This window comes from Prauserella flavalba, assembly GCF_003202235.1.
Classification (GTDB): domain Bacteria; phylum Actinomycetota; class Actinomycetes; order Mycobacteriales; family Pseudonocardiaceae; genus Prauserella_A; species Prauserella_A flavalba.
On the sequence record NZ_MASU01000005.1, the window covers coordinates 1,509,923 to 1,625,265 of the forward strand.

The 115,343-nt window shown below is 73.5% G+C and carries 86 protein-coding genes (2 of these 86 running past the window's edge); 35 read left to right on the forward strand and 51 right to left on the reverse strand.

Features of this window, described 5'->3' with window-relative positions; translation table 11 throughout:
• The 3 genes in view from BA062_RS14680 to BA062_RS14690 are tightly spaced (at most 24 nt apart) and all read left to right on the forward strand, a layout consistent with a single transcriptional unit that may run on beyond the window.
• A protein-coding gene (locus BA062_RS14680) for an NAD(P)/FAD-dependent oxidoreductase (protein ID WP_110336590.1) crosses the window boundary here: on the forward strand, positions 1–1,044 show its 3' portion. It extends 180 nt beyond the left edge of the window; only the last 1,044 of its 1,224 coding nucleotides appear in the window; its start codon lies off the left edge, out of view; the stop codon is at positions 1,042–1,044.
• 24 nt (positions 1,045–1,068) lie between these two features.
• Positions 1,069–1,392, forward strand: coding sequence for a ferredoxin (fdxA, locus tag BA062_RS14685; protein ID WP_110336591.1), 324 nt, complete (start codon positions 1,069–1,071; stop codon positions 1,390–1,392).
• Positions 1,389–2,414 (forward strand): alcohol dehydrogenase catalytic domain-containing protein, encoded by a 1,026-nt coding sequence (locus BA062_RS14690; protein WP_110336592.1) that lies wholly within the window; start codon positions 1,389–1,391, stop codon positions 2,412–2,414. Before fdxA ends, BA062_RS14690 begins: the two co-directional genes overlap by 4 nt.
• Positions 2,415–2,441: 27 nt before the next feature.
• Here BA062_RS14690 and BA062_RS14695 read toward each other — a convergent pair whose 3' ends face one another.
• From BA062_RS14695 to moaA, 15 genes are all read right to left on the reverse strand, one after another.
• Positions 2,442–2,942 (reverse strand): VOC family protein, encoded by a 501-nt coding sequence (locus BA062_RS14695; RefSeq protein WP_210406848.1) that lies wholly within the window; start codon positions 2,940–2,942, stop codon positions 2,442–2,444.
• Positions 2,939–3,694 (reverse strand): SDR family NAD(P)-dependent oxidoreductase, encoded by a 756-nt coding sequence (locus tag BA062_RS14700; protein ID WP_168213956.1) that lies wholly within the window; start codon positions 3,692–3,694, stop codon positions 2,939–2,941. Before BA062_RS14700 ends, BA062_RS14695 begins: the two co-directional genes overlap by 4 nt.
• Positions 3,691–4,917, reverse strand: coding sequence for a cytochrome P450 (locus tag BA062_RS14705; RefSeq protein ID WP_245959822.1), 1,227 nt, complete (start codon positions 4,915–4,917; stop codon positions 3,691–3,693). The genes BA062_RS14700 and BA062_RS14705 overlap by 4 nt, the downstream gene beginning before the upstream one ends.
• Positions 4,910–6,043 (reverse strand): thiolase family protein, encoded by a 1,134-nt coding sequence (locus tag BA062_RS14710; protein WP_110336594.1) that lies wholly within the window; start codon positions 6,041–6,043, stop codon positions 4,910–4,912. Before BA062_RS14710 ends, BA062_RS14705 begins: the two co-directional genes overlap by 8 nt.
• On the reverse strand, positions 6,040–6,414 hold the full coding sequence (locus tag BA062_RS14715; protein WP_110336595.1) for an OB-fold domain-containing protein: 375 nt from the start codon (positions 6,412–6,414) through the stop codon (positions 6,040–6,042). The genes BA062_RS14710 and BA062_RS14715 overlap by 4 nt, the downstream gene beginning before the upstream one ends.
• Before the next feature lie 31 nt (positions 6,415–6,445).
• Positions 6,446–7,216 (reverse strand): SDR family NAD(P)-dependent oxidoreductase, encoded by a 771-nt coding sequence (locus tag BA062_RS14720; protein ID WP_110336596.1) that lies wholly within the window; start codon positions 7,214–7,216, stop codon positions 6,446–6,448.
• A 2-nt stretch (positions 7,217–7,218) separates the two neighbouring features.
• On the reverse strand, positions 7,219–8,373 hold the full coding sequence (locus BA062_RS14725) for an acetyl-CoA C-acyltransferase (protein ID WP_110336597.1): 1,155 nt from the start codon (positions 8,371–8,373) through the stop codon (positions 7,219–7,221).
• Positions 8,370–9,236, reverse strand: coding sequence for an LLM class flavin-dependent oxidoreductase (locus BA062_RS14730; RefSeq protein ID WP_110336598.1), 867 nt, complete (start codon positions 9,234–9,236; stop codon positions 8,370–8,372). The genes BA062_RS14725 and BA062_RS14730 overlap by 4 nt, the downstream gene beginning before the upstream one ends.
• Positions 9,233–10,189 (reverse strand): LLM class flavin-dependent oxidoreductase, encoded by a 957-nt coding sequence (locus tag BA062_RS14735; RefSeq protein WP_110336599.1) that lies wholly within the window; start codon positions 10,187–10,189, stop codon positions 9,233–9,235. Before BA062_RS14735 ends, BA062_RS14730 begins: the two co-directional genes overlap by 4 nt.
• Before the next feature lie 7 nt (positions 10,190–10,196).
• Positions 10,197–10,631 carry a MaoC family dehydratase gene (locus BA062_RS14740; RefSeq protein WP_110336600.1) on the reverse strand — a complete coding sequence of 145 codons (435 nt, stop codon included), beginning with the start codon at positions 10,629–10,631 and terminating at the stop codon, positions 10,197–10,199.
• Complete coding sequence (locus BA062_RS14745) at positions 10,628–11,068, reverse strand: hypothetical protein (protein ID WP_210406849.1); 441 nt, start codon at positions 11,066–11,068, stop codon at positions 10,628–10,630. Before BA062_RS14745 ends, BA062_RS14740 begins: the two co-directional genes overlap by 4 nt.
• Positions 11,069–11,211: 143 nt before the next feature.
• On the reverse strand, positions 11,212–11,895 hold the full coding sequence (locus tag BA062_RS14750) for a TetR/AcrR family transcriptional regulator (RefSeq protein WP_110336601.1): 684 nt from the start codon (positions 11,893–11,895) through the stop codon (positions 11,212–11,214).
• Positions 11,896–11,899: 4 nt separating this feature from the next.
• The gene (locus tag BA062_RS14755) at positions 11,900–12,397 is read right to left on the reverse strand and encodes a nuclear transport factor 2 family protein (protein WP_110336602.1); all 498 of its coding nucleotides are present in this window, start codon (positions 12,395–12,397) and stop codon (positions 11,900–11,902) included.
• Positions 12,387–12,896: a VOC family protein gene (locus BA062_RS14760; protein WP_168213957.1), complete on the reverse strand. Its 510-nt coding sequence runs from the start codon at positions 12,894–12,896 to the stop codon at positions 12,387–12,389. Before BA062_RS14760 ends, BA062_RS14755 begins: the two co-directional genes overlap by 11 nt.
• 26 nt (positions 12,897–12,922) lie before the next feature.
• Positions 12,923–13,948, reverse strand: coding sequence for a GTP 3',8-cyclase MoaA (gene moaA, locus BA062_RS14765; protein WP_110336604.1), 1,026 nt, complete (start codon positions 13,946–13,948; stop codon positions 12,923–12,925).
• 95 nt (positions 13,949–14,043) lie between these two features.
• Between moaA and BA062_RS14770 the strand changes: the two genes are divergently transcribed.
• On the forward strand, positions 14,044–14,973 hold the full coding sequence (locus BA062_RS14770; protein ID WP_168213958.1) for an alpha/beta fold hydrolase: 930 nt from the start codon (positions 14,044–14,046) through the stop codon (positions 14,971–14,973).
• Positions 14,974–14,978: 5 nt separating this feature from the next.
• Here the strand turns inward: BA062_RS14770 and BA062_RS14775 are convergent, their stop codons facing one another.
• The 8 genes from BA062_RS14775 to BA062_RS14810 form a co-directional block, all read right to left on the reverse strand.
• On the reverse strand, positions 14,979–15,542 hold the full coding sequence (locus BA062_RS14775; protein WP_110336608.1) for a TRAP transporter small permease: 564 nt from the start codon (positions 15,540–15,542) through the stop codon (positions 14,979–14,981).
• A complete protein-coding gene (locus tag BA062_RS14780; RefSeq protein WP_110336610.1) occupies positions 15,542–16,876 on the reverse strand; it encodes a TRAP transporter large permease in 1,335 nt (444 codons plus the stop codon). The genes BA062_RS14775 and BA062_RS14780 overlap by 1 nt, the downstream gene beginning before the upstream one ends.
• Positions 16,877–16,936: 60 nt before the next feature.
• The gene (gene dctP / locus BA062_RS14785) at positions 16,937–18,040 is read right to left on the reverse strand and encodes a TRAP transporter substrate-binding protein DctP (protein WP_110336612.1); all 1,104 of its coding nucleotides are present in this window, start codon (positions 18,038–18,040) and stop codon (positions 16,937–16,939) included.
• A gap of 170 nt (positions 18,041–18,210) precedes the next feature.
• The gene (locus BA062_RS14790; protein WP_110336614.1) at positions 18,211–18,987 is read right to left on the reverse strand and encodes an SDR family NAD(P)-dependent oxidoreductase; all 777 of its coding nucleotides are present in this window, start codon (positions 18,985–18,987) and stop codon (positions 18,211–18,213) included.
• The gene (locus BA062_RS14795; protein WP_245959823.1) at positions 18,987–21,245 is read right to left on the reverse strand and encodes a molybdopterin-containing oxidoreductase family protein; all 2,259 of its coding nucleotides are present in this window, start codon (positions 21,243–21,245) and stop codon (positions 18,987–18,989) included. Before BA062_RS14795 ends, BA062_RS14790 begins: the two co-directional genes overlap by 1 nt.
• A 91-nt stretch (positions 21,246–21,336) precedes the next feature.
• The gene (locus tag BA062_RS14800; protein ID WP_110336616.1) at positions 21,337–21,954 is read right to left on the reverse strand and encodes a hypothetical protein; all 618 of its coding nucleotides are present in this window, start codon (positions 21,952–21,954) and stop codon (positions 21,337–21,339) included.
• A gap of 152 nt (positions 21,955–22,106) precedes the next feature.
• Entirely contained in the window at positions 22,107–22,946 is an 840-nt protein-coding gene (locus BA062_RS14805) for a LuxR C-terminal-related transcriptional regulator (RefSeq protein WP_110336618.1), read from the reverse strand.
• 3 nt (positions 22,947–22,949) lie between these two features.
• The gene (locus BA062_RS14810; RefSeq protein WP_110336620.1) at positions 22,950–24,158 is read right to left on the reverse strand and encodes a TetR/AcrR family transcriptional regulator; all 1,209 of its coding nucleotides are present in this window, start codon (positions 24,156–24,158) and stop codon (positions 22,950–22,952) included.
• Positions 24,159–24,324: 166 nt separating this feature from the next.
• Between BA062_RS14810 and BA062_RS14815 the strand changes: the two genes are divergently transcribed.
• The 6 genes from BA062_RS14815 to BA062_RS14840 all read left to right on the forward strand — a co-directional run bounded on the left by BA062_RS14815 (position 24,325) and on the right by BA062_RS14840 (position 30,739).
• Positions 24,325–24,858, forward strand: coding sequence for a cupin domain-containing protein (locus BA062_RS14815; protein WP_110336622.1), 534 nt, complete (start codon positions 24,325–24,327; stop codon positions 24,856–24,858).
• A gap of 145 nt (positions 24,859–25,003) precedes the next feature.
• The gene (locus BA062_RS14820; RefSeq protein ID WP_110336624.1) at positions 25,004–26,143 is read left to right on the forward strand and encodes a CaiB/BaiF CoA transferase family protein; all 1,140 of its coding nucleotides are present in this window, start codon (positions 25,004–25,006) and stop codon (positions 26,141–26,143) included.
• A 3-nt stretch (positions 26,144–26,146) separates the two neighbouring features.
• Positions 26,147–27,139 carry an LLM class flavin-dependent oxidoreductase gene (locus tag BA062_RS14825; RefSeq protein ID WP_110336626.1) on the forward strand — a complete coding sequence of 331 codons (993 nt, stop codon included), beginning with the start codon at positions 26,147–26,149 and terminating at the stop codon, positions 27,137–27,139.
• The gene (locus BA062_RS14830; protein WP_210406850.1) at positions 27,139–28,017 is read left to right on the forward strand and encodes an enoyl-CoA hydratase; all 879 of its coding nucleotides are present in this window, start codon (positions 27,139–27,141) and stop codon (positions 28,015–28,017) included. The genes BA062_RS14825 and BA062_RS14830 overlap by 1 nt, the downstream gene beginning before the upstream one ends.
• Entirely contained in the window at positions 28,014–29,573 is a 1,560-nt protein-coding gene (locus BA062_RS14835; RefSeq protein WP_110336630.1) for a class I adenylate-forming enzyme family protein, read from the forward strand. Before BA062_RS14830 ends, BA062_RS14835 begins: the two co-directional genes overlap by 4 nt.
• 26 nt (positions 29,574–29,599) lie before the next feature.
• Positions 29,600–30,739, forward strand: coding sequence for an acyl-CoA dehydrogenase family protein (locus BA062_RS14840; RefSeq protein ID WP_110337377.1), 1,140 nt, complete (start codon positions 29,600–29,602; stop codon positions 30,737–30,739).
• Positions 30,740–30,765: 26 nt separating this feature from the next.
• On the opposite strand, the gene BA062_RS14845 is transcribed toward BA062_RS14840, so the two are convergent.
• The 5 genes from BA062_RS14845 to BA062_RS14860 all read right to left on the reverse strand — a co-directional run bounded on the left by BA062_RS14845 (position 30,766) and on the right by BA062_RS14860 (position 37,455).
• Positions 30,766–31,095, reverse strand: coding sequence for a hypothetical protein (locus BA062_RS14845; protein WP_110337379.1), 330 nt, complete (start codon positions 31,093–31,095; stop codon positions 30,766–30,768).
• Between the two features lie 29 nt (positions 31,096–31,124).
• Entirely contained in the window at positions 31,125–34,184 is a 3,060-nt protein-coding gene (locus BA062_RS14850) for a tetratricopeptide repeat protein (RefSeq protein ID WP_168213959.1), read from the reverse strand.
• Between the two features lie 334 nt (positions 34,185–34,518).
• The gene (locus BA062_RS39835) at positions 34,519–34,668 is read right to left on the reverse strand and encodes a hypothetical protein (protein ID WP_168213960.1); all 150 of its coding nucleotides are present in this window, start codon (positions 34,666–34,668) and stop codon (positions 34,519–34,521) included.
• A 148-nt stretch (positions 34,669–34,816) separates the two neighbouring features.
• Complete coding sequence (locus BA062_RS14855; protein WP_110336634.1) at positions 34,817–36,571, reverse strand: bacterial transcriptional activator domain-containing protein; 1,755 nt, start codon at positions 36,569–36,571, stop codon at positions 34,817–34,819.
• Complete coding sequence (locus BA062_RS14860) at positions 36,568–37,455, reverse strand: SseB family protein (RefSeq protein WP_168213961.1); 888 nt, start codon at positions 37,453–37,455, stop codon at positions 36,568–36,570. The genes BA062_RS14855 and BA062_RS14860 overlap by 4 nt, the downstream gene beginning before the upstream one ends.
• Positions 37,456–37,523: 68 nt before the next feature.
• Between BA062_RS14860 and BA062_RS14865 the strand changes: the two genes are divergently transcribed.
• Entirely contained in the window at positions 37,524–39,206 is a 1,683-nt protein-coding gene (locus BA062_RS14865) for a right-handed parallel beta-helix repeat-containing protein (protein WP_110336636.1), read from the forward strand.
• 9 nt (positions 39,207–39,215) lie between these two features.
• On the opposite strand, the gene BA062_RS14870 is transcribed toward BA062_RS14865, so the two are convergent.
• From BA062_RS14870 to BA062_RS14880, 3 genes are read right to left on the reverse strand one after another with little or no spacing between them, the layout of a single operon-like run.
• A complete protein-coding gene (locus tag BA062_RS14870) occupies positions 39,216–65,243 on the reverse strand; it encodes a WXG100-like domain-containing protein (RefSeq protein WP_110336638.1) in 26,028 nt (8,675 codons plus the stop codon).
• 30 nt (positions 65,244–65,273) lie between these two features.
• A complete protein-coding gene (locus BA062_RS14875; protein WP_110336640.1) occupies positions 65,274–65,597 on the reverse strand; it encodes a hypothetical protein in 324 nt (107 codons plus the stop codon).
• The gene (locus BA062_RS14880) at positions 65,590–66,003 is read right to left on the reverse strand and encodes a YbaB/EbfC family nucleoid-associated protein (protein ID WP_110336642.1); all 414 of its coding nucleotides are present in this window, start codon (positions 66,001–66,003) and stop codon (positions 65,590–65,592) included. Before BA062_RS14880 ends, BA062_RS14875 begins: the two co-directional genes overlap by 8 nt.
• 42 nt (positions 66,004–66,045) lie before the next feature.
• Between BA062_RS14880 and BA062_RS14885 the strand changes: the two genes are divergently transcribed.
• Positions 66,046–67,317 carry a S8 family serine peptidase gene (locus tag BA062_RS14885; RefSeq protein WP_110336644.1) on the forward strand — a complete coding sequence of 424 codons (1,272 nt, stop codon included), beginning with the start codon at positions 66,046–66,048 and terminating at the stop codon, positions 67,315–67,317.
• Between the two features lie 83 nt (positions 67,318–67,400).
• Here the strand turns inward: BA062_RS14885 and BA062_RS14890 are convergent, their stop codons facing one another.
• From BA062_RS14890 to eccD, 4 genes are all read right to left on the reverse strand, one after another.
• Positions 67,401–67,694: a hypothetical protein gene (locus tag BA062_RS14890; RefSeq protein ID WP_110336646.1), complete on the reverse strand. Its 294-nt coding sequence runs from the start codon at positions 67,692–67,694 to the stop codon at positions 67,401–67,403.
• Positions 67,695–67,723: 29 nt separating this feature from the next.
• Positions 67,724–68,053: a WXG100 family type VII secretion target gene (locus tag BA062_RS14895; RefSeq protein WP_110336648.1), complete on the reverse strand. Its 330-nt coding sequence runs from the start codon at positions 68,051–68,053 to the stop codon at positions 67,724–67,726.
• 150 nt (positions 68,054–68,203) lie between these two features.
• Positions 68,204–69,622, reverse strand: a complete 1,419-nt coding sequence (gene eccB, locus BA062_RS14900) for a type VII secretion protein EccB (protein ID WP_110336650.1) — start codon at positions 69,620–69,622, stop codon at positions 68,204–68,206.
• Position 69,623: 1 nt separating this feature from the next.
• Complete coding sequence (gene eccD / locus BA062_RS14905) at positions 69,624–71,024, reverse strand: type VII secretion integral membrane protein EccD (RefSeq protein ID WP_110336652.1); 1,401 nt, start codon at positions 71,022–71,024, stop codon at positions 69,624–69,626.
• A gap of 120 nt (positions 71,025–71,144) precedes the next feature.
• Here eccD and eccCa point away from each other — a divergent pair, with 120 nt between their 5' ends.
• The 5 genes from eccCa to BA062_RS14930 are packed head-to-tail and all read left to right on the forward strand — an operon-like array spanning position 71,145 to position 80,124.
• Positions 71,145–75,110 (forward strand): type VII secretion protein EccCa, encoded by a 3,966-nt coding sequence (eccCa, locus tag BA062_RS14910; protein WP_342768918.1) that lies wholly within the window; start codon positions 71,145–71,147, stop codon positions 75,108–75,110.
• 58 nt (positions 75,111–75,168) lie between these two features.
• Positions 75,169–75,933: a hypothetical protein gene (locus BA062_RS14915; RefSeq protein WP_110336656.1), complete on the forward strand. Its 765-nt coding sequence runs from the start codon at positions 75,169–75,171 to the stop codon at positions 75,931–75,933.
• A 19-nt stretch (positions 75,934–75,952) separates the two neighbouring features.
• On the forward strand, positions 75,953–78,034 hold the full coding sequence (locus BA062_RS14920) for a hypothetical protein (RefSeq protein ID WP_110336658.1): 2,082 nt from the start codon (positions 75,953–75,955) through the stop codon (positions 78,032–78,034).
• Between the two features lie 19 nt (positions 78,035–78,053).
• Complete coding sequence (locus BA062_RS14925) at positions 78,054–78,728, forward strand: response regulator transcription factor (RefSeq protein ID WP_110337383.1); 675 nt, start codon at positions 78,054–78,056, stop codon at positions 78,726–78,728.
• A gap of 7 nt (positions 78,729–78,735) precedes the next feature.
• Complete coding sequence (locus BA062_RS14930; protein ID WP_146240037.1) at positions 78,736–80,124, forward strand: sensor histidine kinase; 1,389 nt, start codon at positions 78,736–78,738, stop codon at positions 80,122–80,124.
• Here BA062_RS14930 and BA062_RS14935 read toward each other — a convergent pair.
• From BA062_RS14935 to BA062_RS14945, 3 genes are all read right to left on the reverse strand, one after another.
• A complete protein-coding gene (locus BA062_RS14935) occupies positions 80,103–81,065 on the reverse strand; it encodes a TAXI family TRAP transporter solute-binding subunit (protein ID WP_110336662.1) in 963 nt (320 codons plus the stop codon). The genes BA062_RS14930 and BA062_RS14935 overlap by 22 nt on opposite strands.
• Positions 81,066–81,365: 300 nt before the next feature.
• Entirely contained in the window at positions 81,366–82,325 is a 960-nt protein-coding gene (locus tag BA062_RS14940; protein WP_110336664.1) for a hypothetical protein, read from the reverse strand.
• Positions 82,322–83,419, reverse strand: a complete 1,098-nt coding sequence (locus BA062_RS14945) for a type VII secretion protein EccE (protein WP_245959824.1) — start codon at positions 83,417–83,419, stop codon at positions 82,322–82,324. The genes BA062_RS14940 and BA062_RS14945 overlap by 4 nt, the downstream gene beginning before the upstream one ends.
• A gap of 196 nt (positions 83,420–83,615) precedes the next feature.
• Here BA062_RS14945 and BA062_RS14950 point away from each other — a divergent pair, with 196 nt between their 5' ends.
• The gene (locus tag BA062_RS14950; RefSeq protein ID WP_245959825.1) at positions 83,616–84,557 is read left to right on the forward strand and encodes a sigma-70 family RNA polymerase sigma factor; all 942 of its coding nucleotides are present in this window, start codon (positions 83,616–83,618) and stop codon (positions 84,555–84,557) included.
• A 67-nt stretch (positions 84,558–84,624) separates the two neighbouring features.
• On the opposite strand, the gene BA062_RS14955 is transcribed toward BA062_RS14950, so the two are convergent.
• The 7 genes from BA062_RS14955 to BA062_RS14985 form a co-directional block, all read right to left on the reverse strand.
• Positions 84,625–85,083 carry an SRPBCC family protein gene (locus tag BA062_RS14955; protein ID WP_110337385.1) on the reverse strand — a complete coding sequence of 153 codons (459 nt, stop codon included), beginning with the start codon at positions 85,081–85,083 and terminating at the stop codon, positions 84,625–84,627.
• 40 nt (positions 85,084–85,123) lie between these two features.
• Positions 85,124–86,821 carry an FAD-binding protein gene (locus tag BA062_RS14960; protein WP_110336670.1) on the reverse strand — a complete coding sequence of 566 codons (1,698 nt, stop codon included), beginning with the start codon at positions 86,819–86,821 and terminating at the stop codon, positions 85,124–85,126.
• Positions 86,818–87,681 (reverse strand): shikimate dehydrogenase, encoded by an 864-nt coding sequence (locus tag BA062_RS14965; RefSeq protein ID WP_110336672.1) that lies wholly within the window; start codon positions 87,679–87,681, stop codon positions 86,818–86,820. Before BA062_RS14965 ends, BA062_RS14960 begins: the two co-directional genes overlap by 4 nt.
• Positions 87,674–88,525 carry a sugar phosphate isomerase/epimerase family protein gene (locus BA062_RS14970; protein WP_110336674.1) on the reverse strand — a complete coding sequence of 284 codons (852 nt, stop codon included), beginning with the start codon at positions 88,523–88,525 and terminating at the stop codon, positions 87,674–87,676. Before BA062_RS14970 ends, BA062_RS14965 begins: the two co-directional genes overlap by 8 nt.
• Entirely contained in the window at positions 88,522–89,601 is a 1,080-nt protein-coding gene (locus tag BA062_RS14975) for a Gfo/Idh/MocA family protein (protein WP_110336676.1), read from the reverse strand. Before BA062_RS14975 ends, BA062_RS14970 begins: the two co-directional genes overlap by 4 nt.
• Positions 89,598–90,956, reverse strand: a complete 1,359-nt coding sequence (locus BA062_RS14980; protein WP_110336678.1) for an MFS transporter — start codon at positions 90,954–90,956, stop codon at positions 89,598–89,600. The genes BA062_RS14975 and BA062_RS14980 overlap by 4 nt, the downstream gene beginning before the upstream one ends.
• 141 nt (positions 90,957–91,097) lie before the next feature.
• On the reverse strand, positions 91,098–91,994 hold the full coding sequence (locus BA062_RS14985; RefSeq protein WP_110336680.1) for a LysR family transcriptional regulator: 897 nt from the start codon (positions 91,992–91,994) through the stop codon (positions 91,098–91,100).
• A gap of 154 nt (positions 91,995–92,148) precedes the next feature.
• Between BA062_RS14985 and BA062_RS14990 the strand changes: the two genes are divergently transcribed.
• The 17 genes from BA062_RS14990 to BA062_RS15070 all read left to right on the forward strand — a co-directional run bounded on the left by BA062_RS14990 (position 92,149) and on the right by BA062_RS15070 (position 111,066).
• Positions 92,149–93,876: an FAD-dependent oxidoreductase gene (locus BA062_RS14990; RefSeq protein WP_110336682.1), complete on the forward strand. Its 1,728-nt coding sequence runs from the start codon at positions 92,149–92,151 to the stop codon at positions 93,874–93,876.
• Positions 93,873–94,322 carry a VOC family protein gene (locus BA062_RS14995; RefSeq protein WP_168213962.1) on the forward strand — a complete coding sequence of 150 codons (450 nt, stop codon included), beginning with the start codon at positions 93,873–93,875 and terminating at the stop codon, positions 94,320–94,322. Before BA062_RS14990 ends, BA062_RS14995 begins: the two co-directional genes overlap by 4 nt.
• Complete coding sequence (locus tag BA062_RS15000; RefSeq protein WP_110336686.1) at positions 94,319–95,008, forward strand: SDR family NAD(P)-dependent oxidoreductase; 690 nt, start codon at positions 94,319–94,321, stop codon at positions 95,006–95,008. Before BA062_RS14995 ends, BA062_RS15000 begins: the two co-directional genes overlap by 4 nt.
• A 1-nt stretch (position 95,009) precedes the next feature.
• Positions 95,010–95,894 carry a LysR family transcriptional regulator gene (locus BA062_RS15005; protein ID WP_110336688.1) on the forward strand — a complete coding sequence of 295 codons (885 nt, stop codon included), beginning with the start codon at positions 95,010–95,012 and terminating at the stop codon, positions 95,892–95,894.
• 72 nt (positions 95,895–95,966) lie between these two features.
• A complete protein-coding gene (locus tag BA062_RS15010) occupies positions 95,967–96,242 on the forward strand; it encodes a YciI family protein (protein WP_110336690.1) in 276 nt (91 codons plus the stop codon).
• Entirely contained in the window at positions 96,212–97,228 is a 1,017-nt protein-coding gene (locus BA062_RS15015; protein ID WP_110336692.1) for an alcohol dehydrogenase catalytic domain-containing protein, read from the forward strand. Before BA062_RS15010 ends, BA062_RS15015 begins: the two co-directional genes overlap by 31 nt.
• Before the next feature lie 2 nt (positions 97,229–97,230).
• Entirely contained in the window at positions 97,231–98,826 is a 1,596-nt protein-coding gene (locus BA062_RS15020; RefSeq protein WP_281271641.1) for an FAD-dependent oxidoreductase, read from the forward strand.
• A 209-nt stretch (positions 98,827–99,035) separates the two neighbouring features.
• Entirely contained in the window at positions 99,036–100,037 is a 1,002-nt protein-coding gene (locus BA062_RS15025; RefSeq protein ID WP_110336696.1) for an Lrp/AsnC family transcriptional regulator, read from the forward strand.
• The gene (locus tag BA062_RS15030) at positions 100,034–100,948 is read left to right on the forward strand and encodes a polysaccharide deacetylase family protein (RefSeq protein ID WP_110336698.1); all 915 of its coding nucleotides are present in this window, start codon (positions 100,034–100,036) and stop codon (positions 100,946–100,948) included. Before BA062_RS15025 ends, BA062_RS15030 begins: the two co-directional genes overlap by 4 nt.
• Complete coding sequence (locus BA062_RS15035) at positions 100,945–102,561, forward strand: ABC transporter substrate-binding protein (protein ID WP_110336700.1); 1,617 nt, start codon at positions 100,945–100,947, stop codon at positions 102,559–102,561. Before BA062_RS15030 ends, BA062_RS15035 begins: the two co-directional genes overlap by 4 nt.
• Positions 102,558–103,589, forward strand: a complete 1,032-nt coding sequence (locus tag BA062_RS15040) for an ABC transporter permease (RefSeq protein WP_110336702.1) — start codon at positions 102,558–102,560, stop codon at positions 103,587–103,589. The genes BA062_RS15035 and BA062_RS15040 overlap by 4 nt, the downstream gene beginning before the upstream one ends.
• The gene (locus BA062_RS15045) at positions 103,582–105,303 is read left to right on the forward strand and encodes a dipeptide/oligopeptide/nickel ABC transporter permease/ATP-binding protein (RefSeq protein WP_110336704.1); all 1,722 of its coding nucleotides are present in this window, start codon (positions 103,582–103,584) and stop codon (positions 105,301–105,303) included. The genes BA062_RS15040 and BA062_RS15045 overlap by 8 nt, the downstream gene beginning before the upstream one ends.
• On the forward strand, positions 105,300–106,088 hold the full coding sequence (locus BA062_RS15050) for an ATP-binding cassette domain-containing protein (protein WP_110336706.1): 789 nt from the start codon (positions 105,300–105,302) through the stop codon (positions 106,086–106,088). Before BA062_RS15045 ends, BA062_RS15050 begins: the two co-directional genes overlap by 4 nt.
• Complete coding sequence (locus BA062_RS15055) at positions 106,085–108,256, forward strand: zinc-dependent metalloprotease (RefSeq protein WP_110336708.1); 2,172 nt, start codon at positions 106,085–106,087, stop codon at positions 108,254–108,256. Before BA062_RS15050 ends, BA062_RS15055 begins: the two co-directional genes overlap by 4 nt.
• A gap of 42 nt (positions 108,257–108,298) precedes the next feature.
• Positions 108,299–109,573 (forward strand): amidohydrolase, encoded by a 1,275-nt coding sequence (locus BA062_RS15060; RefSeq protein ID WP_110336710.1) that lies wholly within the window; start codon positions 108,299–108,301, stop codon positions 109,571–109,573.
• A gap of 63 nt (positions 109,574–109,636) precedes the next feature.
• Positions 109,637–109,969, forward strand: a complete 333-nt coding sequence (locus BA062_RS15065) for a YnfA family protein (RefSeq protein WP_110336712.1) — start codon at positions 109,637–109,639, stop codon at positions 109,967–109,969.
• Positions 109,970–110,043: 74 nt separating this feature from the next.
• Entirely contained in the window at positions 110,044–111,066 is a 1,023-nt protein-coding gene (locus BA062_RS15070; RefSeq protein ID WP_245959826.1) for an SDR family NAD(P)-dependent oxidoreductase, read from the forward strand.
• A 6-nt stretch (positions 111,067–111,072) separates the two neighbouring features.
• On the opposite strand, the gene BA062_RS15075 is transcribed toward BA062_RS15070, so the two are convergent.
• The 6 genes from BA062_RS15075 to BA062_RS15095 form a co-directional block, all read right to left on the reverse strand.
• Positions 111,073–111,624 (reverse strand): TetR/AcrR family transcriptional regulator, encoded by a 552-nt coding sequence (locus tag BA062_RS15075; protein WP_110337387.1) that lies wholly within the window; start codon positions 111,622–111,624, stop codon positions 111,073–111,075.
• A gap of 133 nt (positions 111,625–111,757) precedes the next feature.
• A complete protein-coding gene (locus tag BA062_RS39840) occupies positions 111,758–111,925 on the reverse strand; it encodes a hypothetical protein (protein WP_168213963.1) in 168 nt (55 codons plus the stop codon).
• 26 nt (positions 111,926–111,951) lie between these two features.
• Entirely contained in the window at positions 111,952–112,728 is a 777-nt protein-coding gene (locus tag BA062_RS15080; protein ID WP_425452917.1) for a sulfite exporter TauE/SafE family protein, read from the reverse strand.
• Positions 112,729–112,789: 61 nt separating this feature from the next.
• Positions 112,790–114,202, reverse strand: a complete 1,413-nt coding sequence (locus BA062_RS15085; protein ID WP_110336718.1) for an MBL fold metallo-hydrolase — start codon at positions 114,200–114,202, stop codon at positions 112,790–112,792.
• Between the two features lie 37 nt (positions 114,203–114,239).
• Positions 114,240–114,509, reverse strand: coding sequence for a metal-sensitive transcriptional regulator (locus BA062_RS15090; protein ID WP_110336720.1), 270 nt, complete (start codon positions 114,507–114,509; stop codon positions 114,240–114,242).
• A gap of 325 nt (positions 114,510–114,834) precedes the next feature.
• On the reverse strand, positions 114,835–115,343 hold the 3' portion of the coding sequence (locus BA062_RS15095; RefSeq protein WP_110336722.1) for a carbohydrate ABC transporter permease. Its footprint extends 394 nt past the window's final position; only the last 509 of its 903 coding nucleotides appear in the window; the start codon falls outside the window, past its right edge; the stop codon is at positions 114,835–114,837.

Genomic DNA, 115,343 nt, shown 5'->3' on the forward strand with positions numbered 1-115,343 from the left:
CTCGCGACGCTCGCGTTCAAGCAGCGCCCCGAGGCCGCGCGTGCCACATGGCGCTTCGGCTCCCGCGCCGTCGCCGCCGACCTCGCCGCACGCACGGTCACCCTCGCCGACGGCGGCACGCTCGCCTACGACGGCCTCGTCGCCGCCACCGGCGTCCGCGCGCGACGGCTGCCCGCGCACATCGATCGCACCAGCGGAGCCGGGCACGTGGTGCGGACGATCGAGGACTGCCGCGCCCTGCACGCCGAGCTGCGGCCCGGCGCCCGCGTGGTGGTGATCGGCGCCGGGTTCATCGGCTGCGAGGTCGCCGCCACCGCCACGGGACTCGGCTGCCACGTCACCGTCGTCGCCGTCGACGAGTCCCCGATGCTGGTCCCGCTGGGCCGCGCGGTCGGCGACGCCGTCAGGGCCCGCCACGAGCGCGCCGGTGTCGCCTTCCGGCTCGGCGTGCCGGTCGCCTCCGTGAGCGGAACCCGCGGGGCGTACTCCGTGGCCCTGTCGGACGGCACGGTGGTGGACGGCGACGTCCTCGTCCAGTGCGTCGGCTCCGCCCCGTGCGCCGAATGGCTGGAGGGCAACGGGCTCGACCTCACCGACGGCGTCGCGACCGACAACCACCTGCGCCTCGGCAGCAACGCGGGCGCGGTCGCGGTCGGCGACGTCGCCCGCTTCCCGAACCCGCTCTTCGACGACGTCCCTCGCCGCATCGAGCACTGGCAGACGCCACTGGAGACCGCGCGCCGCGCCGCCGCCACCCTGCTCGCGGACCTCGCGGGCGCCGGCGCGGACCCGGCGCCGTTCACCCCGCTGCCCTCGTTCTGGTCCGACCAGTACGACCTGCGCCTGCAGTCCTTCGGCGTGCCCGGCATCGCCGACCGGACCGAGATCCTCGAAGGTGATCTCGACGACCAGGCGGTGGTGGGCTACCTCCGCGACGACCGCCTCGTCGGCGCCGTGCTGCTCGGCCTGCCCCGGCGCGCCGCGGCCGTCCGCAAGCAGCTGCTCGCCACCCTCTCCGACCCGGCGGCCACCTACGCCGCCTGAACCCTTCCTCGCCAAGGAGACCCGATGACCTACGTGATCGCCGAACCCTGTGTCGACGTGCAGGACAAGGCCTGCATCGACGAATGTCCCGTCGACTGCATCTACGAGGGCCCGCGAATGCTGTACATCCACCCCGACGAGTGCGTGGACTGCGGAGCGTGCGAGCCGGTCTGCCCGGTCGAGGCTATCTACTACGAGGACGACGTGCCCGCGGAACTGGCCGCCTACACCAAGGTCAACGCCGAGTTCTTCGACGCGCTCGGCAGCCCCGGCGGGGCGAGCGGGCACGGCGCGGCGGAGGCCGACCATCCGCACGTGGCCGGACTGCCCGCACAGGCCCCGGCGTGAGCGGGGGCGCCGTGCACCTCGCCGCCACCACGACACGCCTGCGCACGGTCGTCACCGCCCCGGTCACGCCCGCGGAACCCGGCCCCGGCGAGGCGCTGCTCACCGTCGAACGGGTCGGGATCTGCGGAACCGACCTGCACATCTGGGACGGCAGCTACGCCACCGGCCTCCCGCTCATCCAGGGCCACGAGATCAGCGCGACCGTCGCGGCGCTGCCCGGCGGCTACACCGGCCCCCTCGCCGTCGGCGACCGGGTGGCCGTGGAGCCGGTGGTGGCGTGCGGAACGTGCTACCCGTGCCGGATCGGGCGCCGCAACACCTGCCGGTCGATGGACGCCGTCGGCGTCCACCGGCCCGGTGGCTTCCAGGAGCGCGTCGCGGTGCCCGCAGGCAACTGCCACCCCGCGCCCGGCCTCACGGCCGACGTCGCCGCACTGGCCGAGACGCTGTCGGTGAGCCTGCGGGCCATCACCCGCCCCGGCGTGCGGGCCGGAGAACGGGTTCTGATCCTCGGCGCGGGACCGATCGGGCTCGGCGCCGTCATCGCCGCGCGCGACGTGGGCGCCGAGGTGATGGTCGCCGACCTGCACGAGGCCAGGTTGGACCTCGCGCGCACACTCGGCGCCGCCGTCACCGTCCGCGGGGTCGGTCAGCTGCCCGAGCACGTCGCCGAATGGACCTCCGGGGAGGGAGTGCCCGTCGTGGTGGAGGCCACCGGTGCCGCGGCCGTCGCCGAGCGCGCCTTCGAGGTGGTCGCGACCGCGGGCCGGATCTCGCTGGTCGGCGTCTCCGAGCAGGTCGCGAACCTGAGCCTGCGCACGTTCACCGCGAAGGAGCTCGACGTCTACGGCAGCCGGTCCACGCTGGACTTTCCCGCGGCGATCGCACTCGCCGGACGGCACCAGGACGACGTGCGCCGCCTCATCAGCCACGAGTTCGGCCTCGCCGAGGTCGGCGAGGCGCTGGCGTTCGCCCACGACAACCCGCAGTCGGTGGTGAAGACCGTCATCGCCGTGGGCTGAGCGCCCGGCACTGGCCGCCGCCCGAGTTCAGGGCGTGGCCTTCCAGCACGGCCACGCTCCGTCGAACCCGGCGCGGCCCGCCAGCACGTCGTCGAGGGTGATGCCGTCGACCGGGCCGCTCCAGTCACGGTCGGTGTCGACGAGCTGTACCAGCCCGCCGGTCTGCCGTGGCCGCAGGAACGTCTCGCGCCACGTCGGGTTGCCCAGCTCGGTGCCGACCGTCTCGAACCCCGCCGCCTCGACCACGTCCACGGTCCGGGCCACGTCGCCGACCACGAACGTGACGTGGTGGAAGCCCTCGCCGCGTCGTTCGATGGTCCTGGCCAGCAGGCTGTCCTCCCGCAGCGGCTGCATCAGCTCGAGCTTGAAACCGCCCAGCCGCAGGTGGATGATCCGGGTGCCGGTCTCGTCGTTGTCACCGCCGAGGACGAACCGCCCGCCGAGCACGCCGGCGTACAGCGCGAGCGCCGCCTCCGCGTCGCGGACCGCGACGGCGACGTGGTCGAGCCTGCGGACGCCGGCGGTCAACTGATCTGCCCGCCGTCGACGACGAGGGTGCTGCCGGTGACGAACGAGGCGGCGTCGGAGGCCAGGAACACCACCGGGGCGGCGATCTCCTCCGGCCGGCCCCAGCGGCCGAGCGGGATCTCGGCAGCGTAGAGCCTGCCCATGCTCGAGTCGTCCTCGTAGTGCTCGTGCGCGCCCGAGTCGACCAGCCCGGGCAGCACCACGTTGCTGCGCACGCCGTGCCCGCCCCACTCGCGCGCCATCGTGCGGTTGAGCATCGTCAGCCCGGCCTTGGCGGTGCCGTAATGGGCCATCCCGTGCTGGGCGGCCTCCCCGACGATCGATCCGATGTGGACGATCGACCCGCCGCCCGCCCTGATCATGCCCGGCAGCGCGGCCCGCGCGCACAGCAGGGGGGCCTCCAGGTTGAGGGCCACCGTCTTCTGCCAGCCGGACAGGCGCATCTCCGCCAGCGGTGCCAGGAACCGCGCGCCGCCCGCGTTGTTCACCACCACGGTCGGGTCTCCGAGCTCGGCGGCGACCTTGTCGACGGCGTCGGTCACCTGTGCCTCGTCGGTGACGTCGGCGGTGACCACGCTCGCGCGCCTGCCCGTGGGCTCGATCAGCGCGGCCGTCTCCTCCAGCGCCTCCCGGCGGCGTGCGAGCAGGCCCACGTCGGCGCCCGCACTCGCGAGCGCGAGCGCGATCGCCCGCCCGATGCCGCCGCTGGCGCCGGTGACGACGGCGACCTTCCCGTCGAGCGCGCCGGTCACGACACCGCTCCCCGCCGGACGGGCATCCGTTTCATGCCGCGGCTCATCATCGTCGTGTGCCATTCCTCCGGCCCGTCGAGTGCGAGGTCCGGCAGCGCGTCGAGCACGGCGGGAATCGCGACCTGAGCCTCCAGGCGGGCGAGGAAGTTGCCGAGGCAGTGGTGCACGCCGAAGCCGAACGCGACGTGGTTGTTGGGCTGCCGCGTGATGTCGAGCTCGTGCGGCCGGTCGAAGACCTCGGGATCGCGGTTGGCCGCGCTCTGCACGAGGAACACGTTGTCACCCTTGCGCAGGGTCTTCCCGCGCAGCTCGACGTCCTCGGCCAGCAGCCGCTGCTCCAGCCGGGACGGGCCGTCGAACCGGAGCAGCTCCTCGACCGCGGTGGTGATCCGCTCTGGCTCCTCGCGCAGCAGGCGCCACTGCTCGGGATGCCGCAGCAGCTGGCGGGTGCCGTTGGCGATCAGGTTCGTGGTCGTCTCGTGCCCGCCGAAGACCAGCAGCGCGCACGTCGCGATGATCTCCTGGTCGTCCAGCGGAGGCTCCACGTCGTGGGCGGTGACGAGGCTGGAGATCACGTCGTCGCCGGGATCGCGGCGGATCTTCGCGACCAGATCCCTGAGGTACCCGGTCAGCTCCACGAGGCCCTGCTGTGCGAGCTCCCGGCGCCCCGGCTCGCCCTGCGCGCCGAAGACGAGCGTGAGGATGTCGTCGGACCACTTCTTGAACAGGTCGCGGTCCTGCGCGGGCACGCCGATCAGCTCGGCCACCACGATCGCCGGGATCGGGTAGGCGAAGTCGGTGACGAAGTCGAAGCGCTCGCGGCCCTCCAGCCCGGCGAGGGTCTCCTTGACGACCTGCTCGACGCGGGGCCGCCACGTCGCGACGCGTTTCGGGCTGAACGCGGGCATCACCAGCTTGCGCAACCGCGTGTGCTCCGGCGGGTCGAGGAAGACCATCCAGTGCCGCAGCACGTCGAACGTCGGCGCCCTCGCGGCCCGCTTCTCCTCCGACAGGTGCGTCTCGTAGACGGGCCGCACGCGGTCGGACGAGAAGGCGGGGTTGCGCAGCGCCCACAGCACGTCGGCGTGCTTGTGCAGGAACCACGCCCGGTACCGCTCGTTCCAGTGGACCGGATGTTCCGCCAGCATGTGCGCGAAGTAGGGGTAGGGATCCGCGAGGCGTTCCCCACCCAGCATGTCGTCGAGCTCCAGCGTCTCAACCACCGAGCACCACCACCACACACCCGTTTCCGTCGATTCCGGCGGTGCCGCCGCCCATCGTCTCCACGGCGGCGACCCGCGCTCCTTCCACCTGTCGTGCCCCGGCCTCGCCGCGCACCTGCCACACGGCCTCGGCGACCTGGGCGAGCCCCGTGGCGCCGAGGGGATGTCCCCGGCTGAGCAGCCCGCCCGAGGGGTTCACCGGCTGGCGGCCGCCGAGCGCGGTGTGCCCGGACAGCACCAGGTCGCAGCCGCCGCCGGGCTCGGCGATGCCGAGCGCCTCGGTGGCCGTGATCTCCCCGATCGTGAACGCGTCGTGCACCTCGAACAGGTCCACGTCCTCGGGGCCGATCCCGGCCTCCTGCCAGGCGTCCCCGGCCACGCGGGCCATCAGCTCGTAGCCCCAGGGCTGGGTGCTGCGGTGGTCCCACAGCTCGCCCGAGCGCAGCGCCGAGGCCGCGATGCGCACGTCGCGGCCGACGCCGCGCTCCCCGCCGATCACCGCGGCCGTGGCGGCGTCGGAGATGTCGCAGCACTGCAGCAGCGTCAGCGGGTCGGCGACCATCCGGGAGGCGAGCACCTCCTCGGCGGTCACCTCGGCCCCGTGCTGGGCGCGCGGGTTGAGCGCCCCGTGCCTGCGGTTCTTCACCGAGACGGCCGCGAGCGCCTTGGGCTCAAGGCCGTAGAGGTGCTCGTAGCGGCTGGCGACCATCGCGTACACGCCGGGCAGGGCCAGCCCGGCCCGGCCCTCGACGTCGGTCTCCTCGGGCGTGATCGGCCCGGAGAAGTGCAGGGTCATGGTCTCCACGCCCAGGCAGAGCACGCGCCGGAAGCGGCCGGAGAGCACCGCGTGGCGCGCCTCGTGCAGGGCGGTCGACGACGTCGCGCAGGCGTTCTCGAAGGTCAGGATCGGCACACCGGTGATCCCGAGCAGCTGCAGCGCGCGCTGCGCCGTGCCGGGGGCGCCGAACACGGTGCCCGCGAAGACGGCGTCGAGCTCGCGCACGTCGCCGACCCCGGCGTCGTCGAGCGCCTCGGTGACCGCCTGCTGGACGAGGGCCGGCGCGCCCACCCCGGGCTGGCGCCCGAACCGGGACGTGCCGACGCCGTGGACGAAAGCCGCGCTCATGACTCCTCCTCCGCGGGAACGGCGACGAGGTCGCCGGTCTCGGACGTGCCCGTGACGCGGGCCCGGCTCGCGGGCGGCAGCGGGCGGTCGCCCGGCGTGCGGACCAGCACGCGAGGCCCGTCGTCGAGCACGACGTAGGCCACCGCGTAGGGCGGGGTGTGGCCGGGTACGCGCACCCGCAGGCACGTGGAGGCCCACACCTCGCCCTCGGGCGAGAACGCGCTGTCCGCGACGGGTTCCCTGCACAGCGGGCACGTCAGCACCTGCTGGGCGACGGGGTAGCCGCACCCGGTGCACCGCCAGCCGAGGACGGCGACGCCGTCGGGGCCGGTCCGGACCCGCGGTCGCGGGTCACCGGTCGTGGTGCTCATCGGTCTCCTTCCACAGGGCAGGGGCGGCGGGTCATCGCGGCGCCATCCGCACACCGGCGTCGACACGGATGACTTCGCCGTTGAGGTACGTCGTCTCCAGGCAGGTCCGGACCACGTTGGCGATGTCGGCGGCCCTGCCGAGCCGCTTCGGGAACACGTTGGCCTCGCGCAGGTAGCCGCGGACCTCCTCGCTCGCGGCGCGCACCATCGGTGTGTCGATGGTCCCGGGGCACACGCACAGCACGCGCACCCCGCACGAGGCGAGATCGCGGGCCAGCGGCAGGGTCAGGGCGACGATGCCGCCTTTCGACGCGGCGTACGACGCCTGCCCGACCTGCCCCTCGAACGCCGCGATCGAGCCGACGTTGACGATCACGCCCCGCTCGCCGTCCTCGCCGGGCTCGTTGCGGGCCATCACCCCGGCGACGTTGCGCAGCACGTCGAACGCGCCCACCAGGTTGACCTCGATGCCCTGCCGGAAGCGCTCCAGCGGGAACAACGTCCCGTCGCGCGCGACGACCCGGGCCGCCGGGCTGATCCCGGCGCTGTTGACGAGCACGTCGATGCGGCCGAAGCGCTTGCCGACCTCCTCGACCGTGGCGGAGACCTGGGCGGGATCGGTGACGTCGAGCGGGAAGAACTCCGCCGCCTCACCGAGTTCGGCGCACAGCTCGGGCCCGCGCGAGCCCGGCAGGTCGAGCACCGCGACCCGGCCGCCGCCGTCGGCGAGCATGCGCGCGACGCCCTCGCCGATGCCCGAGGCACCGCCGGTGACCACTCCCACCGCGCCGGTGACGCGCACGGCTACACCCGCTCCAGGATCGTGGCGTTGGCCAGCCCGCCGCCCTCGCACATGGTCTGCAGGCCGTAGCGGGCGCCGGTGCGCCGCAGCTCGTGGACGAGCGTGGTCATCAGCCGCGCGCCCGACGCGCCGAGCGGGTGGCCGAGCGCCATCGCCCCGCCGTTGACGTTGACCCGGTCGAGGTCGACGCCGAGGTCCTTGGCCCACGCGAGCACCACCGCGGCGAACGCCTCGTTGCACTCGTAGAGGTCGATGTCGTCCACCGTCAGGCCGGCGCGGTCGAGCACCCTGCGGGTCGCCGGGATCGGGCCGGAAAGAATGAGCACCGGGTCGCTGCCGACCACGGTGGCCGTGTGGACCCTGGCGATCGGGGTGAGCCCGAACTGTTCCACCGCGCGGTCCGAGGCGACCAGCACGGCCGCGGCGCCGTCGGCGATCTGGCTGGCGAGCGGGGCGTTGTGGATGCCGCCCTCCCGGATCGGCGGGATGCTCCGCATCTTGTCCCGGTCGGAGCTGCGCCGGACGCCCTCGTCGGCGGTGACCCCGGCGACCTCCAGCAGCTGCCCGGCGAACCGGCCCTCGTCGTGAGCGCGGGCGGCCTTGGCGTGGCTGGCGATCGCGAGGTCGAACATCGCCTCGCGGTCGATCCCCCACTTCTCGGCGATCAGGTCGCCGCCGCGGAACTGGTGGATCTCCTCGTCCCCGTAGTGCTTGGCCCAGCCCGCGCCGCCGAAGGGGTAGCCATAGCCGAGCTTCGGGTCGCCCGAGCTGTTGAGGGGCACCCGGCTCATCACCTCGACCCCGCCCGCGACCACCAGGTCCTGCTCGCCGGACTTCACCGCCTGCGCGGCGAACTGTACGGCCTGCTGGGACGAGCCGCACTGCCGGTCGATGGTGACGGCGGGGACCTCGACGGGCAGGCCCGCGGAGAGCCAGGCGTTGCGGCCGACGTTCCATGCCTGCTCGCCCAGCTGCGCCACGCAGCCGGCGATCACGTCGTCGACGCGTGCGGGATCGACCCCGGTGCGCTCCAGCAGGGCGGCGAAGACGTCGCCGAGGAGGTCGGCCGGGTGCAGCCCGCTGAGCCCTCCGCCGCGCCTTCCGGTCGGGGTGCGGACTGCGTCCACAATGTACGCCTGGGGGCGCGACCCGGTCATGTCATCACCTCTCGTTCTGCTGCGGTGTGCTGGTGTGTGCGCTCGGTGTCCCACAGTTCCTCCAGCCCGGAGGGCAGCCGCTCCTGCTGGAGCCGTGGCCGGACCACGACGGCGAGGTCGGCCAGCGCGGCGTGCCACGCGGCGGTGCCGGGCTCGGGGGTGAGGCGCACGAGCGTCGTGTCGAGTCCCCAGCCGTCGCGCTCGGCCAGCAGCCGGTGCGCCAGCGCGGCGGCGTCCTCGGCACCGGGGTCCCACGTCCGCACGGCCGGGCGGCGCAGCCGGCGGCACGCGGGCCCGAGCGAGCGCTCGAGTCGTTGCCAGACCGCTGTTCCGTCCGCTTCGGACACCGGGCTGAGCGCGTACGCCGAGGCGACCGCCGGTGCGGCCTGGCCGAGCAGCCACAGTGTGGGCTCCAGCGCGTACGGCGCCGGTGTCACGCGCACGCGGGTCTCGGGGTTCACGGTGTGCTGCGGCAGCCCGGCGGGGATGGTGTGGCGCGGGCCGCGGTGGGCGAACGGCGTGGTGCCCGCCGCGGCGAGCAGGACGTCGGTCCACTCGGTCAGCCCCGCCTCGTCGTCGCCGCGCAGGCCGAGCGCGAGCCTGCCGCCGAGCAGCTGATCGGCGACGTGGCGTTCCTCGGCCAGGTACAGCGGGTGGTGCCCGGCGACCGCCGTGGCGGCGCCGATCAGCAGTGTGCGCGTCGGCTCGGCGCACGTGACGGCCGCGGCGAGCGCCACCTCGGGCCGCCCGGCCGGCGCGTCGAGCCAGACCAGGTCGAGTGCCGCCTCCTCGACGGCCGCCGCCAGCGCGGGCACCTCCACGAGCGACACCGTGGCCAGGTCGAGAGTGACGCCGATCCTCATGCCGCCACCGCCTTCAGCACGGTTCCGGCGAGCAGTTCGAGTTGCTCGCCGAGCTCGCGGCCGGAGACGAAGTCGAAGTTGACCCTGGCCACAATGGTGTCCACCCCGGCGTCGGCGATCTCCCCGAAGCGGGCCGTGACTTCGTCCGGGCTACCGACGACCGCGCTCGTGGCGGTGCGGTCGACCTGTCCCTGGAGCCGCCCGGGGCTGGTGAAGCCGTGGCCGCCGTCGAGCACCCACCACGCACCGGCCTCCTCGGTGTAGTGGCGCCGCAGCCGCGGGAGGAACCAGGAGCGCGCGGCCTCGCCGTCGACGTCCACCCAGGTGTCCTTGATCATGCCGATCCGGCCGGGCTCACGGCCCGCGTCGCGCGCCGCGCCGGTGATCGTGGCGACCGCGCGGCGGATGCCCTCGGTGTCGAGAGTCTGCGGCAGCAGGGCCGACATCCCGTGGCGGCCGATGCGTTCCAGCGCCGCGCGGGCCATCCCGCCGCCCCACATGGCGTCAGAGCGCCGGTCGCGCGGCTCGCGGTCGAGCACGCGCAGACCCTCGTCCATGCGGCGCCCGCGTCCCGTGCGCGGCAGACCCAGCGCGTCGAACTCCGCGTCGCGGTGTCCCAGTCCGACGCCGAGCTCCAGCCGTCCGCGCGCCGCGTCGTCCACCGCGGCCGCGAGCGAGCGCAGGCGCTCGGGATCGTGCTGGGGCAGCAGCACCATCGCGGTCCCGAGCCGCAGCGTCGTGGTGGCCGCCGCGGCGGCGGCGACCGGCAGCAGCGGCGCCGGGCAGAACGCGTCGTACCAGAGGCGGTGCTCGGCGAGCCACAGGTGGGCGTAGCCGAGCTGCTCCACTTTCCTCGCCACTGCGGGAAAGTCGCGGTAGAGCCTCGGAAGCTGGTGCGGCCGGGTCACCGTGGACTGGAACGTCCACAGCCCGACTCCCATCTCGACACCCATGTCCGGGTCAGTCCCGGACCAGGTGCGTGACGTCGGTGGTGGCGGTGCCCGCGAGCACCACCCGCTCGCCCACGACCAGCTCGACGTCGCAGTCGGCGAGCGTGCGGCCCCTGTCCTCGCGCAGCGCCGACACCGTCCCGCGGGCGACGACGTGGTCGCCGCCGAGCACGTTGCCCTGGAACCGCACCCGGATGCCGCGCAGGTGCTCGTGTCCGCCGGTCCAGGCGGCGAGCATGTTCATCACGTAGGCGAGGTTGTTGGGGCCCTGGTTGACGGGCTTGTCCCCCATCCCCAGCGCGCGCACGGCGTCGAGGTCGAAGTGGATGGGGTTGGGGTCCACCAGTACCAGCGCCATCGTCTTCATCTTCTCCGCGCTGACGGCGGGCAGTTCCCAGCCCGGGATCACGGTGCCCGCCCGCACGGTGCCGCTCGTCGTGGTCATGCGTCCCTCCTCGGGAAGACGATGGAGTTGTAGGTGGACGCGGCGAGCTCGCCCGCGGCATCGGTGAGCGCCAGCCGGAACCCGACGATGTCGAAGACGCCGGTTCGCTTGCCGCGCTTGCGTTCGGCGGAGACGAACTCGCCGCTGACGGTGAAGCTCTCGCCGACCTGGAGCGGGCGTTCGAGCACGGTCTCGTGCTCGCCGAACATCGGCCCGTCGGCGGCGGTCGCACCGCAGATCGCGAAGACCTCGTCCCAGCTGACGCCCTTGCCGACCGCCACGCTGATGTAGGCGAACAGCGGGTGCGCCACCGTGCCGTTCCTCGGCGACCCGACGACGTCGTTGAGGAGCCAGTCGACGTACGGCTCGATGGTGTAGGTCCCGCCGGGGATCGGGCGGCCGACGATCGCCGCCAGCTCGCTCTCGGTCATCGTCATCGAGACTCCAATTCACCAACCAACTGATTGGTAGAAGTCTGCCAGACGGCGCCCGCCCTGCCAAGCACCTCGGCGGGCGCGCACGAGAAAGGGCCTGAGCCGGCGTGCGGCTCAGGCCCTTTCTCCTCGACAGTGTGCCCGGGTCAGCCCCGGGAGAAGGCCCCGCGCAGCGCCTCGATCCCGCCGGCCGAGGCGACCGCGGACTCGGAGGCGACCGACGACACGATCATGCCGATGTAGACGTCCGCCAGCTGCTCCGCGGTCTTCGGCCCGTCGGGCCGGTACCACCGGGTCATCGAGTTCAGCTCACCGGTGATCACGATGGCGGCCAGCCGGGAGTCGATCGCCCTGTCGATCACGCCCTCCTGCTGCCCCTCCTCGAGAATGCGCTGAAGCACCACGACGTAGGTCTCCCCGCCCTCCCGGATCTCGGCGCGCCGCTCCTCGCTGAGCCGGTCGAACTCGCGTAGCTGGATCGTGTACGGCACGAGATGGTCGGCCGCGAACAGCACGTGGGTGCGCACGAACGCCGCGAGCTTCTCCAGCGGCTTCTGCTCCGCGTCCGTCACGAGGCGCATGTCCGCGATCGCCTCGTCGTAGACGTCCTTGATGATCTTGTAGAGGAAGTCCTCCTTGGACCGGACGTAGTGGTAGAGGCTGCCTTTGAGAATGCCGACCCGGTCGGCGATGTCCTGGATGCTGGTCGCGCTATAACCCTTGTCGAGGATCACCTCGGCGGCGGCCTCGACGATCTCGGCGAAGCGCTCCGGGTCCGGCCCGCGACGCGGCCGTCCCCGCTTGGCCGGCTCGGCGTCGATCTTCGACATCTGGTCACGTCCCCCTTGCCTGAGCTGCGCCCGCAGCCCGGTCGCTGCGTGGCGCGCGGTCGAACCACGGCAGGATAGTCCGGTCACCCGCGACCCACCGACCGTCCACCCGGCGTTCGGCGATCCGCCAGCCCGGATCGGTGTGCATCAGCAGATCACGGTAGGACGCCGCGACCTCGACCCGCGCCGGGCCCTCCTCGCCGGTACTCCGCGCGACCAGCGTGGCCCGCACGTGGCTGCGCACGTGCAGCCGCCCGTCGTCGTCCACCCGCGCGCTGACACTGCCGAGCAGGTGCTGGGTCGTGCGCAGGCCGCGGTGGAGCTCCGCCATCACGGTCGCGACCTCCTCCCCGCCTCGACAACGGAACACGCCGTAGTCGGCGACGGCCTCCGGGAGGAAGAGCGCGCGCAGGTCATCGTACGCCTCGTCGTCGATCGCCCAGCAGTACCGCGCGAGCAGCTCGGCGGCCACGGCGGTCGCCCGCACGTCGTCAGTCACCATCGGCCGCCTCCCGCGCCGGGGCGGCCGGATACGCGGCGCCCTCGAACCACGCCTCCAGCTCCGCTCTGCGGGTGGCGTCGACGAGCTCGACGAAGGGGCCGCTGGGCAGCCGGTGGTAGGCGAACCGCACGGCCTGCCCGCTGCCGTCGTCGAAGGTGAGCACGCGCGGGAACCCGGCGGCCTCCAGCTTCGCGGACGTGGCGGCGAAGTCGTCGGCCCACACGCCCACGTGGTGGGCGCCGCCGGGCCCGAAGGACAGCGACGGCGCCTCCCAGATCGTGCCCGGAACCGGTTCGAGCAGTTCCAGCCGCGGCGAACCGCCCTGGGAGTAGACGAACCGCATCCGCGCGGTCACGGGCCCATCGGGCGTCAGCACGGGCATCTCCCGCTCCTCCACGCCGGTCCAGGTCACGCCGAAGACGGTGGTCAGGTCGGCCTTGGCCGCGTCGAGGTCCGGGACGACGAAACCGGTGTGGTAGATGTCGGTGACGTTCAGCAAGGCGCTCTCCTTCGCAGAGGCGGCGGTCAGCCGCCGATGTAGGACATCTCCACTCGCGGGCCGCGCAGGCCGCCCTCGCCGCGCAGCTCCGACGCGCGGTCGGCGCGCCCGCCCCAGTGCCGCGCGAGCACCGCGGACAGCTCCTCGTCGGTCCGGCCGCCGCGCACCAGCGCGCGCAGGTCCCGGCCCGTGGCGGCGAACAGACAGGTGAACAGCTCGCCGATGGCCGAGATCCGGGCGCGCGTGCACGTCCGGCAGAACGGTTTCGTGACCGAGGCGATGATCCCGATCTCGCCGCCGCCGTCGCGGTAGCGAAACCGCGTCGCGACCTCGCCCGCCACCCGCGGCGGGACCTCCTCCAGCGGCCACAGCGCGTCGATCCGCGCCCGCACCTCGTCGGCGGGGACGACCTTGTCGCGCACCCAGCCGTTGGTGGTGCCGACGTCCATGTACTCGATGAAGCGCAGCGCGACGCGCTCCTCGCGCGCCCACGCGGCGAGGTCCTCCAGCTGGTGGTCGTTACCCCCGCGCTGGACCACGGTGTTGACCTTGACCCCGAGGCCGGCCTGCCGGGCGGCGGCGATGCCGTCCAGCACGGCCGAGAGCGGCAGCGGGGTGTCGGCGAGCGCGCGGAAGGTCCCCTCGTCGAGCGCGTCAAGGCTGACCGTGACCCGGTGCAGTCCGTTCCGGGCGAGCCGGTCGGCGAACTTCGGCAGCAGCACGCCGTTGGACGTCATGGCGAGATCCTCGATCCCGCCCACCTCGGCGAGCATCGCGACGAGGTCAGGCAGGCCGCCGCGTAGCAGCGGCTCGCCGCCCGTCAGCCGGAGCTTGCGGACACCGCCGCGCCGGAACACCCGGGCGAGGCGGGCGATCTCCTCGAAGCTCAGCAACTCGGAACGCGGGAGGAAGGCGTGGTCGGCGCCGAACAACTCACGCGGCATGCAGTACCGGCAGCGGAAGTTGCACCGGTCGGTGACCGAGATCCGCAGGTCGGTGAGCGGACGGCCGAGGCGGTCGAGCAGGGGCCCCGCACCACTGCGCTGCTCCATCACGGGCGCTCCTCCCCGGCCGAGATTTTGGGCAACCGTTCGTTTGGTAGGTTATGTGGGACCGAGTCCCGGAGCAAGAACCTGGAGGCAGCCGCATGAACGCCGGCACGGAGCTCGTCCCGGAGTACGCCGGTTCGGGACCGCCGGCCGGATGCGGCACCGCTCCCGCGTGGTTCTCCGCCGCGCTCCGGCGCGAGCGCCACACCGGCGAGGTGGACGTGGACGGCGTCCCGATCCGGTACCTGGCCTGGGGAGAGCGCGGCAGGCCCGCCACGATCCTCGTCCACGGCGGCGCGGCACACGCCATGTGGTGGGCTCCGGTCGCCGCGCGGCTCGACCCGGAGGCCTACGTCGTCGCCCTCGACCTGTCCGGCCACGGGTGCAGCGGGCACCGGCCGGTCTACTCCGTCGCGCGCTGGGCCGAGGAGATCGCCGCCGTCGCGCAGGCCGTGTCGCCGGAACCGGCCACCGTCGTCGCGCACTCGCTCGGCGGCATCGTGACCTCGCACGCCATGACCCGCGCCGACCTCGGCACCCGGTTCCGCCGCGTGGTGCTCGTCGACGCGCCGGTCTGGCCGGACGCGGCCGCACCGGAGCAGCCACTGGCCGACCGGGAGATCCGGCCTCACCGCACCTACGCGACCGCGGCCGAGGCACTCGGCCGGTTCCGGCTCGTCCCGCCGCAGCCGTGCGACAACGACTGGTACGTCGAGCACATCGCCTGGCACAGCCTGCGCCCGGTGGCGCCGTCGGGCTGGCAGTGGCGTTTCGACCCGAGGATCTTCGCCAACCCCACGGGCGACCACCGGATCACGCGGTTCGAGGGCGACCTGGACCGGGCCGGGTGCCCGTTCGCGGTGCTCATGGGCGAGCGGTCCTACCTCGCGCAGGGCGCCAGGGCCGCACTCGCCGGCAGGCCGGGCATCCCGCTGCGGTTCGTCCCGGACGCGGCCCACCACGTGATGCTCGACCAACCGCTCGCCCTCCTCTCCCGGCTGCGGGAGCTGCTCGGCAGCTGGCCCTGAGGCCCTCAGACCCCCGCCCCGGACAGCTCGGGCTCCTTCGGACGGTCGCGGACGTCCTCGACCGCGGTCACGATCTGTTCGAGCGCCAGGACGAGGAACCCGGCGAACACCGCCAGCCTGGCAGGCCACATCGGCAGGTGCACGAGGCCGAGCTTGTACTCGCCGGTCTCGAGCGCCGCGCTGAGCACGGTCCAGGACGCCCAGGCGAGCAGCACCGCCACGAACGCCGCGCCGAACCCGCCGGCCAGCCGCACGATCCGGTAGGCCCGCCCCTTCAGCCGGTCCACGAAGGACGTCATCGAGACATGCTGCCGTCGCCGCTCCGCCTCGCCCAGCGCGAAGAACGCCGTCAGTGCCATCGCCAGCTCCACGTACTCGACGGTGCCGGTCACCTCCTGCTTGCCGAGTTCGCGCAGGACGACGTTGTAGACGATGAGCAGCATGATGAAGACCATGCCGACGATCGAGACCACGGCCAGTGCCCGCGAACAGGCGTGGACCGTCGCGGCGAAACCCCGCCCGACCGCTCCGGCGAGGGTACGGCCGGACGTGTTGGTTGGTTCGGTCATCAGGTCAGTCCCATCTGGCTCGGGATGAAGGTGACGATGGCCGGGAAGACGAACATCAGGATCACGACGATGATGTCCAGCCGCACATACCAGAGCACGCCCTTGAACGCGGTGCTCAGCTCCACGTCCTTGCGGATCCCGGCGACGACGAACGCGTTGAGCCCCAAGGGTGGCGTGAGCAGCCCGATCTCGATCAGCTTGACGAACAGCAGCCCGAACCAGATCCCGTCCATCCCCAGCTCGGTGACTACCGGGTAGGTCAGCGGCACCATGATGAGCAGGATCGAGGTGGGGTCGAGGAACATCCCCAGCGGGATCAGCACCAGCAGGATGAGCGCCACGATCACCCAGGCGGGCACGGGCATGCTGGTCAGGCCATCGGCGATCAGCTGCGGCGCTCCCGCGGCGACCATGAACGAGGAGAAGATCGCGCCGCCGATGAGCAGCGCGAAGACCATCCCGTTGAGACTGACCGCGGCGGACAGCGAGCTCCACAGGCTCTTGCCCATCTCCCGGGGCTTGCGCAGATGCTCGATCACCACCATCAGCAGGGCCACGAACGCCCCCACCGCGGAGGCCTCCACCGCCGTGAAGAAGCCGGAGTACATCCCGCCGATGATGATCACGAACAGCAGCCCGATGCGGAACAGGCTGTAGACGCCGGAGAGCAGGGCAGGCCGGTTGCTGAGCGGCAGCACGTCCTCGGCGCCCTTGCCGAACAGCTCGGGCTTGCGCTTGGCGCGGATCATGATGCTGATGCCGTAGACGATCGCGGTGACCACGCCGGGCCCGATGCCCGCCATGAGCAGCGCGCCGATGGACTCGCCGGTCAGCACGCCGTAGATCACCAGCGGAACGCTGGGCGGGATGAGCACGCCCAGCGTTCCGGCCGCACCGACCACCCCGGCGGCCACATGCATGGCGTAGCCAGCCTTCCGCATCTCGGTGATCGCGAGGTTGCCGATCGAGATCACCGTGGCGATGCTCGACCCGCTGACCGCGGCGAAGCAGGCGCACGCCGTGAGCGTCGCGACCGCGAGGCCGCCGGGCAGGCTGCGCAGCAGCCAGCCCAGCACGCGGTAGGCGCCCTCGGCGAGGTTCGCCCGCTCCGCCGCGTTGCCCAGCAGCACGAACATCGGGATGACGAGCAACGTGAACTTCGAGGCGCTGCTGATCGGCAGTGCCCCGAGCGTCGACATCCCGACGTCCACGCCGTCCAGCAAGTAGTAGCCGGCGAACCCCGCGAAGGTCAGCGCCAGCGCGATGCGCATCCCCGAGAGCAGGGACATGGCGAGGATCGCGACGACCACCAGTAAGAGCTCAGTGGTTCCCATCGGGTGCAAGACCTTTCGTCGACCCGGCCGTCCACAGTGGAGAACGGCAACGCCGGTGGGCTACTTCTGACCGCACGTGGTGAGGCCCTCGACGTAGTCCGACTCGCCGGTGTGCTTCTCCACCGACTCGGTGTAGGTGTTCCACACGTTCTCGACGGTGCCGGAGTCGGTGGACTTGGCGGCCTCGTCCTTCCAGACCTTCGGCGCGAGCCGTTCCACGGCGTCGGCGATCGTGGCCTGGTCGGCCTCGCTCCAGCGGACGATCGTGCCGCCCGAGTCGAGGAACTTCTCGCAGGCCTGCTTGTCGTACTTGGTCATCAGCTCGTCGGCCTTGGCGTACCACTCGCCCTTGAGCTCCTCGATCACGGCCTTCGCGTCGTCGGACATCCGGTCGTAGGCGCTCTTGCTGATCGCGAAGATGGAGCCGCCGTTCTCACCCACGTCGGGCGCCATGTACTTCGCGACGTCCGTGATGCCGTTGGCGACCTGCGTGTCCATCGGGTAGGTCACGCCGTCGACGATGCCGCGTTCGACGGACTCGTAGACCTCCTCGGACGCCTGGAACGTCGGCTCCGCACCGAGCTCCTGCCACACCGCCGAGGAGGGCTGGGCCGGGATGCGGATCTTCAGACCGTCCACATCGGCCAGCGACTTCACCTCGGGCTTGAACGCGACCGCGGAGGCGTTGTTGGGCAGGAAGCCGATGAGCACCAGGTCCTGCTTCGCCAGCTCGTCGGCGAACGCGTCGACGCCGTCGACGAGGTCCTGCAGTGCCCGCAGCCGTGCCGCCTGGTCGGCGTTGGCGATCGGGACCATGTTGATGTTGTTGAGCGGGAGCTCGGCCGGGAAGTACGCCGGGACGACGTTGCCCGCCTCGGCCCGCCCCTGCTTGAGCCCGGGCAGGGTGTCGGTGCCGGAGAGCAGCCCGCCTCCGAAGGTGACGTCCGTCTTGACCTGTCCGTCGGTGCGCTTCTCCAGCTCGTCCATGAACCACTGGATGAGGTCGGACTGCGAGCCGCCCGGCGGCAAGACCTGCGCGGCCCGGACCTGGACGGGGCCACCCGCCTGCGAGGCGGCGCCCGCGCAGCCGCTCGCGACCAAGGCGAGACCGGCGAGTCCGGCGAGAAGCCGGGTGACCCGGCTGGTCCTGGTGGTGCGCATCATTGCGCCCTCCTCTGGATGTGCGTGTCTCGAAACCCGAGGCCGGCCGGATTCATTCGACCAACCGGTTGGTCAATTAAGACCGACAGTATCTGTGGTGTCAAGCACACTCGAAAGTGGACATTGTGACTTGGCCCACACTGTGACGGGGTGTTGATCCACCGTCACCGTTCTCAAAGGGAATAGCCGCCGTCGACGTCGATCCACTGGCCCGTGACGTACCGGGCCTCGTCGCTGACCAGGAATCCCACGGCGGCCGCGATGTCGCGGGCCTTACCGAACGAGGCCAGCGGGATCCGGCCGAGCGCGACCTCGAGATGCTCGGGAAGGATGTCGCCACGGTCCACAAGCACCTGGGTCATGCCCTCGTCGAGGATGCCCACGCCCACGGCGTTGGCGCGAACGCCGTAGCGCCCTTCCTCGGCCGCCACCGCCTTCACCACCGCCTCGTTGGCGGCCTTCGGCCCACTGGAGAGCACGTCCCGCAGGACGAAGCGGCGGTTGGCGACCGTCGAGACCACCACCACCGACCCGCGTGCCTCGCGGAGCGCCGGCAGCGCGGCGCTGATCACCGCGAAGGTGCCGCCCGCGTCGATCCGCAGCTGCTCGGCGTACTGCTCGGGCGGAAGTCTGCTCGCCCAGGCCTGGAAGTTCGTCGGCGAGGCGGCCAGCACCACCGTGTGGAGCCCGCCGTGTCGGCTGACCGCCTCCGCCACCACGCTCCGGACCTGTCCGGGGTCACCCAGGTCGAGCCGCACCGCGGTACTGTCCACACCGGACTCCCTCACCAGCGCGGCGGTCTCCTCGGCGGCGGCCGCGTTGCCGGCGTAGGTGACGGTGACGGCGGCGCCGAGCTCGGCCAGCCGGATCGCCACCGCCCTGCCGATCGCCCCGCTGCCCCCGACGACCAGGCACCCGCCCGCCCGGCCGCCGAACGCGTCCGCCGACATCACCCGGACACCGCGGCCGGCACCGCCGGCGCGTCGCCTGCCCGGACCCGGCAGCGCGCCCCGCGCAACGGCTGGTCGCCCGCGAAACTCGACAGCTCGGGAGCACCCGGGGTGATGGCGTTGGCGTTGGACACCCACACCCCGGACAGGTGCGGCTCGTACCGTTGCTGGTCGGGGTTCCACCAGTAACCGTCGGGGTTCACCGTGTCGCGCCGCAGGGACGCGTCGAACCGGGCCCGCTGCCGGATCGCGCCCTCGGGCCGTTCGATGATCATCCACTCACCGTCGGTGACGCCGTACTTCGCGGCGGTGTCGGGATGGATGTCGCACAGCGGTTCGGGATGGATCCGGCGCAGCCGCGCGCTCTGCCGCAGGTTCGAGGCGGTCAGCTCCCGCACCCGGCTGCCGGGGATCATCTGCAGCGGGTACTCCTCCTCCGGGGCGTCCGGGATCGAGTACGGCGGTCCGGTGTAGACCGGCCGCGCCTCGATGCCGAAGCGTTCGAACATACTCGGCACCAGCTCGACCTTGCCCGACGGCGTCGCGAAGCCGCGTTCCCGGTACTTGTAGAACACGGGCTTGGTGAAGCGGTGGTTGACCTCGCCGTCGGCCCATTCGCGGTAGGTCTTCCCGGACGGCTCGAGGAACCGGTCGAACATCCCCTCCACCGTCTCCGGCCAGTAATCGGGATCGTCCGAGAGCCTGCGGCCCAGCTCGGCCCAGAGGTCGTAGTCGTTCCTCCGCTCCCCCACGGTGGTGGCGACCTGCTGGCCCACCACGAAGAAGTTGCCGATGCCCCAATGTGCGCTGAGGTCGGCGCGCTCCATGAAGTCCGCCGCGGGCAGCACGTAGTCGGAGAGCTGCGCGGTCGGCGTCATCCACATGTCCATCGTGACGAGCAGCTCGAGGTTCTCGCTCGTGAACGCCTCGTAGGCGTCCTTGCCGGCCCCCATCGACAGCAGCGGCTCGCCGCACTGCACGATGATCGCCTTGACCGGGTACGGGTCCTGCCGGGTGACGGCGCGGTAGATCGCGGGCTGGCTCGCGAACAGGACGTAGGCGGTGCCGGTGTGCCCCTGCGGGTAGACCTTCCCGGTGGCCTCACGGAACGCCTGGTACCCGGAGATCGACGTGATCGGGGTTTCGTGGGCGTTGACGCTTTCCCGCGTACGGAGCGGGTGGTCGACGAGCTTCTCGAAGTTGATGTTCGGCAGCCACGCGAAGGTGTCCGCGTCGTAGGGGTTGCCAAGCGGTTCCCCGCCGGGCCGGTCCAGGTTGCCGGAGATGGCCCGCAGGATCGCCCGCCCGAGCACCGCCGAGCGGGAGGCGCCCTCCCCGAGCTGGGTGGCGGCGACGCCGAACGAGAGGCGCGCGGGCCCCAGCGTGGCGTACATGTGCGCGGCCTTCACCACGTCGGCCGCGGGGACGCCGGTGATCTCCTCGGTGCGTTCGGGAGTCCACTTGGCGGCCTCGGCCTCGACCTCGTCGAAGCCGGTGCACCACTGCTCGACGAACTCCTTGTCGTAGATGTCGTCGCGGATCATCACGTGGATGAGCCCCAGCGCGAGTGCCCCGTCGGTGCGGGGACGCACCTGGAGGTGCAGGTCCGCCCGCTCAGCCGTCTTGGTCCTGCGCGGGTCGACGACGATGAGCTTGGCTCCCTGGGCCTGGCACTGGCGCAGCCGCTCGAACGACGGCGGCGACGACTCCGCGGGGTTGGAGCCCCAGATGACGATGCACTTGGTCTTGCCGGGGTAGTAGCTCTGGTAGACGGTGTCCCAGCCGTAGACGGAGACCTCCGCGATGTACTCGCCGACACCGCAGTTGCGGCCCTGGCTCACGAAGTTGGGGGTGCCGAAGTCGGCGGCCCAGCGCCAGCTCGCCCAGTCGCCCGGTGTCTTGTGGGTGCCGCCGAGGGTCGCCACCGACTCGGGACCGTCCTTCTCCCGCAGCTCCCGCAGCTTCTCGGCGATCTCGTCCATCGCCTGTTCCCAGGAGATCCGCTCCCACTTGCCCTCGCCGCGCTTGCCCACGCGCTTGAGCGGGTAGTTCAGCCGGTCGTCGTGGTGGTGGATCTCGATCGCCGTCGTGCCCTTGATGCACAGCTTGCCATTGGCCACCGGGTTGTTGCGGTCTCCGTCGAACGCCAGCGGGTTCCCGTCGCCGTCGACGTGGAACAGCATGCCGCAGTGCTGCGGACACAACGTGCAGAACGTCCGGCGAACGTCGGGACCGTCCGCGAAATTCAGCTTGGCCAACGCTATGCTCCCGTCGCATCTACCAATCGTTTGGTGAAATGAATCTACCTCGCCGTGGCTCCACTCACAAGGGCCCCCGCCTGGCGACGCGCTAGCTCGCCTGTTCCCGCGTGCGGGTCTCCAGCCACATCGCGATCCCGGCGCCCGCCGCGGTGCCCACCGCCATCGCGCCGAACAACAGCAGCCACCACACGTCGGTGACGTGCCCGGTGATGGCGATCCCCGCGCCGACCCCGAACACACCGCCGACGCCGGTGGCCTTGCCGGACGTGACCGGGGCGCCCTTGCGCGGCCTCGCCTTCGCCAGGGGCGACAGCGCCGGGGCGACCCAGAACGCGGCGCAGGAGATCATCAGCAGCACCACACCGGCGTCCCGCCACGCGTTGCCACCGTCGACGAGCCCGTAGACCAGCGCACCGAAACCCCCGACGAACGCGACGCCGAACGGGGTCGCCTTCCAGCCGCCCAGGACATACAGGCCGGCGCACGCGGCGACCAGCAGGCCCAGCCCGATCAGCCCCAGCATCACGCCCAGCGCGACGGGCATCATGTAGTCGGACGGGTAGATCTCCGCCGCGCCCAGCGCACCGGCGCCGATACCGAGCACCGGACCCGCGATCACGAGCCCGACACAGATCCACGTGACGGTCTTCTCGAACTTCTTCAGATCGGCGGGCCGCTGCCCGCGACCGGCGTTGCCGGACGCCATCGTGCCTCCTCCACCGCACGCCGGGCACCACACGGCGCTCCGACGGGCCGGGCACGCTACGGCGTGATCACCGGCGCGGGAGCAGGATACCCGGCCGAACCCAGGACGCGGGGCGGTTCGGCAGCTCCGCCCACACCGGCGCGCCCGTCCGGTCAGCCGAGCAGCCCGCCCGCGCGCGCGAGCCAGACGGCGTGGGTGCGGTTCTCGGCGCCGAGTTTGCGCATGACGCTGCGCAGGTACGCCTTCACCGTGTTGGGCATGAGGCCCAGTTCGGCGGCGATGTCGTTGTTCGACGCGCCCGCCGCGACGCGGTCCAGCACCTCGGCCTCGCGCCTGGACAGCGGTCCGCGTGCACCCGGCTCCGTGGGCCTCCCGCTGCCGGCGACCACCCGCAGCAGGCCGTCGCAGACCTGGTGCAGGCGTTGCCGCGCGGGCTCGTCGGCGACGAGTTCGATGGCCTCTCCCAGTTCGCTCAGCAGGTCGTCGAGCGCCCGGGTGTCGCGCGAGACCGCCGCGGTGTCCGCGGCCAGTCTCCGCCGGACCTCCCGTTCGACGACCAGGTCGCGTTCGAGGGAGCGGACCACGGCGGCCGCGCGGGCGGCGACCCGATCGCCGAGCGGGAGGCTGTCCCGCCGCGCCAGGTACACCAGCCCCGCCACACCGCCGTCCAGGCGCACCGGAACGGCCAGCGCGGCCTCCACACGCTCGGGCGCGACGGCGTGGTCGTAGGCGTGCACGATGTGCGGCGTGCCGAGGTAGTCGCGCACGACGACCGGCCTGCCCTGCGCCAGCGCCTTGCCCCCGAGCCCGGCTCCCCGCCGGACCCGCAGCTGGTGCAACGTCCGCCCGAGGTTGCCGTCCAGGTGCCGGATCGTCACCGAGCCGCCTCCGGCGTCGAGGGCTCCCCCGAACGCCAGGTCGACCGCGCACTCCCGGCGCAGCGCCCGCACCCGGGGCGGCAGCATCCGGTCGAGCTCGGCGGCACCGGTCATGCCTCATCCCTCCCGGGTGGTCCTGAGTGGACGGTTCACCGCGGTCTCCAGCACGGCCGTCGCCGCACGGGCGAGCGCGTCCACCGCCCCCTCGGCGTGCATCGCGCGCGGCGTCCGCACCGTGTCGTCCACGAGCACCCGTGCCGTGTGCGCAAGCAGCTGCGTAGCCGAGTCCGACCGCTCCGGCCGCACGACCCGAGTCCAATGTGCCCACTCCTGGAGATGCTCACCGCGGGCCTTCGCGAGGCGCTCGGCGGCGTCGGGCGGCAGGTGGTGCGCCTCGGTCACCGTCACCGCCAGCAGGTTGACCGCCTCGGCGGCGAGACCGACGTACCCGGCGACCATCGCCGCCGGCGCCCCGGCGTCGCTGGGGGCCGTGCGCAGTGCCCTGATCGTCTCCAGCGACACCCATTCGCTGAACCGGTCGGCGATGGCGACGAGCATGGCCGTCTTGCTGTCGAAGTAGCGGTAGATGGCGGGGCCCGCCAGGCCGGCCTCGGCCGCGATGCCGTCGACGCTCGCGCCGTCGAAACCGTTCCGCTGGAACGTGTCCGCGGCGACGGCGATCAGCTGTTCCCGGCGGGAGGCGGGCGCCCGGCCCGCGGGTCGCGGCCGGGCTCCGCTGTCCCCGGCGCGGAGGTCGTGGTCCACCACGGCCAGCGCCGCCGCGCTGAGCAGCGCGGCCGTCTGCTCGTCGTCGGCCGTCCCCGGTGGTGCCTCGGCGTGGCTGTTGAGCACCGCGATAGCCGCCCACGCCCGCACCGAGACCTCGACGGACCGCAGGTCCGGCCGCCGCAGCCGGATCGCGTCCGCGAGCCCGGACACCATGTCGTTCAGCCTGGCGCGCAGCGTGCGGGAGCCGTCGGGATCGAGGTGCCGGGCCTCCCGTTTCCACAGCAGGGCCATGTGCGGGACGGCCATCGACGCCCTGGCCATCGCGTGCAGGTCGGCGGGCAGCCGCGCCGGGTCGTACCCGGGTGTGAGCTGCGGGAGTGCGGACAGGAAGGCGCCTTGCGCCTCGAACAGCACGTGCGACAGCAGCGCGTGCTTGTTCGCGTAGTGCCGGTACAGGGCCCGGGGGGTGATCCCGGTGGCCTCGGCGATGTCGCTCATGCGCACCGAGTGGAAGCCGCGCTCGGCGAACAGCGTCCGCGCGTTGGCGGAGATCTGCTCCCGCCGGTCGCTGGGCCTGCGGGCCCTCACGCTCGTCATCCGGTCCCCCCTTCGCTGAACAACTCGCAGCCTAACACGTGAACGATGATGTACTTACTTGACGCTATAGCTGATGTGGCCTCATACTTTCGCCTTCAAGGGAAGCAGGTCACGTTAACGATCAGCGACCTAACCGCGGGATGCGTCTCGGGAGGCGAGCGACACGATGAAGGTCCGCAGGGTTGTCATGGGCGACGACGGCAACGGCACGACGACGGTTCTCGAGGACGGCACCGTCGAACCGACCACGGCCACGTTGCTGCCCGGGGTCGAGATCCACCGCGTGTGGGAGCTGGACTCGGTGTCGGTGCCGGTCACGGACCCGTCGGCGGGTGCGCCGAAGTCCACGTTCTTCCCCGCCGAGCCCGGGGTGCGGTTCGGCTTCCTCACCGTGCCGCCGGGCATCACCTACGTCCCGGAGCCCGGCGCGGACCTCGCGGCTGCGGCGGCGGAGATGGAGGAACGCCTGCCGGGCGCGGCGGCCACGTTCGCGTTCCCCGACAAGCCGGGCGCACACGTGACCCAGACCGTCGACTACATCGTCGTGCTCTCCGGTGAGGGCGTGCTCCGGTTCGACGACGTCGAGGTGCGGCTGTCCCAGGGCGACTGCCTGATCCAGAACGGCAACCCGCACGCGTGGTTCAACGAGGGCACCGAACCGTTCGTGCTGGCGTTCGCCCTCTGTGGTGCCACCCGCTGAGCCGTGCCCCTCACCGGAAGGCAACGTCGCGTACGCGGCCGCGCGGGCGGGCCGATGTGGACACTCCGGCGGGCCGGGTGCTCGCGAGCGAGCTCCGGCTCGGCCCCCGCGGCGGAGCCCTCGCCCGGCACGGGCTGGTGAGCGCATGACCACCACACGGGGACCGCTCGCCGGGGTGAAGGTCGTGGAGCTCGCCGCGATCGGGCCCGCCCCGTTCGCCGCGATGCTCCTCGCCGACATGGGGGCGCAGGTGATCCGGCTCCAGCGACCCGGCGACGACAGCGTCGGCGCGGGCGCGTGGAACCACCTGCACCGGGGCCGTCCGTCGGTGACCTGCGACCTCACCACGCCCCGCGGGCGGGAGCTCGTCCTGCGCCTCGCGGAGACCGCGGACATCCTCGTCGAGGGCTTCCGGCCCGGCGTGCTGGAACGCCTCGGGCTCGGCCCCGAAGAGGTGCTGGAGCACAACCCGGCACTGGTGTACGGCCGCGCCACCGGCTACGGCCAGGACGGTCCGCTGTCCGACGTGCCAGGGCACGACATCAACTACCTCGCCGTGGCCGGCGCGCTCGGCGCCATCCGCCGCCACGGGGAACGGCCGCTGGCCCCGCTGAGCCTCGTCGGCGACTTCGGGGGCGGCGGAATGCTGCTCGCCTTCGGCGTGCTGTGCGGTCTCGTCGAGGCCCGCACCTCGGGGCTCGGGCAGGTGGTGGACGCCGCGATGATCGACGGCACCGCGTTGCTCACCACCGTGTTCCACGCGCTGCGCAACGCGGGCGACTGGGCCGACGAGCCCGGCACCAACGTGCTCGACAGCGGGGCGCACTTCTACGAGGTGTACGACACCGCGGACGGCCACGTCGCCGTCGGCGCGCTGGAGCCGAGGTTCTACGCCGAGCTGCTCCGGTTGCTCGAACTCGATCCGGCCGAGTTCCCCCAGTGGGAGCGGTCGCGCTGGACCGAGCTGAAGCACCGGTTCGCGCAGATCTTCCGCTCCCGCCCGACCGAGCACTGGGCGACGCTGTTCGAACACGAGCAGGCCTGCGTCACCGCCGTGTACGGCCTCGGCGACGCGCCGGGCCATCCGCACAACCGGGCCCGCGGCACGTTCGTCGAGATCGACGGCGCGCTGCAGCCCGCCCCCGCGCCCCGGTTCAGCCGAACCCCTCCCCCGGTCCCGGCACCCGCCGCCGAACCAGGCTCGGATGACGAGGCCGCCCTCGCCGCGTGGGGACTCAGCGCGGCCGACATCGCCACCCTCACCCGACCACACGAAGGGACCTGACACATGCGCTCGCCGAAGCTCTCCTGCGCGTTCTACACCGGACCGCACACCCCGGACCACATCGCGCTCGCCGAACGGCTCGGCTACCACCGCGCGTGGGTGTACGACTCACCCGCGCTGTGCCTGGACTCGTGGAGCGCGCTGGCGCGCGCGGCCGACCGCACCGAACGGATCGGCCTCGCCACCGGTGTGGCCGTGCCCAGGCTGCGGCACCTCGTGGTGACGGCGTCGGCCATCGCGACCATCGAGTCGATCGCGCCCGGCCGCTTCACCCTCGGCGTGGGCACCGGGTTCACCGGCCTGCGCGCGCTCGGGCACAAGCCGATGAAGTGGGCCGAGGTCGCCGAGTACGTCACCGCGCTCAGGACCCTGCTGCGCGGCGAGCCCGTGCAGTGGGAGGGCAAGACCATGCGGCTCATGCACGCGAGCGGGTACCTTCCCCCGCTGCCCGTCGAGTTCGAGGTCTACATGGCCACCGAGGGCCCCAAGGGCTTCGCCGTGGCCAAGGAGCACGCCGACGGCGTCCTCACCGTCAACACCGAGCCGGGTGAGGGCTGGGAGAACTCCGCCCGCTGGGCGATGGGCACCGTGCTCGACGACGGCGAGTCCCCGACGTCCGACCGCGTGTGGGCCGCCGCCGGTCACGCCGCCGTGGTGATCTACCACCTGTACTACGAGGCGGGCTTCGACCTGAACGCGCTGCCCAACGGCGCGGCGTGGGGCGAGATGATCGCGTCGCTGTCCGAGGAGGAGCGCCACCTGTCCCTCCACAAAGGACACCTGATGGAGGTGTCCGAGCACGACGACCGGCTCATCCCGCGCGAGACGGTGTCGGCGCTGACCTTCACCGGCACCGTGGACGAGCTGCGGGCCCGGCTGGAGGAGATGGTGGACAAGGGCATCACGGAGGTCGTCTACCAGCCCGCGGGCCCGGACATCCCCCGTGAGCTGGAGGCGTTCGCGCGCCTGGTTCCCTCGGAAGCCGTGGCGCGCTGATGGCGGGCAGCACGATCCGGTACGAACAGCCGGAGCCCGCCATCGCCCGGATCGTGCTCGCACGACCGGGCAAACGCAACGCCCAGGACCGCGACCTGCTGTACGCGCTCGACGACGCCTACACGCGCGCGGTACGCGACGAGCGGGTCCGGGCGATCATCCTGGCCGCCGAGGGACCCGACTTCTCGGCCGGGCACGACCTCGAGACCGGCTGGGCGATGGGTGACGCGCGGCCGAGGACGCTGACCGGCGGCTTCGGCGCGCCCGGCGCGGAAGGCTGGTTCGCCACCGAGGAGGAGCTGTTCACCGGGTTGTGCCTGCGCTGGCGCGACCTGCCCCGGCCCACCATCGCCGAGGTCAGGGGCCGCGTGATCGGCGGCGGCCTCATGCTCGTGTGGCCGTGCGATCTCGTGGTGGCGGCGGAGACGGCGACGTTCGTCGACCCGGTCACCGCGTTCGACATGAACGGCATGGAGTACTTCACGCACCTGTGGGAGCTCGGCGCGCGGCGGGCGAAGGAGATGCTGTTCACCGGTGAGCCGATCGGCGCCCGCGACGCACTGGCGATGGGCATGGTCAACCGCGTCGTCGCCGACGCCGACCTGGAGACCGCGACGCTGGAGCTGGCCGCCCGGATCGCCCGCCGCCCGCCGTTCGGGCTGCGGCTGGCGAAACGCGCGGTGAACCTCGGGCTCGATCTCCAGGGCCAGCGCGCCGCCGTCGAGTCCGCGTTCGGCCTGCACCAGCTCGGCCACAATCACAACCTCCGGCTGCACGGCGACCTCGTCGACCCGGAAGGCCGTGCCGTCATCAGCGAGCACGCCCGGCGGAGCCGTCCCGACCACCGGGACACGTCCACCCAGGAGCCACCACGATGAACCCCAGCAGCCTGCTCGACAAGAGCGCCCGGATCTACGGCGACCGCGTCGCGTTCGCCTGCGGCGACCGGCGGCAGACCTTCGCCGAGCTGCGCGACCGCGCCGCCCGGCTCGCGAACGCACTGAGCGCCGGGGGAATCCGGCCGGGCGAGCGCGTGGCGGTCTTGAGCGACAACGCGTTCGAGGCGCTGGAGCAGCTTGCCGGCCTCGCCATCGGCGGCTACGTGCGGTGCGCGCTCTACGCCCACGAGCCCGCGGAGAAGAACCTGTACCTGCTGCGGCTCACCGGCGCGGCCGCGCTGGTCGTGCAGGACAAGCACTACGCCGCGCTGGCACCGGTCCTCGCGCAGGCCCCCGACGTGCGGCTGGTGTTCGTGGTGGGTGACGGGCCCGAGGGCACGCGCGGTTACGAGGAGGCACTCGCCGGGGTCTCGGCGGAGCCGCCGGACGTGGTGCTGCGCCCCGACGACCCACACGTCATCCGGTTCTCCTCGGGCACCACGGGCAGGCCGAAGGGCATCCTGCACACGGTGCGCGGCTGGATGGACATGGGCAACGAGTTCGCGCTCGTGCTCGACGGGTTCACCGCCGGCGACCGCTACCTCGCAGCGACGCCGTTCAGCCATGCGGCGGGGCTGGTCGCCTGGCCGCTGATCGCGGTCGGTGCCACGAGCGTCGTCATGCCGTCGTTCGACCCGGCCACCTGGCTCGATCTCGTGGAGCGTGAGCGCATCACGTTCGGGATGCTGGCGCCCACGATGATCCAACTGGTGGTGAACCATCCCGGCGCCGCCGAGCGCGATGTGTCGAGCCTGCGCAAGATGCTCTACGGCAGCGCGCCGATCTCGGAGACCACGCTCGTCGCGGCGCTGCGGTTGTGGGGCGACATCATGTACCAGACCTATGGGCAGAGCGAGGCCATGCCGATCACGTGCCTCACCTCCGGCTACCACGTGCCCGACGGCAGTGAGGAGCAGCGGGCGTGGCTGCGCTCGGCGGGCCGTCCCACCCCGAACTCGGTGGTCCGGATCGTCGACGACGAGGGCAACGACCTGCCACCGGGCGAGGTCGGCGAGGTGGTCGCGCTGTGCCCTGGCACCATGCACGGCATCTGGGGTGATCCCGAGGCCACGAGGCAACGCCTGCTACCGGGCGGCTGGATCCGCACGCGCGACATGGGATCGCTGTCGGCGGACGGCTTTCTGTTCCTGGCCGACCGCAAGGAGGACACGATCATCTCCGGCGGGTTCAACATCTGGCCGATGGAGCTGGAGAACGCCCTCGCCGCGCATCCCGCCGTGGCCGAGGTGTCGGTGGTGGGCGTGCCCCATCCCAAATGGGGCGAGACGCCGCACGCCGCCGTGGTGCTGCACGAGGGCGCGAGCGTCACCGAGCAGGAGCTGATCGAGTGGAGCAGGGAGAAGGTCGGCTCCGTCAAGAAGATCACCGGCGTGACGTTCACCGACTCGCTGCCGCGCACCCCGATCGGCAAGGTGCTGCGCAGGCTCGTCAGGGAACAGTACGTGGGCGAGGCCCCGCGCATCGCCGGCGCGTGAACGGTTTCGATGGAAGGGAGAACACCGTGGCACTGGACGTCGCGGCACGCCGGGACTTCGCGGCGGCCGTCCGCGAGTTCGCCGAGCGCGAGTGCGGGACGAGGGAGCAGCGCGTCGCGCTCACCGGCGGGGAGACCGAGGCCCACAGCCCCGAGCTGTACGCCAAGCTGGCCGCGCTCGGCTGGATCGGCGTGGCGATGCCCGAGGAGTACGGGGGCGGCGGCGGGGGCCTCACCGACGCCTGTGTGCTGCTGGAGGAGCTGGCGTACGGCCAGGTTCCGGTGTTCGCGCTCGGGATCTCGATGATCGCGGCGAAGGCGGTGGAGAAGTTCGGCACGGAACGGCAGCGCGACGACCTGATCGGCGGCTTCTGCCGGGGGGAGATCTCGTCGGTCGCGATGAGCGAGCCCGAGTCCGGTTCGGACGTGGGCTCACTGCGGTGCCGGGCCGAACGCCACGGCGAGGAGTTCGTGCTCAATGGACAGAAGACGTGGATCTCCTGCGCGCACTACGCCGACCGCATGCTGCTCGTGTGCCGCACCGATTCCTCCGGGTCCAAACACGACGGCATCACGATGCTGACGGTGCCGCTGCCCACCGAGGGCGTCACCGTGCGCGGCATCGACACGCTCGGCGGCAGGGAGGTCAACGACGTCTACTTCACCGACGCCGCGGTGCCCGCGGACAACGTGATCGGCACCGTGGGCGGCGCGTGGGGACAGCTGATGGCGGGGCTCAACTTCGAGCGGATCACCTGCGCGGCGATCTTCCTCGGCAAGGCGAGGCGCGCGTTCGACGACACGCTCGCCTATGTGAGGCAGCGCAAGCAGTTCGGCAGGCCCATCGGCAGCTTCCAGGTGCTGCGCCACCGCCTCGCCGACCTCGCGACGGAGCTGGAGTGCTGTCGCGCGCTCGTGTACGACCTCGCCGCCAGGGTCGACGCCGACCCCGGCACCCAGCGGGCCAGGGAGGCGTCGATGGCCAAGCTCAAGGTCACCGAGACCGCCAAGCGCATCAGCATCGAGGGCATGCAGATGTTCGGCGGGGCCGGTTACACCACCGAGTACGACATCGAACGGCACCTGCGTGGCAACATCATCTCCACGGTCTTCGCGGGAACCAGCGAGATCCAGCGCGAGATCATCGCGGGCTCCTACGGCCTCTGACGTTCCGACGGGCGCGTACGGCGCGCTCAGCCACCCGGGCCGGCGGCCTCCCACTCCTCCCGCCAGTCCGGGTGCGCCGCGTACACCGACGCGAGGAGACGGGCGGTGTCGGCGTCGCCGTGCTCGCGGATCTCCCGGCGGAGGTGGGCCGCCTTCTCCGGGAACGGCACCGGCACCCGCTCCTCCGCGGCCTGCGCGGGGCCGGGCAGGAGAATCAGGCCCCCGCCGTCGTCGCTGCGCAGGATGCGCAGGCGGCCACGCCGCTCCGCCTCGTCCAAGGCGGGCAGCACACCGTTCTCGTAGCGCCGCTCGTCGTCGGCCAGTCGCGCCAGCACGAAACTCGTCAGCTCGGTCATGCGCGCGGGATAGCCCGCGCGGCCCCGGCTCACACCCGTGCCTGTTCGCCGCCGTCGCCGACGAGGGCCTTCAGCGCCGCGCGGACGTCCTCGACGTGGGGATGTCCGAGGTCGTCGAGAATCGCGATCGCCTCCTCGAGGCAGTCGAGGGCGCGGTCGCGCTCCCCGACCTTCCAGTAGGCGTCACCGAGCGTCTCCAGCACCTCCGCCTGCGCCGAACGGAAGCGGTTACGCCGGTCGAGGTCGAGTGCACGGCGCAGAGCCGGTACGGCGTCGTCGTAACGCCCCAGCCTGGCCAGTGCGGCGCCGAAGCTGTGCAGCACCGTGGCGTAGTTGCGGGGATCGTCGGCCTCGTCCGCCAGGTCGAGTGCCTCGCGGAAGTACTGCAGGGCCTTGTCGTGCTCGCCGAGGCGCGCGTGGGCGTGGCCGAGGTTGTTCCTGACCCGCCCGCCCAGGACGCTGTGGCGCTCCCGCCGATCGAGCTCGAGTGCCTCCCCCAGGTACTCGATCGCCGCGTGCTGGTCGCCACGCATCGCCACCGCCACGCCGAGGTTGTTCAGGCTCCGCGCGGCGTAGGAAGGGTCACCGACCTTTCTGCTGACCTCCAGCGACCGCGTGAGCAGGTCCACGGCCTCGTCGAGGTTGTCGCACTGCCCGTGGGCGATGCCGAGGTCACTGAGGATCCACGCCTCCCCCCTGAGGTCTCCGTCCCTGCGGGCCGCCGTCAAGCCCTTGCGGCTGGTGGCGATCCACAGTGGCCAGTCGCTTCTGCGTTCCAGGTACGCCCTCAGCACGGCCGTCTGCCGCCAGGCCACGCCCCACAGCTCGTGCTCGATCGCGACGTCGACCGCCGCGATGAGCGTCGCGTGTTCCGCCTCCAGCCAGCTCAGCGCCTCGCCCGCGTCGCCGAACCGCGGAATCCGGACCGGTGTGCCCCCCGGCTCGGCCGGGACCTCGTCGAGCGGCGTGAGGACCCGGCGTGCGCCCATACTCGCGTGCAGGCACCACCGCAGCAGGCGGGTCACCGCCTCGGCACGGTCGCCGTGGGGATCGTGCTCCACCAGATCGCGGGCGTAGTCCCGGAGCAGGTCGTGCAGGCGGTACCGGTCGCCCGTCGCGGCGGTCACGAGGTGCTCGTCGACGAGACCGTCCAGCACCCGTTGCGCGGCCGCCTGCTCGATCCCCGCGAGAGCGGCCACCGACCAGGCCGTGAAATCGTCACCGGGGTGCAGTCCCAGCAACCGGAACACGCGCTGGGACTCCCCGCTGAGCGCACGGTAGGACAGGTCGAACGCGGCCCGCACGCGGCGCGTGCCCGCCGCGAGCTCGCTCGTGCGGTCCTCGGCGTCGCGCAGGCGCACGGCCAGATCCCCGATGCTCCACGTCGGCCGCGCCTGCAATCGGTGCGCCATCAGCGCGACGGCCAGCGGCAACCGCCCGCACAACTCGATCACCGTCCGCGCCGCGGCCTCCTCCTTCGCCACGCGCCGCTCACCGATGAAGTGCGCGAGCAGGGCCCTCGCGTCGTCCGGCGTGAGGACGTCCAGCGGCAGGAGCTGGGCGCCGTCCAAGGCCAGCGCACGCCGGCTGGTCACCAGCACCAGGTGCGTCGGGCCGGCGGGGAGCAGCGGCAGCACCTGGTCCTCGCTGGCGGCGTTGTCCAGCAACACCAGCGCAGGCCTGCCGTGCAGCCGGTCGCGGTAGAGCGCCGCGCGTGAGGCGGTCTCCCTCGGGACCTGTTCGCCGGGCACGCCCAGCAGATGCAGGAACGAGGCGAGCACGGCTCCTGGATCGGCGGCGGGCTGGTCGGAGTGGCCGTTCAGGTCCACGTAGAGCTGCTGGTCGCCGTACTGCCCCGAGGCCAGCAGGCGGTGCGCGAGGTGCACGGCCAGGCGGGTCTTGCCGACCCCGGCCATGCCGACGATGCTCAGGACGGCGGTCGCCGTGCTGTTCGCCTGCACCTCCGCCAGGTTGTCGTGCAGCGCCCGCAGCTCGGTCGCGCGGCCGGTGAACTCGGCGATGTCACGGGGCAGCTGCCGGTGCGCGCGGGTCACGGTGCCCACCTGCGCGGGACGGTCCACCTCCTGGCGCAGCACCCGCTGGTGCGCCTCCGCGAGCTCCGCGCCAGGAGTCACGCCCAGTTCGTCGTCCAGCCGCTCCCGCAGCTCAGAGAAGACCGTCAGCGCCGCGGCCTGCCTGCCACTGCCCGCCAGCGCGATCATCAGCGCCGCGTGTGCCGCCTCGTGCAACGGATCCGACTCCACCACCGCGCGCAGCGCGGGAACCGCGTCACCGTGACGCCCGGCCTGCGCGGCGACCGCGGCGTACTCCAGCACGACGGCGTTGCGTTCCGCTCCCAGCGCCACGGCGGCGGGGTGAACGCGGAGCACGGGAAGATCGGCGGCCGGGTCGCCCTCCCACAGCTCGACGGCCTTGCGCAGTGTCTCGCACGCGCCGACGAGGTCACCCCGCTGCCGTGCCTGCCGTCCCTCCGCCGCGAGGTGCCGGAACAGCAGCACGTCGAGCTGCTGGTGCGAGCACGTGAGCTGGTAACCCGTCTGTGTCGCGGTCAGCACCCGTCCCGCCTGCACGTCGCCCTGCCTCGAGGCCAGCCTCCGGCGCAGCCGGGACACGTTGGTCTGCAACAACTCCACGGCCGTCGGCGGTGGTTTTCCCTCCCACACCACCTCGATCAGCTCGTCCCGGCTCACCGGGGTGTTCGGGGACAGGGCCAGCATGCCGAGCAACAGTCGCTGCCGCACCGAGCCGAGCTCGACCGGGTGGTTGTCGACCCGCACGGACAACGGGCCCAGCACCCGCAACCACAGGTCGTAGCCCACGCTTTCGCTGTGCTGGACCACTCGTTCGAGTTCGGCCGTCTCCTCGGGCGACAGCCCCAGCGCCAGCGCCAGCTTGCGCAGGGTCGCCAGGCGCGGTTTGGCGACCCTGCCCTGCTCGAGGTCCCGCAACCACGCGACGCTCATCCCCGCCAGGTCCGCGGCCTGTTGCTGGGTCAGCCCGGAACGCGCGCGGAATTCGCGAATCGACCGGTCGAGTCTCCGGCCCTGGTGGCCGGCCGTCGCGGTCATGCGAGCCGCGCCGCGCACGGGAAGTGGGAACGTAACGCCGATGTCATATCGGAGGCCCATCCGATCCTGGATCACGGAGATGTCCTTGTAGGGCCTCGGATGAGGGAAACGCGGCATTGGTTCCCTGCGCCTCGGCCAAACCCCCAGAATTCACCCGCCACGCCGTCCCGGGATCGATTGTCCCGTCAGAAAGCGTCTTCCTCCTTTCCCCGGACGAGGCGTGTGTTTTGCCCGACTCTACCGGCCGGGAGGGTGGCGTGCCCAGAGGGCTGGGAACCGTGCTGGACGATGGGCGGGTACGGCCGAAGTGGACGCCTCGGCGCCGTCGCGCCGGCTACGAGGCGTACTCGCTGATGGCGGGAACACCCCAGCAGGCGCAGGGAACCTCGCGAGAGTCGACCTCCCGGGTGTACTCGTCGACGACGGTCTCCAGGATCCAGCCGCTGCCGCCGCAGGTGCGGCACTCGTTGTCGTCGGTGCTCATGTCGGCCTCCGTTTCACCTCGGCTTGGGCCTTCTCAGCATCACGGCCGGCACTGGCAGGACACCGGCAGCGCACCCGGTATGCGCGAACCGGGAAAAGTGCTGCGTACGACGCCTCCGGCGCGGTGCTACGGACGCGCTACGACCCGACTACGGACAGGCGTGGTTCCGGATCTCACCGTGCCCGAGCCTGGCCAGCAACCGGGAGGTGGCGGCATCCGGTGTGGCGGGCGAGCCGTCGCTCCCGAGAGCGGCGAGCAGCTCCCCTGCCGTCTTGCCGACGCGCTCGGGCCGGTGCTCGGACTGGAAGAGCAGCAACGTCCGCCACAGGCCCTCCATGCGGGGCAGCAAGGTCAGTCCCTTGCGCAGCGCCCATTCCACGCCAGCGAGGTCACCCGCGGCCATCGCGAGTTCCGCCGCGCGCCGCACACAGCGGACGTGGCGGGCCTGGAACGCCGTGGTCGCCTCCTGCAGCGCGCGCCGGACCGGCTGGGCGAACTCGGCGGCGGCGAACAGCTCTCCCCGGATCAGTCCCAGCGCGTTGGTGAGCCTCGCCCGCTCGGTGCTGGGCTCGGTACCGCCGGCCAGGTCGTGGAACAGCTGCCAGTCGACCCGCACGTCCGGCGACAGCGTCCAGCCTTCCCCCGAGCCCCGCAGCCTCGGCTGCCCGGACGCGTCGGTGCCGAGCCAGCCGTGCAGCAGCCGCACGAACTCGGGCGCCGCCCGGCCCGCGACCTCGTTCAGCAGCGCGGTGGAGACCCCGCCGGGAAGCACGGCCGCGGCGGCGACCAGCTGCGCGAGCACGGGCCTGCGGTCCGGTGGAACCGGGCCCGGCGCCTCCACCTCCACGCACCCGAGCACGCGGACCTCCACCCTGGCCGGTGCGCGCAGCACCACCGTGCGCTCGGGCCCGCCGGCACCCTGGCCTTCGCGGAACCACACGGGTTCACCGGGTGCCGGGGAATCCGGCGCGTACGCCAACGGCACGGCCGAGCCTCCCCTGACGAGCAGCAGTTCCCGGCGCAGCCCCGCCAGTGCGGCCGCGATCGACGTGAACCGGAGGCCGGGCGGGTTCAGCTGCGCGTGCCCCTCCGTGGTGACGCCCACGAGCCAGCGGGCCGAGGGACAGGTGCCCGCGCAGAGCACGACGACGGCGCCTCCCGGGTCCTCGGCGAGCCTGCGCAGCCGGTCGAGGTCGGGCGCGGGTGGCGTCCGCGCGGTGACGACGGCCAGCAGGCCGGCCGGCCGCCGCGCGAAGCTCTCCGCCATCGTCACCGCCTCGGCCACGGTGCGGGTGCGGCGGACCCGGCCCGGAGCCGGGAGCACGACGTCGGCGGGAAACTCGGCGAGCACCACCGTCGCCTCCCTCGACCACGGGTTGGTGACCAGTTCGAACGCGATCGCCTCGAGCAGCCGCAGCACCTGCCCGCCGTCACCGTCCACGGCCACCACTCCACGCGCCTGGCGCAGGTCGACGAGCACGTCACGGTCCTCGAGACGGCCGATCGTCACCACGGCGGGAAAGCCCGAGGGCAGCCGGCGAACCCCGCTCAAGTCCGCTGTGGACAGTGACCACGACTCTCCGCGCGAGCCACCGGGATCGGGCCGCCAGCGGCCCGGAAGCGCCGCCGCGGCCGGCCGGGCCAGGCGCAGCACCACGTGGTCGCGTCCGACGAGCAGCACCCGCACGGCGGGTGGTTCGCCCTGACCCGCACCGAGTTCCCCGAGTGCGGCCGCGGTCAGCGCCGCCGCGCGCACGTCCCGCATCACCCACGCACCGGGCAGCACCTCGGCGCCCGGGCGCGGACGTCGCCACCGCCGCCACGCGTCCGGGCCCGCGGCGACGGCGAGGCCGAGGACGGCGCCGCCCCCGACGAGGCAGCCGAAGAGCACGCCCGCGGTCATGGCTCCTCCGGCGCCGACAGGCCCGCGAACAGGTCGAGCAGCACGTCGCCGGGCAGCATCAGCTCGGTCCGCGTGCCGGGGTCGAAGCACAGCGTGTGGTCGGGGCCGGGCCAGTTGGCCAGCAGCTCGACGAACGGGACGCCGATGTGGTGCTGACCGGACCCGCCGGTGGCCTCCAGCCCCGCGACCGAGCTGAACACCGGCACGAGCGGCGAGTCCTCCGGGCCCACGGTGCGCCACGGGAACCCGGGCTCGCCGAGGAGTTCCGCGCCGGCCACCCTCCGCTCGGTCGGCAGGATCACCGTGGAGCCGAGCAGCCGCAACAGGAACGCGTCGGCGTCCTGCCGGTCGGCGGCGTCCCACAGCTCCGCCTGCAGCGCACCGGCCGGGACGTCGGAGCCAGGGGTGCCCCCGGCACCGAGCTCTTCCAGGCAGTCCCGCCGCAGCAGCCCGACGCACCGCTGCGCGACCGCGTCCGCGAGGAGCGCGGCCGGGACGATCTCCTCGCGCCCTTCGCGGAGGGCGGCCACGGAGCCCACCGGAAGCGACACGGCGATCGGCGAGCCCGGGTTGACCGCGAGGTGGTAGGCCGGTTCCCGCCACCCGTCACGCAACGAAGCCAGGTCGGTCGTCCGGTGCCCGAGTGCGAGGCCGCCGAGGCACCGGGACAGTGTCTCCTCGGAGGTGTAGACCACGATGTGCTCGTGGCTCAGCGGGATTCGTCGCGTCAGTGCCGCCCACTCCGGGGTGTCGTGCGCGGGCAGGACGGGCAGCAGCAACGGCGTGCGCAGCAGCAGTTCCGCGTACCGCGCGCCGTCGCCGGTGTCGAGCGCGGCGGCCATCGCCCGCTCGGCGTCGTTTCCCGGCCTCCACTCGTTCTCCACCGAGCCATCACCGTCCTCTTCCTTCAATACAAACCCGGCGACGCAAGGGCGGGGTATGGTCACTGACGATGGCAAGGACATTTCTCGTCGCACCGGGGCAGCGCGGCGCACACGCCTCGATCACGGAAGCACTCGACGTCGCCGACGACGGCGCGATCATCTCGGTGAGTGCCGGGGAGTACGCGGAGACGCTGTCGATCCGCCACCGCGACGTCACGATCGCGGCGCGCGAGGCGGGCACGGTGACGATCACGCCCGCGTCGCCCGACGAGCCGCTGGTGTCGGCCGCCGGGTCGCGGCTCGGGCTGTCCGGGCTCACGCTGCGGGCGGGTGACCGGGCCGCGGTCGAGGTGCGCGGCGGCACCGTGCGCGTCACCGACTGTGAGGTGTCGGCGGGGTTCGCGGCCGCGCTGAGCATCGCGGGCGGTGCCGAGGCGGAGATCACCGGCACGCGGATCACCGGGGCGCAGGTCGGTCTCGTCATCGAGGAGTCCGACGGCGTGGTCGACCGGTGCGAGGTGCGTGACATCGTGGACGACGCGGTGATCGTGCGCCTCGGCGCGCAGGCCACCATCCGTCATTCCACTGTGGCCGGTTGCGGTTTCCGTGGCGTCTACATGTACCAGGCGGGCGGCTCACGCATCGAGCGCTGCGACATCTCGCGGGCGGGCGATGCCGGTATCGCCGTCGCCGACCAGAGCTTCCCGACCATCGAGGAGTGCTGGGTGCACGACACGCAGGGGCCCGGCATCACGGTGGGCCGCGGCTGCGGCGGCGTGGTGCGCAACTGCCGGGTGGAGAACACCGCGGAGCCGGCCATCCACCTCGCCGAGGACGCGAGGACGGAGCTCACGCAGGACTCCGACGGCCCGGCCACCCCGCAGGTCGGCGCGGCGAAGGCCACCGGGGGACGGCAGGACGCCGAGCAGGTGGAGAAGCTGCTGGCGGAGCTCGACGGCATGATCGGACTCGCCGGGGTCAAACGCGAGGTGCGTGCGCTCATCGACGAGCTGCAGGTCAACGAGTGGCGGCGCAGCGAGGGACTCAGCGTGGGCGCGGTGAGCCACCACCTCGTGTTCGCGGGAGCGCCCGGCACCGGCAAGACCACCGTGGCGCGCGTCTACGGGCAGCTGCTCAAGGCGCTGGGCGTCCTGCCCAACGGCAACTTCCGCGAGGTGTCCCGGCGCGACCTGGTCGGCCAGTACATCGGGCACACCGCGGAGAAGGCGGCCTCGGTGTTCGACGAGGCACGGGGCGGCGTGCTGTTCATCGACGAGGCCTACACGCTCTCCCGCTCCGGCGGTACCGGCGCCGACTTCGGCCAGGAGGCCATCGACACGCTCGTGAAGCTGATGGAGGACCATCGCGACGAGGTGGCGGTGATCGTGGCGGGCTACACCGGTGAGATGAGCGAGTTCCTCGACGCCAACCCCGGTCTGGCGTCGCGCTTCGCCAAGAACATCGAGTTCGAGAACTACAGCCCGGAACAGCTGGTGCGCATCAGTGCCCGCATCGCCGGGGGCGACGACTACCGGCTGACCGAGGACCTGGACGCGGCCCTGCTGGAATGGTTCGCGCACGTGGAGCGCGACGACAACTTCGGCAACGCGCGCGAGGCCCGCAAGCTCCTGGAGCGGATGCGCAAGTCGCAGTCCACGCGGCTGCGGGCGCTCGGCCGCAGGCCGACGAGGGACGACCTGCTGACGCTGACGCTGGACGACCTGCTGGACGCCGTCCGGCAGGAAGGCTGACCGGCCGCCTCAGCGCCCCTCGTCGGGCAGCCCGCGGGCCACGGCGGCGAGCTCCCGGTGCACCAGCACCCACAGGTGCTCCCGCCACGCCGACGGGTGGAACACGTGGTCGGCGAGCAGCCCGAGCATCGCCTGCTCGTCGGGATGGCCCTCGAGTGCGTCGCGGAACCGCAGCTCGGCCTCGGCGGCACTCGCGCCGGGAACCTTCACGTTGCGCATCGCCTCGGGCTGGAACGGGAAAAGGTCCACCACGCGAGTGCGCTTGCTGCGGTGCAGTCCCGTGGCGCGCACGAGCTCCGCCACCGCGGGCGAGGACTCGCGCAGGCGGGCGAGGTCGTCCTCGGGCACGGGCACGGTCGTCGTGTACGGCCACTGGCCGAGGTCCGGGTCGGGGTGCCCGCCGGGCATCGTCTCGGGGCGCGGCTCCGGTGAACCCGCTCGGGTGCCGATCAGCGAACCCAGCCCGGCGTCCCATTGCTCGCTCAGCCCGTCGTCGAGGCCGAGCCCCCGGGCCTCGGCACGCTCCGCGGTGAGCCGGATCGCCCGCCGCAGCAGGGTCGGTGTGTCTTCAGGGGCCGTGTGGGCGTAGTCGGACAAGGCGAGCAGCTGGCTGCGGGCACGCGGGTCCCGCAGCCGCCGGAAGGTGGGGCCGAGCTCGTCCGGCAGACTGGAGAAGTCGCCGCGCACTCCATCGGTCCACGCGGCGAGCGCCCGACTGACCGTCTCTATCCGCGCGGTGGCATCCAGCACCGAAAAGTACGGCGCCGTCGGCGGACGCGCGTTCACGGCGCTCACCGGATAGGCCGGGAGCCCGTTCGTGCCGTCGAGCACGACCGGCCGCCCCGCGCCGTCCACGACGAGCACCACGATCTCGCCCGCCGAGGGCGTGGAGCCGTGCCCGAGGAAGGCGGCGTCCTGGCCGCTCCGCACCACGCGGCCGCGTTCGTTGCGCAGGACCGCGAACCGGTGCACGTCGGTCCGCGCGAGGATCGCCCGCGCGCCGTCCCCCGCTTCCCGCACCACCGATCTCAGCTTGTGCTCCAGTGCCGCCAGGGTTCCGTGGCTGTCGAGCAGGGATTCCGCTCCCGGCTCGAGGGTGCCCACGCGCTGGAAGCGTCCGCCCGTGATCTGGGCGAGCCTGCCGAAGACTCCGGTCTCCTGCCCGAACGGGCGCTCCAGGTCGCCCTCCACGAACCCGTCGATCGTGGGCAGCAGAGTCGTCCTGGCGCTGAAAACGGCCGAACCCGCCAGGAAGAGCTCGGGCGGATAGGGTTCCGGCGGAACGGGGACGTCCGGCTCCACCAGTGGGTCCGGATTGGACGTGACGACCAGTCCGGCGGGTTCGCCCACGGGCGCGCCGATCGTCACGTCCACGCCGTCCGCCCCCGCGGCACCCGCACCCGCCTGCCCCCGCGGCACGAGCCGCGAGTTGAGCCGCGCCCAGAGGACGGGATCGCGCTGGACGAGGTCCCTCCGTACCGACTCGGGGAGCTCGTCGAGCCGCGCGAGTACCTCATCGAGGTGGCGGGCGTACTCGGCGACGGTGTCGTCCCGGGGCGTCTCGAACCCGTGCTGGTAGGGCGTCGTGGAGAGCCGGGTGAACAGTGCCCGTGCCTCCTCCGCGCTGGGCTCCGCCGGCCACCGCCGGTTCACCCAGTCCGCCATCGGGACACCGGCCGAGGCCGCGGCGGCCCGCACGCCGTGCAGGAGGTGCCGCAGCGCGTCGACGTCGCCGTCGGCCGCCTCGACCATCGCCCGCAGCCACGATCGCGCGCCGGGTCCGGACAGCTCCTGAGCCAGCGCCACCACCGCATCCACACTGGCCGACCTGCGCGACAGCGGAGCTTCGCGTTCCCATTGGGCGGCGAGGTCCTCCTCCAGGGTGCTGCCCCGCGCCTCGGCTCTCGCCTCCGTCAGCCGCAGTGCCCGCTCCAGCAGGCGTGCGGCGGGAAGCCCTTCGGCGGCCCCGGCCAGTGCGGCGTGCCCGGCCAGTGCCACCAGCCGGCTTCGCGCGGACTCCTCGCGCAGCGACGAGAACAGGCCGGAGAACTCCGGCGGGACCCCGGCGGGCACTCCCAGCCTCCCGGCGAGCAGCGCACCGGCGAACCGCTCGGGCGCACGCGCGTCGCGGTAGGGCGGCGACGGCGGGCGCGCGTTCACGTCGCTGACGCGTCGCCCCGGCAGCGGAACGGGAGTGCCGTCGCCGTCCACGACCAGCACGACGAGCTGCCATCGATGCGGCGGTAGCTCGGGCAACTCCGGGCTGCCGTCTCGCCCGGTGCGGGTCGCCGTGATCCGGCCGTCGTCGTTGAACCAGGCGACGAAGTCGTAGGGTGCGACCTCGCCACGGCGCAGCGCGGCGTCCGTGGCGTCGGCACTCGTGCCGTCGGGCAGCCGTGCGATGAGCGCCTTCGCGCCCGGCCCGGCGCTGAGCAGGACGCCGGACAGCGAGCTTCGGATATCGAGCAGCGACCCGACCTGAGGGTGTTCCAGCCACGACCGCTCCGAGAACGGCTTCCCGTGCTGGATCACGGTCTGGAACCGGGCACCGGTCAGCTGCGCGATCCTGCCGAAGACGCCGATCTCCCGGTGATACGGAAGGTCCGGACGGCCGGCGTGGAAGCCGTCGTCGGTGGGCACCAGACCGACGGGCGGGCGTCCGCCCTCGCGCTGCACTCCCGCGAGGAACCGCTCGACGACGTACTCGCCGAAGGCGCCCCGCACGGGCCGCAGGCCGCCGGGTTCCCCGGCGGGCGCGCCCACGTTGAGGTCCACCCCGTCGGTCGCGGTGGCTCCCAGGTCCATCCGCGACTCCTCCGGGCGCAGATAGCCCGTGTTGCGTTGCCTCCAGAGGTCCGGAAACGCGTCGAGGTGCTGCCGCTCCTCGCCGGTGAGCTCCGCGACGGCGGCGGCCGCCCGGTCCTGGAGCCGCCGGTTGAGCAACGCGAGTTCCTCCTCGGTCGCCGAGGGAGCGGCCTCGTGGTTCTCGGCCCTGCCCACCGGGCCGCCCGCGGTCGCGCTCCAGGCCCGCCCGCGCCGGGCCAGCACGGTCTCCGGTGACACGTGCTCCCCGAGCGCGACCGCGCGCACGCCCTCCAGCGCGTGCCCGAGCGCGATCGGGTCACCGTCCACGGCCGCCGCCATCGCGCGCAGCTGCAGCCGGGCGTCCCGGTCGCGCAGCCCGAGGTACAGCGACGTGGCCTCCGCCGCCCGCAGCGCGGCCTCGGCGTCGCCCGGCTCCGGCTCCCGCAGGCGGTCCGCCAGGTCGGCCTCCGCCGTGTCGTCGCGGTGGATCCGCCGCAGCGTCTCCCACCAGCCGTTGCGTTCGGCGGCGGGCAGTGCCTCCAGCACCTCCGGGGTCGGCGGCCGGGCGCTCAGCACGCCGCGGCTCGCCTCCGGCACCGGTACCGGGCGGCCCTCGCGGTCGGCGACGAGGACTTCGACTCCGGTCACGGGGTCCCGGTCCTCGGGAAGGCGCGGGCCGGTGGTCCGCGCGACCGGGTCGGCGAACACGATCCCCGCGCTGCCGTGGTAGGCGCCGAGGACGTACGGCTCGCGACCGTCGCGCAGCAGCGCCACGACCGCGGACGCGCCACGGCCCGAGCGTGTCAGCGCGGCGCGAATGCGGTCGGTGGCGAACGCGGGAACGCTGTCGGTGTCCCCGGACGGCCGGTGCGGCGACACCGACTGCCACCGCGCGCCCAGCTGGTCCTCGACCTTGCCGAACCGGTCGGGATCGAGCTCTGCGGTGATCTCCACGGCATCCGCGTCGTCCACACTGGACTCTGCGATGATCGGTGGTGCCGCCAGCGCCGGCTCTCCGCGCAGCGTCCGCAGCATTGCCAGCGTCGCGGGCAGGGTCAGCGCGGCCGAGGACAGCAGCGCACCGGGCCAGGATCGGGTCACCAGCTCGAACGCCTCGTGTGCGGGCAGTTCCGCTTCCGCGTCACCGAGCTCGCGCAGCCGCGTCAGCCGTTCCGCGAGGATCTCCTCGGCCAGCCGCTCCACCTCCGACCGCTTCGTCGCCTGCTCGAGCTGTCGCAGCAGCTCCAGTTCCCGCAGCAGGCCGTGCGCGAGCGGCCGGTTCGCGACGGCGTCCCGCCCGCCGCGGCGGGAACCCGAGGCCAGGTCCTGGAGCAGCCCGGACGCCTCGGCCCGCAGCCGGGCGCTCTCCTCCGGACCGGTCGCCGTGGCGAGCTGGTACGCGAGCACGTCGAGCTGCGCGAGCTCCCCCGCGGTCCGCAGCCGGGTGAAGATCGTCGTCGACGCACCCGCCTCGGCGATGCCGTGCGCCAGCGCCCGCCCCAGCAGCCGAGGATCGAGCCCCTTCCTGACCTCGACCACCACGGTCGACGTGTGGCGGATCGCCCGTCCTGCCGACAGCCGCCCGTCCGGCAGTGTGCTTCCCGGGACGTACCGCACGTCGATGCGGTCGAACCGCAGCCTGCCGACGCGGCCCGGGTAGTCGACGAGGTGGCCGCCCGTCCCCTGGTCCCAGCGTGGCTTCGGGTCGATGCCGCCGGAGAGGGGCGGTACGGCCGCCGGGAGCGCGCGAATCGCGCGCCGCACGTCGTCCACACCGATCCGGTGGGTGCCGAGACGCTCTTCCCACGGGACCACGGCCTCGCCCTCGGCGACGCCGCCGGGTCCGGGCTCGCTCACGACCGCCGCGTTCTCGGCCCCGCCGGAGTCCGGCTCCACGGCCGCCTCCGGCCCGGGCGCCGGGCTGGCGCCGTCGGTGGCGGGGCCGGGTTCGCGGGCGCGGTCCCCGGCCCACATGCTCTCCCCCACGGCGTGCACGACGAACCCCTCGCGCCCGGCGATCGTCGTCCTGCGCACGTCCCGCACGATCAGCGGCTCGTCGGGGGCCAGCAGATGCTCCCGCAGCTCGGCGCTGTCGGGCCGGACGGCGGCCAGCGAGACGCCCCGGCGGGTGTCGATCCGCCATACCACCGGAACACCGGTGCCGCGTTCGCCGCCGGGAGGGTTGCGCAGCGCGAACTGCTTGGCCCAGCGAAGCTCGTAGGACGCGAAGTCCACGGGACCGCCGGCGCCGCCCGGGTGCCCCCGGGTGAGCACGGAACCGGGTCGCAGCGCCCCGGCGTAGCCTTCGTCCCGCACCGCGATCCCCCGGTAGACGGTGACCGGTCGCGGGAGCCTGCCCGCACCGTTGACGATGCGGGCGAACGACAGCGCCGCCTCGTCGGCCTCGGCATCGCGCACGGGCGGGTCGTCGTTCCAGTACGCGAGATAGGCCAGGTACCGGTTGTACCGGTCGCTCGCGAAGCCGGTGCCGTCGCCGCGCGCGAGGAAGGTGCGAACCCGCTCCCGGTCGCTCTCCGGCAGGCCCTCCCACCACAGCCGGGACACCTGCTGTGTCGCGGCGAGGTCCGTCGCCGTCGCACCCCCGAAGGCGGCCAGCTCCGGCTCGCCGACGGCGGGCCGTGTGTCGTGCCAGGGCGGCTCCGGCGTTCCGGCGAGCGCCTGCACCGCCTGCGCCCGGGCGTGCACGCGCTCCAGGCTGGTCCGCAGGTAGCCGCGCTCGCCGATCAGGTCCCACAGCGAACGGTCCGCCGGGAGATCGGCCTCGGTCGCCTCCGGCCGGAAGTACCGGTAGATCGACAACGCGGACCAGCCGGTGTCCCCCGGGGCGGCCGCCACTCGGCGCAGGTAGGCGGGACTCAGCGGGTCGGGCAGCCGCAGGCCGTCGAAAGGCACCTCCTGGTCGCGGAGAATCCGGGCGAAGGCGTTGACGTTGTCGCTCAGACCGGTGACCACGGCCAGACCGTCGGCCGGTGGCCGGGTGCGCGACAGGATCGCCGCGTACCGCTCGACTCCGTCGAGCAGCCGGTGCAGCTCACCGGCCCGGTGGAACGCGGGCCGCCTCGCCGCACTGTCCACAGCGGACCTCAGCTCGGCCGACACGCGGCGCAGCTCGTCAGGCAGCCGGCCGGCCGGTTCGAGCGCGGGACGTCCGCCCCAGTCGCCTCCGGTCGCGTGCGGCGTGGCCTGGTCCCGGATCATCGCCGTGAGCGACGGCCGGGCACCGGTCCCGTCGAGATCATCGAGATCATCGAGTCTCGGCCGGGGACCGCCGCCCTGGCCACGCCTGCCGCCGTCACCGGCCGGCGGTGGCGGGGTGGCGGGCCGCGGCAACGGTTCCGGCTCGCCGTACGACCACGGCGTGGTGTCCGGCGTGCGCCGCAGGCCGAGCGCGTCGGTCAGCCTCGTGACGTCGGCGTCGATCTCCCCGGCGACGTCGGTGAGCATGCGGGCGTAGAAGAGAGCGATCTGGTCGCGCAGCGGCGACAGCGGCGCGCCGTCCCAGTTGATCAGGAACCGCAGCAGCTCTCCGGTGAGGAACTCGCCCCGGCCGTGCCAGGCCTGCGCGGTGACACCGACCGCGGCGGCGCCGATGGAGATGGCCAGTTGCTGGGCGACACCTCCCACGTCGAACGGCGCCCCGCCGCGGGCCTCGATCGCCTCGGCCGACGTCCGGCGGACTATGCCGCTGGCGGCGCCGGGACCGGCCTCGGTCATGGCGAGCGTCGCCCGGCCCGGCACGCCGACCGGCCCGTCGTGGTAGACGTCCACGAGCTTGCGCAGCTCTCCGATGAGCTGCCCGTAGCCGTCGGCGGCATCGGTGGGGCTGAGGAGGGCGAGCGCGTGGGTGTCCGAGCCGTTCGGCAGGAGCATCGACGGCAGCCCGGGGAGCCAGGGCAGCACGCGGACCACCATCTCCTGGCGGTGCATGCCGCGCACCTTGGACCCGAGCTCGTAGACACCGGGACGCTCGACCTTGTCGATGAACAGCCGCAGCTCGCCGCGCCCGATGGTCCTGACCTCGGCCAGGTGCGGGATGCCGTCGGCCAGTGCACCGGTCGCGGCGAGCTCCAGGAAGCCGTCGACGTACTCACGCGGCGAGGTCGCGGTGAGCTCGCTGGTCTCGCCGTACCAGGCCAGGCGCGTGGCGGGCAGGGCACCGGGCGCCTGTTCGGCGAGCCGTGCGGCCGCGTTGACCGCGCCGTGCAGTTCGCGCAGGCCGAGCTCCACCCAGTCGTCCATGGTCGCGGGCACGGCCGTGTGCTCGCCGATCGCGTTGAGCGCGGCCTCCGCCTGACGGGTGGCCGCGGACCGCGTCGTGATCGCGGTCGCGCTCCCGTCGATCAGCGACTGCGCGACCGCGACGCCGTCCCGGACGGCGGAGGCCTCGTCACCGGTCAGCCCGGAGTAGAGCGCGTTGGGCCCGCCCGTGCTCGCACCGACCACGCCCGTCTTCAGCGCGAGCTGGCCGACCGTGCGCGACCACAGCCACCTCTCCCGGTCGAGGATGTCGGTGACCTTCCGGTCGACCTCGTCCCTCAGCGCGCCCATGCTGGAGTACCGGGGTACCAGCATGGTCACCGTGCGCTCCCTCAGCTCGAACGTCGAGTGCACGACCCTGGGCGCGAAGTCCCGGCGTATCGCCGGTGAGGCACCGACGACGATCCGCACGTCCACGGTGCGCCACCGCTCCGGCAAGCGCCCCGGCCGCCGCAGGGTGGCCACGACGACCCTGTCGTCACCGTCGGTCTCCTCGTCGCGGACCGCGAGCACGTCCGGGTGGGCGGCGGCCATCGCCGTGACCCGTTCGGCCGCCCGCTCGACGAGGCCGAACCGGTCGGCCGGCACCGGCGCGTCGCGCTCCGGGTCCGCGGGCGGGCGCGGCTCGGGCGCGTACGCGGTGAGCTCGCGGCGCAGCCTGCCGGTGGTCTCGGCGGCCGAGGCCAGCACGCGCTGGGCGGTGTGGGCCAGATTGCTCAGAGTCAGCGGTCCGTCCGGCTTGTCGTAGCCGAGCCGCGCCCGGCGTGCGTCCGTCCACAATGCCGCGACCACCCGGTAGGCGCGGGTGCCCGCCTGCGCCGCGGCGGCGTTGGCGCCACGGCTGACGAGGCTGCCGAAGGCCAGCTGCGCGAACGTGTCCAGTCTGTCCATCCACGCACTGAGAGCGAACGACACCGGAGCTTCGAACAGGAAGGGCAGGTAGTTCTGCCACAGATACGTGCCTGTGCTTGGCATCTTCCACAGCACGGAGCCCTTGTAGAGGGCGCTCAGCAGTTCCTGCGACAGAGTCCGCCAGAGCAGCTCGTCGCTCGCGCCCGCCAGGCCCACCGAGTAGTTGACCTCGTAGGAGAGCTCCCAGGTGCGCCAGTGGCCGCCGACCATCCGCTGCGTGGAGAAGTCCCGCTGGTGTGGCACGAACCCGATGTCGATCTTCTCGCCGGTGCCCAGCTGCACGCGCAGCCGCTCGGCGTCGGCGTCCCACCGTGCGGAACGGAGGCCGTCGAGCAGTTCCCGGTAGGAGCCCTCGGCGAGGAGGTCCGCAGGGATCGGCCTGGCGCCCTCACCGCGCAGGGCGTCCGCGAGGTGCCCTGCCGTCTCCCTGACCCTGGCGGCCAGCCGCTCCCGCGCTTCCGGCGAGCCCTCGAACTCCCGCGAGGGCGGCGCCACCTCCGGCAGCTCCACGCCGTACCGGCGGGCGAGCGGTCGCATGGCCTCGACCGTCTGGCTCAGCTCGCCGGACAACCTGCGCAGGCCCGGCCCGCCAAGGCCGCCCCGCCAGGCCGCCATGAGCCTGCGCATCCCGTCGGCCGCCATCACGCGCTTGCCCGCGACGATGTAGTACAGCGGCATCTGGGTCACGAGGCCGTAGCCGTAGCCGAGCAGCGCCGACACGAGGCCGACGGCATCCGCGCCCCATCCGATGAGCGAGCCGACGGCGTAGCCCGCGGTGTTGCCGACGATGTTGCCGCCCTGGCTGTAGAGGGCAAAGCGGGCGAACGCCGACAACTCGTTGATCGCCGCGACGTACTCGGTGATCTCCTCGGTCAGCACCTCCCGCAGCGCGGCGTCCAGTTCGGACATGGACGCGTTGCGGTCGACCAGGATGACTCTCCGCCCGCCCTCGACCCACGTGTCGTCCCGCGCGACGGAACCGAGCACCTCGCCCTCGGGGAGGTCGGCGGCCTCCAGCTGCACGGTGAACCCGGGACGCAGCAGTGCCGCGCGGCCGCTGCCCGACCACCAGGTGACGGTGAACGAGTTGTGCCCGCGCGGGTGCTCCGGCAGCGCGTAGCCGTCGACGCCGTGGTCACGGGCGGAGATGGGCAGCTCGGTGGTCGGCGAGACGACCACGCGGTGGATGTTGTCTCCCAGCACACCCTGTTCGAGTGGGTCGGCGTAGTGGTTGTGCTTGAGCACGAGCGCCATGCGCGACACCTTGTGCTTGAACAGCCACCGCGCCCTGGCCAGCCCCGGCGCCGGGTGCTCGTCGACCCGCCGCAGCTGGTCGACGAGCGCCAGCCCGTGCTCGGTGAGCCGCCCTTCGAGACGCGGATGCCGCACGGCCTTCGGCAGCCACTTCCTGCGCCGGTCACTGCCGTGCACGGCCTCGCTGAGCCCCGCCCCGTTGTCCCTGCCCGCGTCGTCGCCGTTGATCAGCCGCCGCAGCAGCTCCTCGACGTGGCGCAGCTCCCCGGGCTCGTGCCCGGCCGCCGCGAAGTCGTCGGCGCGCGAACCGGTGTGCCCCCGCTCCCTCAGCCCGGTGACCAGTTGCTCGTGCCGGGTGAGGAGCGTGAGCATCCGGTCGAGCAGCGCCACGTCGCCCTTGCTCAGCCGCAGCCGGCGGGGCGGGCGAGGGTCGCCCGTGAACGCGCTCGGGCGCTCGTCCCCGGATTCCAGCCCCACCGTGCGCGCGGGGTCGGCCAGCTCCAGATACCGCTCGAGCACCCGGCCGGCGTGCGACCTGCTCCGGAGCAGCTGCCCCGCGGTGCGGGCGAGCTCGGCGTCCAGCGTCGCGGCGAGGTACCGGGAGTCCACTCCCTCCTCTTCGGACACCAGGCTCCGGTATCGCAGGGTGCGGGCGAGGCCGGACAGCACCGGCACGTGGCCGCGGTAGCTCTCGGCGAGCCTCCGTTCGGCACTGGCCAGCCCGGTGCCGGACGCGGGTTCGGCGTGCCGGTCGGCGAGCTCGGCGAACTCGGCGGCCAGCGCCTCGGCCCGCTCGGCGAGCGCGGCCGGATCATTGTCCTGCCGGGCCCACAGCAACGACCCGGTGAGCGCCGCGAGCTCCTCGTCGGCGCGTTCGTCGGCCCGCAGCAGCGCGGCGGCGCGCCCGGCCGCCGACGGCTGCGGGGGCGCCTCGTCCTGGTGAGGGGACTCGGGGGACGCTGCGGGGGCGGCGGCGTGCAGGTCCCGTATCCGGCCGGGCAGCTCCGCCAGCGCGGCCCGCAGGGGCACGCCCAGCAGCGGCACCAGCCCGGGCCCGGCATCCGGCAGCGGCGGCAGCAGGATCGTGGCCGGGCCGTCGGGCCGGGCGCCGTCGGGTGTCATCCTCAGGCCGGGCAGCGCCAGCGACGCCTCGCTCGCGTCCGGGTCCGCGCGTACCTCCAGCTCCAGCTCCAGTCCGTCGGGCCAGCGCAGGTGCCAGCGGTGCTCGCCGGAGGGCCCGGCCGTCACCTCGGAGCGGCCGAGCAGTGCGCCGACCGTCTCGGCCAGCCCCTCGGGCACCGCCGAGCCCGCCTTCACCGGCAGGCTCGGCAACGCCACCCGCTCACCGGGCACCACCACGGCGGGAACGACCGGGACCTCGGGCACCGGAGGTTCCGGTCGCTCCGGCGGCTCGGCCCGCTGCGCGGGAACGGCACCGGGGTCGTCGTCCGGACCGAGCACGGGCATGTGCTGGGCCGGCGTGCGCAGCAGCGTGGCGGCGCCGTGGCGCACCAGCGGACGGTGCTGCGTGGCGAGGCCGGCGGCGTCGACCTCGGTGATCGCGAGCCCGTAGCGCTCGGCCAGCACGGCGGGCAGCCTGCCCTCGAACAGACCGTCCACAGCGGACGATCCCGTGCGCAGGGCGTCGAGCGCCGCGGCCTGGTCGCCGTCGGTCACCAGCTCCGGGGCCGCCGACCAGAGGGGCCTGCTGTCGATCGGCAGGTCGAGCTCAGCCTCCAGCGCGGCGATCAGGCCGTCCCGCAGCCCCTCGGGCGAGTCGGCCCCGTGCAGTTCGGCAAGCCGTTCGCGGTCCGCGGCCGGGAGCGCCCGGTACAGCGCCTGGAACGTCGCGCCCGCCCCGAACTCGGTCCACTCCGTGCGCGCCCCGGTCCGGTCGAGGTAGCGCAGCTGCGCGGCCGTGAGCGCGTTCGGGTCGCCCACGACGCGCGGGAAGTCCTCGGCGGCGAGGTCTCCGGTGAACCGCGAGCCCGGCAGCTGGGTCGCGACCCAGGCTCCGTAGGACACGCCCCAGCGTTCGATCGCCGCCGCCAGCCGCTCCGTCAGCGGGCCGAGCGGATCCGGACCGCGGTGGGCCTGGCCCGGCGGCAGGCCGTGGTAGTAGCGGTCGGCGACGAGCCGCACGGTCTCGTCGAACCGCGTCTGCGCGACGGCGGTCCGGGCCGCGGCCGGCGCCGGCGGATCCAGCACCTCCAACGGAGGTATCCGGGCGGGCCGGGCGGCGACCGCACTCGCGAGCAGGCCCCGTTCGACGATCGCGCGGCGTTCGGCGGCGGTGAAGGCCCCGTGCCGCAGGGCCAGTTCCCCGGCGAGACCGCGCAACAGCAGGGCGTCGCGGCCGTCCGGCGGCTGCGTGGCCCCGGCCTGCCGCAGCACGTCACGGAACGCGGCGAGCTCGGGCTCCGTGGAGCCGTAGCCGAACAGCGCGGCGAGCGCGGGCTCGGTGCGGGGCGCGGGCCCGGCCGGGGCACCGGCGAGCGCGGCCCGCAGCACGGGACCGAAGTCCCTCCCGTCGGCCGCGGCCCGCCGGTACAGGGCGCGCAGGTCGAGATCGTGGGCGAGCACGCGGGCGAGGTCGGCCGCCGAGAACTCCGCGGCCCGCAAGGCTTCGTGCAGCGCCGCGCTCTCGGCGGGCCACGAGCCGTCCGCGGGTGGCCCGGCCGCGCGGGCTGATTCCGGGCTCGCCCCGCCGGGCACGGCGCCGTCGGGGGTGACGCGGTACCGCTGCCGCGTGCCGTCGAGCGCGGAGACCTCCAGCGCGATCTCGGCGTCGAGCGCGGTGGCGAGATCGTGGGCGGCACGCAGCGGGTCCGGCGGCAGGCCGGGCGACGGCTGCGCCGCCGAGGCGGGGCCAAGGACCAGCCGCCGTGCCGCGTCGGCGTCGGCGAGCATCCGCTCCGTGCCGCCCGCGGCCTCCAGCCAGTCCCGGTGGGCCTCGGCCGCATCGCCCTCCGCGCGGGCGCGGAGCAGCGCGTGGCCGCGCTCGCGCAGCAGCGCCGCGGCGGTCTCCGCACGCCGCAGGTGGGTCAGCGCCGACACCACGGAGCGCCGCGCCGCCCCGGTCTGCGGGTCGGTGGGCAGCGCGGCGCGGACGTCCTCGGTCACGCGCCCGGCCCACCGGGCGGCCTCGTCGTGTGCCGCGACGGCCGCGGCCGTCTCGTCGAGCGACAGCCGCAGCAGCGAGCCCGGCGGCAGCCCGCCCGGCACGGCCCGCACGGCGGCCGCGGCCGGGTCGTCGTGCCGGAGCAGTTCGGCCAGGTCGAGCCGGGGCGCGTTGCGGTCGCGTGCCGCGAGCAGCACCCGGACGTCCCGCTCGTCGTAGCCGGTGAGCCCGGCCGCGGTCGCCGCGTCCCACGGGGTGAGGCGCGCGTCCCCCCGCGACAGTGCCCTCGGCGCGGGCGCGACGGTCGCGGGTGCGAGTGCCGCCCGGTACGGCTCCAGTTCGGCGGGAGCCGTGCGCAGCGCGGTCTCGGCCGGGACGTACACCTCGGCGCTGCCGGGGCGGGTGACGAGACTGCCCGCCACCGTGCGTCCTTCGTGGTCGAGCAGCTCGACGCGGACGGTGTGCGGGACCCGGAAGACGGCGGTGCGGCCGCGATAGCCGGTCACGCGCACGCCGTCGTCGCCGCGCGTGAGCCGGCCGGCGGCGTGCTCGGTGTAGCCGAGGAACTCCGCCGCCCCGGGCTCCTGGTCGAACCGGATCACCAGCTCCACGTGCTCGTCGCGGTGTGGCCACGGCCTCGGCCGGTCGAGCCGCAGGCGCAACCCCTCCGTGGCGAGCCGGTGGTAGCCGGCTTCCAGGCTCGCCTGGCCCAGCGACCGGTCGACCCGCAGCATGGTGTCGAGCTGCCGCGCGCGCACGCGGCGGTTCCGGCTGACCGGCCCGTTGTCCCCCGCCGCCGGGTCTCCGTCCGGGACGTAGCCCGCGCTGGGCACCACGCCGTGCCGGGCCAGGACGCTGTGCACCAGTTCCCGCAGCGGCCCGGACCCGTGGTCGTGCGCGCCGGAACCGAGGGGGCGCCCGGTGCGCAGCTCTCGCGCGATGACGGGCACGCCGCCTTCGGCGGCCTTCGCGAGGTGGCCCGCGGGATAGCCCGGCGCGGGCTCGTCCGGGCCGGCGACCGGGACACCACGGACGAGGCGGCCGTCGGCCACGGCGTCGGCGGCGACGGGCAGTCCGTAGCGGTAGGCGTCCGCCTCGGCCATGCGCGTGAGGAGGGTGCCGTCCACCTGGACGCTGTCTAGCTCCACGCCGGTCTCGGTGAAGAGGGTCAGCTCGTGCACGACGCCGGGCGTCCCCGCCGGGTCGCCCCACCGGTGCACCTGCGTGGGCCCGGTGCGTGCCTCGACGGTCACCGCGCCGTCGTCGCCGACGTCCACCCGGTCGGTCCGCACGCCGGTGCCCGGCCCGCCCACCAGCACGGCGTCGGCTCGCCGCACGCTCGCCGTGTGCCGGACGACGAACCGGCCGCCGACCTCGGCGTGGCCGGTGATGACGTTCCCCTCGGCTCCCGCCGCCGCGGCGGGCAGGACCTCCTCCAGCCTGCCGGCGTAGTCGGCGACCTGTCTCCGCACCTCGGCGTCGAGCGAGTACCCGGACTCGCTGAGCAGCTGCCGCAGGGCCCCGGCGAACTCCTCGCGCCCGCCGAGGTCGAGCACCCGCAGGTGAGGCAGCGGGTCCTCGGCGGCGTCCTCGCGGCGCACGCTCGCCGGGGAGTGCTCCGCGGGGGCCTCGGCCGCGGCCACCAGCAGCGTGCCGTCCGTCCCCGGCGCGTCGGCCGCGAACACGACGGGCTCGGCGAAGTCGCCGGTCGCGGGGTCCCGTTCGGACACCTCGACGGCCACCGCCACCTCGGTCGGCCGCGCCGGTTGCCCGGCGTCCACGGCGACGCCCGCCGTGCCGGGCCGGCGGCCGAGCGCCGCACGCAGCGGTGCCGAGACGTCGGGTTCGGCCTCCGTGCGCACCGGACGGGGATCGCCGAGCCGCAGCCGGACCCGGAAGTCGCGGGGTTGCGTGGTGCCCAGCGACCACACGTCGCCCTCCGCCGACACGACGCGGGGGAACCGTTCGGCCAGGCGTGCCCGCAGCCACGAGGTGGTGATTCCGTCGTCCGCTACCCGGTCGGCGAGGTGGGCCGCCAGCTCGGGCACGAACGGCACCGGTTCGAGCGGCACCGCGGTGACCAGCGCGAGCTCCTCCGCGGGAGCGCGCACGACCCGGTGTTCCACAGTGGACTCCACGGGCTCCGTGGGCTCCTCGGCCGTGTCCCTGGGTATCGCGGGCAGTGCGGTGAACGGGTCGAGGTCGGGGTCCCGTTGCCGGAACGCGCGGCCGAGCCAGCCGGTGTGCGTTTCCACGAGGGCTCGGCGGGCGGCCGCCGAGTACCGTCCGTGCAGGTAGACATCACCGGCGATCGCGCGAAGCCGCTCAAGGCCGCCACGGTCGAGCTCCGCCGGGATCCGGGCCTGCGAGAGCAGCTCGGTGAACTGGCCGGCGTCCCCGGCGTCGGCCGGGTCGAAGCCGTAGAGCCCCGCCACGGTTTCGATGTCCACAACGGACGGCTCACGCTCCTCACCGTCCTGGTCCCGCTCCGCGGCGAGGTCCACGTCGCCCGGCAGGTCCAGGACTTCCGCCGTGCCGCGCTCGGCCGCCAGCTCGGCGGCGAGCCGGAGTTCGGAACCGAAGCGCGTGTACAGCGCGCGCAGGTCCACCTCGGCGGCCAGCAGCCGGTCGAGGTCGGTCCCGGCGAGGTCGCGCAGCGCCCGCTGGAACGGCAGATCGTCCGCGTCCTCGCGCGCGCCACCGCTGCGCCGCCCGCCGAGTTCGCGCAGCGCGTCCGGCAGCGCCCCGGCCGCCACCGACCGCACCGCCATGCCCGTGAGCAGCATCCGGTGAACCGGGTCCTCGGGCAGTGGCGGCAGCACGACCTCGGCCACGTCGCCCACCACGCTGACGAGCGCCCCGCCCTCGCCGGGGCCGATCCGGAACCGGACAGGCCCCGTAACGCCGCCGCCGAGGTCGAACCGCCAGCCCTCGCCGTCCCGCTCCGCGTCGACGGGCTGCCGGGCAAGCACCTCCTCCAGCGTCGCGTCGAGCACGTCCGGATCGGTCGTCGTGGGACCCTCGTAGCGCACGAACGGACCGTCCAGCCGCAGCGGCGCGGGCTCGGCGGCCGCAGGACTCGCGTCCTCCGGCGGGAACACGGTCGCCACGTCGACAAGGGGACCAGAGGGCGCCGCGGGGGCGGCGCCCGCGCCCGAAGGACCGCCGGGAAAGACCGTCGCCACGTCGACGAGCGGGCCCGGTTCGGGCGGCACCATTCCCGCGACGGCAAGTCCGCTCAGGTCCAGTGGCGGCCGCGGGATCCGGCCGGCCAGCCGATCCGACCGCGGCAGGTCCCCCTCGCCCCGACGCGGGCCGTCCCCGGCGGACGGCGCCACGAGCTCGGGGGGCGGCGCGGGGACGGTGTCGGCGAACGGAACGCCGTCCGGCCCGATCCAGCGGTGCCGGACCCGTCCGTTCTCGACGCTGTGGTAGACGCCGGTGACGCGCAGCTCGGCCAGCGCGCCCCGCACGGTGTCCAGGAGGTCGTGGCGCAGGTGCCCGGTGCGCCCACCGACGTCCGGCAGCAGGTCGTGCGCCGCGCCGGTGCGCTCGTTGACCAGTTCCTGCGCGCGGTGCGCGGTCTCGTGCAGCCGCTGCGCCCGCTCGCGCCACCGGTTCCACTCCGCCGCCGCCTCGGCGTAACCCCGCCGCGCCGCCGCGTCCCCGGCGGCCGTCAGCTCGTCGCGGGCCTCGGCGACCGCGAGCATCGAGCCGCGCAGCTCGGTGACCAGTGAACGGGCCAGCCGCAGTTCCTCGGGGCGCTTGCCCGCCGGGGTCGCGTCGTGCAGTGCGGTCAGCGCGTCGTCGAACTCCAGCAGCAGCGCGCCCACGGCCGTGGTCTCGGCCTGCTGCCGGTCACCGGTGAAGGTGACCACGCGGTGCTTGCCGACGAGGTCCCGCACCAGTCTCGCGACCGTCGGGTATGGACGGTCCGGGTCGAAGTCCGGCTCGCGCACCGCCTGCCGGAGCAGGTCGGTAACGGCGAAGGTGGGCGCGCGCCGCAGGGTCCTGCGCAGCGCCGAGGGCACCGCGCCCGCGTCGAGGTGCGGATCGGCCAGCACGGCCTGTTCCTCGGGTGTGCGCGGCAGCCGGATCCGCTGTTCGAGGACGTCGGGCACGCGGTGTGCCATCGTCTTGAAGTAGACGGCGCCGGTGACGTCCGCCCTGCGGGTCTCCAGGGGACGGGCCTTGGGTTTCCACGACACAGTGAGCGAGTGCTCGGCCCGCCCCGACCAGAGCGCGGTCCTCCCTCCTGCGGCCACGTGGTAGTCGACGCGGCGGCCCTCGGTGTGGGTGTTCGTCTGGCCGCCGGTGTAGCTCAGCCTGGTCGCGCTCGAGGGCGCCAGTTCGCCGTCGAGTCGCTCCGCGACGTCGCCGAGGTCGGCCGGGTTCTCCGCCTCGGGCCCGCCCAGACCGGTCAGGGTGGAGCCGGCGCCCATCGCGCGCCGTGAGGTCCTGGAGAGCCGGGTCTGGCTGAGGAAGCCGCCCTTGGCGGCGGTCTGCTCCGTGCCTTCCCAGCGCTCGACGCGGACGTCGAACAGGCGCGTCCGCAGCGACACGGCGAGCCGGCCGCCCGGCCCGGGGTCGAGCAGCACGGTCACGTCCTCGCCCCGGCCGTTCAGCGCGGCGAAGTACGCCTGGAGGACCGCGGGGCCCAGCGCGTCGCTGACCCGGTCGCGGTAGCGCCGCGCGCGGTAGCCGAGCATGTCCGGCTCGGCGAGCAGCCGCAGCGCCTGCTCCACCAGCTGTTCCCGCTCCACGAAGAGCGCCCTGACGTCCCGCGTCGTCAGTGCCCCGGGACGGAGCCTGCGGAAGTCCAGCGGGCGGGGTTCGGCGGGCGTCGCGTCGCTCACCGTCCGCGCCGGGTACTCCAGCATGAGCTCGCTGCCGAAGGTGGCCCGGAACGGTTCGACGGGACCCCTCCGCCGCAGCCATCTCGCGGCGCCGGTGACGGCGTTCGAGACCGTACCGGCGGGGCCGCTGAGGCCGCGCCCGTAGGCGGGTTCGACCCACACCGAGGCGGTGACGTCGAGGTGGGCGCGGAGCCGGGTGTGACCCAACCACTCGAACTCGCCCGCCAGCAGGTTCTCCTGGCCGGTGACCACCGCCTGGTCGGCGTCGTGCCTGCCGGCCAGCGCGCCCACGGTCGGCTGGATGCCGAACCGTTCCAGCGGGCCGTCCTCGTCCTTGGCCTTGGCGGGCAGGTCGACGGAGCTGTTGCGCCGCTGCCCGGCCGTGGTCGTCGTGGTGGCGTGCAGGAAGCCCTCCTGCCCGATGCCGTCCTGCCTTCCGGTCACCTCCGGTGGGCCCAGTCGGGCCGTCAGCCGCACCACCACGTTCTGGCTCCACAGGCCCGCCCGTGCGGGGAGCCTCAGCTCGAGTCCACCGGAGAGCATCGTGTCGATGGTGGTCGCGGTACCCAGCTTCGCGACGTGCGTCTCGAGTGCGTCGAGCAGCGACGGCTGCCGGGCGAACAAGCCCGGCTTGGCCCGCTCGACGAGACCGCGCACCAGCTCCACCGGTTCGGTGTCGGGCCGCAGCCGCACCCACCCGTTCGCGCCGAGCCCCTTCTCCCCCGGCCTGGTCAGTTGCGGTGGCGGGTCGGCCGCGCGGATCTCGGCGGGCGCCTCCGGGTGCTCCGTGGTGAGCCGTTCCAGCACGAGCCGGTACTCCAGTGCGGCCACGATGGGGTCCAGCGCCGCCGCCGTGGCGTCGTCCGGCAACAGGCGCGGGTTCGCCTCCGGATAGGAGCGCACGATGTCGCCGAGCACCGGCCACAGCCCCTCCTCGGCCACGTGGCCGCGCTCCTCGGTGACCAGCCGCAGCGCGGCCTTCGCGAGCACGGCGCGGTCGAGCTGCTGAGTGCCCTCGCTCCAGGCGCGCAGCACACCGGACACCTCGTGCGCGGGCAGCGGGAGCCGGCCGGCGCCGTAGGCGTCCAGCGCGTCCACCATCGGCAGCGCGTACACCAGCGACAGCGGAACCTCGGTGGTCTGTCCCGAGTCGACGGTCACGGTGCCCTCGACCGTGAACAGGTGGACGTCGGCGGTGGGTGCCACCCGGTTGCTCTCCCAAGTGGCGCTGACGGAACCGGAGCTCGACGAGCCCCAGTTCACGACGCCCGCCTCACTGGCGTTGGGGTTGCCGCCGAGTTTCTCCGCCGTGGAGGCGAGGCTCGCCCCCGCCCCGGCAGCCGTGTCACGGCCGGCGCCGACCGTGGACTCCGACAGCTCGGCGGCCACCGCGAGCACCCGCCGTGCCTTGCCGACCCACGTCGAGGGGCCCAGCTCGCCACGCAGCACGATCCGCCGCGCGCCCGTCAGAAACGGCGCGGCCGTGCCGTAGCCGGGGCCGAAGATCTTCGGCAGGTGCGCGAGCAGGTCCGCGTAACCGCCGAACTGGTGCAGGGCAGGCTCGCTGACCACCGGCGGCAGCCGCAACGCGCGGGCGAGCGTCGGCCGGGCCCGCCGTCCACCGGCGACCTCCCCTGCGTCCTTGCCCTTGTCCGTCCCCTCGTCCTTCCCCGCGCCCGGCCCGATCGCCGCGCGGATGGCGGCGCGCACGTCGCCGGCGTTCGACACGTGCAGGGGGAACGCGTTCTCCAGGAGGGCAGGGCTCGTCGGCGTCTCCGAGGCCACGGACTCGCCCCCGGTGAACGCCTCGTGCAGGAGCACGTCCACCTGTTTGCCGCTCACCTCCTCGCGCAGCAGTTCCCTGGTGCCCGAGTGCACGGTGATCTCGTAGGACACCGGCAGGCTGAACCGCGCGTCGGTGGCGCGGTCGTTCCACAGTGCGACGCTGCTCGCCCCGCGACGCTGAGACAGGCTGGGCTGCACCGTGCCGCTGAGCGAGCCCGACGGCGCGAACTCGAACCAGCGCAGCAGCCCGCCACCTCCGAACTCGCCGCGTCCCCCTCCGGTGAGCAGGCTCGTCCTGGTCACCGCCTCGGTGCCGAACACGAGGTTGACGAGGTGGTACTCGTCGCTCGTCCCGCGGTAGACCGCGCCCTCGGTGTCCACAGTGGCCTTGACCGTCACGGTGACGCTGCGCCAGCCGGTCGGCGACGCCACGTCCTGCTTCCAGAGCGTGAACTGCCGCCCGGTCTGCACCGCCTCGTTGAACCAGGCGGCGATCTCCGCGTCCGCAAGCTGCTCCTCGAGCCACAGCCGCGTCTCGTGCCGCGAGTGGATGGGGCCGCGGGTGGCCAGCTTCACGCGTTCCCCGCCCGGTCCGGCGACACCGCGGTTGTCCAGCTCGATCGCACCGTTGCTCGGGTCCCGCCTGCTGACGTAGCCGTGCTCCAGTGCCCACTCCAGCACGATGGCCCGGATGCCGGCGCCGTCGACCGTGCCGGGGAGCACGTGCGCGGGCCCCACCCCGTCCCGCACGTACGACGGGAACCGCACGGGTTCGCCGCCGTCCTCGGGCGGCGACCGCAGAGCGCGCACCCGCTCCACCACGACCGTCCCGTCGGGCGTCTCGTGCCGCTCCGTGAGCCGCTCGCCGTCCTCGCCGGTGAGGAACGCCTCCTCCGGCACCGGAAGACCCCAGTGCGCGGCCGACTCCTCGGGCACCCGGAAGTGAAGCTCCCCGGCGAACCGCCTCGGCTGCGTGCGGGCGCTCTCCTCGATCGGCCGCACGGTCACCGTCGAGGTGTAGGACAGCCGGTAGACGACGGTGTTGCCGGTGTAGCGCAGGTCCCGCAGCAGCAACGTGTCGCGGTCGACGGAGTAGGTGGTCGACGTGCCGCGCGTGCCGAGGGCCGAGCCCTTGACCGCGACCGCCTTGGTCAGCTGCAGGCCGCCGCTGAACCCGAGCGCACCGTTGTCGGTGAACGTCGTCGCGCCGCTGTAACCGGACGCGACCCTGCTGTCGTGGCTCAGGTAGGGATCGCGCATCGGCGCGGACACCAGCCGTGCGGTGTCCTTGCGCAGCTCCACGGCGATGCGGACGACGTGGCTCAGCCGCCCGCCGACGCGGACCGGGAACTCCACGACCCCGCCCTCGGCCGCGGCCTTGCGCAGCCGTGACGGCAGCCGGTGCACCTGCAGCCGCACGGCGTCGTACACCGGGCTGCCCGGTGCGCGCTCGGCATCGCCGAGCGGCAGATCGGACAGGACGGCGTCGGCGATGTCGTCGAGCCCGCTCATCCCGTACACCTGCCCGTGCGGCACGTGCGGGCTCTGCCGGTCCTCCGGGCTCGAGGCGAGCCGCACGGGTGGTGGCCGGAGGAACCCGTTGGCCGACCACACGGTGAGCGGCGCGGGCCGGTCCGCGGGCTCCACGTGCCGCGGCGGCCCCCACGCACCGTCCGCGCCCCGCGCGGTGATCTCCCAGCGCACCGGAACGCCGACCAGCGTGGCGCCGTCGTTGTGCAGGTGGTTGAAGTCCGTCGAACCGCCGGCCGCACTGGCGAAACGGCCCGAGGCCGACCGGCCGACCGACTGGCCTCCCTGCAGCGTCAGCCCGACGGTGAGCGGAGCGAGGTTCCTCGACACCGGGTCGGCGAGCCGGTCGAGATCGCCCCTGAGCTGTCCCAGCCGGGACACCTGCCGCATCCGGTCCGCTTCCGCACCGCTTGGCAGCAGGTGTTTCTGCGCCAGCTCGGCCGGCACCTCCTCGGCGGGCACGGTCCGGGGTTCGCCGGCGGGCACCGCCCGCAACCGCACCTCCATGCCGCCGAAGGCGTGCACGGCGCCGTCCGGGGACACGAGCCGGTCGAACGTCGTCCGCACGGTGAGGTCCAGCGTCTCCGGGGTGAGCGTCTCGGTGACCCCGAGCTCGGCGAGTGCGGAGGCGAGTTCCCGCATTCCGGGCAGCGGGCCCCACGGGATCCCGGTCAGCAGCACCAGCTCGGGTGGCCGGGCCGCCACCTCCTCGGCCGACGGCGGCGCCGGTTTCCCGTCGTCCCGCGCGGGGGCCGGGCCGGCGGACGCGCTCTCGGGTTCGTGGCCGGTATGGAACTCCACCCCCGCGTGCGCGAGCGGGCCGGCCGCCCGCCGCGAGCCCGCGGTACCGTCGCCGAGCCGCTCCCTGCGGTGCCGCTGCAGCGCGACGTCGGTCTCGGCGCCGGCTCTGGGCGGCAGCCGCACCGACCCGGTTCCCTCCGGGCGCGCCACGGTGTCCACAGTGGATTCGCCGGCGCCGTGGCGGGCGAGCAGGGAGTCCGCGGTCTCCAGCCGCAGCGGGAACATCTCCCTGCCGAGGCCGACGTGGCGCCACCGTGTCGTCAGCCCCGGGTCGCCCTCGGCCCAGCCGTCGCGGATCGTGCCGACCGAGCCGTATCCGCGCCGCGCGAGCCGGTCCAGCACCGCCTGCGCGTCGCGCGCGTACGTCTCCGTGTCCGGCAGCCCGACGGCGTATCCGTCGCCCTCCGGCAGCACGATCGCCTCGCCCGCCGCCTCGCTCACCGTGTCCGCGAAGTGCCGGGCGTGCGCGTCGCCGTCGGTGCCGCGACCGTCCGGGGCGGGCAGGTGCGGCGGCGCCTCACCGAGGGCGAACCGTTTGCGGACGAACCCCTCGTACCGGGGGATGTGGGTGAGGTAGCCACCATCCTGCGCCCTTCCCGGTGCGTACACGGGGCTCTGCGCGATGTGCTGCACCTTCGCCTGCACGTACAGATAGGACAGTGTGCCGTCCCGCCACGCCTGGTGGAGCCGGATGGCCAGCGCCGCCTCCGCCCCGCCACGCCGGAGCATGGCCACCAGCACGGACTGCACGTACCGCGGATGGCCCTGCTCGTACCGGTTCGGGTCGGCGCCGAGACCGTCCCGCGCGCCCAGGCTCGCCGTGGGCCCCTTCACCTCGACGACGTGGTAGCCGACCGCGTTGCCGTCGGCGTCGCGTTCCTCGTACACGCTGTCGAACCGGCCCGCCCCGGCGAGCGGGACGGGCACGGGCACGAGGGTGTGCCCTTCAGGCAGTTCCTGCCGGGCGAGGTGGATCGCGTGGGCCCCGGCGACGTTGCCGAGTTGCTCGCCGATGTCGCGCCGGATCCGGTTGAATCCGCCGCGGTCGTGCTCGTCCTGGTGGGCGTTGCCGAACGGGCGCCGCGCGGGACGTGGCTTGCCCGAGGACTGGGCGGCGGCGTCGGCCACGGCGTCCTGGATGCGCGGGCGGTTCGCGGCGAGCCAGTCCGCGTCCTCGATCCCGAATTTCGTGCCCTCGGCCACGACACCGCCTGCCGGGAACGAGTCGCGGTCGCCGTGTGCGGGATCGCCGAGATACTCGGCGGGGATGGCCGGGATGTCGGTGCCCTTCACGCGGTACAGGCCGTCGGAGCCGCGCTCGATCATCGGCACCTCGTGACCGAGGTACGTCGGCCGGCCGCCGCGCCGCTGGATGGTGTGCGGCGGGTTGTGGTTCGGGGTCTTGTAGTAGCGCGCGTACACCGTGGCCGCGTCCTGGTCGATGCCGTTGATCTTCGCGAGCAGGGCCTCGTGCGCCTCCTGCTCCGGTATCGCCCGGTCCGCGGACGGCTGGTCCGGCCGCGCCGGGTGCCCGGTGTAGAACTCGACGCCCGGGTTGTCGCCGAGCGGGCCCTGTCTGTGCGGCGGCCCGTAGTCCTCATCGGACTGTCGGTCGTGGATCCACCGCTGGCGGGCGATCTCGGTCCGCGTGTCCTGGCCGGACGGCGGTGTGCGCGACCCGGGGGGCTCCAGCCGGAGGGTGACGTCCTCGCCCGCCTCGGGACGCCGCCACGTCGTGGAACGGCCGGGTTCGCCGCCGGGCCGGTCCGCGGGCAGCGGTTCCCCGGTGCGGTAGCCGCGCTCCACCAGCCCGTCCGCGAGCGCGCGAGCGTCCTCGGCGAACGTACCGCGGTCCGGCAGCCGCACCACGTACGCGTCGCCGTCGGGCAGCACGAGCGCACCGGGGACGGCCGCGCGCACGGTCTCGACGAGGTGCCGCGCGCGCGGGTCGTGGGCGAGGCGGACCGAGCCGTCGGCGAGGTCACCCTTCCCGGCGACCGACTCGCGCAGGTCGGCGAGCGCCGCACGCAGCGCCTCCTCCGTACCGGTGGACGACACCTCGACGACGGCCAGCTCGCTCTGCCGCGTGACCCCGTCGAGTACGCGGGTACGCGGTGGATGCGCCCGGCCGGTGCCCGGCGGCAGGGTGTCCTGCACGGCGATCGCGGTGTCCACCACCGCGCCGGGGAAGTGCAGGCGGACCGAGCCGTCGGCGGGTTCGGCCCGCACGCCGTCCCGCTCGACGGTGAGCGACTCCAGCAGGTCCGCGACCCGCTCCGCCGCGGTCGCGGAGCCGCCTGACTCAGCGGTATCGCCGTCGACGGTCTCGGGAACCGCTCCGGGGGTGCTCTCGGCGAGGTGGGTGAGCACCTGGTCGAGGACCGCACCCGAGGGGTCGGGGTAGGCGGAGAGCACCACCTCCGCGGGCCCTGCCTGCGTCCACTCGCCGCCGTGCCGGGTGAAGTCCCCCGCGCGCACCACGGCCTCGCCGGGCCCCAGCCCGTCGCCGGTAGAGGTGTCGACCGAGAACGTCGCCGTGGTGGAGGCCGCCCCGAAGTCGAACGTGACGGCGCCGTCGCCGGGGTTCACCGTGGCGAGCCCGCCTTCGGTGAGGCCGCTGAGCTGCGCCGCGAGCACGCGCCTTGCCACGACCGCGTCCCGCTCGACGTACTCGGACGGCTCCCCGGCCACCAGGCGGGTCTCCTCGCCGGTGCGGACCTCGTCCGGGGTGTCCTCGCGCACCGGGTCGGGCGTCGCCCGGACCCCGGCGGGGTCGCGGTGCGTGCCGGTCGCCTCGCCCTCGGGTGCCGGGGATGCGCGCACGGTGTCCCGGACGGGCTCCGGCGGAGACGACGTGGGCCGGTCGCCGAGCACCGCACCCTCCGGCTGCCGCGTGGCAGCCGGGTCCGCGTTCGGCCGGGACGCCGGCGAGGTCACCTGGCCCCGGCCTCCGGCCGGGGAACCCCCGGGTTTCGCCGTCCCGCTCTCGGCCCCGCCGGTCGCCGTGCCCCCGGCCGGATTGGACGTCGCGGGAGCCGGGGCGGGCGCCACAGCGCTGGCGGCGGCAGCGTCGGCGGAGGCAGCGCGCCCCGCCACGTCGGTCTCCCCGATGACGGTGAGCAGGTCGGCGGGCGGGCGCAACCCCAGATAGGCACGCTCCTCGAAGTTGAGCCGCACGGTGGAGAGCTCGCCGTGGGTCTCGATCACGCGCTCCCAGGCGCCCCCGATCGCGCCGCCGAGCGCCGCCTTCGCGGCGTCCTTCCACGTCCACTCCGCGTTGGGGTCGCCGCGGGTCGCGCGCACCGGCTGCTGGTAGTCCTCGGCGGGGTCGAGCGCGGCGGTGAGGGCCTTCGTGCCCCCGTCGCCGAGGACGCCGCCCAGCGCGCCCGTGGCCAGGTACCCGCCGGTCCGGCTGGCCAGGCCCATCGGCGCCGCACTCAGCGCACCTCCGGCCCCGGCGACGAACGTCGAGTCCGGGCGGTACTCGTACCCGTCGATGCCCCAGAACCCCACCGGCAGGCCGCTCTGCGCGACGAGGTCGCCTCCCGCCGCGATGCCACCGCTGAACAGCGCGTACCCGCCGACACGGCGGCCGAGCAGCCCGGCCGGGTTCACCCCGTTGCGCACGGCCTGCTCGACCGCGTCGTCCACCAGCGACCGCACGGCGGGCGACAGCACGGTCGCCGCGCCACCGCGGGCACCGGCGTTCACCGCGAACTGTCTGGCCAGCTCCCGTCGGACCGCCGCCCCACGCAGCTCCCGCACGACACTGCGCTCGGCTCCCGCCCTGATGGCCTCCCTGCGCAGGGCCTGCTGGGCGCCGAGCGCCCAGATGCGCGAGCCCGGTCCGGACAGCGCACGCTGTGACCATCCGGCCAGCCCGGTGGCGCCGCCCCGCACCGCCGTGGCCGGAACGTGGGCCGCCGCACCGGCCCCGAGACCCGCGACCCCGAGGCCGGCGTACGCCGCGGTCCGCTGTGCCGCGGCGTTGCGGCCCGCGGTCAGTCCCAGACGCGCCGCGGCGGGCAACGTCGTCCGCAGCTCCGACAACGCGACCTTGAACCCCACCTGGCGCAACGCCGCCAGCACGGCCTTCATGGCCACCCGGATGCCGATGCTGCTGGCGGTGATCGCGGGACCGATCGCCGCCAGAGTGGCGCCGAACGACGGGATCGCGCCGATGACGAGCACGATCACCTCGGCCATCATGATGATCACGTTGACCAGGAACATCCCCTTGGCCAGCACGACCTGGTGATAGAACTCCTGAACACCCTGGGAGAGACCGAGCTGGGCGGCGAACAGGTCGAAGGCCACCCTCGAGAACTCCGCCATCCGGGTGGCCAGCGCGACGGGCGCCCCGGTGCCCTCCCAGCTGAGCTGGATGCCCGAGGTGACCTCGCCCGCGCTCCCCATCAGCTCATGAGTGGCCTCCGCCTCGGCCGCCCACGCCTCGTAGAGCTGTCGCAGGTTGTCCTCGTCGACCCTCGGGTACTCGCCGAGGATCACATCGAACAGGGTGGAGGCGTTGACGGGGATCGGGAACCCCACCCCGAGCGCCTCGGCACCCGCCGCACCGTAGGTTCCGAGCAAGTGCGCGTTCTCCGCGAACCAGTCGTTGAACTCCGCGATGTAGCCGTCGACCTCACGGAAGAAGTCCTGTGCCGCCCAGACCGCGTCGTCGCTCCACGCCATCGGCTCCCCCTGCCGGTTTTCCGGACCCGCTCAGCCCACGCGTGGGTCGATGCTGCTGATGTTGGCGGCGTTCTCGCCTTCCTGCTGCTCGTAGAGGTTCATGGCGGTGACGCAGTCCTGCCCCGTGTCCACAAGAGACTGTCCAAGCGCCACCTTGTTGTCCCAGACGGGCCGGGTGGACGGCGGGTACTGCTCGCGCATCGCGGCGCCGAACTTGTCGTCTCCGAACTCCTCCAGCGCGGCGATGTCAGCCCAGCTGCCTGCGTCCCGGAAACCGCTGCCGAGATCGGTGAGCCGCCCGCCGGCGGAGCGGATCGCGGCCGGGCTGCTGTTGATGCTGACGTAGCTAGCCACGGTCGGCCTCCCGCTCGGCGACGAGGTCGGCGTCACTGCGGAACGCGCGGGCCACCGGGTCGGGCCTTCCCGGCTGGAACCGCTCCCGCAGCTCGGCGACCTCGGGCGGGAGCTGCTCGTACATCAGGTCCTGGGTTTTCTCCACCACCTGGCTCACCGCCTGCGCCGACGCGGAGAGAATGGCCGAGCGCAGGGCGTGCGCGTCCGGCCTGCGGAACACCCGCGGATCGATCTCGACGTCCACCAGCTGTCCCCTCGGACCCACGACCACCTTCACGGTCCGGTCCGCCGACCACGCCGTGCCGGAGAGCTCCATCAGGCGCTGCTGGGTGTCCGGAATGGACGCCATCGCCCTCCGTAGCTCGCCCATGATGCTCTCCAGCGCCGTTCTGCTCGGCATCTCCATGACGCCTCCTCCCGGGTTGCCTCGTGTGGCTACCGTTCCCCTGTGTACGTAACACGCCGTGCGCAAGCCCTGTCCTGTGCCGCCTTCGCGCTCGCGGCGGTGACCGCCGTGCCCGCGCCCGCGTTCGCGCAGCAGTGCCTGCCCGCGGGCGGGCAGATCACCCCGGTGCCGTGGGCACAGGACCTGCTTGCCCCGGACCTCGCCTGGCAGGCCGGCACCGGCGAGGGCCAGCGCGTGGCCGTGATCTCCACCGGCGTCGGCGACTCGCCGTTCCTGTCCGGCCGGGTCGCCGGCAGCATCGACCTCGCGCCCGCCGACGCGTACGGCGGCACCAGCGGCACCGCCGACTGCCTCGGCACCGGCACCGGCGCGGCAGGCATCGTCGCGGGCGCCGAGCTGCCGGGCACCGGGTTCCACGGCGTCGCACCGGACGCGCGGATCCTCTCCGCCAAGGTCGTGGGCGACCGCTACCCCACGGGGTCCCAGCCCGCGGACGCGGTCGCCCCGGACACGATCGCCGACGCCATCGACTGGGCCGCCGAACAGGATGCCTCGGTGATCGCGGTCGCCGCAGTGTCCTATCGCGACAGTGAGCGGCTGCGCGACGCGGTCCGCCGCGCCCTCGCGGGCGACGCCCTCGTGGTGGCGGCCGTCGGCGACGCGAGCCGCGACGATCCCCCCGGCACGACGCCCTATCCGGCCGCCCACCCCGGCGTGCTCGGAGTCGGGGCGATCACGCGGACCACCGAGATCGCCGGGTTCTCCCGGCGCGGCGAGGTCGACCTGGTCGCGCCGGGAGAGGACGTGGTGGCGCCGCACCCCGGCGGCGGCCTCGGCACGGCGGCGGGCACCGCCTACGCCACCGCCTACGTCGCGGGCACGGCCGCGCTCGTCCGCGCCTACCGGCCCCGGCTGTCCACTGAGGACGTGGCCAGCCGGCTGCTCGCCACCGCGACCCCGGCGAGCGAGGGCACCGGTAGCGCGGCCTACGGGCACGGCATCGTCAACCCGCATCAGGCCGTACTCGCCGGGACGGCTGCCGGGGCGCCCGTCGCGCTGCCGCCCATGACCACCGAGGCCGTGACCGCCGAGGAGCTCGCCAGGCAGCGCGAGACGGACCGCAGCACCACGCTGGCATCGGGGCTCGCCGCTGCCGGTGCCGCGCTGGCGGCACTGCTCGCGGCCGTGGCGGTGTTCGGCCCGAGGGGGCGGCGCCGCCGGTGGCGCACCGGCCGCGCGCCCAGCCCCCCGGCGCACCGGGAGCCGGAGTCGCCCGGGCCGCTGGGCGGCCTGTTCGGCGACCGCGGGCGCTGACCCGGCGGCCCGGACCGCGTTTCTCGGCCTGATCGCGGAAAGCCCCGCGGAGCCGACCCCTGGACCGGCTCCGCGGGACCCGCTCAGCCGAACAGGCCCGCGCACCGGTTGTCGATGCCGAGCATGTCCGTGCCCGCCTGCTGCGTCGCGCAGCCGCTCTGGCGTTCCTTTTCCGCGAACTCGTCGAGCAGGGTGTTGCACTTCGTCTGCGCCGTCGCGTACATCTCCGACGCGCCACCCTGCCAGTCCTCACCGCACGTCTGCCGCATCTTCACGCCGAGCTCGGCCACGGCGGCCTTGCACTGCGCGGCGGCGTTGATCAGCAGCGCGCCGGTCTCGTCGATACTGCCGAACTCGTACCTGATCTGTTCTGCCATCGGGGTTTTCCTCCTTCGTCAGAGTCGCGTCACAGCCGGGAGAAGTGCATCCCGCCGCCACCGCTGAAGTCGATGCCGCGCGCCGCCGTGGCGCTGTCCTCGTCGCCACGCGTGACTTCCTGCCGGGTCTGCGTCACGCCTGCCCTGAGCTGCTGCAGCACGGTGCGCAGCTGCGTGACCGTCTCGTGCGCGGTGGTCTGCTGCTGGGAGAACGCGGTGTAGCCCTCGCCCTTCCAGCCGCCGGACACGGCGGCCACCTGGCTCATGACGCCGTTCATGATCCCCTGGATCTTCGCGTTCGTGTCGTCGATGTGGTTCTCCAGCGCGAGCACCTGCGCCTCGGTCAAGTTGAGAGTCAACGCGTGTCACCCCATGTGTCGTCCTGACTGTCCACGGCAAGCTTGCTGGCGGCCGCTGGCAGGCCACCGACACCCTGGACTGGCGGGCACGGCAGCGGAACCGCAGGTCGAGGGGGTACGGGAGCACCTGCCGGGAGCGGTACGGGTGCACTACGGCCGTACCGGCACCGCGGGCCTCAGCGCCGCCTCGGGCGAGAGCGTTGGCCCTTCGGGGATGCGCTGCACCAGCGCCGCGGGCAGGTCCACCAGCGAGGCCGGGTCGTAGCCGAGCGCGGCCAGCACCTCCTCCGACGGGACCGGGTAGCGCAGTCCGGTGTCGGTGACGAGGTTGATCGCGCCCGCCTCGGCGCGGCTGGAGGGCAGTGCCCGCACCACCGCGACCCCGCCCGGCGGCACCAGGACCCGGTCGGCAAGCCGGGTGCCCGCGCCGGATTCCACTGTGGTCCGGATGCCCTGCGTGAGGCCGGCCGCGTCGCCGCCGATCGTCACGCGCGGCGCCGTGCGTGCGTCGACCGTCTCGGCGCACAGCGGCGCCTCCCCGTCCGAGGGCACCGGCACGAGCGGCGGCGGCACGGCGGGCGGTGCGGGCTCCCCCGTGGCCTGAGCCAGCGCGTCGCTCGACGGCAGGGAGTTCGCGACCGCGGTGGGGATCTCGGCCGGTTCCACGGCGTACTGCCCGCGCACGATGCGGGTCTGCAGCTCGGTGAGCGCGGCGAGCCCGTCGTCCAGTACGAGATAGTGCTGCCGTCCACCACCGACGGGGTGGTACACGAGGTCGCCGATGGTGAATCCGCCGGCGGCCGGCGACGGGGAACCCAGGCCCTGCACCGGTACCGGCCCGATGTCCTGCCCGGACGGCAGCCCGTTGAGCCACGCACCACCCACGTCGAGCACCGGCTGCCCTGCGCCGTACAGGGATCGCACGACGCTGTCCGGCCGTTCCCCCACGATCCGGTATCGCTGGTCGTGCCACACCAGGTACGGCGTGCCGTCGTCGGCGTCCCGCACGAGCGCTGCCCGCTCGCCGAGCGGCGAGCCCGCGGGTGCGGACTCGCCGACCCGCAGCGCGGTGGTGGTCGCCGGTGCCCCGGACGGGTCCCGCACTGGCACGCTGCACATCGTCCACGGCGTGCCGGTCAGGCGGCCCGCGGGCGGCAGCGAGTCCGGCGCGCCGGGTATGCCGACGGTCGGCTCCCTCGGGATCCCCGCGAGGCTGCTGCCCGCGACCCGGTGCGGCTCCGCGCCGGGCTGCCCGGCCAGCAGGCGGGCCGAGGCATAGTTGAGCACCGGGCGCAACGTGCCGTCGACGTAGACGTACCGCGTCCCGGTCTCGCGTTCGATGACGATGGAGCCGTTCTCGCGCCAGCCGTCGCCGCCCACCCCGGTGAGCGCGCCGACCACGCCGAAACCGGCGGCCACGAGCACGGAGATCATCACGCCCCCGAAGACCGCGCCGACGCCCCTGCGCAGCGGGGTCTGCTCGGGATCGGTCTCGCGCACCATGATCGAGGAGACGACGCGTTGCACCAGGAACTGGTACGAGTGCAGCTGGTCCCGCCGTGACGGCATGTCAGCCGATCCCCGCCATCAGCCCCTGCACGAGGGTGAACAGGCCGGTGAGGTAACACGTCAGCGGCACCAGTGCCAGGATCGCCACCACGTCGACCACATCGGCGATCCGGCCGAGGTAGGGCGAGGGGTTGCGGTGGCTGTAGGTCAGCCCCGCGACGGCGACGAGGCCCGCGATCGCGAGTAACAGCACCAGGAACAGCAGGCGGCCGGTGTTGGTCTGGGCCATCGCGACGACGCCGCCCAGCAGCAGCGCGGCGGCCACCGCACCGGCGGTGAGCAGCGGCACCCGCTGGCGGCCCACCGCGAACAGCCGCGCGCGCAGCAGCAGCGCCACCGCCACCGTGCCCAGCAGGATCAGGTTCGCCGTGCCCCCGGACACGGCCAGCACGGCCGAGGAGACCACACTCGCCACGGCGAGCCCGGACAGCAGGCCGGACAGCATCTCGTCCGTGCGCACCGCCGCGGCGAACACGCCGGACGACGGCGGCACCGGCTCGTCGCTGAACAGCTCCGCCGAGCTCTGTGGCAGCGCGGGCATCGGCAGTCTGCCGAGGCGGATGGCGAGCACCGGATAGCCCGGCAGCAGCCCGATCCCCACCGTCAGCACCACGGCCGCCGACCCGGCAGCGCCGAGCGGCCCCGCCAGCAGCGCGCCGAGCAGGCCCAGCAGCCCGGCGGTGACGGCGGCGGCGAACACGCGCGCCATCGCCGCGACCCCGAGGTGCCCGACGACGCCGAACACGACGACGGTGACGGCCGCCAGCGCCAGCTGCGGCGGGCCGAACTCCGCGGGGGTCGCGTGCCGGGGACCGGTGACCAGCCAGCCGCCCGCCAGCGCGTAGAGCAGTCCCGTGCCCGCGAGTACGGCGCCCGCGCCCGCGTCCGGGACCGCGCGGGCCACCGCCGTCCCCGCGGCGGTCAGCACCACGGCCGCGCCGAGGAACGCGAGCCCGGGCAGCAGCCACGGCGGCTCGAAGACGAACAGGAACAGCGAGCCCGCCGCCAGCACCACCGCGCAGACGGCGAGCGTACAGCGCCGCGTCGTGTCACCGCCCCAGCTGAGGCCGTGCCTGCGCGCGCCGCTGGCGATCGTCTCGACGACGTCGTCGTACTCGGGTTCCGGCCAGTCCGCGTGTCCCGGCACCAGGTGCAGCATCTCGCCGTCGCGGACCTCCTGCGCGCCCAGCGTCCGCCGCGAGTCGACCCTCGTGCCGTCAGGTCTGCGCAGCACCCAGCCGCCGTGCCGCTCCCCGGCGTCGGGGGCGTCCGCACCGGCGTGCCGCAGGATGTACGGCAGCAGGTCGGCGACGGCGACGTCCTCGGGCAGCGCGACGTCGATCGACCGTTCCGGCGTCGCGATGGTCACGCGCGCGAGCGCCGTGCCGGAGGCAACTGTCATCGAAGGTCCGTTCGTGTGCAGCATGGCGTTGCTTGAATGGTAGGGACGAGAGGCAAGCGCGACCCCGCGCCGCGCCCGGTCCGTCCACACCAGACGCACGAGGAGTCGATCTTGGGGACCGTGATCGTCAAGCGGCCGCTGCGCCGTCCGGCACCCGAGCTGCCGTCCGGTGACGTGGTGCTGGAGCCGCCGCCGGAGAACCCCGTTCCGTCGGGCCGCGGCTGGGCCAGGATGCTGATGATCCTGCCGATGCTGGGCATGGCGGGCGGCATGGCCGTGATGATGGGCGCCAGCAGGGGCTTCGGCCCGCTCATGTTCGTCGCGGGCGGGCTCATCGGCATCGGCCTGCTCGGCATGGTGGCCTTCCAGGTGTTCAACCAGGCAGGCCAGGGCACCAGCAAGCAGGACATGATCGTGAGCCGCCGCCGCTACATGCGCAGGCTCAGCCAGCTCCGCGCCCAGGTCCGCGAGACGATCGCCCGCCAGCGCGAGGCCATGCTCTACCGGCACCCGGACCCTGACCGGCTCTGGTCGACGGTACGCAGCGCCCGGCTGTGGGAGCGCCGCCCCGGCGACTGGGACTTCACCGTGATCCGCATCGGGCTCGGCCAGCAGGAGCTGGCGACCCCGCTCGTACCGCCGGAGACGAAGCCGATCGACGAGCTGGAGCCGCTGTGCGCGATGGCGCTGCGCAGGTTCGTCACCACCTACTCGACCGTGCCCGACCTGCCCGTGGCGGTGGCGTTGCGCGGGTTCTCCCACATCTACGTCACCGGCGACGCCGCCCGCAAGCGTGACTTCGCCAGAGCGCTCGTCGCGCAGCTCGGTGCCTTCCACGCACCCGGCGACGTGCTGCTGGCCTTCTGCGTGCACCCCGGGGAACGGGAACGCTGGGAGTGGGCCAAGTGGCTGCCGCACGCTCTGCATCCGTCCAAACTGGACGCGGTCGGGCAGCTGCGGCTGGTGGCCTCCAGTGTGACGGCGCTGGAGGCCATGCTCGACGACGTGCTGGCGAACCGCCCGCGGTTCGACGCGCGCTCGGCTCCCGTCGAGGGCGCCGCGCACGTCGTCGTGGTGCTGGACGGCGGCGCGAAGGACGGCTCGGAGCACCTGCTCGTGGAGGGCGGCACCGAGGGTGTCACGCTGCTCGACCTCACCGACGCCCCGCCGAGGATTCTGGACGCCACCACGCTCGTGCTGGAGATCGCCGACGACGGCACGCTCACCAGCCGCACGATGGACGGCTCGGGCACCGTGGGGCGCGCCGACGCGCTCGCGGAACCGGATGCGCACGCGCTCACCCGCGCGCTTGCGCCGCTGCGGCTGTCGGCGCTGGCCGTCAGCGGGGAGCAGCCGCTCGCCGGGACGCTGGAGCTCACCGCGCTGCTCGGGCTCGGCGACCCGTACGAGTTCGCCCTGTCGCGGGCGTGGGCGGCGCGGTCCAACCGCGACCGGCTGCGCGTGGCGATCGGGGTGCAGGCCGACGGCAGGCCGATGGAGCTGGACCTCAAGGAGTCGGCGCAGGACGGCATGGGCCCGCACGGGCTGCTGGTCGGTGCCACCGGCTCGGGCAAGTCGGAGCTGCTGCGCACGCTCGTGCTGGCGCTCGCCGTCACCCACGATCCCGAGATCCTCAACCTGGTGCTGGTGGACTTCAAGGGCGGGGCGACGTTCGCCAGCCTCGACCAGCTGCCGCACACCAGCGCCGTGATCACCAACCTCGCCGACGAGCTGCACCTCGTGGACCGCATGCTCGACGCCATCCAGGGCGAGCTGCTGCGCCGCCAGGAGCTGCTGCGCAAGGCGGGCAACTACGGCTCCCAGCGCGACTACGAGAAGGCCCGCGCCGCCGGAGCGCCGCTCGAGCCGCTGCCCGCGCTGCTGGTGATCGTCGACGAGTTCTCCGAGCTGCTCACGGCCCGCCCCGACTTCATCGACATGTTCGTCCAGATCGGACGGGTCGGCCGGTCGCTGGGCGTGCATCTGCTGCTGGCCTCGCAGCGGCTGGAGGAGGGCAAGCTGCGCGGGCTCGACTCGCACCTGTCGTACCGGATCGGGCTGCGGACGTTCTCGGCGATGGAGAGCCGCACCGTGCTCGGGTTCCCCGACGCCTACCAGCTGCCGCGCTCCCCCGGCAACGGCTACCTCAAGGCCGGTACCGACGAGCTCACCCGGTTCCGCGCGGCCTACGTCTCCGGCAGCCACCGGCGCGAGGGCTCCGAGCGCACCGCCGGGGTGAGCGCCACCAGGGCCGACCCGGTACAGGACTTCTCGACCCGCTACGCCGTGCCGGTCACCGGCGAGCCCGCCGAGGAGGTGGCGGCCGAGACCGAGCCGGAGGGCGGCGAGACGTTGCTCGACGTGCTCGTCGAGCGCATGCGCGGCCAGGGCAGGGCGGCCCACCAGGTGTGGCTGCCGCCGCTGGCCGAACCGCCGACGCTCGACCAGCTGCTGGCGCCGCTCGTGCACCACCCGGAACGGGGACTCACCACCGAGCTCGCCGGGGAGCACGGCGCGCTGCGGGCCGTCGCCGGGATCATCGACATGCCGTTCGAGCAGAAACGCGAGACCTACCGGCTCGATCTGGCGGGCGCGGGCGGCAACGTGGTCGTCGTCGGCGGACCGCGCAGTGGCAAGACCACCGCGGTGCGCACGATCCTCGGCAGCCTCGCGCTCACCCACACCCCCGCCGAGGTCCAGTTCTTCTGCCTCGACTTCGGTGGCGGCGGGCTCACCGCGCTGCGCGAGCTCGCCCACGTCGGCGGCACGGCGACCCGCCGCGACACCGACCAGGTCCGGCGCAGCGTCGCCGAGGCGCACAACCTGCTGCTGGAGCGGGAACAGCGGTTCGCCGAACACGGGATCGACGGCATGGCCACCTACCGGCGGCTGCTGCGCTCGGGCAGGTTCGCCGAGGACCCGTTCGGCGACCTGTTCCTCGTCGTCGACGGCTGGACGACGCTGCGCACCGAGTTCGAGGACCTCGAGCCGGTGGTCGGCGAGCTGGTGAACCGCGGCCTCGGCTTCGGAGTGCACGTGATCGCGACGTGCAACCGCTGGATGGACCTGCGCATGAACACCAAGGACATGTTCGGCACCAGGCTCGAACTGCGGCTGGGCGACCCCGCCGACTCCGCGGTCAACCGGCGCAAGGCGGCCACCGTGCCGGAACAGACGCCGGGCAGGGGGCTCACCCCGGACGGCATGCACTTCCTCGCCGCGGTGCCCAGAGTGGACGGACGCTCGACGGACGCGGAGCTCACCGAGGGCGTGAGCCATTTCGTCGGCGCCGTGAGCGACGCCGCGCCCGGTCCCGCCGCCCCGCGCGTGCGGCTGTTGCCCTCGCTGCTGCCCTACGCCACGCTGCCCGCTCCCGACGAGCGGGGCATCCCGATCGGGATCGCCGAGAGCGACCTGCGCCCGGTGCGCCTGGACTTCGAGACCGAGCCGCACCTGCTGCTGCTCGGCGACGTCGAATGCGGCAAGAGCACGTTCCTGCGCGCACTGGCCACCGGGATCATGGCGCGGTACGGACCCGAACAGGCCCAGATCGCGCTCATCGACTACCGGCGCAGCATGCTCGGGCTGGTCCCCGAGGAGTACCGCATCGGCTACGCCACCAGCCGCGCGACCGTGGAACAGATGGTGGGGCTGACGGTGAACGCGATGACGAAACGCCTGCCCGGCGGCGACATCACGCCCGAACAGCTGCGCGACCGCGACTGGTGGAGCGGGCCCGAGCTGTTCGTGCTCGTCGACGACTACGACCTCGTGGTGCCGCACGCACACGAGAACCCGCTCGCGCCGCTGCTGGAGTTCATGACCCAGGGCCGCGACATCGGCCTGCACCTGGTGGTCACCCGGCGCACCGGCGGCGCGGCCAGGGCCCTGTTCGACCCGGTGATCGCGCGCATCCGGGACCTCGCCTCGCCCGGCATCCTGATGTCGGGCAGCAAGGAGGAGGGTCCGCTGCTGGGCAACCTCAAGGCACAGCCGCTGCCCGCGGGCCGCGGCCGCCTGATCACCCGGCGCTCCGGGGCCCGGCTGGTGCAGCTGGCGCACCTGCCGCCAGGGGTTGCGCCGTGAGGGTTGACTTCACCGGGACAGCACTCGTCCCCGTCCACGGCGGCATCCGGAGGCACCCATGAGCGAGCTCGACGCCGACCTCGGCTCCTTCCGCACGTTCGGCGAGAACGTGGCGAGCCTGCGGGAGGGGGTTCAGGACTACCTCGGTGCCGAGTCCGCCCTGCTGCACGGCGGCGGCGACGGCCAGTTCAGCACCGGCTTCTTCCCACCGGGACGGGAGGCGGAGGCCGCGACCGCGTGGAGCGCGGAGGAAGCGCAGCTGTTCGTCGGGGACGCGATGCGGAACCTGACCGTGCTGTCCTCGGTCGCGCACATCATCGCCGACCTCTACGGCGGCGGTGACGCGATGAGCGCGGTGAGCCTCAACGCGATCAAGTTCGCCTTCGACAGCCCGGGGGCGAGCAGGCCTGCCGGGCTGCCCTCGCACATCGACGGCACCACCGTGGAGGACCTGTACAGCGAGCAGCCCGCCTCCGGCGCTTCCGCCGACGGAGAGCAGGCGCCGGAGTCCGGCTCCGCGCCCGAGCCGGAGGAGTACACGACGCACGAGTCCTATCCGCATGCCGGCCTGACGCACACGCAGCACGTCACCGAGGTCCGCGACGAGAACGGCGAGCTGGTGCGGCGCACCATCCAGCACGAGTACCACCACCGCGACGGCACCGTCGAGATGCACACCGAGCGGCAGGACGCCGACGGCAACAGCGAGACCTCGGGACACCGCACCATCACGCCGCAGCCGGACCCGGTGACGCCCGACGACTGGACGGCGCTGGCGGAACAGCAGCAGCAGGAAGCACGGGAACAGGCCCCGGGCCTCTGATCGGACGAGGGGACGGGACATGCCCGGCGAGGACTACTACGGAGCAAGCCCGCCACACGGCGGGCCGAACGGCACGACCCATTACATTCCGAGCGACGACGCCGGCGACGTCGCCGCCAACTGGCACCCCTCCGTCCGGGGCGGGCCGCCGCCGACCACCGAGCGGACGCTGGAGATCGGGGTCGCCGAGGGGGCCCGCGGCGACACGATCGAGGCGATCAACCTCGAGATCAGCGGCGAGCAACCCGGCAACGTCGACGATCGCGCCGGGCAGTTCGGCAAGCTCGCGGGCATGCTCTCCACGCTGAGCGGCGACCTGCGTACCCAGACCGACGGCCTGGACGCCAACTGGGAGTCGCCCTCGGCGAAGGCCGCGTTCCTCCTCCGGGTCGGGACCACGCTGGTGTATCTGGACCAATGGCAGGAGTCGGCCGCCGACACGGCGAGCGCCCTGCGCGGGCTCGCGGGCGTCATGCGCGAGAAGCAGGAGGAGATGGCCGGTCTCTGGGAGGAATACCAGACGGCGCTGGAGGACTCCAAGCCCGACGGCACTCCCTATCTCCCCGCCAAGGAAGGCGGAACCCACACCGACATCAACAGCAAGCCCACCGAGTCGGAGGTCAAGAAGGAGTACAACGAACGGGCCCAGCTGCTCGCGCGGGAGGCCGCGGACGCCTATCTGCCCTACACGCAACGGATCGCCGGGGCCCGGGGACCCAAGATGACACCGCTCGACGGGGTCTTCCATCCTGGTGCGTTCGGGCTGCCGACCCTGCCGGGTGGCCCGCCAGGGGGCGCCCCCGGTGTCCCGCCGGGGTTCGGCGCGGCACCCCCACCAGGTTTCGGTGGCAGTGCGGGAGCCACCGCGGCACCACCACCGGCGGCGACCTTCACGACGGCCGCACCCCCGCCGGCACCGGCTCCCGCGCTCGCCGGTGCGCCCGCCCCCGGGGCAACGCCGCCGCCCGGGTTCACCGGCACGCCCCCGGCGGGCGAGGTGGCACCGCCGCCCCCGGCGCCGTCGCCCACGCCGCCGCCCGCACCGGGTCCGGGCCTGGCGGGGATCACCCCGGCGCCGCCGCCGGGCAACGGCCTCACGCCTCCGCCCGCCCGGCCCGGCACCCTCACCCTCCGTCCCTCGGCGCCACCCGGGTTCGGCTCGGGAGCCGGTGGAACGCCGAACCTCGGGGTGCTCCGCTCGCCCGGGACGCTGACCCCTCCGGGGATGTCCGGCGCCACGTCGCTCGCGGGGCCACCGGGAAGCACCATCGGCGCACCACCCGGAACGGGCCTTCCGCCGGGCACCGGCCTCTCCCCCGGCACCGGCCTGCCACCGGGCACCGGACTTCCCCCTGGCACCGGCATGCCACCGGGCGGGCGGCAGCCGGGCCACCACCAGCGGCAGCCATCGCGTGACGGCCAGTCCGTTCCGGAGGAGCCCGCGCTCCCGCCGGGAGCACCCGGTACGGCACCACCGGGCACCCGTCAGTCCACTTCGGAGCAAAGCGGCACCGGGCGGTACCGGCAGGACGCGTTCGCACCTCCACCCGGCGCCGCGGCACCGCCCGTGCTCGGCGAACGGGACCGCAAACGGACCCGGCCGGGCGGCCTCGCCGAGGCACCCGCGGCCGAGCAGACCGCGCCCGGCACCGCCGCCCCACCGGTGCTCGTCAACCAGCGGCTCGCCACCCCGCGCCGCAGCTACACCGAGCAGCGCGCCGAGCGCAGGGCCACCCAGCGGCGGCGCGAGGCCGAACGGCGCCGCCGCACCGCCCCGGCGTCGGAGTTCACCGCGGGGCTGCCCGGCGACGTCCCCTCCGTGCTCGCCGGCCGCACCGCCGGCACCCCGGAGCAGCAGCCGCGGCACGCGGTGGAGGTACCGGCCGCACTGCGGCGAGCCGACGCACCGCCGGCAGCCGAGCAGCCCGCCGTCCAGGCCGACCGCACCGACCGCCACGTCACCGGCGAACCACGGCACCCGGCCCCGGTCACCGACGAAAGCGCCTGGGAGGTCTCGACCCCGGGCGGACCGCTGGTCTCCGGCGCCGACCGCCCGGCCCCCACGCGACCCGACACCGCACCGGTGCTCGGCAGGCAGTAGCGGGGCGGCAGCGGTGTCGATGCGAGTGCTGATCGTGGAGGACGACGACGCGGTGGTCGGCGCGCTGTCGGCCGTCCTGCTGCACTACGGGTACGAGATCCGGGTGGCCGGAACCGCGGCCGAGGCGCTCGCCGCGGTCGACGACACGCTCGACGTCGTGCTCCTCGACCTGGGGCTGCCCGACCGGGACGGCACGCACGTCTGCAGGCGCATCCGGACGGCCACCGACGCCGCGCTGCTCATCGTCACCGCCCGCGACGACCTGCGGTCCCGGGTGCACGGCCTCGACCTCGGCGCCGACGACTACATCGTCAAGCCGTACGACTCGCGGGAACTGCTCGCCCGGCTCAACGCCGTGGTCCGCAGGCGCACCGCCGGACGCGCCCTGCTCCCGGAGCCCGCGCCCGGCGCGCAGCAGTGCCGGGTCAAGGTCGACGTGGGACGCCGCGAGGCGAGCGTCGACGGCCGCTCGGTGCGCCTGACCCGGCTCGAGTTCGACATCCTGGCGCTGCTCGCGCGCAGCCCCGGGGTGGTCATGCGCTACGAGCAGATCATCAGCGAGCTGTGGGGTGCGTCGTGGCGCGGTGCCCAGCGCACCCTGCAGGTGCACATCGCATCGGTGCGCGGCAAGCTGGCGCCCGCCGACACCATCGAGACGGTCCGCGGCATCGGGTACCGGCTGCGGGCCGGGTGAACCACCGGTGCGAGCGAGGTTGCGCGCCGTTCTCGCGCTGCTCATGGCCGCCGTCGTCACCGCGCTGTCGGTGCCGCTCGCGGGCAGCCGGATCGACGTCGAACAGCAGACCATGCTCACCGACCGGCGCGACGACGCCCGCAGGCTGGTCTCGATGGCCGAGGCCGCGACCACCGGCGCCGACCGGATCTCGCTGCTCACCGACTTCCGGCGCTACGAAGAGGTACACGGGGTGCGGGTCGCGCTGTTCGATCCCACGCCCGCGGTCCGGCTCGCGTCGAGCGACACGGCCCGCTGGGCGGATCCGGACGTGCGCGAGCACGTGGCGATGGCCCTCAGCGGGCACCGGGACGTGACCGGCACGCGCATCCTGCCGTGGCAGTCGAAGGACCTCGTCGTGGCCGAGCCGGTGACCCGCGACGGCGACGTGCTCGGCGCGCTGGTCACCCTCTCGCCCACCGACGACCTCCGGCACAGGGGCGGTGTCGTGGTCGGCGTGGTGGCCGTGGCGGCGCTGCTGACGCTCACCTGTTGCGTGGCGGTGGCCTCGCGGATCGCGTCGTGGGTGCTGCGGCCCATCGGGCTGCTCGACCGGGCCGCGCACGAGTTCGGCTCCGGCAGGCTCACGGCCAGGGTCGCCGGCCGGAGCGGGCCGCCCGAGCTGCGCAGGCTCGCCGCGTCGTTCAACGACATGGCCGCGCGGGTCGAGGCCGCGATCGACCGGCAGCGGAAGTTCGTCGCCGACGCCTCCCACCAGCTGCGCAATCCGCTGGGAGCGCTGCAGCTTCGCATCGACCAGCTGGAGTTCGCACTGCGGCCCGGCCACGAGGAGGATCACGAACACGTGCGAACGGAGGCCAAACGACTCGGCCACATTCTCGACGATCTGCTCCGGCTCGCCCGCGCCGACGCCGGTGCGGGCGAGCCCGCGCTCGTCGAGGTGAGCGCCATCGTCGACGAGCGGTTGCTCGCCTGGGCGCCGCTCGCGAGGAACCGGCGGATCACGGTGACCGGCGGCCCGCACCAGCCGGCGCACGCGTGGTTCGAGCCGACCGCGCTGAGCACGTCACTGGACGTCGTGCTCGACAACGCCCTGAAGTTCACGCCCCGAGGGGGCGCGGTCTCGGTCAGGATCCGGCGCGACGGCGACGAGCTGGCGATCGCCGTCAGCGACACCGGTCCCGGTCTGGACCACGACGAGCTCGCCAGGGTGACCGACCGGTTCTGGCGCAGCCCCCGGCACCAGAACGTCGCGGGAACCGGACTCGGCCTCAGCATCGCGTCGGAGTTGCTGCGCCAGCACGGCGGCCGCGTCGAGGCGGAACCCACCGCCCAGGGCGGGCTGACCGTGCGGCTCGTGCTCAGGGCGGCCGATCACGGCTTGATCGCTCGGTAGTAGGCGAGCGCACCGGGATGCAACGGGACGGGGTCGGTGAAGATCGCGGTCCTCGGGCTCGGCGAGCGCGCGACCGGCACCGCCTCGGCCAGTGTGCGGCTGCGCTCGAACAGCAGCCGGGTCACCCATGCGACCACGGCGGGATCGGCGTCGGCACGCACGAGCAGGTAGTTGGGCACCGCGAGCGTGCGCGTCTGCGGCACGTCCGCGTAGGTGCCGCCCGGCACGGTCGCCACCCGGTAGCCGGCGCTGCCGTGGGTGGCGCGCATCGACGCGGCCTCGTTGCCGAGCGGCAGCAACCGGATCGGCAGCTCGGCGGCGAGCGCGGACACCGCGCGCGTCGGCAGGCCACCCGACCAGAAGAAGGCGTCGACCTCACCGCGCAGCATCGCGGCCGCGGAATCGCCCAGCCCGAGCGAGACCGGCCGGATCCCGCCCGTTCCGAGGCCGGCCGGCTCCAGGATCCGCCGCGCGATGAGCTCGGTCCCGCTTCCGGCCGAGCCGATCGACACGGTGCGGCCACGCAGATCGCCGAGTTCCCGCACCGGAGACGACGCGGGCACCACCACGTGCAGGTAGTCGTCGTAGAGCCGGCCGATCGCCCTCAGCGAGCCCACGGGTTCGCCAGGCGGGAGGCCGGTCTCCGTCACCGCGTCGGCCGCGCTGAACGCGATGTCACCGGTGCCCTCCACCAGCGCCCGCAGGTTCTCCACCGATCCCTGCGTCGCCACCACCCGTGCGCGAACGCCGGTGGCCGCGGCGAGCTCGCGCGCGAGGGCCAGCCCGTAGGAGTAGTAGATCCCGCCGGTGGAACCGGACACGATGACGACGCGGCGCACCGGACCGCCGTGCTCGGCGGCCGTCGACGCCGGGGGCAGCAGGCCCAGTAGCAGGACGCCGAGCAGCGCGAGCGTTCTTCGTGGTCGCCGGCAAGATCGCAAAGCTCAAGATTCCTCAAGAAGACTGCGTGGACGTCGCCACGACCCGTAGCTTTTCGTTGTCGCGCAAGAAAAGGAGGACCTGGAGATGCCAGCGCACGGCGCGGGGAGCCTACTGCCCGTTCGGCTTCCCAGGCCGCGCGGCGAGCGCGACGGCGTGACGGTCCACTGTGTCCCGAACAGGGCCGTCCCGTCCGCCCGTGCGTATCGCCCTTCCAGGTTTCCGGTTGAGCGGCGGCCGGAATGAGGTGCCCCCACGTGAAACCCCCGGCGTGGGGGCGCCTCGTCTCCCACGGCCCCGCCTCACCGCGCGCCCGGTCGGCCGAGCGCCCGCTGCTCGGCGCCGTCCGGCTCGGTCCAGGCGTACCTGATCCCCGTGCCGGCGTCCAGCGCGAGCATGTCGTCCTGGAGCAGCTGCAGGGCATGCGCGCCCCGGTCGGCGAGACCGCGGGCGCGCACCACGGCGGCCGCCTCCTCCGGCGTCAGCCGCTGGGTCAGCAGCACGTCGGCGGCACGGACCGCGGGCAACCGCGCGGGGGTGAGCCGCCCGCACACCAGCAACCGGGTCTGCCACGGCGGCTCTCCCGCGGGCGAGGGCACCGCCTCACCGGCGTCGTCCAGGTCGTCCACCCGGAGCAACGGCGTGTCGGCGGAGGCCACCGTGCCCAGCGGCGAACCGGGCGGGAGCACCGCGACCCGGTCGGTGCGCCCCGTCGCCCACTGCCCGAGGTGCCGCCAGGCCGCGTACCGGCCGGTGAAGACCACCGCCCTCGCCCCGAAACCGAGCGAACGGAACACCACGAGCCTGGCCGCCCACAGTCCGCCGAGCAGGACCGCCAGCGACGGGCGCGGGCCGAACAGCGGCAACGGGACGGGCGCGCCCGCCTGGTCCCGGCCGAGCGGCAGCCCCACCGCGCGGCCGGTGAGCTGCAGGCGGTCCAGTTCGTCCGCCGTGGCCACGTGCCTGCCGATGTGCAGCCTGCTGAGCCCGCGATGACGGCGGGTCCGCCACTCCGGCCGTGCCCTCGGCTCGCTCCGCGAGCCGTCACCGGCCGGGGGTGGAGCTGGTGGGAACGCCGGCGTGGCCAGTGGCCTCGCGGCCGCCTGCGGTGCGGGCAGCGCCCGCGCTGACGCGCTCGCCGTGGCCGTGGCCGGTGCCGCATCCTCGGACTCGGCCCGCGCTGGTTCCCGCGCGACGGCTGTCGCCACGAGCTGCTCACCGTGGCGGGGCCGTCCCTGCCTCGCACCCTCCGGCACGGTCATCGCGCACCGCCTCCGCTCGGCGCGGTGGCGTACACGGCGGGGGCGTGTTCGCCGTCGAGCCGGAACAGTCGTCCGCCCAGGTTCTCGGCGAGCCGCTGCGCGTGCGCGCATGCCGCCTCGTAGGAGGGCGCCGGGGCGGCCAGGCGCAGCAGGCAGCGCACGCCCGTGCCGTCGTAGCCCGGCTCCAGCAGGAACGTGAGGCTGGTCCGTGCCGCGGGCAGGTCACGCAACGCGGCCAGCAACGCCGTGCCCCGTTCCGGATCGGGCCAGGACGCGAGCCAGAAGCAGCCGTGCCGTACCTCGTCCACCTGCCAGGCCTCCCATCGCTCCTCGATGTTCGCGGTCGCGCCGGTGCCCAGACCGCACGAGCGGACGAGCGCGTCGAGCAGGTCACCCGCGCTGAGCAGCCGCGTGCCGAGTCCCCGCCTGCGCAGGATCCGCGCCACCCGCCGGGTCAGCTCGGCCAGCACCGCGGGAACGTCCACCCGGACGTCGGTGTCGTCGACCACCGAATCGGCCACGGCGGCCCCGTCGAGCCGCACCGCCACCCACAGCGCGCCGTCCGGCGGCCCGTGCGCGACGACCTGCAGCACGGCGCCGGACTGCTCCGCGTCGGTGACCAGCCGGGCCAGTGCCGCGAGCGGCAACGGCGGCCGGGCGCGGTCGTCGGGCGCGGGCACCACCTCGAGCGCGGTGAACCAGCCCGCGCCGTCACCGCCCATGCCGAGCGGGACGCCACCGGGTCCGTCGACGTTCTCCACCACCAGATCGGGCACGAGCTCCCGGACCGACGACAGCCGCGCGTCGTCCGCAGCGCATCCGGAGTGGCCGCGCCGCGCGCGATAACGCCACCACAGCCGGACGTGCTCGCTCCACCAGCGGCCGCGGTGACGGCCGAAGGTCACGACGACGGCGAGTACGCCCACGACGGTGCCGGTGATGGCCGCCCACGACTCCTGGACGACGACCACGAAGACCGTCACCTGGACGACCTCGAACACCAGCAGCCTGCCCACGCCGGCCGGGCCTACCCGGGCCCACCGCCTGCGCGGGCGGAACCACGGCTGCCTGCGCGCCTGCGTGCTTCCCACCACTCAGCTGACGATAACCACACGACGCCAGCCTGCCCCGTAGTCGATCCGCACCCCGCGCGAGGCCTGGCCCGCGCCACGGCGCTGACCTGCGCTTGGCCCCGCCGGTACGGGTGCCGCGACGCCCCGGTGCCGGCCAGAGGACCGCGCGAACCTCTACTCAGCCAGAAGTCCGGGGGCACTTGAAAGGGAACCACTGGTGTCCGTACCGCAGATCGACAACACCTCGCAGGCGGGGCACGGCCCGCATTCCGACCTGGTCGGGACCTACCTCAACGGCATCAGACGCACGCAGCTGCTCACGCGCGAGCAGGAGGCCGAGCTGGCACAGCGCATCGAGGCGGGCCTGTTCGCCGAGCAGCTGCTCGCCGAGGGCACCGACCGGTATGACCACGCCGACCTGCGTGCCATCGCCGGTATCGGCAGGGCGGCGAAGAAGGAGCTGCTCGAGGCCAACCTGCGGCTGGTCGTCAGCATCGCCAAGCGCTACACCGGCCGTGGCCTTGCCCTGCTCGACCTGATCCAGGAGGGCAACATCGGGCTCATCCGGGCGGTCGAGAAGTTCGACCACACCCCGGGGTTCAAGTTCTCGACCTACGCCACGTGGTGGATCCGGCAGTCGATCAACCGTGCGCTGGGCGAGCAGAGCCGCACCATTCGCATCCCGGCGCGGGTGCTCGACCGGGTCCAGCGGGTGACGAGGACGCGCAGGGCGCTGGCGACGGAGCTGGGCTACGACCCGACTCACGCCGAGATCGCGCGGGACCTGGAGATCCCGGTGTCCGAGGTGATCGAGCTGCTGTCCTACGACTGCGAGCCGATCAGCCTCGACCAGACCGTCGGCGACCAGGGTGACCGTCCACTGTGGGAGATCCTGCGCCAGCCGGAGTCCCCGGCCGACGACAGCGCGGGCAAGGCGCTGCGCGGCGAGATCGACACCGTGCTCGCGACCCTCACGCCGAGGGAACAGGAGGTGATCCGCCTGCGGTTCGGTCTCGACGGCGGGCGCGAGCGCACGTTCGAGGAGGTCGGCCGCGTCTGCGGCGTCACGCGCGAGCGGGCGCGCCAGATCGAGAAGCGCACCATGCTGAAGCTGCGCGACCCTGAGGTGTCGCGGAGCCTGCTCACCTACGCGTCGTAGGGCGAAGCCCCGTGCCCGGCCGGCCGACGGCCTCTCGCCGGCCGGGCACGGATCCACGGCCGGCCGGTCAGTCCGACTCGGCGACCTCGGCGAGCCGGTCAAGCGAGGCGCGCAGGCGGTCCTCGGTCGTCGCCCTGGCCCTGGCGAAGCGGTTCTCGTCGGTCAGCCGCGACCAGTCGTAGGTGTGGACCACCCTGGTGCGGCCCGCGCCGAGCGGTTCCAGCTCCCACCGCCAGAGGTGCCCCGGCGGTTCCTTCCCCTGCTCGGACGGCAGCCACGCGATGCGCCGCCCCTCCTCGAACTCGACGACCCGGTTCGCCCGCACGGCGCCGTTGGTGAGCGTCATGGTGAACACGTCGCCGGTGCCGCGGACGCGCTGGCCCTCCGGCGCCTCGGCGAGGTTGTCGTTGCCGTCCCACCGCGGCTGCCGCGCGGGATCGGCGATCAGTTCGAAGATCCGTTCCGCACCGGCGGCGATCTCCCGGTGGGCCGTCACGACGGTCGGTGTCTCGGGATTCTCGGTCACCGCCTGATTGAACCATCCCGGCGCCGAGGGGCGCACCGGCTCATCGTCGCGTGCGGGCGGCGTGGCGAGCGGCCTGGTAGCCGAACGTCAGGCCCGCACCCACCTGGCAGCCCGCGCCCGGGTACTCCGCCGCCATGATCGAGTCCGCGTCGTTGCCGCACGCGTAGAGCCCTGGCACCGGCTCGCCGTCCTCGCCGAGCACCTGCGCGTCGGGGTTGGTCCGCACGCCGAGCGCCGTGGCCAGTGGCGTCGGGACCACGGCTATCGCGTAGAACGGCGCCCTCTCGATCGGGCCGAGGTTGACGTTCGGCTCGTGCGCCGGGTCGCCGTACTGGTGGCCGAACGGGCTCTGCCCCTTGCCGAACTCCTCGTCGACACCCGTGCGCGCGAACCGGTTCGCGTCGGTGACCGTCCTTTCCAGACCGTCGGCGTCGACGCCGATGGCGGCCGCGAGCTCCCGGATCGTGCGCCCGGTATGCAGATAGCCGGCGCGGATGTGCCGCCGCAGCAACCGTTCCGGCAGATGCGGGTAGATCATGCCGAGGCCGTAGCGGGCGAGCGTGCGTGCGTCGAGAACGAGCCACGCCGGGATCGTGGGGACCGCTTTGTGCGAGTCGTACATCGCGCGCGTGAAGCGGTGGTAGGACACGGACTCGTCGACGAACCGGCGGCCGGCTGCGTTGACGGCGACGATGCCGGGCTTGGCGCGGTCCCAGATGTGCGGGAACACCGCGGTGGAGCCGTCCCGGCGGCGGCCGATCGAGCTGGGGAACCACAGTGCGTTGTCGTCGTGCCGCGGTCCGAGCGCCGCTCCGGCGGCGCGGGCGAGCGCGAGGGTGTCGCCGGTGGCGCCCTCGCTCGCGCGGGTGAACTGCGGGGTGGGTTCCGGCAGGTGCTCGGCGCGCAGCTGCGGGCTGGCCGAGAACCCACCCGCCGCGAGCACGACGCCGTGCCGCGCAGCGACGCGCACCGTGCGGCCGCGGTGCGAGACGACGGCGCCGACGACCCGGCCGTCGTCGCCGGTGACGAGCTCCGTGGTGCGCGCGGTGAACCAGACGTCGCCTGAGCGCCGCAGCAGCTGGTAATAGAGGTTGGCGACGAGCGCGTTGCCCATCGCGAGCCGCGTGCCGCGCGGGTAGCGGAGGCGGTCGGCGGCCCACCGCGCGCCGAGGCGCAGCGCCACGGCCAAGCCGCGCGGCGAGCCGTCGAAGATGCTCAGCAGCTGGTTGACCTCGGGGCGCCTGACCATGAGTGTGCCGCGGAAGAGGGCGAACTCGGGCACAGGACGCCGGATGCGGCCGAACCGCGTCTTGCCGAGCCTGCGGCCGTCGAACGTGCGGGGTTCCAGTGCCCGACCGACGCCGGCGCCGGGGATCTCGGGGTGGTAGTCGACCACCGTCTTCGAATGCCAGAAGCCGACGCCGACGCGGTCGAGGTAGTCGATCATCGCGGGACCCGCGGCCAGGTACGCCTCGCGGAGCTCCCTCGGCGCCCGGTCGCCAACGAGTGCGTCGAGGTAGCCGCTGGCGGCGGCGATGTCCGCGGCGGGGTCGTCCTGGTAGCGGTGCCCGGGTATCCAGCACGTGCCCGCCGAGTAGGCGGTGGTGCCGCCGACCCATTCGGTCTTCTCCAGCACCAGCACGGACAGGCCCTCGTGCGCGCCGACCACCGCCGCGCCCAGCCCGCCCGCGCCGGAGCCGAGCACCAGCAGATCGGTCTCGTGGTCCCAGCCGGTCATGAGTCGGTTCCTTCCCGCGTGGTGAGGGTGCGCAGATGCCGGCGCATGCGACCGAGGTCGGGCGTGGCGCCGGTGAGCAGTGCGAGCGTCCTGGCGGCCTGTGCGACGAGCATCGCGCCGCCGTCGAGCACGCGGCAGCCCTTCGCCCTGGCCGCGACGAGCAACGCCGTGTCGAGCGGCCGGTAGACGACGTCGGCAACCCAGTGCCGGGACTCGAGCGCGGCGGTGTCGAAGGGCAAGCCAGGGTGGCCTGTCATGCCGATCGGGGTCGCGTTGACGATGCCGTCCGCGCGCGCCAGCTCCTCCGGCACGGCGCCCGCGGCGGTGATCTCGCCACCGGGGAAGGCCGCGCGCAGCCGGGCGAGGAGTGCGGCCGACCGGTTCGCGTCGGGGTCGGCGATCGCCACGGCCGCGCCCGCGCCGGCGAGGGCGTAGGCGACCGCGGAGCCCGCTCCCCCGGCACCGGCCACGACCACCCGCCCGCACGCGATGCCGGGCAGGCCGTGTCGCAGTCCCGCGAGGAACCCACTGTGGTCGGTGTTGTGGCCGACGAGCCGGCCCTCGTCGACGGACACGGTGTTGACCGCGCCCAGCGTCCTCGCGTCCGGGGAGAGGTCGTCGAGCTGGGTGAGCACCGTCTGCTTGGCCGGGTGCGTGACGTTGAAGCCGGTGACGCCCTCCCGGACGGCGTCGCGCAGCGTCCAGCCCGGCGGCAGGTCGCCGAGATCGAGCAGCTCGTAGGTGTAGTCGAGGCCGAGCGCGGCGGCCTCCCGCTCGTGCAGGGCGGGTGACAGCGAGCCGCTGATGGCGGCGCCCACCAGCGCGACGCGGTGGCGGGCCGGGGCGAGCACCTCAGACATGGGCGTCCACGGTGGTGAGCAGGCGGCGCACCGCGTCGAGGTTGCGGCGCGCGAATTCCACCGGCGGCAACACTGCCTGCAGAGCGGCGTGCGGCACCTCCACGCTCAGCGGGGTGCCGTCCGGAACGGCGGTGACCAGTTCGCGCAGCGGCAGCTCGCCGTCGCCGACCAGCTCGCGCCGCACGCGCGCCTCGACCTGGAGCACCGATCCGTCGGCGCGCATGCCCATCGGCAACTCGGCGGGCAGGTCCAGGTGCGCGGGCGCGGCGAGCGGACCGTCGCACAGCTGCACCACGGGCACGAGATCCGGGTCGAGTGCGCGGACGTCGTCGAGCGGGCTCCCGCCGCGCTGGACGTGCAGTGCGTCGAGCAGCACGGCCGCACCCGTCGCGGAGGCGAGTGCCGCGGCCTCGGCGACGGTGCTCACCGGCTGGTAGCTGATGGGTTCGAGCGTCGGCCGGAGGCCGAGCGGGAGTGCGTCGTCGGTCAGCGCGGCGAGCGTGTCGGTCAGCCGCGAACGGTCGGGATCGGCAGCGGCGACGCTGACGGTGCTCGCTCCGAGCGCCGCGCCCGCGTCGAGCGCGGGCCGCCAGTCGGCGGCGACGGTGTCCGGGCCCAGCGTCAGGAACTCGATGTCGCGGACCCGCAAACCGGTGTCGGCGAGGCGCCGCACGGTCTCCCGGGACATCGGCGAGCCTGCCGCCATCGGGTACTGGTGCTCCCCCGCCGTCGCGGCGCGCACCCGGACGCCGACGAAGTCGTACCCGGCCTCGGCCGCTGCGCCGACCAGGTCGGGCGGGCTGAGCCGGAGCAGGGTCAGATGGGCGAGCCCGATCGGGGTCATGCGGGGATCTCCTCCTTCAACGTGGGCACCGGCTCGGGACGGCCGGACGCGGCCGAGGCGTAGAGCGCGGTGAGGATCGCCAGGGACTTCGCGGCCTCGCGTCCGGTGACGGCGGGGTCGCGGCCGTCCCGGACGGCGGCGGCGAAGTCCGCGATCTGCAGGGCGTGGAACGGCGCGAGGCTGCCGTTGATCGCCGACAGCGGCAGGTCTGCGGCCAGACCGGAGCCGAACGGCGAGGTGACCGCCTCGGCGCCGGGCACGGCCCAGACGTCGACCCGGGCCTCGCTGCCTTCGGGATACTCGGCGAGCCCCGCGGTCGCACCGGTGCTCCCGGTGACCCGCACGCGGGTGCCGAGCCCCGGGGTGAGCGCGGTGGAGGCGGCGACCGTGGCGAGGCCACCGGAGGCGAAGCGCACGGTGGCCACCGCGGTGTCCTCGACCTCGATCACGGCACCGTGCTTGACGGTGGTGTGGGCCGCCGACACCTCGACGGCCTCGCCCATGAACCACTGCAGCAGGTCGACGTTGTGCACGGCCTGGGTGATGAGGACACCGCCGCCGTCGGTCGCCCACGTGCCGCGCCACGCGTCGGCCGTGTAGTACGACGTGTCGCGATGCAGTAGCACCGAGGCGTGCCCGAGGAACGGCCTGCCGAGCGTGCCGTCGTCGATCGCGGCGCGGATGCGTTGTGCCGCGGGCCAGAAGCGCCGCTGGAACAGCACACCGAGGATCACCCCGGCCGCCTCGCACGCGGCGACCATGCGGGCGGCCGCGCCGAGGTCGATCGCGATCGGCTTCTCGCACAGCACGTGCACGCCGTGGACGGCCGCCTCGGTGACCACGGCCTCGTGGGTCGGGTGCGGCGTGCAGACGCTGACCATGTCGAGGCCGAGCCCGAACAGCGCGTCGGGGCTCACTGCGGCGGCGCCGTAGGTGGCCGCGAACCGGGCGGCCCGCTCCGGGTCGACGTCGGCGCACGCGACGAGCTCGACGCCGGGCAGGTCCCGGTAGGCGGCGGCGTGGTTGCTCGCGACGTTGCCGCAGCCGACCACGCCGGCGCGCAGGACGGCGCTCACCGGCGCGCCGCCGGGGCCGGGCTGTCCACAGTGGCCGGTGCGCGCCGCTCGCCGAGCCGGGCGGTGGGGATGCGGAAGGTCTCCGGGCCGGTCAGCGCGGCGGCCGCCGCGGCCACCACGAACGCGGCGCACATCCACGCCACCGGCGTCCAGTTCGCCTGGTCACCCGCGGTGAGCACCGAGGCGAGCAGCGGGGTGAACCCGGCCGCGAGCAGGCCGACCATCAGCCCGATCGCCATGCCGCTGTAGCGGACCCTCGCCGGGAACTGCTCAGGGAAGTAGGCCGGGTACACGCCGTTCGGCGCGGCGTAACAGAAGCCGATGAGCAGCACGGCGGACAGGTAGATCCACGGCACGTTCCCGGTGCCGATGGCGTCGAAGAAGACGAAGACCATCACGCCGACGCCGACCAGCCCGGTGACGAAGACCGGTTTGCGGCCGACACGGTCGGCGATGAGCCCGTAGACGGGTTGCGTGACGACGGCGACCAGGTTGGCCACGGAGATCACGGCGAGCATGGTCGGCTTCGCGACACCGGCGACCTCGGTGGCATACGCGAGCGCGAAGACGTTGACGATCGTGTTGACCATGGCGAAGCTCGCGCAGACGGCGATGCGCACCACGGTCAGCCAGTGGTAGCGCAGCAGTTCCACCACGGGTGCCTTGGCGGTCTCCTCGGTCTCCTTCAGCTCGGCGAAGACCTCGGGCTCCTGCAGCGAGCGGCGCAGGAAGTAGGCGACGCCGGTGACCACGATGCTCAGCCAGAACGGGATCCGCCAGCCCCACGAGAGCAGCTGGTCCTCGGGAAGGGCGGCGACCGGGATGAACACGAGGCTCGAGACCACGATCCCGAACATGATGCCGCTCATCGTGAAGCTGGTGAAGAACGCGCGCCGCCGATCCGGTGCGTGCTCGACGGTCAGCGAGCTCGCGCCCGGTGACTCGCCGCCCGCGGAGAGTCCCTGCAGCAACCGCAGGACCACCAGCAGGATCGGTGCGGCGATGCCGATCTGACTGTAGGAGGGCAGGCAGCCGATGAGGAACGTCGCCAGACCCATCATGACGAGGGTGGCCATAAGCGCGTTGCGCCGGCCGAAGCGGTCACCGAAGTGTCCGAAGAGGATCGCACCGGCGGGGCGGGCCACGTAGGCTACACCGAGCGTCGCGATCGACATCAGTGCGCCGGTCGCGCCGGTGTCGGGGAAGAAGACCTTGCCGAACACCAGCGCGGCGGCGGATCCGTAGATGAAGAAGTCGTAGTACTCGAGGGTGCTGCCCAGGAAGCCCGACAGTGCGGCCTTCCTGGGGTCGTTGCGGGTACCGCTCGAGTGCGCGGCCGATGCCGTGGGGGACATGGCGCTCCTTTCGATCCGACGTCGTCGGCGGAGACCGCGCCCGTCAGCGCGGTTCGGTGGGGTTGCCGACGAGGGTCGCAAGCACAACTATGCCCCGTCCAATACTTGGTTTCACCTACACTATGTACCGAGAGGACATAATCACCGCTCAGGTGTCGGGAGGACCTCCTCGGCCAACGCGAGGACCGCCTTCAGCACCGGCGAGGGGTTGTCGTCGAGCCACGCCAGCGCGTGGTCCATGTAGGTCGGCTCACCGCGCAGCGGCACGAACGTCGCCGACGACGGCATGATCCCGGCAACCCCGGACGACATCAGCGCGACGCCGACCCCCGCCGAAACCAGGGTCAGGATCATGTACGGGTCGGTGATCTCCTGGACGACCCTGGGCCGGAACCCGGCCTTGACGCACGCCTGCGTCGCCAGTTCCTGCAGCGCCGACCCGGCCGCGGCCGGCGTGGTGATGAACCCCTCGTCGGCGAGGTCGGCGAGGTCGATCGCCGACTCACGGGCGAGCGGATGGTCGATCGGCAGCGCCGCGCCCAGCGGCTCCCGCCCGATCAGCCGCGTTCGCACCGGTGACGGGTCGATCGGCAGTCCCACGAACGCGATGTCGAGCCCGCCCTGTTCGAGCTGCTCCACGCCGTCGCCGGTCATCACGCGCCCGGTGAGCGACAGCTGGACCTCGGGGTAGCGCTGCCGGACCGCGCGGGTCAACGGCGGGAGGGTGAGGTGATTGAGCGCACCCGAGAAGCCGATCGACACCGTGCCGTAGACCACCCCGGCGGTGGCTCGCGTGGCCTGCCGTCCCAGCTCGAGCTCCTCGAACACCCGGTGGGCGTGCGGCAGGAACGCGTGGCCGGCGGGCGTGAGCGCGACGCTGCGGGTGCTGCGGTCGAACAGGGTCGTGCCGAGCTCCTTCTCGAGTTTCCGGATGGTCTGGCTCAGCGGCGACTGGGCGAGCCGCAGCCGCGCGGCGGCCCGGCCGAAGTGCAGCTCCTCGGCCACGGCGACGAACGCCTCGAGCCAGCGGATCTCCATTTGCGTCCCTTCCGGCGACGGCGGGGCTTGCACTGCCACGCCTGGCGCTTATAGTCGCTCTGCAGCACAGTGAATCAATCATTTTAGAGAGAATCTTACATAGTCCTGGTGCGGGCGCTACACAGTCCGTCGGGACGCAGGGAGGAACAGCGTCGTGACCACCCGAACAACCACGGGTTCGTCCCCTCAACGCTACGACGTGGTCGTGGTCGGTGCCGGAGCCGGCGGGCTCGCCACCGCGGTGACGGCCGCCCATCACGGCCTGCGGGTCATGGTCCTCGAACGCGCCGCGGTCTGTGGTGGCGCGACCGCCTGGTCCGGGGGCTGGCTGTGGGCGCCCGGCAACCCGCTGGCCCGCGCCGACGGGGTGCGGGAGGACACCGAGGAGTTCCGCACCTACCTGCGTACGGCGCTCGGCGACGACTACGAAGCGTCCCGGGTGGACGCCTTCCTCGCCGCCGCGCCGGTGATGGTGCGCTTCTTCCACGAGCGGACCGCACTCACCTTCGTCCCCGGGGCGAAGATCTGCGACATCTACGGCGAGCTGCCCGGCGCGGGCACCGGCCACCGCTCGGTGGCCCCCGCCCCCGCCGACCTGCGCGCACTCGGCCCCGACGTCGCCCGGATCCTGCGCCGCCAGCTGTACGAGACGTCCTTCCTCGGCCTGGGCATCATGGCGGGCGACGACCTCGGGCACTTCCTCGCCGCCTCGCGCGGGGACGTCCGCGGGCTCCTGCACGCCGCGCGCCGCGTGACCCGGCACCTGCTCGACCTCGCGACACGGCGCCGGGGCATGCAGCTCGTCAACGGCACCGCACTGGTCGGCAGACTGCTCCGCGCCGCGCTGGATGCCGGCGTCGAGGTCCGGGTCAGCTCGCCCGTCACCGGGCTCCTGCGCACCGGCGGCCGCGTCAGCGGCGTGGTCGCGTCCACTCCGGACGGTCCACTGCGGATCGAAGCGGCCCGGGGCGTGGTGCTCGCCGCCGGCGGCTTCCCGCACGACGAAACCCGCCGGAAGTCGTTGTTCCCACGCGGCGAGCGGCACTGGACGCTGGCCCCGGAGACCGCCGACGGCGCGGGCATCGCGCTCGGCGAGTCCGCGGGCGGGCGGCTGCGGACGGACCTGCGGTCCCCCGCCGCGTGGTGCCCGGTATCGCTGGTTCCCTACCGAAGCGGCCGCACAGGCGTGTTTCCGCACATCATGGACCGGGCCAAGCCCGGCAGCATCGGCGTGCTGCGCGACGGCCGCCGGTTCGTCAACGAGGCAAACGGCTACTACGACTACGTCTCGGCGCTGATCGCCGCCACGCCAAGGGGCGAGCCGGTGCAGGCGTGGCAGATCGCCGACGCCCGGTTCGTGCGCCGCTACCCGCTCGGCATGGCCAAACCCCGCCCCGTGCCGCTCTTCCCCTACCTGCGCAGCGGCTATCTGCGGCGCGGCCGCACGATCGAGGAGCTGGCCCGCGCGTGTGGCATCGATCCCGCCGGGCTAGCCGCCACCGTGCGCGAGTTCAACGCCGCCGCCCGCCGCGGTGAGGACCCCGCGTTCGGCCGTGGCTCGACGCCCTTCAACCGCTACGGCGGCGACCGCGAGGTGACGCCGAACCCGTCGCTGGCCCCGCTGGAAAAGGGACCGTTCTACGCCGTGCGCATCGTGCCGGGCAGCTTCGGCACGTTCGCCGGGCTGGCGACCGACGAGTCCGCTCGCGTGCTCGACGACCACGACACGCCTGTCCCCGGCCTGTACGCCGTGGGCTGCGACCAGGCGAACGTGCTCGGCGGCCACTACCCGGCCGGCGGGATCAACATCGGTCCCGCGATGACGTTCGGCTGGCTCGCCGCCCGCGACCTTGCCGGCGTCGGGGCGGAGGTGGCCGCGTGAGCGCGCTGGGACGGATCGACCAGGTCGGCATCGTGGTGCGCGACCTCGACGCCTCCGAAGCGGGAATGCGCCGTGTCCTCGGACTGGAACCGCACACCCGCACGGAGAACACCTACCGTCGCACCACCTACCGCGGCCGCGAGATCGACGCGACGGTGGGGGTGCTGCTCTACGACGTGCGCGGCCTCGAACTGGAGTTCCTCGCGCCACGGACCTCCGGCAACGTCTGGCAGGATTTCCTCGACGAGCGCGGCGAGGGGCTGCACCACATCCGGTTCGCGGTCGACAGCCACGCCGCGGCGCGCGACGACCTGCACTCGCGCGGCGTCGAGACCTACCAGGAGGGCGAGTCGATGCGCGGGGGCGGGGTTCGCTACGCCTACTACGACTCGGTGCCGTTCCTCGGTTTTCTCCTCGAGACGCTCAACCCGGGAGGTGCCCCGTGAGCTACCCCGACGGTGTGCTCGCCCTCGTCACCGGCGGTGCGAGCGGGATCGGTGCGGCCACCGCGGCCCGGCTGCGCGCCGACGGCGTCCGCGTCGTCACCGCCGACCTCGCCCCCGGCGCGGACGAGAAGCTCGACGTCACGGACCCCGACGCCACCGAGGCACTTGTGGCGGAACTGGGTCCGGTCGGCATTCTCGTGCACAGCGCGGGGATCGTCGGCCCCGCGCAGCCGCTCACCGAACTCGGGCTGGACGAGTGGCGGAAGGCCTTCCGCGTCAACGTCGACGGCACGTTCCTGATGTGCCGGGCGGTGGTGCCGGGCATGGTGCGCAACGGCTGGGGCCGCATCGTCACACTGGCCAGCATCGCGGCCAAGGACGGCAATCCCGCGCAGAGCGCGTACTCGGCGTCGAAGGCCGCGGTCGTCGCGCTCACCAAGTCGCTGGGCAAGGAACTGGCCACGACCGGCGTGCTCGTCAACGCCGTCGCCCCGGCCGCCGTCTCGACGCCGATGAACGCGGACACCGACCCGGCCGTGCTGGCCCGCTCCCAGGCATTGACCCCCATGGGACGGTTCGGCACGCCGGAGGAGATCGCCGAGCTGGTCGCGTGGCTCTGCTCGGAGCGGGTGAGCTTCTCCACCGGCGCGGTCTACGACGCCAGCGGCGGCCGGGCGAGCTACTGACATGGAGATGCGGTGGATCGAGGCCTTCCTCGCGGTCGCGGAGGAACTCCACTTCGGACGCGCGGCGGAGCGGCTGCACATGGCGCAGTCGCCGCTGTCCCAGACGATCAAGAAGCTGGAGAAGCACGTCGGCAGCCCCCTGTTCGACCGCAACACGCGCACGGTGACGCTGACGTCCGCGGGGCACGCGTTCCTGCCGCACGCCCGGCGGATCGTCAGCGAGACGGATCTGGCGTTGCGGGCCGCCAGCGCCGGGCCCGGCGACGTCTATGGCCGCGTACGGCTTGGGTTCTCCGGGGCGCTCAACCACCTCACCCTGCCGCCCCTGACCCGCACGCTGCGCACGCGCCACCCGAACATCGCGCTGCAGCTGGTGGACCGGGTCACCACGGAGGACGCCGTCGGGCTGATCGAGCACGGAACCCTCGACGTGGCGTTCGTCGGCCTGCCCGCACCGGGAACGCTGCCGACGCGCGTGGTCACCGTGGAGGAGCTCGGCGCCGCCGTGCCGTCCGGCCACCCGTTGGCGACGAGGGACCAGGTGGCGCTGTCCGATCTGGCCGGTGAGGACTGGGTGCTCATGCCGGGCCAGTCCGCGCTGCGGGCGGTGATCCTCACGGCGTGCCACGCCGAGGGGTTCCGGCCCAGGGTCGCCCAGGAGGTCAAGGACCCCTACGTGGTGCTGTCCCTCGTCGCGGGCGGCCTCGGCGTCTCGCTGGCGCCGACCTGCATCCAGCCGATCATGCCCGCCGGGGCCGTGTGGGTGCCGCTCACCGGACCCGCGCCCCGGCTGCGCAGCGCGCTGCTCTGGCATCCGGAGCGGCTCACCGACGCCGTGCGCACGCTGCTCGATGTCGCGGTAGAGGTCCTGCCCACACCCGAATAAAGTGCGATCGGCACACAATGCGTGCCGAACCATGTATTGGACTCACACAGTCGCACGGCGCAGGCTGAGCGCATGGCTACCTTCGCAGTGAACTACACGTACGGCGCCGGCACCGAGTCCGCACGCGACCGCTGTCGCCCGGAACACAAGGACTTCCTCGCCGGCCTGCACGACACCGGCCGCCTGCGGGTGTCCGGCCCGGTCGACGGCGGGGCGTTGCTGATCCTGGAAGGCGAGTCCGCTGACGAGGTCGCCTCCGTCCTCGACGGGGATCCCTTCCGGCGCGAGGGCCTGATCGCCGAGCGCACCGTTCGCGAGTGGACGATCTTCTTCGGCGGCCTCAAGTGAAGGTCGCCCGCACGCTCGCGCGCGAGCGCATCGAGATCGAGGAGGTTCCCGAGCCACGGCCGGGTCCAGGCGAGGCGCTCGTGCGCGTGCACACCGTCACCCTGTGCGGCACCGACCTGCACATCTGGGAGGACGACTACGCCACCGAGCTGCCGATCGTGCAGGGCCACGAGATCGCCGGCCTCGTCGAGTCGGCACCCGCCGGCTCGGGTTTCGGGCCCGGTGACCGTGTGGCCGTGTCGCCGATGCGCTGGTGCGGCACCTGCTACGCGTGCGCGCTCGGCCGGGTCAACGCCTGCCGGAGCTCGTCGTGCCTCGGCTGCTACGAGGACGGCGGGCTCGCCGAGCTGATCGCCGTGCCCGTGACCGACCTGCACCGCGTCCCCGACGGGATGCCGACCGGGCTGGCCGCGCTCGCCGAGCCCGCGAGTATCGCCATGCAGGCGGTGCTGCGCGGGCGCCCCGAGAAAGGCGAGTGCGCGCTGGTGCTCGGCTGCGGTCCGATCGGACTGCTCGCCACCCTGCATCTGACGTCGCTGGGCGTCGACGTCGTCGCCGCCGACACGGCGGCGGACCGCAGCGCCTTCGCCCGGCGCTTCGGCGCCGTCGAGACCGTCGTGCCCGGTGCGGGGCCGGTGCCGGCGGAACCGTCACTGGTGATCGAGGCGACCGGCTCCCCCACCGCGTTCACCACCGCCGTCGAGACGGTCACCACCGCGGGCCGCGTGGTCCTCGTCGGGATCTCCGATCGACCGGTCACGCTGCCGATGCGCACCCTGCCCGTCAAGGACCTCGACCTGCTCGGCAGCCGCAACAGCGTGCGCCGCATGGGCGAGGCGCTGGAGCTGCTGGACGCGCACCCCGAGGCCGCGGCCGCGCTGGTGACCCACCGCGTGCCGTTCGCCGACATCGGTGATGCGTTCCCGTTGCTGCGCTCTCGCGACCGCCTGGTGGGCAAGGTCGCGGTGGAGGTGCTGACCACTTGAGTGTGCTCACCCCCACCCTGTGCGATTCCTACGACGTGGTGGTGGTCGGCAGTGGGGCCGCGGGCCTGACGGCCGCGATCGCCGCCGCGACCGCCGGACTGTCCACTGTGGTCCTGGAAAAGGCCGACCGGCTCGGCGGCACCTCCGCCGTCGGCGGCGGGGTCATCTGGGCACCCGGCAACCACCTCATGACCGAGGCGGGGTTCACCGACTCGGCCGACGACGCCCGCGCCTACCTCGACGCCGGCAGCGGCGGCCGGATGACCGCCGACGAGATCGACCGCTACGTCACCACCGCGCCGCACGCGATCCGCTTCCTGACCGGAGCGGGTGTGCGGATGCGCGCGCTGGCCCGTCCCGACTACCACCCCGAGTGGGCAGGCGCGGCCGAGGGCCGGGGACTGGACCAGGAGCCGTTCGACCCACGCCCTTGGCCCGGGCTGGCGGAGCTGTTGCGGCCGCCGACGTACTTCCCGCTGATCACCATGGCCGAGCGGGACGCCCTCGCCGGGTCGCCCATCGATCCGGACCTGCTCGCCCGCCGCGCCGAGGACGGCGTGCGCACCATGGGCGGAGCACTCGTCGGCAGGCTGCTCGTCGCCGCACTCGACCGCGGCGCCGACATCGTCGCCGCTACGCCCGTGACCGGGCTGGAGCGCGACGGCACGGGATGGACCGTCACCGCGGGCCGTTCGATCCGGGCGGGCTCGGTGGTCCTCGCGTCCGGTGGGTTCGAGTGGAATCCCGCGCTGCGCAGGGCTTTCCTGCCCTACCCGGTGACGCCCATCAGCGCGCCGAGCAACACCGGGGACGGGCTGGTGCTCGGACTGCGCGCGGGCGCGGCCGTGGACGAGATGACGGCGGTGTGGGGTGTGCCGGTGCTGGCCCCGCCCACGGCGCGTTACGACGGCTCGCCCTCCGGCCGCATGGGCAACGTCGAGCTGACCCTGCCCGGATCGGTCACCGTCAACGCCGCCGGACGCCGGTTCGTCAACGAGGCGACCAACTACCATGACCTGAACCGGGCGTTCGGCGCGATCGACCCGGCGACGGGCCGGGCGGCCAACGCCCCCGCGTTCCTCGTGTTCGACCGCACCTATCTCGACCGCTACCCGGTCGCCGGCTCGACGCCCGGTGCCCCCGAGCCGTGGATGATCCGGGCCGGCAGCGTCACCGGGCTCGCGCACGCCACGGGCATCGACGCCGCCGGGCTCGCGGACACTCTGCGGACCTTCAACGAGCACGCCCGGCGGGGCGAGGATCCCGCGTTCGGCCGCGGCGCGAGCCCGCAGGACCGGCACCTCGGCGATCCGGCCGTCATGCCCAACCCCTGCCTCGCACCCGTGGAACGCGCACCGTTCTTCGCGGTCCCGGTCCACGCGGGGGTGCTCGGCACGGCAGGCGGCCTGGCCACCGACGCCGACGGCCGCGTGCTCGACCACGACGCCCTGCCCATCCCGGGCCTGTACGCGGCGGGCAACTGCGCCGCGACGCTGTTCCGGGACATGTACCCGGGCGGAGGGGCGACGCTCGGCTCGGCCGTCGTCCGCGCCTACCGCGCGGGCAGGCACCTCGCCGCCCGCGGGCGGCCACGCTAGACACGGTTCCCCGCGGAGTGCACGGCACGGCGTCGATGCCGGGCACCCGCGGGCCCGCCCCGTGGGCCCGTCGACCTGCTCACCACGTGACCGCGGCGGAGCCTTCCTCGCTCGGGCACGGGACGTCGTCGGGATCTTGAACGTTAAATGGCTGTATCGGCCACATTTCCCTATTGACTTGAGCGGAACCACCACCGCAAAGTTCCCTCATGGGAGAACTCGTCAGGCTCGACGACGTGGACCGGCGGATCGTCGCCGCGTTGCAGCTCAACGGGCGGGCGTCCTGGAAGAAAATCGCCCAGGCCATCGGCGCCACGGAGTCGACGGTCGCGCGCCGGGGGCAGCAGCTCATCGAGTCGCGGATCGTCGGCGTCACGGGCGTGCTCGACCACCTCCGTTGCGGGCTCGGCATCTCCCTGATCGTGCGGATGCGGTGCAGGCCCGGCCGCGCCAACGCCGTGGCCGACGCGCTCGCCGACCTGCCCGTCGCGCGGTTCGTCACCGTCGTCTCCGGCAGCGCCGACGTGGCGGCGGAGGTGGTGGTCCAGCGCCACCAGGACGTCGCCAGTGTGCTGGTCGAGGACCTGCCCCGGCCCGACGACATCGTCGAGTCCGAGTCGATGGTGGTGGTGCGCAAGTTCTCGAACTTCGAGGAGTGGGACCCCGGGCTGCTCGGCCCCGAGGCCGCGGCGCTGCTGCGGCATCCCGCTCCGTTCGCAGGCCCGCAGGGCTGGCACGAGCCGGAACACCTCACCGAGCAGGAGTTCGCGATCGCCGGGGTGCTCGCCGAGGACGGCAGGGCCACCTACGCGCAGCTCGCCGCCGCGGTCGGGGCCAGCGAGTCCACCGCGGCGCGGCGCGTCGAATCACTCATCAGCCGCGGCTGCCTGCGCTTCCGGACCCTCTTCGAGACGCCGGTGCTGGGACTGGACGTGAACTTCATGCAATGGCTGGCCGTGGAACCCGCCGAACTGGAGAACGTCGGCACGCGGCTGGCGAAGGAACCGTCCACCCGGTACGTCAGCGCGACGACGGGCCGGTTCAACCTGTGCCTGCACGGCGCCCTGCCCGGCTACGGCGACCTCTACGACTACCTCACGAAGGTCATCGGCGGGCTGCCCGGCGTGCACGCCGCCGACATGACCCTGCAGGCGCGCACGCTCAAACGCGCCTGGGTGCGGCTCGACGACGACGGCAGGCGCGCGCCGTGAGCGAGGACTCGCCGCCCTGGCGATGGCCGGAAGCGACCTGGCGCGGTCACGTCGAGCGCGTCCGCGCCGGGCGGCGCCTGACGCCGTCCCGCTGGCCCGGCGGCGCGCGGGTCGCGGTCGCGCTCTCCTTCGACGCCGACCACGAGACGATCCCGTTGCGCGACGGGGACACCAGCCCCGGCAGGCTCGCACAGGGAGAGTACGGCGCCAGGGCCGCGATGCCGCGCATTCTCCGGCTGCTCGCCGAGTACGACGTGCCGGCCAGCTTCTTCGTGCCCGCCGTGTCGGCTCTGCTGCATCCCCGTTCCGTCGAGGAATGCGTCGCGGCCGGGCACGAGATCGCCGTGCACGGCTGGATCCACGAGCGCAACACGCTCCTGTCCCCTGCCGACGAGCTGGCCCTCACCAGCCACGCACTCGACACCCTGGAAGGGCTGTGCGGATCCCGGCCGGCCGGGATCCGCACGCCCAGCTGGGACTTCTCCGAGTCCACACTGGACGTCATCCGCGAGCTCGGATTCCGCTACGACTCGTCGCTGATGGCCGACGACGAGCCCTACGAACTGCTCGCCGACGGCGTTCCCACCGGTGTGGTGGAGCTGCCGGTCGAGTGGATCCGCGACGACATGCCGTACCTGGGAATGGAGCGCCACGCCGCGTTGCGCCCGTACACGCCGCCGCGCGCGCTGCTCGAGATCTGGCGCGACGAGTTCGACGCCGCGCGGGCCGAGGGCGGCCTGTTCCAGCTCACCCTGCACCCGCACGTCATCGGGCACCGCTCGCGGCTGGTGGTGCTGCGCGAGCTGCTGCGGCACATCCGCGGCTGTTCCGATGTCTGGTTCGCCACCCACGCGGCCGTCGCCGACGCCGCACTCGCGGCCATCGCGCCGCAGAAGGAGGTCTCCCCGTGACCCGACCCTCCTCCCCGCCCCCTCCCCCGGCCCGGCATCCGGTGCGCCGGCGCACCGGGCTGCTCGCGATGGTCACGGCCACGGCCTGCGCGGGCGCGCTCGCGGCGTGCGCGACCTCGACAGCGGGCCCCGCCGAGACCGGCACCGTGCGCACGGTCCTCAACAGCGACCCGTCGAGCTTCGATCCCACACAGGCACAGGGACAGCAGACGTTCCAGGTGGCGAGCCTGCTCTACGACACGCTCCTGCGCCGCGACGAGGGATCGACGCTCACCGGCGGGCTCGCGACGGACTGGGCCACGGAGTCGGCATCGGAGTTCACGTTCACGATCCGGCGGGACGCGAGCTGCTCCGACGGCACCCCGATCACGGCGTCGGTGGTCGCGGACTCACTGCGCAGGCTCGCCGACCCGGCCACGGAGTCGACGTGGAAGAACCTCGTCTTCGGGCTCGGCGAGGTGAACGTCACCGCCGACGACCGCGCCTCGACGGTGCGGGTCTCGCTGGCGGAGCCGTTCACCACGCTCCCGCAGGGGCTCGCGATCCCGCAGTCCGGCATCGTGTGCCCTGCCGGGCTGGCCGATCCCGAAGGGCTGGAGGCGGGCACCGTGCCGGGCGCGTTCTCCGGGCCGTACACCGTGCGGGAGGCCCAGCAGGGGCTGAGCTACACACTCGCGCTGCGCGAGGACTACCAGGCGTGGCCGGACTTCTCCACCCCGTTGAAGGGTGAGCCGCCGCGCCGGATCGAGATCGGCATCTCCACCGATCAGTCCACAGTGGCCAACCAGATCCTGGCCGGTGACCTGGATCTGGGCCAGTTCGCCGATCCGGACGCGGTCAAGCGGTTCACCGCGCAACCCGACCTGCACCAGTACCTCGTGACCAACTCCACCGCCTACGTGGTGTTCAACCAGCGCAAGGGCAGGCCGTTCGCGGACAGACCGGACCTGCGGCGCGCGGTGGCGATGGCGGTGGACCAGAAGGCGTTCAACGCCATCTTCACCAAGAGCACCGCGGAGGTGCTGACGTCGGTGTCCCCGGCCAGTTTCCGTTGCGTCAACACCGATCGCTCGCTGCTGCCGCCCCACGATCCCGAGGCCGCGGCGAAGGCACTGTCCGGCGTCACCGGAGTGCGGCTGATCGGCAACACCGCCAACCGCCAGTTCAGCGGCGGCGCCGACTACCTCTACGAGGTGCTCACCGACGCCGGTGCGGAGGTCACCATGAGCAAAGTGGACAATGCCACGTTCTGGAGCACGATCGCCGAGGGCGGCTCCGACTGGGACGTCGTGTTCCTCGGCGACCTCAACTCGGTGGGCGCGATCAGCGCGTCGCTGGACCGCGTGATCGGCCCCAGCGTGGAGGACGGCGGGCGCAACTACAGCGCCTCGGACAACCCCGAGGGCGAGGCCGCGCTCGCCGAGGGGCTCGCGACCACCGACCCCGAGGCGCAGTGCGCGGCGTTCCAGCGAGCGCAGCGCACGCTGTTCGAACGGTCCGACATCGTGCCGCTGGCGGGCAGTCCCCTGACCTACGTCACCGGGCCGGACCTCACCATCTCGGTGTTCGACGACTACGTCGACCTGGCGACTATGCGCGTGGGGGCGAAATGACGGCCACGACCGGACAGCAGACGGGACGGACAACGGAACCGGACCGGCCCCGCGCGCGCAGGGCCCGCGGCGGGTCGTCGTGGACGTCGTTCGCGCTGCGCCGCCTGGGCGGGCTGGTCGGCGTGGTCGTGGTGGCCGTGGTGGTGACGTTCGTGATCGTCCCGCTGATCCCCGGCGACCCCGCGGTGAGCGCGGCGGGACCGGACGCCACGGTGGACCAGATCGCGCGGGTGCGCGCCGAGCTCGGGCTCGACCGGCCCATGCTGGAACGCTTCCTCGACTACGTGGGCGGGCTCCTGCAGGGCGACCTCGGGCACTCGTTCTCCCTCAACGCACCGGTGTCCGAGGTGGTGCTGCGGCGGCTGCCCTTCACCGCGGGCCTCGCCTTCCTCGCACTGCTGGTGGTGCTCGCCGTGGCGGTGCCGCTGGGCATGGCGGTCGGCGCGCTCACCCGCGGCGGCAGGCGACGCAGGCTCGACTCCGCGTTCGGCTACACCACGGCGTTCGTCGCGGCGATCCCGCCGTACGTGATGGCGACGCTGCTGGTGCTGCTGTTCGCGGTGACGTTGCAGGTGCTGCCCCCGGCGTACACGCGCTCGCAGCCGGGCCTGTCCATGCTGCTGCCCGCGCTCGCGCTGAGCATCCCGTCGATCTGCCTGATCGCGAGGGTGGTGCGCCGGGAGACGGCCGTGGTGCTCGAACAGGACTACCTGCGCACGGCCCGCGGCTGGCGGCTCGGCACGCTGCGCACGGCCGCGCGCTACGCACTGCCGAACCTGCTCACGAGCACGCTGACGCTGAGCGGCATCATCCTCGTCGGCATGCTGGGCGGCGCGATCAGTGTCGAGACCGTCTTCGGCTGGCCGGGGCTCGGGCTCGGCGTGGTCAACGCCGTCGCCACCAAGGACTACCCGCTGGTGCAGGGCATCGTGCTCGTGCTCGCCGTGCTCTCCGCACTGATGACCATGCTCGTCGACGTCCTGCTCGGGATCGTCGACCCGCGCGTCCGAGGAGGTCAGCATGGCTGAGCCCGTCACCGCCACCGTCCCCGCGGCCCCGGTCGCCAGGCCGGGACGCCTGCGCTGGAACGGCGCCCTGATCGCCGGAACCCTGCTGCTCGTGGTGACGGGCGTGGTGGTCACCATCGCGTCGCTGACCATGCTGGAATCAGCGGAGGGGCTCAGCCCGGACGTCGCCCAGCCCGCGTCCGCCGCGCACTGGCTCGGCACCGACGACTTCGGCAGGGACCTGCTCGCCAGGGCGCTCGTCGGGGCGCAGGCGAGCCTGCTGATGGCACTCGCCGCCACCGCGATCTCGATGACGGCCGGGGTGCTGATCGGCACCGCGATCTGGACGGCACCACGCCGGATCCGCGAGTTCGCGCTGCGGATCGTGGAGATCACGGTGTCCTATCCGGAGCTGCTGGTGGCCGTGGTGCTCGCCGCGATCCTCGGCGCGGGCCGCTGGCAGCTGGTGTTGGCCGTGGCGCTGGCGAACATCCCCGCGACCGCGCGGCTGGCGGCGAACCTCAGCGGCGCCATCCACCAGCGGGACTTCGTCACCACCGCCCGGCTCACCGGTGTGCCGCGCCGCGCGCTCATCGGCAGGCACCTGCTGCCGAACATGGCCGAGCCGCTGCTGATCCAGCTCGCGGCGAGCTTCTCCACCGGGCTCGTGGCGATGTCGGCGCTGTCGTTCGTCGGCCTCGGCGTGCAGACACCGGACTACGACCTCGGCAGGCTGCTGGCCGACGCGCTGCCCGCGATCTACTCGCGGCCGCTGGAGGTGGTGGGCCCGACGCTGCTCATCCTGCTGCTGTCGATCGGCGCGATGCTCGTCGGCGACGGGCTCGCGGCGGCGGCCGACCCGCGCGTGACCCGGCGGGCCCCGAGCACACCGCGGCCACCCGTGACGACGCGGCCCGCCCGGGAGCAGGACTCCTCCGCGTCGCCGGCGACCGTCGAGGTCCGCGACCTCGTGGTGCGCCGCGCGGACGGAACGCCGCTCGTGCACGGGGTGTCGTTCGACATCGGCCGTGGCGAGATCCTCGGCGTGGTCGGCGAGTCGGGCAGCGGCAAGTCCCTCACGGCGCTGTCGCTGTCGCGGCTGCTGCCGGAGGGGCTCACCGCGGAGGCGTCGCGGCTGCGCATCGCGGGCACCGACCTGCTCGGCAGGCCCACACGCCGCGAGCTCGCCGACGCGGTCGCGATGATCTACCAGGACCCCGGCACGACGTTCAACCCCGCGCTGCGCATGGGCAGCCAGCTCACCGAGGTGCTGCGGGTGCACCGGGGCAAGTCGCCGCGCGAGGCCCGCGAGATCATCACCGGGCTGCTCGAGGACGTGCACATCGTGGATCCGCCGAGGCTGCTGCGGTCCCATCCGTACGAGCTCTCGGGCGGCATGCGCCAGCGAGCCATGATCGCCGCCGCGCTGGCCGCGCGGCCGTCGCTGCTCATCGCCGACGAGCCCACCACGGCGCTCGACGTCACGGTGGCGGCGGGAATTCTGCGGGAGCTGGCGAGGATCCGGGACGAGACCGACACCGCCACCCTGTTCATCTCCCACGACCTCGGGGTCGTCGAGGAGCTCTGCGACCGGGTGCTGGTCATGAAGGACGGAGTGATCGTGGAAGAACTGTCCCGCGAGCAGCTGCGCTCCGGCGAGGTCACCGAGCCGTACACGCGGATGCTGCTGGAGTCGGTGCCCCGCCTCTCCGCGACGCCGGGGGTGGGCGCATGACCGCCGAGGGCCTGGCCGTCGAGGACCTGACCGTGCGGTTCGGCCGGGGCGCGAGGGCGACCACCGCGCTCGACGGCGTGAGCGTGACCGTGCCGGCCGGGCACACGGTGGGGCTGGTCGGCGAGTCCGGCTCGGGGAAGTCGACGCTCGCGAAGGCGATCCTCGGCATCGTGCCTGCCGAATCGGGCCGGGTGCTGCTCGACGGCACCGACGTGAGCGGACTCGGCAGGCACGAGCGGCGCGCGTTCCTGCGCCGGGTGCAGCTGATCCCGCAGGACCCGTACTCGTCGCTCAACCCGCGCCGCACCATCGCGCAGACCCTTGCCGAGGCGCTCGACCCGGCATGGGCGCGGGTCCGCGGTCACACCGACGCGATCACCTCGGCGCTGGAGGAGGTCGCGCTGCCCGCCGATGCCGCGCAGCGTTACCCGCACGAGTTCTCCGGCGGTCAGCGCCAGCGCATCGCGATCGCCCGCGCGCTCATCACCAGGCCGGAGGTGGTGATCGCCGACGAGATCACCTCCGCACTCGACGTGTCGGTGCAGGCCGAGGTGCTGCGCCTGCTCGCGCGGCTGCGCCGCGAGTTGGACCTCACCATGCTGTTCATCTCCCACAACCTGGCCGTGGTGGAGCAGGTGAGCGACGAGGTGGTGGTGCTGCGGCACGGGCACGTGGTGGAGGCGGGCACCGCCGGCGACGTGTTCACCGCCCCGGCCTCCGGCTACACCCGCGCGCTGCTGGCGGCCGTGCCGGGACGACGTGAGGAAGGTGCCCCGCTCACGTGAGTTCCGACTGGAGTTTCGCCGCGCAGCCGCGGTTCCTCGTGCACGCCACGATCACCGGGGGCCTCGGCCTGTCGGCCACCGGCCTGGACCGCGGCGAGATCGGGCCGTCGCTGCTGTGCCGGGCCGACGCCCACCCCGGCGGCGGCGCGGTGACCGTCACGGCGTGCAACACGGCGTTCGGGTACTCCGGCGAGACACCGGCCGAGCAGGCCGCGGCGGCGCGCTCGTTCGCGGAGTCCGCGCTGGCGCGCTGCCCGGTCACCGAGGCGGGGCGGTTCGATCCCGCGCCGCTGGGGCTGACGGACCTGGTGGGCGCCGCGCAGCGCCTCACCGACGCCGCGGGCGGGCCGTTCGTGCTCGACCACGAACTGAGCCGGGTCGAGCGCGTCACGGCGTACGGCGAGGTGCTGGCGGTCGAGTCGGTGCTGACGTTCCGCGAGGAGCGCCCGCGTCCGCGGCACCGGCCGGTGACCGCGCACTCGCCGCGCGCGCTGGGGTTGCCGCGTGCGCCCGGCTCGCACCCGGCGCCGGGCTCGGCCGTCAGCGTGCGGCAGCAGGTGGCGCTGCGGCCGTTGCCGGAGCCGGGCTACGTCCCGGTGCGGCTGGACCCGACCGTCGGGGCGACGTCGAGCGTCGCGGTGCACCGGTTCGACGAGATCGCCGACCGCGACGCGGAAACCCCGCTGGCGACCCGGTTCCGTCCGGGCGAGCCGATCGTGTTCCACCTCGACCCGGCGATGCCGCCCGCGGTGCGCGACGCGGTGCTGGAGGGCGGCGGCTGGTGGCGGGAGGCGTTCGCCGAGGCGGGGCTGCCCGGCCGCTACCGCGTGGAGCCGCTGCCCGACGGTGCCGAGCTGACCGATCCCCGGCTCAACGTCGTGCTGTGGGTGCACCGGGCCGACCGCGGCTGGTCGACGGGCATGACCCAGCTCGACCCGCGCACCGGGGAGATCCTGCGCGCGGTGGTGCGGCTGGGCTCGCAGCGGATCGAGCAGCTGCGCGCGCTGACCGAGAGCGTGCTGGCGCCGTACGACGACGAGCGGGGCGGCGCCGTCGTGGCCGGGGTGGTGGCGTCGCGGCTGCGGCAGCTCGCCGCACACGAGATCGGCCACGGGCTCGGGTTCGCCCACAACTTCGCCTCACACGGCCATTCCCGGCCGTCCGTCATGGACTATCCGGGCCCGGTGTTCACGCTCGACGGCGATCGCCCCGTCGCCCCGGCGCCGTACGCGACCGGCCCGGGCCCGTGGGACCACCGGCAGGTGCTCGCGCTCTACGGCGACGGCGCGGTGTCACCGGAGCCCGCCCTGCGGTACGTGACCGACGCCGACGCCCGCACCGACGACGCCGCCGACGCCTGCGGCGCGACGTGGATCGCCGCAGGGGACCCGCTCGCCGGGTTCGACGGTCTCCTCCAGGTGCGCGCGGCGGCGCTGCGCCGGTTCGGCCCCGCCGTCGTGCCGCCCGGCAGCGACCCCAACGAGATCGAGCGCCGGTTCCTGCTGCTGTACCTGCTGCACCGGCACCAGGCCACGGCCGTGGCCAAGCTCGTCGGGGGCATCGAGCGGCACTACGCCGTCACCGGCGGCGCGGCCTTCACCGGTGCGGCCACGCCGGTGCCCGAGGACACCCAGCTGGCCGCGCTCGGCCGGCTCGCCTCCGTGCTGACACCGGAGTTCCTGGCGATCCCCGCGCACGCCCGCCCGCTGCTCGTCGGCCCCGCGGGCGGGCGGCCGCGCAGGGAAGGCCAGTTCGACCACCGCACGGCGGGCGCGTTCGACGCCGCGGCCGCGATCGCGGCGGGCACCGACATCGTGGCAGGCCCCCTGCTCGCGCCCGCCAGGCTCAACCGCGTCGCCGAGGGTGCCGGACTCGCGCCGCTGCTGGCCGTGACCGTGGGCCGGGCGCTGGAGCTGCTGACCGCGGCCGAGCGCGACCCGTGCACCGAGACGATCGGCTGGACGCTGCTGCGCCGCTTCGAGCACACCGTGGCGGCGAAGCAGCTGCACCAGCACACCAGGGTCGCCGCGATCGAGGCGGTGACCGACGGACCGTGGCTGCGCGAGGCGGGCCGGGCCGCCGTCCGGTCCCGCTGGGCCGCCATCGAACGGTGTGCGTACGAGCATCCGGCCGAACTGCCCGACCCGCCGCTCGGCACACCGATCTGACGAGCTGACACAGCAAGTACGAACGAGGAACGAGGAACATCGATGTCCCCTGCCGCCGACCTGTTCACCGGTCTCGCGGAGCGAATGCCCGAGCTGACCGCCGTCTACGAGGACCTGCACGAGCACCCTGAGCTGTCGTTCCAGGAGGAGCGCACGGCCGCGCTCGTGGCGCGGCGGCTCGCCGCGGCCGGGTTCGACGTCACCACCGGGGTCGGCGGCACCGGCGTGGTGGGTGTGCTGCGCAACGGCGACGGCGCGTCCGTGCTGTTGCGCGCCGACATGGACGCGCTGCCGGTGCGGGAGATCGAGCGCGTGCCCTATCGCAGCGACGCCACGGCGGTGAACCCCGACGGCGACACCGTGCCCGTGATGCACGCGTGCGGGCACGACACCCACGTCACCGCCCTGCTCGGCGCGGCCGCACAGCTCGCCGCGCGGCGGGAACACTGGTCCGGCACGGTGCTCGCGGTGTTCCAGCCCGCCGAGGAGATCGGCGCCGGGGCCCGCGCGATGCTCGACGACGGCTTCCTCGACCGGTTCCCGCGCTACGACGTGGCGCTGGGCCAGCACATCACGTCGGCGCCCAGCGAGCACCTCTACGCGCTGCCCGGCGTGTTCATGGCCGCCGCCGACAGCCTGCGCGTGACCGTGTTCGGCCGGGGCGGGCACGGCTCGATGCCGCAGGCGACGGTGGACCCGATCGTCATCGCCGCGTCGATCGTGCTGCGGCTGCAGACGATCGTGTCCCGCGAGATCGCCGCCACCGACGTCGCCGTGGTGACGGTGGGCGCGATCAAGGCGGGCGCCAAGGAGAACGTGATCCCGGCTGAGGCGGAGCTGAAACTCAACATCCGCACGTTCGACCCCGCGGTGCGCGAGCGCGTCCTCGCCGCCGTCGAGCGGATCGTCAAGGCGGAGGCGGCCGCCGCGGGCGCGCCGAAGGAGCCGGAGATCGCGCCCATCAACGACTTCCCGCTGCTGGTGAACGACGAGGAGGCCACCGGGAAGGTGATCGCCGCGTTCACCGAGACCTTCGGCGCCGACCATGTCCACGACACGCTGCGCAAGCCGGGCAGCGAGGACTTCGGCTGCTTCGGCACCGCGGCCGGGGTGCCGTCGGTGTTCTGGAACTTCGGCGGCTTCGACCCCGCGCTCTACCCGGACGGCCCCGCCCGGCCGCAGCCCGCCGTCGCGGCGGGAACGGCACCGGGCAACCACTCCCCCGAGTTCGTGCCGACCGGTGTGGAGCCGACGCTGCGGCGGGCGACGGAGGCTCTGCTGACGGCGGCCGCGGTCTGGCTGGGCCGCACCGGCTGAGGCGGGCCGACCGGCTACCGTCGGTGCCCGATGTCGTCGTGCCGCTGGTTCGAAAGGTCTCCCGTGCTCGTCCTGCGCTCGATCGCCCTGTTCGTGCTGGCCGCCTTCGCCGAGATCGGGGGCGCCTGGCTGGTGTGGCAAGGCGTCCGGGAACACCGTGGCTGGATCTGGATCGGCGCGGGGATGATCGCGCTGGGCCTGTACGGGTTCGTCGCCACGTTGCAGCCCGACGCCAACTTCGGGCGCATCCTCGCGGCGTACGGCGGGGTGTTCGTCGCCGGGTCGCTGGCATGGGGCATGGTCGCCGACGGCTACCGGCCCGACCGCTTCGACATCGCCGGCGCGCTGATCTGCCTGGCCGGGGTCGCGGTGATCATGTACGCCCCGCGTGGGTGACCCGCCGCCGCACGGAACCCTTCCGGGAGAGGTGTAAACTAAGTTTACTTCGTACGCGCGAGGAAGGCACCACCGTGGCGGACACACCGAAGCCGATCACAGCGGCCAGCGCCGTCGGCGACTGGCTGAAACACCCCGAGGGCGCCGCGGCGCTGCGCGAGTTCCTCGCCGCCGGCGGCTTCGACGAGACCGTGCTGGCGCCCGTGAGCAGCCTGCCGTTGCAGCAGCTGGTGACGATGAGCCAGGGACGGCTGCCGCAGAGCGTCGTCGACGACCTCGTGGCCACGGTCAACGGTGGCGTCATGCCCACGGAGGACGCCGCGCCCGCCACCGGCTGGCGCGAGCGCGTGGTCGAGGGCCGGTTCGAGGGCAGGACGATCGTGGTCACCGGCGCCGCCTCCGGCATCGGACGGGCCACCGCGTCGCGCATCGTCCGCGAGGGCGGCCGCGTGATCGCCGCCGACCTGGCCGAGGAGCGGCTCACGGCGCTCGCCGCCGAGCTGGGAGAGGAGTCCGTCGTGTCCGTGGCGGCCGACATCGTGCGCGGAGAGGACGTCGACCGCATCGTCGCCGCGGCGGGCCCGCGCATCGACGGGCTGGCCAACATCGCCGGCATCGTCGACGACTTCTCGCCGCTGCACGAGGTCAGCGACGAACTGTGGCGGCGCGTGTTCGCGGTCAACGTCGACGGCATGTTCCGGCTCACCCGTGCGGTGCTGCCGTCGATGCTGGAGGCGGGCAGCGGCTCGATCGTCAACGTCGCCTCGGAGGCCGCGCTGCGGGGCAACGCCGCGGGCGCCGCCTACACCGCGTCCAAGCACGCCGTCGTGGGCATCACCCGCAACGCGGCGTTCATGTACGGCCCGCACGGCATCCGCGTCAACGCCGTCGCACCCGGCGGCGTCGCGACCGGGATGGGCGCGGACGGCCGGACCTCGGAGTTCGGCAGGGGCCGCACCGGCGACTTCCTGCGGCTGATCCCCCCGGTCGCCACCGCGGAGCACCTCGCGGCGTCGATCACGTTCCTGCTCAGCGACGACGGCGTCAACATCTCCGGTGCCGTGCTGCCGTCCGACGGCGGCTGGTCGGTGCAGTGAGCCCGCTCAGCCGCGCGGCGTGAGCACCTCCTGCAGCAGCGCGCCGTAGCGGGCGACCAGCTCGCTACGGCCGGCCCCGAGGCCGGGATCCTCGACGACCCACAGCGCGTAGAGCAGCCCGCCGACCACCGCCGCCGCGAGCCGGGCCCTGAGGTCGGCGTCCGGGCCGGACAGCCGGGCCCGCACCGGCGCGACGAACGCGGTCTCGTGCACCTCCCGCAGCCTGGCCGCGATGTTCGGCTCGTTGCTGCCGCGCACGAGCGCGAGGTACACGCCGCGGATGTCGTCCTCCGTGGACAGCAGCACCTCGATGAACCGCTCGCCGAACGACTCCAGCGGCACGTCCAGCAGCGGTTCGTCGTCCAGGTTCAGGTGCATCGTGTCCAGGAAGAGCAGTTCCTTGGTGCCGAAGTGGCGGATGACCAGTGCGGGGTTGATCTCCGCCCGCGCGGCGATGTCGCGCACCGAGGTCCGGGCGAACCCGCGCTCGCGGAACAGCCGCGCCGCGGCCAGGCGGATCTCCTCCCGCGTCGTTCTCCCGGACTCCCGCCTGACCATGACGTCATCGTAAGGCGCGGTGATCACGCCGCGGACCGGGACCGGCGCGTGGCACGCTCCCCTCACCAGCGAGGTTCCGCGGCGGGCCGGCCGGTCCACAACGGACACTCCAGCGGCCTGGGCACCCTCCTGCTCACCGGCGGGTGAACAACCTGCGGACGAGCCCGCCCGCGCCCGCCGTCTCCGGCGGGCAGTCGCACCGCGCGGACCTCGGCACTCCGGCCAGCACCTGCTCGACGTGCCTGCCACAGCCGGCGTAGGTCGGTTTGCCACACTCACGGCAGTCGACGCGACGACACATGATTCTCGTTTCCTTCCGGTTCCGGCTCAGCCCAGGGCGGCCGGGTCGACGATGGCGGCCACGGCGACGAAGGCCGCGACGACGAGGACGACGGAGGCGAACCAGCGGCGCACCGTCGCCGGTTCCAGCCGGGTCGAGACCCGGGCGGCGACGATGGAGACGGCCAGGGACGCGCCCGCGAACACCAGCAGCACCCGGTAGTCGATGCCGCCCGCCGAGCCGGCATGGGCGACGAGCCCCGCCACCGAGTTGATCAGCACCACCACCAGCGAGGTGGCCACCGCCTCCTGCGCGCCCAGCCCCAGCAGCAGGGTGAGGGCGGGAACGATCACGAAGCCGCCACCGACCCCGAACAAGCCGGTGAGCACGCCGACCAGCGCGCCGGCGAGCAGTGACCGGGGCAGGCAGCTACGCCAGTCGACACCGCCCTCGCGGGTGCGGCAGGCGCCCGCCCGTTCCTCCCCGCCGCGCAACATGCGCAGCCCGACGACGACCATGAGCGCGGCGAAGGCCAGCAGCAGCCACCGCTGCGGCAGCAGCCGGCCCAGTGCGGCTCCGCCGAACGCGGCTGCGGTTCCGGCGGCGCCGAAGACCAGCGCGACCGGCCACCACACCGCGCGCCGCCGGGCCCGGGGAAGCACACCCCCCAGCGACGACAGCGCGACCACCGCCAGCGATGTCGGAATGGCCGTCCGCAGGTCCTCCCCTGCGCCGAAGACCAGTGCGGGAACGGCGAGGATCGAGCCACCCGCGCCGAGCAGGCCCACAGCGAGACCGGTCATGGCGCCGAACACGGCCGTCACGAACACCCGGGCCACCCACCCGCGAGCGCGGCCGGGGTCCCCGATCGCATCGCGACTCCCGTCAGGCTCCCTCGACGAGGGGCACGCCGGCCTCGCGCGCGGCGGCGAACTCGTCGTCGATGAGCACCACGGTGCGGCCCGCGGCCTCCAGCAGCGACGCCGCCGCGGTGGCACGGTAGCCGCTGCCGCAGTGCACCCACACCGCGCCGGATGGAATCTCGGCGGCCCGGTCCCTGACCTCGTAAAGCGGCACGTGCACCGCGCCCTTGACATGCGAGCCGGCGAACTCGTTGCGCGCGCGCACGTCGAGCACCACCTCCGGCTCCGGCAGCCCGCCGGGGTTGCCGCCGAGCGCCGCGGCCAGGCCGGCGAACGTGGCCACGGGGATGCCGCGCAGCTGGCCCGGATCGGCGGCCAGTTCCTCCGGACCGCCCACGGCCGCCGCGGCGAACTCGTCGATACCGATCCGCGCGAGCTCGCGCTGTGCCTCGGCGACCTGCTCGCGGGACTCGCCCAGCAGCGTGATCGGCGCGCCCCAGTCGACCAGCCAGCCGAGCCAGGTGGCCATCGGCCCGTCCAGCCCCAGGCTCACCGTGCCTGCCAGGTGGGAGACCACGTACGCCTTGCGGGAGCGCAGGTCGACGACCCACTCCCCGCGCTCCAGGCGGCCCCGGAGTTCCTGCGGCTCGGCCCGTGCGGGCACGCGCAGGTCGAGCGGCCGAGGCCCCGCGGTGTTCCGGACACCCATGTGCGCGTAGTAGGCGGGGTAGGCGTCGAGCCCGGCCAGCGTCCGCTCGACGAAGTCGCGCTCGGCCAACGTCAGCGCGGGGTTGGTCCGCTTCTGGTCGCCCACCGTGGCCGCGTCGCCCGACGGCGGTGTCGCGGAGCAGAAGCTGCCGAAGCCGTGGGTCGGCCAGATCCGCGCACCGTCGGGCAGGATGTCCGCGAGCTTCCGCACGGAGGCGTGCTGGTGCCGGGCGAGTTCCTCACTGTGCTGCTCGCCGAGCAGGTCGGTGCGCCCGGTCGTGCCGAACAGCAGCGACCCGCCGGTGAACACGCCCACCGGCTCCCGGCCGGCCTCCAGCACATAGGAGAGGTGGTGAAAGGTGTGCCCGGGGGTGGCCACGGCCCGCACCCGCAGGCGTGGCGACACCTCCACCACGTCGCCGTCGGACAACGGGCGCCGGTCGAACGCCACCTCGTCCGCGGCGGCCAGCGCGTACTCGGCTCCGGTCAGCCTGGCCAGCTCGAGGCCACCGGAGACGTAGTCGTTGTGCACGTGCGTCTCCAGCACCAGCACGATGCGAACGCCGAGCCGCCCCGCGGCCGCGATCACCCGGTCCACGTCCCGCTGCGGGTCCACGACCACGGCCACCTCACCGTCGGTGGCCAGATAGCTGCGGTCGCCCAGCGAGGACGTCTCGATGACCTCGACCGTGACGTCGCCCGCCTGCCCGTTCACCTCGGTCTTCACTGCTCTTCCTCCATTACCCCCAGGGGTATGATCACCGTCAGGCCAGCGCGAGGAACAACCGCTCCAGCTCCTGCTCGGTCAGCCGCGGCTCGTCGCCGTCCTCACGGGCCTGCTGGCAGTAGCGCATGCCGCTGGCGACGATCTTGAACCCGGCACGGTCCAGCGCCCTGGACACAGCGGCAAGCTGAGTGAGCACCTCGGCGCAGTCGCGCCCCTCTTCGATCGCCTCGATGACGCCGCTGAGCTGCCCTCGCGCGCGGCGCAAGCGCACGAGCGCGTCACCCACCAACTCCGGCTTAATCTCCACGGCTCTCTCCCTTCGCCAACTCAACCGTAACACACCCCAGGGGGTATTTAGCTAGCGCGAGAGCGGGATGGACGCGCCGACGTCAGGTGCCGAGGACGCCCTGATCACGGGTACAGGCGGAGAACAGGCAGCCGCCGTTGCGGACGCCGGGCAACTCCGCGTATCGGCCCCCAAGGCCACCTTTGTTGCGTTGAACGCAACAAAGGTGGCCTTGGGGGCCACGATGGCCTGAAGGGCGACGCGGGACGCACCTGGAAGACCCCGCGGACACAGCCCGGTGGCCGCCACGGTCAGGCCGATGCCCGCCTCGGGGCGGCCTGACCGCTCAGCGCAGCCCGGAGCGCACGAAGGCGTCCATCACCTGCCGCTGCAACACCAGGTACAGCACGAAGATCGGCAGGCACGCGATACCGGAAGCGGCCATCACCGCGCCCCAGTTGTCACCCTCCGCGGAGAGGAAGCCGCGAATGCCGATCTGCAGGACCGAGTCGGTGCGCTGCAACACCAGCGCGGGCCAGAAGTAGTCGTTCCACGCGGAGATGAACAACAGGATCGACAGGGACGCCAGCGCGGGCCGCAGGTTCGGCACCAACACCGTCCACAGTGTCCCCCACGACGTTCGCCCGTCCATGCGCGCGGCGTCGAGCAGCTCACGCGGGAACGCCTGGATGTGCTGGCGCAGCAGCATCACCGCCATCGTGGAACACACCGTCGGCACCACGACCCCGGCGAGCGCGTTGAGCAGTCCGAGCTCGTTGAGGAACGCGTAGTTGGGGATCATGGTGACCTGGAACGGAACCAGCCAGGCTCCGACCACCGCCAGGTACAGCAGGC

Excerpts from the sequence above, each read along its gene's own strand:
- fdxA (WP_110336591.1), top strand. The coding sequence starts at position 1,069 with ATGACCTACGTGATCGCCGAACCCTGTGTCGACGTGCAGGACAAGGCC.
- BA062_RS14710 (WP_110336594.1), bottom strand. The coding sequence starts at position 6,043 with ATGAGCGCGGCTTTCGTCCACGGCGTCGGCACGTCCCGGTTCGGGCGC.
- BA062_RS14715 (WP_110336595.1), bottom strand. The coding sequence starts at position 6,414 with ATGAGCACCACGACCGGTGACCCGCGACCGCGGGTCCGGACCGGCCCC.
- BA062_RS14725 (WP_110336597.1), bottom strand. The coding sequence starts at position 8,373 with ATGACCGGGTCGCGCCCCCAGGCGTACATTGTGGACGCAGTCCGCACC.
- BA062_RS14730 (WP_110336598.1), bottom strand. The coding sequence starts at position 9,236 with ATGAGGATCGGCGTCACTCTCGACCTGGCCACGGTGTCGCTCGTGGAG.
- BA062_RS14735 (WP_110336599.1), bottom strand. The coding sequence starts at position 10,189 with ATGGGTGTCGAGATGGGAGTCGGGCTGTGGACGTTCCAGTCCACGGTG.
- BA062_RS14740 (WP_110336600.1), bottom strand. The coding sequence starts at position 10,631 with ATGACCACGACGAGCGGCACCGTGCGGGCGGGCACCGTGATCCCGGGC.
- BA062_RS14745 (WP_210406849.1), bottom strand. The coding sequence starts at position 11,068 with ATGACGATGACCGAGAGCGAGCTGGCGGCGATCGTCGGCCGCCCGATC.
- BA062_RS14750 (WP_110336601.1), bottom strand. The coding sequence starts at position 11,895 with ATGTCGAAGATCGACGCCGAGCCGGCCAAGCGGGGACGGCCGCGTCGC.
- BA062_RS14755 (WP_110336602.1), bottom strand. The coding sequence starts at position 12,397 with ATGGTGACTGACGACGTGCGGGCGACCGCCGTGGCCGCCGAGCTGCTC.
- moaA (WP_110336604.1), bottom strand. The coding sequence starts at position 13,948 with ATGGAGCAGCGCAGTGGTGCGGGGCCCCTGCTCGACCGCCTCGGCCGT.
- BA062_RS14770 (WP_168213958.1), top strand. The coding sequence starts at position 14,044 with ATGAACGCCGGCACGGAGCTCGTCCCGGAGTACGCCGGTTCGGGACCG.
- BA062_RS14775 (WP_110336608.1), bottom strand. The coding sequence starts at position 15,542 with ATGACCGAACCAACCAACACGTCCGGCCGTACCCTCGCCGGAGCGGTC.
- BA062_RS14780 (WP_110336610.1), bottom strand. The coding sequence starts at position 16,876 with ATGGGAACCACTGAGCTCTTACTGGTGGTCGTCGCGATCCTCGCCATG.
- dctP (WP_110336612.1), bottom strand. The coding sequence starts at position 18,040 with ATGATGCGCACCACCAGGACCAGCCGGGTCACCCGGCTTCTCGCCGGA.
- BA062_RS14790 (WP_110336614.1), bottom strand. The coding sequence starts at position 18,987 with ATGTCGGCGGACGCGTTCGGCGGCCGGGCGGGCGGGTGCCTGGTCGTC.
- BA062_RS14800 (WP_110336616.1), bottom strand. The coding sequence starts at position 21,954 with ATGGCGTCCGGCAACGCCGGTCGCGGGCAGCGGCCCGCCGATCTGAAG.
- BA062_RS14805 (WP_110336618.1), bottom strand. The coding sequence starts at position 22,946 with ATGACCGGTGCCGCCGAGCTCGACCGGATGCTGCCGCCCCGGGTGCGG.
- BA062_RS14810 (WP_110336620.1), bottom strand. The coding sequence starts at position 24,158 with ATGACGAGCGTGAGGGCCCGCAGGCCCAGCGACCGGCGGGAGCAGATC.
- BA062_RS14815 (WP_110336622.1), top strand. The coding sequence starts at position 24,325 with ATGAAGGTCCGCAGGGTTGTCATGGGCGACGACGGCAACGGCACGACG.
- BA062_RS14820 (WP_110336624.1), top strand. The coding sequence starts at position 25,004 with ATGACCACCACACGGGGACCGCTCGCCGGGGTGAAGGTCGTGGAGCTC.
- BA062_RS14825 (WP_110336626.1), top strand. The coding sequence starts at position 26,147 with ATGCGCTCGCCGAAGCTCTCCTGCGCGTTCTACACCGGACCGCACACC.
- BA062_RS14830 (WP_210406850.1), top strand. The coding sequence starts at position 27,139 with ATGGCGGGCAGCACGATCCGGTACGAACAGCCGGAGCCCGCCATCGCC.
- BA062_RS14835 (WP_110336630.1), top strand. The coding sequence starts at position 28,014 with ATGAACCCCAGCAGCCTGCTCGACAAGAGCGCCCGGATCTACGGCGAC.
- BA062_RS14845 (WP_110337379.1), bottom strand. The coding sequence starts at position 31,095 with ATGACCGAGCTGACGAGTTTCGTGCTGGCGCGACTGGCCGACGACGAG.
- BA062_RS14850 (WP_168213959.1), bottom strand. The coding sequence starts at position 34,184 with ATGACCGCGACGGCCGGCCACCAGGGCCGGAGACTCGACCGGTCGATT.
- BA062_RS39835 (WP_168213960.1), bottom strand. The coding sequence starts at position 34,668 with ATGAGCACCGACGACAACGAGTGCCGCACCTGCGGCGGCAGCGGCTGG.
- BA062_RS14855 (WP_110336634.1), bottom strand. The coding sequence starts at position 36,571 with ATGACCGCGGGCGTGCTCTTCGGCTGCCTCGTCGGGGGCGGCGCCGTC.
- BA062_RS14865 (WP_110336636.1), top strand. The coding sequence starts at position 37,524 with ATGGCAAGGACATTTCTCGTCGCACCGGGGCAGCGCGGCGCACACGCC.
- BA062_RS14870 (WP_110336638.1), bottom strand. The coding sequence starts at position 65,243 with ATGGCGTGGAGCGACGACGCGGTCTGGGCGGCACAGGACTTCTTCCGT.
- BA062_RS14880 (WP_110336642.1), bottom strand. The coding sequence starts at position 66,003 with ATGGAGATGCCGAGCAGAACGGCGCTGGAGAGCATCATGGGCGAGCTA.
- BA062_RS14890 (WP_110336646.1), bottom strand. The coding sequence starts at position 67,694 with ATGGCAGAACAGATCAGGTACGAGTTCGGCAGTATCGACGAGACCGGC.
- eccB (WP_110336650.1), bottom strand. The coding sequence starts at position 69,622 with ATGCCGTCACGGCGGGACCAGCTGCACTCGTACCAGTTCCTGGTGCAA.
- eccD (WP_110336652.1), bottom strand. The coding sequence starts at position 71,024 with ATGACAGTTGCCTCCGGCACGGCGCTCGCGCGCGTGACCATCGCGACG.
- BA062_RS14915 (WP_110336656.1), top strand. The coding sequence starts at position 75,169 with ATGAGCGAGCTCGACGCCGACCTCGGCTCCTTCCGCACGTTCGGCGAG.
- BA062_RS14920 (WP_110336658.1), top strand. The coding sequence starts at position 75,953 with ATGCCCGGCGAGGACTACTACGGAGCAAGCCCGCCACACGGCGGGCCG.
- BA062_RS14925 (WP_110337383.1), top strand. The coding sequence starts at position 78,054 with ATGCGAGTGCTGATCGTGGAGGACGACGACGCGGTGGTCGGCGCGCTG.
- BA062_RS14940 (WP_110336664.1), bottom strand. The coding sequence starts at position 82,325 with ATGACCGTGCCGGAGGGTGCGAGGCAGGGACGGCCCCGCCACGGTGAG.
- BA062_RS14960 (WP_110336670.1), bottom strand. The coding sequence starts at position 86,821 with ATGACCGGCTGGGACCACGAGACCGATCTGCTGGTGCTCGGCTCCGGC.
- BA062_RS14965 (WP_110336672.1), bottom strand. The coding sequence starts at position 87,681 with ATGTCTGAGGTGCTCGCCCCGGCCCGCCACCGCGTCGCGCTGGTGGGC.
- BA062_RS14970 (WP_110336674.1), bottom strand. The coding sequence starts at position 88,525 with ATGACCCCGATCGGGCTCGCCCATCTGACCCTGCTCCGGCTCAGCCCG.
- BA062_RS14980 (WP_110336678.1), bottom strand. The coding sequence starts at position 90,956 with ATGTCCCCCACGGCATCGGCCGCGCACTCGAGCGGTACCCGCAACGAC.
- BA062_RS14985 (WP_110336680.1), bottom strand. The coding sequence starts at position 91,994 with ATGGAGATCCGCTGGCTCGAGGCGTTCGTCGCCGTGGCCGAGGAGCTG.
- BA062_RS15005 (WP_110336688.1), top strand. The coding sequence starts at position 95,010 with ATGGAGATGCGGTGGATCGAGGCCTTCCTCGCGGTCGCGGAGGAACTC.
- BA062_RS15010 (WP_110336690.1), top strand. The coding sequence starts at position 95,967 with ATGGCTACCTTCGCAGTGAACTACACGTACGGCGCCGGCACCGAGTCC.
- BA062_RS15025 (WP_110336696.1), top strand. The coding sequence starts at position 99,036 with ATGGGAGAACTCGTCAGGCTCGACGACGTGGACCGGCGGATCGTCGCC.
- BA062_RS15040 (WP_110336702.1), top strand. The coding sequence starts at position 102,558 with ATGACGGCCACGACCGGACAGCAGACGGGACGGACAACGGAACCGGAC.
- BA062_RS15045 (WP_110336704.1), top strand. The coding sequence starts at position 103,582 with ATGGCTGAGCCCGTCACCGCCACCGTCCCCGCGGCCCCGGTCGCCAGG.
- BA062_RS15050 (WP_110336706.1), top strand. The coding sequence starts at position 105,300 with ATGACCGCCGAGGGCCTGGCCGTCGAGGACCTGACCGTGCGGTTCGGC.
- BA062_RS15060 (WP_110336710.1), top strand. The coding sequence starts at position 108,299 with ATGTCCCCTGCCGCCGACCTGTTCACCGGTCTCGCGGAGCGAATGCCC.
- BA062_RS15075 (WP_110337387.1), bottom strand. The coding sequence starts at position 111,624 with ATGGTCAGGCGGGAGTCCGGGAGAACGACGCGGGAGGAGATCCGCCTG.
- BA062_RS39840 (WP_168213963.1), bottom strand. The coding sequence starts at position 111,925 with ATGTGTCGTCGCGTCGACTGCCGTGAGTGTGGCAAACCGACCTACGCC.